Annotated in this window: 100 protein-coding genes and 2 pseudogenes (1 of these 102 only partly in view); 18 read left to right on the forward strand and 84 right to left on the reverse strand. The window is 51.8% G+C overall.

What is annotated here, in order from left to right; all coding sequences use genetic code 11:
- The first annotated feature begins 192 nt into the window (after positions 1-192).
- Positions 193-1,851 carry a transposase gene (locus tag F556_RS0100415; protein ID WP_020614894.1) on the forward strand — a complete coding sequence of 553 codons (1,659 nt, stop codon included), beginning with the start codon at positions 193-195 and terminating at the stop codon, positions 1,849-1,851.
- Positions 1,852-2,171: 320 nt separating this feature from the next.
- Here the strand turns inward: F556_RS0100415 and F556_RS0100420 are convergent, their stop codons facing one another.
- From F556_RS0100420 to F556_RS0100445, 6 genes are all read right to left on the reverse strand, one after another.
- Entirely contained in the window at positions 2,172-3,020 is an 849-nt protein-coding gene (locus F556_RS0100420; protein WP_020614895.1) for a copper amine oxidase N-terminal domain-containing protein, read from the reverse strand.
- Between the two features lie 78 nt (positions 3,021-3,098).
- Positions 3,099-3,950 (reverse strand): copper amine oxidase N-terminal domain-containing protein, encoded by an 852-nt coding sequence (locus tag F556_RS0100425; RefSeq protein ID WP_020614896.1) that lies wholly within the window; start codon positions 3,948-3,950, stop codon positions 3,099-3,101.
- Between the two features lie 304 nt (positions 3,951-4,254).
- Positions 4,255-5,976 carry a thiol reductant ABC exporter subunit CydC gene (cydC, locus tag F556_RS0100430; RefSeq protein WP_020614897.1) on the reverse strand — a complete coding sequence of 574 codons (1,722 nt, stop codon included), beginning with the start codon at positions 5,974-5,976 and terminating at the stop codon, positions 4,255-4,257.
- Positions 5,973-7,757 (reverse strand): thiol reductant ABC exporter subunit CydD, encoded by a 1,785-nt coding sequence (cydD, locus tag F556_RS0100435; RefSeq protein ID WP_020614898.1) that lies wholly within the window; start codon positions 7,755-7,757, stop codon positions 5,973-5,975. The genes cydC and cydD overlap by 4 nt, the downstream gene beginning before the upstream one ends.
- A gap of 15 nt (positions 7,758-7,772) precedes the next feature.
- Positions 7,773-8,786: a cytochrome d ubiquinol oxidase subunit II gene (locus F556_RS0100440; RefSeq protein ID WP_020614899.1), complete on the reverse strand. Its 1,014-nt coding sequence runs from the start codon at positions 8,784-8,786 to the stop codon at positions 7,773-7,775.
- Entirely contained in the window at positions 8,783-10,147 is a 1,365-nt protein-coding gene (locus F556_RS0100445) for a cytochrome ubiquinol oxidase subunit I (RefSeq protein WP_020614900.1), read from the reverse strand. The genes F556_RS0100440 and F556_RS0100445 overlap by 4 nt, the downstream gene beginning before the upstream one ends.
- Positions 10,148-10,476: 329 nt before the next feature.
- On the opposite strand from F556_RS0100445, the gene F556_RS0100450 reads away from it, so the two are divergent.
- A complete protein-coding gene (locus tag F556_RS0100450; protein WP_157272566.1) occupies positions 10,477-10,962 on the forward strand; it encodes a hypothetical protein in 486 nt (161 codons plus the stop codon).
- Between the two features lie 130 nt (positions 10,963-11,092).
- Here the strand turns inward: F556_RS0100450 and F556_RS0100455 are convergent, their stop codons facing one another.
- The 21 genes from F556_RS0100455 to F556_RS0100560 form a co-directional block, all read right to left on the reverse strand.
- Entirely contained in the window at positions 11,093-12,430 is a 1,338-nt protein-coding gene (locus tag F556_RS0100455; protein ID WP_020614902.1) for a hemolysin family protein, read from the reverse strand.
- Positions 12,431-12,736: 306 nt separating this feature from the next.
- Positions 12,737-13,441 carry a TVP38/TMEM64 family protein gene (locus F556_RS0100460; protein ID WP_169447538.1) on the reverse strand — a complete coding sequence of 235 codons (705 nt, stop codon included), beginning with the start codon at positions 13,439-13,441 and terminating at the stop codon, positions 12,737-12,739.
- Positions 13,442-13,462: 21 nt separating this feature from the next.
- Positions 13,463-14,830, reverse strand: coding sequence for an adenylyl-sulfate kinase (gene cysC, locus F556_RS39160; protein ID WP_020614904.1), 1,368 nt, complete (start codon positions 14,828-14,830; stop codon positions 13,463-13,465).
- Positions 14,823-15,788, reverse strand: coding sequence for an MBL fold metallo-hydrolase (locus F556_RS0100470; protein WP_020614905.1), 966 nt, complete (start codon positions 15,786-15,788; stop codon positions 14,823-14,825). The genes cysC and F556_RS0100470 overlap by 8 nt, the downstream gene beginning before the upstream one ends.
- A 60-nt stretch (positions 15,789-15,848) precedes the next feature.
- A complete protein-coding gene (locus F556_RS0100475; RefSeq protein WP_020614906.1) occupies positions 15,849-16,391 on the reverse strand; it encodes an RNA 2'-phosphotransferase in 543 nt (180 codons plus the stop codon).
- A 565-nt stretch (positions 16,392-16,956) separates the two neighbouring features.
- Complete coding sequence (locus F556_RS0100480) at positions 16,957-19,080, reverse strand: GMC family oxidoreductase (RefSeq protein ID WP_020614907.1); 2,124 nt, start codon at positions 19,078-19,080, stop codon at positions 16,957-16,959.
- 182 nt (positions 19,081-19,262) lie between these two features.
- Positions 19,263-21,089, reverse strand: coding sequence for a glycoside hydrolase family 43 protein (locus tag F556_RS0100485; RefSeq protein WP_020614908.1), 1,827 nt, complete (start codon positions 21,087-21,089; stop codon positions 19,263-19,265).
- 122 nt (positions 21,090-21,211) lie between these two features.
- Positions 21,212-21,712, reverse strand: coding sequence for a (2Fe-2S)-binding protein (locus F556_RS0100490; RefSeq protein ID WP_020614909.1), 501 nt, complete (start codon positions 21,710-21,712; stop codon positions 21,212-21,214).
- Positions 21,709-23,997, reverse strand: a complete 2,289-nt coding sequence (gene pucD, locus F556_RS0100495) for a xanthine dehydrogenase subunit D (protein WP_020614910.1) — start codon at positions 23,995-23,997, stop codon at positions 21,709-21,711. Before pucD ends, F556_RS0100490 begins: the two co-directional genes overlap by 4 nt.
- A gap of 31 nt (positions 23,998-24,028) precedes the next feature.
- On the reverse strand, positions 24,029-24,922 hold the full coding sequence (locus F556_RS0100500) for an FAD binding domain-containing protein (protein ID WP_020614911.1): 894 nt from the start codon (positions 24,920-24,922) through the stop codon (positions 24,029-24,031).
- A gap of 31 nt (positions 24,923-24,953) precedes the next feature.
- Positions 24,954-26,273, reverse strand: a complete 1,320-nt coding sequence (locus F556_RS0100505) for a 5'-deoxyadenosine deaminase (RefSeq protein WP_020614912.1) — start codon at positions 26,271-26,273, stop codon at positions 24,954-24,956.
- A 53-nt stretch (positions 26,274-26,326) separates the two neighbouring features.
- Positions 26,327-26,686, reverse strand: coding sequence for a hydroxyisourate hydrolase (gene uraH, locus F556_RS0100510; protein WP_020614913.1), 360 nt, complete (start codon positions 26,684-26,686; stop codon positions 26,327-26,329).
- Positions 26,683-28,206, reverse strand: coding sequence for a factor-independent urate hydroxylase (gene pucL, locus F556_RS0100515; RefSeq protein WP_020614914.1), 1,524 nt, complete (start codon positions 28,204-28,206; stop codon positions 26,683-26,685). Before pucL ends, uraH begins: the two co-directional genes overlap by 4 nt.
- A gap of 163 nt (positions 28,207-28,369) precedes the next feature.
- Entirely contained in the window at positions 28,370-28,771 is a 402-nt protein-coding gene (locus tag F556_RS0100520; protein WP_020614915.1) for a GNAT family N-acetyltransferase, read from the reverse strand.
- Between the two features lie 2 nt (positions 28,772-28,773).
- A complete protein-coding gene (locus F556_RS0100525; protein ID WP_020614916.1) occupies positions 28,774-29,784 on the reverse strand; it encodes a phosphotransferase enzyme family protein in 1,011 nt (336 codons plus the stop codon).
- A 342-nt stretch (positions 29,785-30,126) separates the two neighbouring features.
- A complete protein-coding gene (locus F556_RS0100530; RefSeq protein ID WP_020614917.1) occupies positions 30,127-30,354 on the reverse strand; it encodes a hypothetical protein in 228 nt (75 codons plus the stop codon).
- Positions 30,355-30,357: 3 nt separating this feature from the next.
- Positions 30,358-30,858 carry a hypothetical protein gene (locus F556_RS35975; RefSeq protein ID WP_020614918.1) on the reverse strand — a complete coding sequence of 167 codons (501 nt, stop codon included), beginning with the start codon at positions 30,856-30,858 and terminating at the stop codon, positions 30,358-30,360.
- 72 nt (positions 30,859-30,930) lie between these two features.
- Positions 30,931-32,058 carry a copper amine oxidase N-terminal domain-containing protein gene (locus F556_RS0100540; RefSeq protein WP_020614919.1) on the reverse strand — a complete coding sequence of 376 codons (1,128 nt, stop codon included), beginning with the start codon at positions 32,056-32,058 and terminating at the stop codon, positions 30,931-30,933.
- A gap of 158 nt (positions 32,059-32,216) precedes the next feature.
- Positions 32,217-33,068, reverse strand: coding sequence for an SPL family radical SAM protein (locus tag F556_RS0100545; RefSeq protein ID WP_020614920.1), 852 nt, complete (start codon positions 33,066-33,068; stop codon positions 32,217-32,219).
- A gap of 130 nt (positions 33,069-33,198) precedes the next feature.
- Positions 33,199-33,879, reverse strand: a complete 681-nt coding sequence (locus tag F556_RS0100550) for a stalk domain-containing protein (protein WP_020614921.1) — start codon at positions 33,877-33,879, stop codon at positions 33,199-33,201.
- 293 nt (positions 33,880-34,172) lie between these two features.
- Positions 34,173-34,982 carry a phytanoyl-CoA dioxygenase family protein gene (locus F556_RS0100560; RefSeq protein ID WP_020614923.1) on the reverse strand — a complete coding sequence of 270 codons (810 nt, stop codon included), beginning with the start codon at positions 34,980-34,982 and terminating at the stop codon, positions 34,173-34,175.
- Positions 34,983-35,143: 161 nt separating this feature from the next.
- Between F556_RS0100560 and F556_RS0100565 the strand changes: the two genes are divergently transcribed.
- Positions 35,144-35,965, forward strand: coding sequence for a helix-turn-helix domain-containing protein (locus tag F556_RS0100565; protein WP_020614924.1), 822 nt, complete (start codon positions 35,144-35,146; stop codon positions 35,963-35,965).
- 14 nt (positions 35,966-35,979) lie between these two features.
- On the opposite strand, the gene F556_RS0100570 is transcribed toward F556_RS0100565, so the two are convergent.
- The 5 genes from F556_RS0100570 to F556_RS0100590 all read right to left on the reverse strand — a co-directional run bounded on the left by F556_RS0100570 (position 35,980) and on the right by F556_RS0100590 (position 39,749).
- On the reverse strand, positions 35,980-36,417 hold the full coding sequence (locus F556_RS0100570; RefSeq protein WP_020614925.1) for a MarR family winged helix-turn-helix transcriptional regulator: 438 nt from the start codon (positions 36,415-36,417) through the stop codon (positions 35,980-35,982).
- Positions 36,414-37,361, reverse strand: a complete 948-nt coding sequence (locus F556_RS0100575) for a ring-cleaving dioxygenase (RefSeq protein ID WP_020614926.1) — start codon at positions 37,359-37,361, stop codon at positions 36,414-36,416. The genes F556_RS0100570 and F556_RS0100575 overlap by 4 nt, the downstream gene beginning before the upstream one ends.
- A gap of 31 nt (positions 37,362-37,392) precedes the next feature.
- On the reverse strand, positions 37,393-38,016 hold the full coding sequence (locus F556_RS0100580; protein ID WP_020614927.1) for a nitroreductase family protein: 624 nt from the start codon (positions 38,014-38,016) through the stop codon (positions 37,393-37,395).
- 351 nt (positions 38,017-38,367) lie between these two features.
- The gene (locus tag F556_RS0100585; protein ID WP_020614928.1) at positions 38,368-39,225 is read right to left on the reverse strand and encodes an SDR family oxidoreductase; all 858 of its coding nucleotides are present in this window, start codon (positions 39,223-39,225) and stop codon (positions 38,368-38,370) included.
- Positions 39,226-39,332: 107 nt separating this feature from the next.
- Entirely contained in the window at positions 39,333-39,749 is a 417-nt protein-coding gene (locus tag F556_RS0100590; RefSeq protein WP_026297020.1) for an Rrf2 family transcriptional regulator, read from the reverse strand.
- Positions 39,750-39,852: 103 nt separating this feature from the next.
- Between F556_RS0100590 and F556_RS0100595 the strand changes: the two genes are divergently transcribed.
- Together F556_RS0100595 and F556_RS0100600 are read left to right on the forward strand one after the other, a co-directional pair.
- On the forward strand, positions 39,853-40,830 hold the full coding sequence (locus F556_RS0100595) for a helix-turn-helix transcriptional regulator (protein ID WP_020614930.1): 978 nt from the start codon (positions 39,853-39,855) through the stop codon (positions 40,828-40,830).
- Positions 40,831-40,887: 57 nt separating this feature from the next.
- A complete protein-coding gene (locus F556_RS0100600; protein WP_020614931.1) occupies positions 40,888-41,661 on the forward strand; it encodes an effector binding domain-containing protein in 774 nt (257 codons plus the stop codon).
- A gap of 56 nt (positions 41,662-41,717) precedes the next feature.
- On the opposite strand, the gene arsC is transcribed toward F556_RS0100600, so the two are convergent.
- From arsC to F556_RS35980, 18 genes and pseudogenes are all read right to left on the reverse strand, one after another.
- Positions 41,718-42,140, reverse strand: a complete 423-nt coding sequence (gene arsC / locus F556_RS0100605) for an arsenate reductase (thioredoxin) (RefSeq protein WP_020614932.1) — start codon at positions 42,138-42,140, stop codon at positions 41,718-41,720.
- Positions 42,141-42,159: 19 nt separating this feature from the next.
- A pseudogene (locus F556_RS32950) lies at positions 42,160-43,451 on the reverse strand (arsenic transporter).
- A 115-nt stretch (positions 43,452-43,566) separates the two neighbouring features.
- Positions 43,567-43,893, reverse strand: a complete 327-nt coding sequence (locus F556_RS0100615; protein WP_020614935.1) for an ArsR/SmtB family transcription factor — start codon at positions 43,891-43,893, stop codon at positions 43,567-43,569.
- A 97-nt stretch (positions 43,894-43,990) separates the two neighbouring features.
- Positions 43,991-44,581, reverse strand: a complete 591-nt coding sequence (locus F556_RS0100620; RefSeq protein WP_020614936.1) for an AAA family ATPase — start codon at positions 44,579-44,581, stop codon at positions 43,991-43,993.
- A gap of 41 nt (positions 44,582-44,622) precedes the next feature.
- Positions 44,623-46,230 carry an AraC family transcriptional regulator gene (locus F556_RS32955; protein ID WP_020614937.1) on the reverse strand — a complete coding sequence of 536 codons (1,608 nt, stop codon included), beginning with the start codon at positions 46,228-46,230 and terminating at the stop codon, positions 44,623-44,625.
- A gap of 153 nt (positions 46,231-46,383) precedes the next feature.
- On the reverse strand, positions 46,384-47,385 hold the full coding sequence (locus F556_RS0100630; RefSeq protein WP_020614938.1) for an ABC transporter substrate-binding protein: 1,002 nt from the start codon (positions 47,383-47,385) through the stop codon (positions 46,384-46,386).
- Positions 47,386-47,599: 214 nt separating this feature from the next.
- Positions 47,600-48,349, reverse strand: a complete 750-nt coding sequence (locus F556_RS0100635; protein WP_020614939.1) for a class I SAM-dependent methyltransferase — start codon at positions 48,347-48,349, stop codon at positions 47,600-47,602.
- A gap of 6 nt (positions 48,350-48,355) precedes the next feature.
- Positions 48,356-49,135 (reverse strand): class I SAM-dependent methyltransferase, encoded by a 780-nt coding sequence (locus tag F556_RS0100640; protein ID WP_040715624.1) that lies wholly within the window; start codon positions 49,133-49,135, stop codon positions 48,356-48,358.
- Between the two features lie 2 nt (positions 49,136-49,137).
- Complete coding sequence (locus F556_RS0100645; protein WP_020614941.1) at positions 49,138-50,781, reverse strand: nickel ABC transporter substrate-binding protein; 1,644 nt, start codon at positions 50,779-50,781, stop codon at positions 49,138-49,140.
- 36 nt (positions 50,782-50,817) lie between these two features.
- Positions 50,818-51,648: an ATP-binding cassette domain-containing protein gene (locus F556_RS0100650; RefSeq protein ID WP_245583022.1), complete on the reverse strand. Its 831-nt coding sequence runs from the start codon at positions 51,646-51,648 to the stop codon at positions 50,818-50,820.
- Between the two features lie 44 nt (positions 51,649-51,692).
- Complete coding sequence (locus F556_RS32960; protein WP_020614943.1) at positions 51,693-52,490, reverse strand: ATP-binding cassette domain-containing protein; 798 nt, start codon at positions 52,488-52,490, stop codon at positions 51,693-51,695.
- Between the two features lie 33 nt (positions 52,491-52,523).
- The gene (gene nikC / locus F556_RS0100660; protein ID WP_020614944.1) at positions 52,524-53,342 is read right to left on the reverse strand and encodes a nickel transporter permease; all 819 of its coding nucleotides are present in this window, start codon (positions 53,340-53,342) and stop codon (positions 52,524-52,526) included.
- A gap of 27 nt (positions 53,343-53,369) precedes the next feature.
- Positions 53,370-54,302 carry a nickel ABC transporter permease gene (nikB, locus tag F556_RS0100665; RefSeq protein ID WP_020614945.1) on the reverse strand — a complete coding sequence of 311 codons (933 nt, stop codon included), beginning with the start codon at positions 54,300-54,302 and terminating at the stop codon, positions 53,370-53,372.
- Positions 54,303-55,093: 791 nt separating this feature from the next.
- On the reverse strand, positions 55,094-55,627 hold the full coding sequence (locus F556_RS0100670) for a YdhK family protein (RefSeq protein ID WP_020614946.1): 534 nt from the start codon (positions 55,625-55,627) through the stop codon (positions 55,094-55,096).
- Positions 55,628-55,668: 41 nt separating this feature from the next.
- Positions 55,669-58,095: a heavy metal translocating P-type ATPase gene (locus F556_RS0100675; RefSeq protein ID WP_020614947.1), complete on the reverse strand. Its 2,427-nt coding sequence runs from the start codon at positions 58,093-58,095 to the stop codon at positions 55,669-55,671.
- A 37-nt stretch (positions 58,096-58,132) separates the two neighbouring features.
- Positions 58,133-58,342, reverse strand: coding sequence for a cation transporter (locus F556_RS0100680; RefSeq protein WP_020614948.1), 210 nt, complete (start codon positions 58,340-58,342; stop codon positions 58,133-58,135).
- A 136-nt stretch (positions 58,343-58,478) separates the two neighbouring features.
- The gene (locus tag F556_RS0100685) at positions 58,479-58,844 is read right to left on the reverse strand and encodes an ArsR/SmtB family transcription factor (protein ID WP_020614949.1); all 366 of its coding nucleotides are present in this window, start codon (positions 58,842-58,844) and stop codon (positions 58,479-58,481) included.
- 99 nt (positions 58,845-58,943) lie between these two features.
- The gene (locus F556_RS35980) at positions 58,944-59,603 is read right to left on the reverse strand and encodes a copper resistance CopC family protein (protein WP_020614950.1); all 660 of its coding nucleotides are present in this window, start codon (positions 59,601-59,603) and stop codon (positions 58,944-58,946) included.
- A 156-nt stretch (positions 59,604-59,759) separates the two neighbouring features.
- Between F556_RS35980 and F556_RS0100695 the strand changes: the two genes are divergently transcribed.
- From F556_RS0100695 to F556_RS32970, 3 genes are all read left to right on the forward strand, one after another.
- Positions 59,760-60,818, forward strand: coding sequence for a flavin-containing monooxygenase (locus F556_RS0100695; protein ID WP_020614951.1), 1,059 nt, complete (start codon positions 59,760-59,762; stop codon positions 60,816-60,818).
- Positions 60,819-60,934: 116 nt separating this feature from the next.
- Positions 60,935-63,112 carry a heavy metal translocating P-type ATPase gene (locus F556_RS0100700; protein ID WP_020614952.1) on the forward strand — a complete coding sequence of 726 codons (2,178 nt, stop codon included), beginning with the start codon at positions 60,935-60,937 and terminating at the stop codon, positions 63,110-63,112.
- 244 nt (positions 63,113-63,356) lie between these two features.
- Entirely contained in the window at positions 63,357-64,334 is a 978-nt protein-coding gene (locus tag F556_RS32970; protein WP_020614953.1) for an arsenic resistance protein, read from the forward strand.
- A 25-nt stretch (positions 64,335-64,359) separates the two neighbouring features.
- Here the strand turns inward: F556_RS32970 and F556_RS0100710 are convergent, their stop codons facing one another.
- The 4 genes from F556_RS0100710 to F556_RS0100725 all read right to left on the reverse strand — a co-directional run bounded on the left by F556_RS0100710 (position 64,360) and on the right by F556_RS0100725 (position 68,407).
- Positions 64,360-65,004, reverse strand: coding sequence for an SDR family oxidoreductase (locus tag F556_RS0100710; protein WP_020614954.1), 645 nt, complete (start codon positions 65,002-65,004; stop codon positions 64,360-64,362).
- A gap of 20 nt (positions 65,005-65,024) precedes the next feature.
- The gene (locus F556_RS0100715) at positions 65,025-65,879 is read right to left on the reverse strand and encodes an alpha/beta hydrolase family protein (RefSeq protein ID WP_245582997.1); all 855 of its coding nucleotides are present in this window, start codon (positions 65,877-65,879) and stop codon (positions 65,025-65,027) included.
- 85 nt (positions 65,880-65,964) lie between these two features.
- Entirely contained in the window at positions 65,965-67,458 is a 1,494-nt protein-coding gene (locus tag F556_RS0100720; protein WP_020614956.1) for an Lsa family ABC-F type ribosomal protection protein, read from the reverse strand.
- A 328-nt stretch (positions 67,459-67,786) separates the two neighbouring features.
- Positions 67,787-68,407: a DUF4352 domain-containing protein gene (locus F556_RS0100725; protein WP_020614957.1), complete on the reverse strand. Its 621-nt coding sequence runs from the start codon at positions 68,405-68,407 to the stop codon at positions 67,787-67,789.
- Positions 68,408-68,580: 173 nt separating this feature from the next.
- Between F556_RS0100725 and F556_RS0100730 the strand changes: the two genes are divergently transcribed.
- On the forward strand, positions 68,581-68,838 hold the full coding sequence (locus F556_RS0100730) for an excalibur calcium-binding domain-containing protein (RefSeq protein WP_020614958.1): 258 nt from the start codon (positions 68,581-68,583) through the stop codon (positions 68,836-68,838).
- Between the two features lie 84 nt (positions 68,839-68,922).
- Here F556_RS0100730 and F556_RS0100735 read toward each other — a convergent pair whose 3' ends face one another.
- The 9 genes from F556_RS0100735 to F556_RS0100775 all read right to left on the reverse strand — a co-directional run bounded on the left by F556_RS0100735 (position 68,923) and on the right by F556_RS0100775 (position 76,997).
- Entirely contained in the window at positions 68,923-69,675 is a 753-nt protein-coding gene (locus F556_RS0100735; RefSeq protein ID WP_020614959.1) for an EcsC family protein, read from the reverse strand.
- Between the two features lie 52 nt (positions 69,676-69,727).
- Positions 69,728-71,005, reverse strand: a complete 1,278-nt coding sequence (locus tag F556_RS0100740; protein ID WP_020614960.1) for an ATP-binding protein — start codon at positions 71,003-71,005, stop codon at positions 69,728-69,730.
- A gap of 125 nt (positions 71,006-71,130) precedes the next feature.
- Positions 71,131-72,210, reverse strand: coding sequence for a LolA family protein (locus F556_RS0100745; RefSeq protein WP_020614961.1), 1,080 nt, complete (start codon positions 72,208-72,210; stop codon positions 71,131-71,133).
- Positions 72,204-73,676, reverse strand: a complete 1,473-nt coding sequence (locus F556_RS0100750) for an ATP-binding protein (protein WP_020614962.1) — start codon at positions 73,674-73,676, stop codon at positions 72,204-72,206. Before F556_RS0100750 ends, F556_RS0100745 begins: the two co-directional genes overlap by 7 nt.
- A complete protein-coding gene (locus tag F556_RS0100755) occupies positions 73,673-74,380 on the reverse strand; it encodes a response regulator transcription factor (RefSeq protein WP_020614963.1) in 708 nt (235 codons plus the stop codon). The genes F556_RS0100750 and F556_RS0100755 overlap by 4 nt, the downstream gene beginning before the upstream one ends.
- Before the next feature lie 167 nt (positions 74,381-74,547).
- Positions 74,548-75,099 carry an NADPH-dependent FMN reductase gene (locus tag F556_RS0100760; RefSeq protein ID WP_020614964.1) on the reverse strand — a complete coding sequence of 184 codons (552 nt, stop codon included), beginning with the start codon at positions 75,097-75,099 and terminating at the stop codon, positions 74,548-74,550.
- A 138-nt stretch (positions 75,100-75,237) separates the two neighbouring features.
- The gene (locus tag F556_RS0100765; RefSeq protein WP_020614965.1) at positions 75,238-75,600 is read right to left on the reverse strand and encodes a hypothetical protein; all 363 of its coding nucleotides are present in this window, start codon (positions 75,598-75,600) and stop codon (positions 75,238-75,240) included.
- Between the two features lie 33 nt (positions 75,601-75,633).
- Complete coding sequence (locus F556_RS0100770) at positions 75,634-76,371, reverse strand: CPBP family intramembrane glutamic endopeptidase (protein WP_020614966.1); 738 nt, start codon at positions 76,369-76,371, stop codon at positions 75,634-75,636.
- Positions 76,371-76,997, reverse strand: coding sequence for a TetR/AcrR family transcriptional regulator (locus tag F556_RS0100775; RefSeq protein ID WP_020614967.1), 627 nt, complete (start codon positions 76,995-76,997; stop codon positions 76,371-76,373). Before F556_RS0100775 ends, F556_RS0100770 begins: the two co-directional genes overlap by 1 nt.
- Before the next feature lie 270 nt (positions 76,998-77,267).
- Between F556_RS0100775 and F556_RS37540 the strand changes: the two genes are divergently transcribed.
- Positions 77,268-77,438 (forward strand): hypothetical protein, encoded by a 171-nt coding sequence (locus F556_RS37540; protein WP_020614968.1) that lies wholly within the window; start codon positions 77,268-77,270, stop codon positions 77,436-77,438.
- 124 nt (positions 77,439-77,562) lie between these two features.
- Here F556_RS37540 and F556_RS39200 read toward each other — a convergent pair whose 3' ends face one another.
- From F556_RS39200 to zwf, 3 genes are all read right to left on the reverse strand, one after another.
- Entirely contained in the window at positions 77,563-77,730 is a 168-nt protein-coding gene (locus F556_RS39200) for a hypothetical protein (RefSeq protein ID WP_020614969.1), read from the reverse strand.
- A 145-nt stretch (positions 77,731-77,875) separates the two neighbouring features.
- A complete protein-coding gene (fsa, locus tag F556_RS0100790; RefSeq protein WP_020614970.1) occupies positions 77,876-78,544 on the reverse strand; it encodes a fructose-6-phosphate aldolase in 669 nt (222 codons plus the stop codon).
- Positions 78,545-78,596: 52 nt separating this feature from the next.
- Complete coding sequence (zwf, locus tag F556_RS0100795; RefSeq protein WP_020614971.1) at positions 78,597-80,117, reverse strand: glucose-6-phosphate dehydrogenase; 1,521 nt, start codon at positions 80,115-80,117, stop codon at positions 78,597-78,599.
- Between the two features lie 180 nt (positions 80,118-80,297).
- Between zwf and F556_RS0100800 the strand changes: the two genes are divergently transcribed.
- Positions 80,298-81,176, forward strand: a complete 879-nt coding sequence (locus F556_RS0100800; RefSeq protein ID WP_020614972.1) for a LysR family transcriptional regulator — start codon at positions 80,298-80,300, stop codon at positions 81,174-81,176.
- Positions 81,177-81,596: 420 nt separating this feature from the next.
- Here the strand turns inward: F556_RS0100800 and F556_RS0100805 are convergent, their stop codons facing one another.
- From F556_RS0100805 to F556_RS0100820, 4 genes and pseudogenes are all read right to left on the reverse strand, one after another.
- The gene (locus tag F556_RS0100805) at positions 81,597-82,475 is read right to left on the reverse strand and encodes a copper amine oxidase N-terminal domain-containing protein (protein ID WP_020614973.1); all 879 of its coding nucleotides are present in this window, start codon (positions 82,473-82,475) and stop codon (positions 81,597-81,599) included.
- 655 nt (positions 82,476-83,130) lie between these two features.
- Entirely contained in the window at positions 83,131-85,500 is a 2,370-nt protein-coding gene (locus F556_RS0100810; RefSeq protein WP_020614974.1) for a GH36-type glycosyl hydrolase domain-containing protein, read from the reverse strand.
- Between the two features lie 152 nt (positions 85,501-85,652).
- A pseudogene (locus F556_RS32980) lies at positions 85,653-86,510 on the reverse strand (manganese catalase family protein).
- Between the two features lie 46 nt (positions 86,511-86,556).
- Positions 86,557-87,402, reverse strand: coding sequence for an MBL fold metallo-hydrolase (locus tag F556_RS0100820; RefSeq protein WP_020614976.1), 846 nt, complete (start codon positions 87,400-87,402; stop codon positions 86,557-86,559).
- A 165-nt stretch (positions 87,403-87,567) separates the two neighbouring features.
- Between F556_RS0100820 and F556_RS0100825 the strand changes: the two genes are divergently transcribed.
- The 6 genes from F556_RS0100825 (at position 87,568) to F556_RS0100850 (ending at position 91,450) form a co-directional block, all read left to right on the forward strand.
- Positions 87,568-88,086 carry a DUF3231 family protein gene (locus F556_RS0100825; protein WP_020614977.1) on the forward strand — a complete coding sequence of 173 codons (519 nt, stop codon included), beginning with the start codon at positions 87,568-87,570 and terminating at the stop codon, positions 88,084-88,086.
- A 150-nt stretch (positions 88,087-88,236) separates the two neighbouring features.
- On the forward strand, positions 88,237-88,446 hold the full coding sequence (locus F556_RS0100830) for a hypothetical protein (protein WP_020614978.1): 210 nt from the start codon (positions 88,237-88,239) through the stop codon (positions 88,444-88,446).
- Positions 88,443-88,745, forward strand: a complete 303-nt coding sequence (locus F556_RS0100835) for a spore coat protein (RefSeq protein WP_020614979.1) — start codon at positions 88,443-88,445, stop codon at positions 88,743-88,745. Before F556_RS0100830 ends, F556_RS0100835 begins: the two co-directional genes overlap by 4 nt.
- Positions 88,746-88,800: 55 nt before the next feature.
- The gene (locus tag F556_RS0100840; RefSeq protein ID WP_020614980.1) at positions 88,801-89,736 is read left to right on the forward strand and encodes an ATP-dependent DNA ligase; all 936 of its coding nucleotides are present in this window, start codon (positions 88,801-88,803) and stop codon (positions 89,734-89,736) included.
- Positions 89,737-89,811: 75 nt separating this feature from the next.
- Positions 89,812-90,261, forward strand: coding sequence for a MarR family winged helix-turn-helix transcriptional regulator (locus tag F556_RS0100845; RefSeq protein WP_020614981.1), 450 nt, complete (start codon positions 89,812-89,814; stop codon positions 90,259-90,261).
- A 10-nt stretch (positions 90,262-90,271) separates the two neighbouring features.
- Entirely contained in the window at positions 90,272-91,450 is a 1,179-nt protein-coding gene (locus F556_RS0100850; protein ID WP_026297024.1) for an MFS transporter, read from the forward strand.
- Here F556_RS0100850 and F556_RS0100855 read toward each other — a convergent pair.
- The 14 genes from F556_RS0100855 to F556_RS0100920 all read right to left on the reverse strand — a co-directional run bounded on the left by F556_RS0100855 (position 91,365) and on the right by F556_RS0100920 (position 113,003).
- Positions 91,365-92,513, reverse strand: a complete 1,149-nt coding sequence (locus tag F556_RS0100855; protein ID WP_020614983.1) for a GerAB/ArcD/ProY family transporter — start codon at positions 92,511-92,513, stop codon at positions 91,365-91,367. The two genes, F556_RS0100850 and F556_RS0100855, sit on opposite strands and share 86 nt — an antisense overlap.
- Positions 92,514-92,532: 19 nt before the next feature.
- On the reverse strand, positions 92,533-92,754 hold the full coding sequence (locus F556_RS0100860; protein WP_020614984.1) for a hypothetical protein: 222 nt from the start codon (positions 92,752-92,754) through the stop codon (positions 92,533-92,535).
- Positions 92,751-93,959 carry a Ger(x)C family spore germination protein gene (locus tag F556_RS0100865; protein WP_020614985.1) on the reverse strand — a complete coding sequence of 403 codons (1,209 nt, stop codon included), beginning with the start codon at positions 93,957-93,959 and terminating at the stop codon, positions 92,751-92,753. The genes F556_RS0100860 and F556_RS0100865 overlap by 4 nt, the downstream gene beginning before the upstream one ends.
- Complete coding sequence (locus F556_RS0100870) at positions 93,956-95,410, reverse strand: spore germination protein (protein WP_020614986.1); 1,455 nt, start codon at positions 95,408-95,410, stop codon at positions 93,956-93,958. The genes F556_RS0100865 and F556_RS0100870 overlap by 4 nt, the downstream gene beginning before the upstream one ends.
- 153 nt (positions 95,411-95,563) lie before the next feature.
- Positions 95,564-96,409, reverse strand: coding sequence for a carbohydrate ABC transporter permease (locus tag F556_RS0100875; RefSeq protein ID WP_020614987.1), 846 nt, complete (start codon positions 96,407-96,409; stop codon positions 95,564-95,566).
- A gap of 32 nt (positions 96,410-96,441) precedes the next feature.
- Complete coding sequence (locus F556_RS0100880) at positions 96,442-97,194, reverse strand: carbohydrate ABC transporter permease (RefSeq protein ID WP_020614988.1); 753 nt, start codon at positions 97,192-97,194, stop codon at positions 96,442-96,444.
- 235 nt (positions 97,195-97,429) lie between these two features.
- Positions 97,430-98,785 carry an extracellular solute-binding protein gene (locus F556_RS0100885; RefSeq protein WP_245582998.1) on the reverse strand — a complete coding sequence of 452 codons (1,356 nt, stop codon included), beginning with the start codon at positions 98,783-98,785 and terminating at the stop codon, positions 97,430-97,432.
- A gap of 188 nt (positions 98,786-98,973) precedes the next feature.
- The gene (locus F556_RS0100890) at positions 98,974-100,509 is read right to left on the reverse strand and encodes a response regulator transcription factor (protein WP_040715063.1); all 1,536 of its coding nucleotides are present in this window, start codon (positions 100,507-100,509) and stop codon (positions 98,974-98,976) included.
- Positions 100,496-102,241 (reverse strand): cache domain-containing sensor histidine kinase, encoded by a 1,746-nt coding sequence (locus F556_RS0100895; RefSeq protein WP_020614991.1) that lies wholly within the window; start codon positions 102,239-102,241, stop codon positions 100,496-100,498. Before F556_RS0100895 ends, F556_RS0100890 begins: the two co-directional genes overlap by 14 nt.
- A 47-nt stretch (positions 102,242-102,288) precedes the next feature.
- Positions 102,289-103,578: an ABC transporter substrate-binding protein gene (locus F556_RS0100900; protein ID WP_020614992.1), complete on the reverse strand. Its 1,290-nt coding sequence runs from the start codon at positions 103,576-103,578 to the stop codon at positions 102,289-102,291.
- A gap of 153 nt (positions 103,579-103,731) precedes the next feature.
- On the reverse strand, positions 103,732-108,192 hold the full coding sequence (locus F556_RS35985) for a discoidin domain-containing protein (RefSeq protein ID WP_020614993.1): 4,461 nt from the start codon (positions 108,190-108,192) through the stop codon (positions 103,732-103,734).
- Positions 108,193-108,424: 232 nt separating this feature from the next.
- The gene (locus tag F556_RS0100910) at positions 108,425-109,768 is read right to left on the reverse strand and encodes a hemolysin family protein (protein ID WP_020614994.1); all 1,344 of its coding nucleotides are present in this window, start codon (positions 109,766-109,768) and stop codon (positions 108,425-108,427) included.
- Positions 109,769-110,069: 301 nt separating this feature from the next.
- Entirely contained in the window at positions 110,070-112,367 is a 2,298-nt protein-coding gene (locus F556_RS32990; RefSeq protein WP_020614995.1) for a glycoside hydrolase family 3 N-terminal domain-containing protein, read from the reverse strand.
- A 246-nt stretch (positions 112,368-112,613) separates the two neighbouring features.
- Positions 112,614-113,003 carry a MarR family winged helix-turn-helix transcriptional regulator gene (locus tag F556_RS0100920; RefSeq protein WP_020614996.1) on the reverse strand — a complete coding sequence of 130 codons (390 nt, stop codon included), beginning with the start codon at positions 113,001-113,003 and terminating at the stop codon, positions 112,614-112,616.
- A 208-nt stretch (positions 113,004-113,211) separates the two neighbouring features.
- On the opposite strand from F556_RS0100920, the gene F556_RS0100925 reads away from it, so the two are divergent.
- On the forward strand, positions 113,212-115,343 hold the 5' portion of the coding sequence (locus F556_RS0100925; RefSeq protein WP_026297027.1) for a bifunctional nitrate reductase/sulfite reductase flavoprotein subunit alpha. It continues 1,966 nt past the right edge of the window; only the first 2,132 of its 4,098 coding nucleotides appear in the window; it begins with the start codon at positions 113,212-113,214; the stop codon falls past the right edge of the window.

Genomic DNA, 115,343 nt, shown 5'->3' on the forward strand with positions numbered 1-115,343 from the left:
TTCGAGGCTCCAGCGGTCTGTTTGGCCACAATAGGCGCATATATGGCCGTTAGAAATGATGAGCTACCTTTTCAGGGCAAATAAGCGTATATATGAGAGTGTCGATTAATTCCGCGAAATCTATTAAATTATCACGTGTGTCCTCACCTGCGTGATAAAATAGTGATAACTTATAAAATGGGGGCGTTTTGGTTGGCACAGACGCGTTATAAGCAGTTGAATCAGATTTCATTTGCTGATCTGGAGGTGTACTCGGTGTTGCCCGAGCATCCCATCTGGAGTCGGGCGGCCGAAGTGCTGGATTTCAGTTTTGCGGATGAAATCTGTGCGCCGCTCTATGCTTCGCGTGGACCCAAACCCTACGCCCCTTCGTTGAAACTGAAATTGCACCTGGTACAACGTTATTACAATCTCTCTGACCGCGCGATGGAAGAGCGGGTCATCGGTGATCTGTTCATCAAGCGTTTTCTGGGGCTTCCCGTCAGCTTCATAGGCTTCGATCACAGTACCATTGCGCTGGATCGGGAGCGGATGGGCTCGGATTTGTTCGACGCCTGTCATCACCACATCCTTGCGCAAGCCAAGCAGAAAGGCTTGTGGGGAGGGGAAAAGGACGTCTGGCTCATTGACTCCTTTCACACAGACGGTCGTGTTCCTAGGCGCTCATCTTTCCGCCTCATCAAGCAGGCTGTGTTACGGGTCATGAATCATCTCAAACGCGCGCATCCGCCCCTATATCGTCAATTGAACCTTGATCTAAAACTTGATGTGCTCTCCGATAAACTGCCAGCGACAGCTACCCCGGAGGACGTCGCCGCCTTGTACAGTCAGCTCGTTGTTTTTGCTTATGGGCTCCTGCATTGGTTTGAAAAACCGGCGATTCGCAAGCTATTCTGGTCGTGGGAGAAACAGGATCGTCAACTTGAATCCCTCGTGCGTCAAGGAATTTTGTTTCGTATTCTCAACGAAAACACAATGCCCGAAGACCCTGAAGATCCGGAGCGTCCGTACGAGAAACGCCCACGCTCCAAGCGTCCGACCGACCGTCTTCTTAGCAGCGTGGACCCCGATGCGCGGGTCGCGAAGAAACGGGGTAAGACGTATTTCGGTGATAAGACTCAAGTGTTGATGTCCACCGAACACGATATGGTGTTGCTTGCAGAACCGTTCCCTTGTAATGAGCATGATGGGCAAAGTTTACCCGAGATCGTCGAGGCTGTATGGTACATTCATCGGGTGACGCCGGAAGCCGTAGTGGGTGATTCCGCGTACGGGTATGGTCGCCATCGACGAAGCTTTGCTAACGGGAGTATGAAGTTGGTGGCTCCCTTGCAGGCCGTCCACGACAATCCCAAAGGGTTATTCTCTAACAAACGTTTTACGTACGACAGCGAGGCGCAAACCATGACCTGTCCCGCAGGCATCGTGACGAGCAAGCATCATGACAACCGCCACTTAAAGGGCACGCAGTTCACCTTTCCGAAGCAGGCTTGCATGACATGTACCTTGCGTGAATCTTGCACGACAAGCGCCTCTGGCCGAAGCATTTTCATCAGTGACTATTATGAAGAATTTCAAGCAGCCGAAGCTTTTAACGAGACGGATGAAGGCAAACATTTACTCAAGCAGCGAAACGCCGTGGAACGCAAAATTAATGAAATGAAGAATGCGCAAGGTCTGGGTCAAGCACGCACCTGCTCAAGAGAAAGACGCCGCCGAGACGTTAAGCTCGTATGCATGGTCGTGAACCTGAAACAGTTCATTAAACAGGCGACAAACAAGTTGACCTTGGGGTTTGTTCGAAAACGGCCCCTTAGGCTTAGTGCGCCCTTTTCGGGAAAATTAGCCTAACCGCAGGCTCGTAGCGACTACTGCAACTGCCTCTAAACTGTGGAAAAGCGCTAAAATGAAGCAACGGCGGCAGCAGAACTGCTTTACTCCATGTTTAATCGACACTCTCTATATGGCCGTTAGCAGGGAGGGCAGCGAGGAGGCGCAGGGTAGGCAATGCCTAACAGTAGGTCGGCGGCTGGACAACCACCCTCCTCTGCTCTAACGGCCACCCCATGTCCGTTAGAATTCCAACCGAAAACTTACGCTATAATACCAAAAAAGCTACCCGGATGACTCATGACTCCGGGCAGCCTTCTTCTTTGCTAACTTAGGCTAGATTATACCGCATCATTGCTGATGACTGTTACGAAACCGTTAGCCTGCGCACGCTCAATGATGCCGCGAATCGCATCGGGACGCGCGTTGTCCAGCGCAAACCACTCGTTGCTAACTGTGTCGTGAACCAAATACCCTGGCAGATCCTTAATCAGCTCCTCGGGAAAGCCCTGAACACGAGCATATAGCCCGAAGCCAGCCAGCTTCTTGCCGTCTTTGTCAACAAACTCATAATCCGCAAACTGCTGGTAAGCACCGGGATTATCGATGAGAGCATGCCAAGCGTAATGCTCAGGCGCCTCTACCTTCTCCCCAAGGTGTTCAGTCAAGTAGTGATACAAGGCTTCCCGATTGGCTGAGCCATGAATATCTTGTACCACTCCGCCCATGATCATCCGATACTCATAGAGCAGCGAGGCAACGGGTACTCCGTCAATCTTAAGTGACGGGGCTTGTACACTTACCTGGCCGTCTTTATAATTCACACCCGCTCCAAAAGCTTCGGCAATCAAACGAATCGGTACCAGCAAGCGATCATTGGACAGATATGGCTTGGCATCCACCTGCAGCGGAGCGCCGTTTTTCATCACTTTGCCATCTGCTAATGACAACGTGATCTTCAAATCGTTTTTGGTCAACGTCACCTGACCAGTTGTCCAATCGACAGTAGCCCCCAGATTCTCGCTGATGACGCGAAGCGGCACCATTAGTCGGTCATTTTTCATCTCAGGCTTTACTTCTGAAGTCAGAGTCACGCCATCGATTTGGATCGGATAGGTAGCAGCAAAAGCTGTAGCAGAAGACAGCGCCAGCGATGCGGCAAGCGTAAGGGATAGGATTGTTTTTTTCATGTGAGGGTCACTCCTTGGCTAGATTTGGTTGTTTCATTCCCTAATCTAGACGTTGGAGGACCACCTGAGGTTGCATACTTATGGCATAGTACTGCTTATAAGACTAACCAGTCCTTGGTCTGCAGCCCGATCGCTGATTGTGTAAATATCCTCAAGAGCCGTGTGACTGAAGGCATACCACCTGTCGGCCTGGACATCGTGTAACCGGAACTCTCTTTGCTCGGAAGATCCGATGCCATCTAAACTGTCGTGGTAAATATCATATTGGGCTAACGATTCCCCATGGGTATCTAGAAACCGCAGTTGCAGTGTCTTTTTAAAGGCTCCTTGAATACTTAAATTAGGACTCCAGGAATACTCCGTTGGAGCAGCAACTGCCGCGGACGTGTTCCCCTTTAACACATGATACATGGCAGAGAGGTGAACATTGCCTGAGATGTGCTCAACAGTCCCGCCGAACGTATACTGGTACTCCTTTTCAATGATCTTTACCTGTCTGCCTTCAATAAAAAGTGGCGCACTGTACAGATGAACCATGCCCTTCTCATAATGCACCTTGGCTCCAAAAGTCTCGGCAATGACCCGGAGAGGGACGTAGATCCTGCCATTCTTAAGGTAAGGCTTGACGTCCAGCACGTAAGGGGCTCCGTTTTTGGAAGCATTCAATTGGTTGACCCTCAGTTGGAGGAGCACGTTATAGTTGGTAATGGTAGCTGTGCCGTTGGACCACTTGACATCCGCCCCCAGATACTCGCTGATCACGCGGATTGGCACCATCGTCCGGCCCTTCTTCACTTCTGGCTTAACATCCGACACCACACCTACGCCATCAATGATGATGCCATATTCAGTGGCAGATAAGGCTGGCGAGGCCCCGCACAGGAACAGCACAGTCATCATCAACATTAACGCTCTCTTCATACTCAACATTCCACATCCTCCTAAAAGTTTTCCGAAGGAAAACTCACTTCGGAAGCATAGACTACATCTTCCATAATAAGACGGTAGTAACAGAAAATAGTTGCGCGAGTGTTACCAAGAAGCACAAAAAAACCACTCCATGGTCATCCATGAAGTGGTCTCCAAATAGAGGGAAATCATCAGCTTGCTTCGTTAACGCCTGTGACACGACCTTAGATGGCAAAACACATCACTCTAAAAACCATACGCCGTTAAGGCTGGCTGGCAAGCGTTAGCGAAGGATGGGCACTGTTGAAGCAGGAGCCCCCGCTCATTACCCGCCCTCCACGACCTCACGTTCAATTTGTTTCATCTCGTAGAAGTATCCGCGGCGTGCCATTAGCTCGTCGTAGGTGCCTGCTTCGACCACTTGGCCTTGTTCAAGCACAATGATTTGGTCCATGGTCTCCAGACCAGCGAGGCGGTGGCGAATCCAGATCATCGTGTCGTCTTGTCCAATCGTGTTCACCACATCGTTCACCTGCTGCTCGGTGACCGCATCCAGCGAGGATGTCGGCTCATCCAGCAGCCACAGCCGGCCGCCCTTCAGGATGGCACGTGCCAACGCAAGACGCTGTTTCTCCCCGTCAGAGAGATTCTCGCCTTTCTCGAATACCGGGTCGTTCAAGCCTTTGGCTGCCAGCTTGACTTGGGATAGCACACTCTCCATAACCTCGTCGCTCAGCGATGCATCACTCATCTGCAGATTATCGCGGATCGCACCGCGGAAAAAATGATTGTGCTGCAAGACGACGCGGCTATGTGCCCAAATGCTCTCTTCATGCAGCTCAGTAGTGGCAATCCCATTCAACCGGATCTCACCGTGCGTTGGCAGATGCAGCTTCAGAATCAGCTCCAGAATCGTCGTCTTGCCGGCCCCACTAGGTCCGACAATCGCCGTCTTGGACCCTGCCGGGATCTCCAGGTTCACACCGCGCAGGGTTGGACGCCACGCTTCGTCCGGCTGATAGGTTACATCGCGTAGGCTGATCGCTACCGGCCCCTCAGTTGCCAACGTACCGCTCGGCTGAGGCGGACCTGCGTCCACTTCATCTACAGTCTCGGCCAAGCGGCGGGCGGCATGCTCACTGTCCAGCTTGTAAGAAGGCAAATTCGCCACTCCAGCTGCTTCTTCAAACATCGTCTGCGCCACCAGCACCAGCATCGCGAGGAAGACGCCTGCTAACTCTCCTTGCGTAATCAGATACGCACCAAGTGCAAGAACGCCCCAGGATACGGCATGCGTCAAAAACGCATGAGCGGATTGGCCAACCAGCAAGTTGCCTGCTGCCTTTTGCTGTGACCGTGCCAGCTCATCCGACGCGAGCTGCAACTGCTCCTCTCGCATCTCCAACTGGCCGTATACCTTCAAATCCCGGTAGCCGTAGAGCAGCTCCGTAACCTCTGTTGAGAGTGCAGCCCGCTGCAGCCGCACCTGCCTGTAGACCTCGCGCTGACCAAGCAGCGCCAACGACGGGAGCAGGATCGCAGCTGCCAGCATAGCCAGAACCAGCAACAGGGCCACCCAGATCGAGAAAGCGGCGGCGAACACAATCGTCGCCAGAAACACCAAGACAAGAATAACGGGCGGGTAAGCTACCCGCAGAAAATAATGCTGCAGGCTCTCCACGTCCCCAACGATGCGGGCCAGCAAATCGCCGCTACGCTGTTTGTTGAAGATTCTCGGGGTTAGGGGAGCCAGCTTGGCAAAAAACGACGTCCGCAGTCGGCTCAGCATCGAGAACGTAGCCCGGTGCGAGAACAAGCGCTCACCGTACCGGCTTGCGGCTCTAATGATACCTAGAATCTTCACGAGTGAGGTGAGGACAATCAACGTATAGAGCGGCGGCAGAAATGCGGCCTGTGAGATCATATAGCCGCTGGCCGCGAACAAGCCGACCCCGCCGATCCCTGCTATAAAACCACAGAGGATGGCAATCAGGATGTCCTTGCGCTCATGCAGCATGGCCCGAGCCATAACCGACCATTCGCTCATCGAAAACCACCTCCCTGATGGAGATTGACCATCTCGGCATATTGTGGCAGCCGCTTAGCTAGTTCCTCATGCGTGCCGCTATCGATTAACTGCCCCTGTTCCATGAAGAGAATCCGGTCTGCCCCACGGATCGTATGCAGTCGATGAGCGACTGTGATCATGGTGGCCCCTTGGGACAGCTCAGTGATCGAGCGCTGCAGCACACGTTCGGTATGCAGGTCCAGTCCTACGGTGGGTTCATCGAACAACAGCAGAGCAGGCCGGTTCAGGAAAGCCCGGGCAAGTGCCAGTCTCTGCTTCTCTCCACCAGACAGTCCGCGTCCTCCCTCACCTACCGGCGTATCCAGCCCGTGTTCCATCTCCTCGATTAACGGTGCCAGTCCGGCCTCCTCTGCAGCCTGCTTAATCGCTTCGCGGCTAGATTCGCGACGGGCCCCGATCGCAATATTCTCTGCTATGGTACCCGAGAAGATATAGGGGTGCTGTGTAATGTAGCTCATCTGTCCGAACCATTCAGCCTCTGAATATTCCTGGAGCGGCACTCCATTGATGAGCAATTCACCCGAACCCGGACGCAACAATCCAGTAATCAGATGCAGCAGTGTGGTCTTGCCCGATCCACTGCTACCTACGATCGCTACATGCTCGCCACTGCCAATGGTCACGCCTCCCGCATGCAAGCTGAACCCTTCTGCACCATAGCGGAAGCTCACATCTGCAAGCGCGATGGATGGTGGTCCTGCATCCAGCGAATGGCTCTTTTCCGCCAAACCCGCTTCAGACACACCCAGCTCAGCTTGATCATCTGCACTAACGCTGTCCTGCAGCAGCTCCTCCACCTTCTTCACCGCCCCCATACTCGTGCGGCCGCTATGGAAGGCTGTGCCGAGGTTTTTAATCGCACTATAAAATTCAGGCACTAACAGCAAGATAAAAAAAGCCGTCCCGAAGGAAAGCGTCTTGTAGATGAGCATCTGAAACGCGAGATCAAGTGCAATGACCCCGATGCTCAGCATGACAATCAGCTCCAGCATAAAGGTATTCGTGAAGGCGACCCGGAGAATGCCCATCGTTGCATCACGGAATCCAAGCGAGCTCCGCTCAATATCTTGCTCCTGACGCTTCACCTTGCCGAATATCTTGAGCGTAACCAGACCTTGCAGCGCGTCGAGAAATGTGCCGGAGAATTCAGCCAGCTGGGCGAACTTCTCCTCGGATTTGGTCTTCGTACGGAGACCTACCAGTATCATGAAGATCGGAATGAAGGGCGCGGTCAGCAGCATGATCAGTCCCGAGTGCCAATGTTGAGTGAAGACAACGATCAGGAGCATGAGCGGGATAAAAGCCGTCTCTGCCATGCGCGGGATGTATTGGCTGTAGTAGCTGTCTGCTTCATCGACTGCGTCCATCACAAGACTTACCTTGCCGCCTGTTTGTCCGCTTAAGGAAGCCGGCACCGTAGCATGAGCCAGGTGCCGGATTGCTTTGCCGCGGATGGTTGATTTGGCTCTGGCCGACAGAAACTGTCCGATCCGTCCGTTGCCATAGAAACTGAGTGAACGCAAGATGATAACGGCCAGCAAGGCAGCCAGCATGGCAGTCACCGCTTGGACCGTTGCTTCCTGAACAAACACCCGGTTCACAATGGTGGAGATAAAGGCGGCCTGAGCGATGATAGCCGCACCTGCGATCAGGGAGAACACCCCGAGCAGAAGACGAGCTGTTCGGTACGGGGCAATCGCTTGGGTTAACAAGCTGGAGCCACGGGATCTTCTACTCATGCCGCTTCGCCTCCTTTATTTTTTGCCTTTTACATAATCTGCATCAAACAGGAACAGCTTAAACACCAGAATCAGCGATGGAATTAACAGACACAGACCGCCGATAAAGGCGATAACCAGCGCAATCCCCATCGACTCGTGCGTGGCTCCTTCCTGAATCGTAATATACGGATCCAGGATGAACGGGTAATGCCCGATACCATACGCGAAAAACGCGCAGAAGAATTGCAGCATGACGCTAATGAAAGCCAAACCGTATCGGCGGCCACTGTAGAGCAGCCACATCGATAGCATAAAGAACGCAACGGATAATCCCAGCAGCCACCACATCTCCATCATGTTGGCAGCATGTCGTTCATTATGCTGACTGAGAAAGATAAAGGCCGTCAGGGCCGCAATAATCGTCGGTGTACTCCAGAACAACGCGTACGATCGCAGTAGCTTCAATGCAGGCTGATCATCCGCGCGGGAAGCATAGAACGTCAGGAACGTCGCACTGATGAACAAGACGGATACGATGGCCAAGGCAACGATACTCCAGGACAGCGGACTGGTGAAGAGTGTTAGATACTCCAGTGACACCCGGCCACTCTCTTCCACGATAAATCCACCCTCCGACAGCGTCAGGGCTACGGACAAGGATGCGGGAATGAGCAAGCCGGTCGCGCCGTACAAGAACAGATAGAGCGTATTGTCCTTGGAGCCATAGTTCTCAAACGCATAGAACGAACCGCGGATCGCCAGCAGGATGATCGCGATACTGCCGGGAATCAGCAAGGATGAGCCATAATAGTACGCTGTATCCGGGAAGAAGCCCACGATGCCAACGAAGAAGAAAACAAAGAATACATTCGTAATCTCCCATACAGGAGACAAGTAACGAGAAATTAGACGGTTGATTAAATGGTCCTGCTTGGTCACCCGGGCAAAGTAAGCGAAGAAGCCGGCGCCAAAATCAATCGACGCCACAATCAGGTAACCGTAGAGAAAGATCCACAGGACAGTGATTCCGATCAGTTCATAACTCATGATGGCTCACCACCTCCTGCAGCTCGCTGCTCGATCTCCTTCACATGCTTCTCCAGCTCCGCCTCTGCGGGATTGTTGCGGAACAAGCGCCGCAGCACGATCACGCACAATGTGCCCAGGATAATATACAGCAAGAGGAAGACGAAGAAGAGCCAGATGACATTAGGTGAAGAGGTAGCGGCTTCTTCGACCCGCATATACCCCCTAATAATCCACGGCTGCCGGCCAATCTCTGCATAGAACCAGCCCAGCTCGACACCAAGGAACGCCAGTGGCACGCTCGCCACAATCCCCCGCAGCAGCCATTTGTTATACTCATTGCGTTTCTTCCAGAACAAGAAGAGGAAGTACAGCGCAGAAATCCCCAGAATGATAAACCCGACACTTACCATCAAGTCAAACAGATAGTGTACGAGCAACGGCGGCCATTCGTCTTGAGGGAATGCCTCCAGACCAATCACTTCAGCGTTGAAATCCCCAAAACCAAGGAAACTAAGCGCGTTAGGGATTCTAAGAGCTCCCGTGGGCTCCTGATTTTCGTTAAGCCAACCGAATACGAGCAGATCCGCCCCACGCTCGGTCTCAAAATGCCACTCGGCCGCTGCCAGCTTCTCCGGCTGATGCTTGGCAAGGAACTTGGCAGAGAGGTCTCCGGCAACAACAGTCAGGAGACTGAATACCAGCGTGACCGCCATCATTAATTTAAGTGACTTCTTGTAGTATTGACTGGCGCCCTTTTTGAGAATCATAAACGCAGCAACACCAGCCAGCAGCGCGGCTCCTGTCATATAAGCCGAACTGAGAACGTGAAACACCTTGGACGGGGTCGCCGTATTCAGCATCGCAGCAACCGGATTGACTGCGGAGAACGCCCCATTTTCCAATACGAAGCCTTCCGGCTGGTTCATGAATCCATTCACCGTGGTGATGAAGAAGGCAGACATCCCTGCACCGATCACAATCGGGAAAGTGAGCAGCCAGTGGGTGTACGGGTTCTTGAACCGATTCCACGTATAGAGATAGATCCCAAGAAAGATTGCTTCAAAGAAAAACGCGAACACTTCCATAAAGAGCGGCAGCGCAACCACATTGCCCGCCAACTGCATAAAGTTCGGCCATACCAGCGCAAGCTGCAAGGCGATCGCCGTACCGGTCACCACGCCTACCGCAACCGAAATAATAAAACCGCGCGTCCAGCGTTTGGCCATCAGAATATAATGAGGGTCCTTCTTCCGAATGCCGACGAATTCGGCAATGGCAATCATAAGAGGAACGCCTACCCCGACCGTGGCAAAAATAACATGAAACGTTAACGTCAACCCAGTGAGCAACCGGCTCCAAAGCACCGTATCAATATCCACTATAAGCCGTCTCCTCTCCTATGATCTACATCACATGAACATTATAAACACTAGTCACAGCTTAAGTATAATCATTCGCGTGCCTCTAGGAAAGCTAATCGCGATAGCTCCAAAAAAGGTTCATATCTTTCTTACAACATTGTGAAAATAATAACAAGCGAGTGAAGGATGTCATGAATCTGTCACGAATCTGCTCCAGTTTGTTACAAGTTAGTGACGCTGCAACGAATTCTTCGGTCCTTCGTACTACTATTCAACAAATAAATTCCATGTACAGAGGTGAGGGAGCGATCATCAGGCAGAGCTTAAATATCCTAGCTGGAATTGTAGTGACACTGAATTTTTTGGCCATCTGTGCTGCGATCGCTATGGTCTCTAAAAAACGCGGCGGCAGAGGCTGGTTAATACCAGATTATAATGAAGCCATTACTGTTGCAGGCTGGATAGCAATCTCGGCTTTTGTTATCTGGCTGTTGTTTTCGTGGTATCAGCTGGAGCGCTACTATCGAGGATCAACTTACGTCATTCAGGTCATTATAACCTTGACAGCGGGTGCAGCGATCGGCATGGTTATCGTCCGTCTTGTCAGTCAGTACTCCCATCAACCGTTCGAGAGGATGACACTACTGTCTATAGGGCTTCTCCTGCTTGCTTTTGTTGGTCATCTGCTGCTAGCGATATACCTCCGGCGGCGTGCCAAGCAGCGGTATCCAGAGGAGCAGTCGCACCGAACACGCACTGTCACCCATGGTCCTGCTCGCCAATCCCGTCCTTCCAACCGCCAACATCGCAAGAAAAAGCACGGACGTCCCTAATTGATGATGCACGAAGTAGGATTGATGGGTACTGCACAGTGAAGGCCGCCAACGATAACGTGGCGGCCTTCACTGCTAGATTGTGATGAGTACTTGTACGGATGGGAAGTCTGGTAGTTTCAGGTGTTCCTTATGGACCTCCATCCAACACGGGAACCTGTTCTTCTACAGCATTCAGCTGCAGGGTCACGCTCAAAATCTGGTGATTGTCGATCTCGTTGATGAACCAGCGGTGACGGCCATGATCCACAGGCACCGTCGGATCGTCCTGAAGATCCGTATGGATCTGCAGCCAACCGGCAATCGTGTCCACGTTCTCGCTGTTCTCGAAGACGATGCCGAACCGGTCCTGAATCACGCTGAGCAGGACACGCCCGTTGATCAGATAGCGCTCCGGCGTCTGCTCGGCGATGTCCTCCACTTCGTCTTCATCGAACTCGTCTCGGATCTCGCCGACGATCTGCTCGAGAATATCCTCCATTGTGATGAGACCGGCCGTACCGCCAAACTCGTCGATGACCAGCGCCATATGCACGCTGTTCTTCTGCATCTTCACAAGCGCGTCATGCAGCGGCGTCGACTCATGGATGACATAGATGTCATGGATATGCTCGTTCACATCCTTCAGCCTTCCCCTGGCGATCAGCATCACTAGCTCCTTCGCATTGAGGAAGCCGATGATGTTGTCTTTGTCGCCATTCTCAGTCACTGGAAAACGCGTGTAACGATGCTCGTCGATCAGTAGTAGAATTTCCTGCGGATCTGTCTCGCGGTCAACGGCCATAATCTGTGTGCGAGGCACCATAACATCCTTGGCAATCCGCTCATCAAAGGCGAAGATGTTCTGCAGATAAGCCAGCTCCGTCTGATTGATCTCGCCGCCCTGGAAGCTCTGGGTCATGATGATCTTCAGCTCTTCCTCCGAGTGCGCCTGCTCGTGCCCTGCCGGCTTGACGCCGAAGACCCGCAGCAGAATCTGGGCTGAACCATTCAGGAGCCAGATCAGTGGGAAGAGGAGTGTACCAAACCACACAAGCGGTCGCGCCAGAATCAGCGTCATCCGTTCAGCGAACTGAATGGCCATTGTCTTCGGTGCCAGCTCGCCCACCACGACGTGCAAGAAGGTCATAATACCCAGCGCCAGCGCGTAAGAAATGAACGTACTGACGGCTGCAGCCATGCCCCACTCATTAAAGATTGGCTCCAACAGTCGTTCAACTGTCGGTTTGCCGAGTGCACCCAGGCCGAGTGCGGTGACGGTAATACCCAGCTGACAAGCGGACAAGTAATAGTCAAGATTCGTGACAATCCGTTTGGCAGCCAAAGCGGTTTTGTTGCCTTCCGACACCAGCTGATCGATACGACTCAATCTGACTTTGACAACAGCAAATTCCGAGCCGACAAAAAACGCGGTCAACAAAATCAACAATGCAGCAATGCCCAGATTAATGATAATGGATAAGTCCAATAAGTTCCCTCAGGTGAGGGTTTCACCTCCATAGAATGTGGATTACGTAGGATTCCAGAGTGACAGCAACAACACTGCTCGTTCCGATACTGTTACTTTTACCTCCCCAACACATTCACCTCCTGTTCGTCTCGCTCCTATTATATTATTTATTCTTATGATAAGCAAAATAAGCCGATCTTCTAACGGGAAGTTAAAATTCAGCTTCTGGTCTATGAGAATCGTGTGATAGGAATTATAAAAGAAGCTTATATAGAACATCGGGGGTTTGAACAGCGTCAATACTGCAGCTCAAACCAAGCCCGCTCAGACACTGTCCTGATCAGCCGGCAAGGGCTCGCCCGATTTTTTGCGGCGGAACAAAATGCGGCCGGAGCGCATGAGATAGATGACAAGCAGCATCCAGACGCAGACCGAGATCAGGAACATCACGACATTGAGGCTAACCTGGACCTGACTGATGAACGTTCCCACGAGAATGAACAAGACGATCTTCGGAAACGAACCCAGCAGGGATGCGATGATGTACCGTTCATATTTGGCGTTAGCAGCCCCAAGCACAAGACTGACAGCTTCAACGGAGAGCGGGGCCAGACGGGCCCAGAAAATGCCGGAGAATTCATTGGTTTTGTAGAGAGAAAACCATTTGCGCAGCTTGTCGTTTTTGGCGACCAGGCCATCGACGGCTTTGCTGCCGGCCCATTTGCCAAAATAATAGGTCAGCGTAATCTCAATCATCAATCCGACCAGGCACAGCAAGATGGCAGCCTTCATGGAGAACATAATACCTGACGTGATATAAATCAGTTGAATCGGCAGAAAAAATAACACAGACTTGATCATCGAGAGACCGATAATCAGACTCATGGTTACCCACCAATCCCTTGGCATCAGAATCCAGGCCTTGATATCCACTTGGTTAATGGCGTCCCAGGAGAAGAGAAGGATAAGCAGGAGTATCGAAAAAAGTACGATCTTGATTAATGTCGATCCATTTATAAATCTTCGCACCGGCATCCCTCCCTCTCCACTTTACCCGATCCGCTTAGCCATTACCATCCATTCGTCGATGTGAAGACTCGTGATCTCCCCATCATTTAATTGCAGACCGATATACGCTTGCAGTTCAGGATCCGCTTGCAGGATGAACTCCGTGACGCGGTCCGCCTCCTCTTCACTCCTGGTCGTCCTGCGCACCCACACAGGGTAATCGTAGGGTTTCTTGCGCACGCGGGACCGGACAATACTCAGACCAGCTGCACTCATCCATCCCTCCCACTCGTCAACATGACAGCATCGCACGTGACTCTCGTCTCGCAATTGTTCCATTTTATTAACGAAGTGGTCGATCTCTGGCTTGTGTGGAACAATGTTATCGATTAGCAGCAGCTGTCCCCCAGGCTTCAGGACACGGGAAACCTCACGCAGAAACTGATCGGGATGGGGAAAATGATGAGCAGCAATCCGGCAGGTAACCGCATCGAACGTTCCATCCAGGAAGGGGAGCTGCTCGGCATCTGCAATGACGAAGAGAACGTTCGGATGCGCTTCTTGAATATGGGCTCGGGCCTGCTCCAGCATGCCTGGCGTCAGATCCGCAGCAACGACGTGTCCGACCTCGGGTGAGATTTTTTTGGCCACATGACCGCCACCTGTAGCTACGTCCAGTACCATCCATTCGGGCTGTGGCTCCAACCATTCGACTAACAGATCCAGATCAGTCCCCCGGGCATGCAAATCACTCGTGACATAGGCAGCTGCTGCGCGAGTGAATTGGTTGCGGACCAGCGCTTTGCGATCCTCATCTTCCTGCTTCATCTGCTCATCCTCCCATCCTGACTTTGCTTTGTATCTGCGCTCGATTTGATCGGCCAATGTCTGTGCGCTGGATTCAATAGACAGATGCTCTGTATCAATAATCAGCTCCGAAGCCTCCGGCACTTCATATGCGGCATCAATGCCCGTAAACTGCCGGATTTCCCCACGTCTGGCCTTGGCGTATAAACCCTTGGGATCTCTGTGCTCGCACACGGTGAGCGGGCACTTCACATACACCTCGCTATAATCTGCAGCGTTGTAGAGGGAGCGTATCCGCAGTCTTGCCTCTCGTGCTGGCGAAATCATCGGGAGCAGAACAATGTAGCCTTCCTCCAGGAAAAGCGATGCCACCTCGGCAGCGCGGCGCATGTTCTCTTCCCTGTCAGCCTCCGAGAAGCCGAGGTCTCGATTCAATCCCGCACGCAGCTGATCGCCATCCAGAATAACACTGCGAATGCCACGAGCATCCAACAAGCTACGCGTGTGTCGGGCAAGTGTGGATTTGCCGGCGCCGGATAAGCCGGTGAACCACAGGATACCGCCCTGATGTCCTTGTCGCCGCTCGATTTCATGCCTATCCATTGCCCATTTCCTCATCAGTGGGCGATGCGGCCTGCTGCTGATTCGACCAATCCAGCGTCCGCCCAAGCTCCATCGTCCATAGCTGATCGACAGGCAGCTTACGTCGTGTCCATTCCGCATGTAGACGGTCCAGCGCTTCCTTGGGCGTATCATCAGCCAAATGGTAGGCATCGTAATGCATCGGCACCATGAAGCCGGCACCCAAGTCCGCGAACGCCTGGACGGCCTCTTCTGGAGACATATGCGCATCCCGCATAAACCATTCCGGTTCATAGGCACCGATCGGCAAGAGGGCGACTCGAATCGATGGATACCGCTCGCCAATCTGCGCAAACAACGGATCATACCCGCTGTCACCAGCAAAGTACAGGCAATCCTCGCGATGCTGCAAGACCCAACCGCCCCAATGGGAGGAGTTAGTGTCCCATAGGGTACGCCGCGTCCAATGCTTGGCTGGGACAAAGGCAAAGGTCACGTCTCCGACGGCCGCTTCCTCCCACCAGGTAAATTCTCGTACCCGCGAGAACCCTTTGCGTGTTAGCCATGGACCTAGTCCCTCGGGCACCAGCAGTTCAAAGTTGCCCGGCAACCGGCGCAGACTTGCCAGGTGGAGATGGTCATAATGCGCATGCGAGAGCAGTACGACATCGATCGGCGGCAGCTCATCGATGGATAGACCCGGGGCGGATAACCGCGGACTGAAGCCCATCCGGTTCGCCCAGACGGGGTCAGTCACAATGTGCAGTCCGCCAAGCTGAATCAGAAAGGTAGAGTGACCGATGAACGTGACCGTCGGCAGGCTGCGGTTCGCGGCCAGCTTCACCGGATCTGGCGACGTCCGGGGGACGGGATACGAGAGATCCTTCTTTTTCGTCCGGCGTTCCTTCTGCCACTTGCGCATATCCGCGAAGGATTTAATATTGCTAGAACCATCTAAATTTACATATCGCTTAGCCATGTGGACGCTACGCTCCTTCACGTTGACCTATGTAATATTATGAAAATTGAGCGGCATGGGCTATGGATTTACCTTCAGATACGCGGGACTGACGGCATCCGCCAGCCAGATCATATGATTGCCACGGTAAAAAGCAACACCCTCCGCCCATGCTCGTGCGGCATCCACCTGTAGGATGATAGGTGAATCATCCTTGCGTTTCCCGACAGTGACAGCAGTTTGTATATCAGACGAGAGATGCACATATTGTCTGTTCATCGGCTTCAGACCATCCGCCCTGATCCGTTCTATTAATCGTCTGGCTGTGCCATGATACAGGACAGGCGGTGGTGCTTCCGGGGTCTTGCTGATTTTCTCCGGTACGGAGTGGCCGTAGAGTGCGCGAATCTTACCGTTTAAGAGCTCGTGCCTTTTCTTATCGGATCGTTCAATCATCAGGACTAGATCCTCCTGCTGCACGCCGTCCCATTGCTTCTCCTCATTCAAGGCTGACAACAGCTGCTCCACGGGAACCCACCCTTCCGTATCCAGCTCCAGTTCATACGCCCAGGGAGCATGCCGCAGCGCATAGGATACTTCTTTGCTCAGCTTGCTGTAATCCATACCTGCCTCCTCCCCAGCGGTTCGTAGCTTGCTACTTTGTTTTCTAAGTGTACCATTTGTGGAATGAACCAAGCAAAAGTACCGCATCCATCTCAGGGAGCGGTAAAAGATTTGACAACCTGCTAAATGGCCACGGGATAATCTCAACCAGAGAGGGTAGTTGCTATGAATTTAAGTAATATGTCTCTTTTTTTCCACTAAGCTGTCCGAATCGCACAAGAAATAAAAATTAGGGCTTCTATTTTCCGCTATATGTTGCAAATACTAAGGTAACCAATGGTTAGTTTTCCAATAACGGAACATATGTTCCATAAATCCAGCAGTACCCTCGTTTTGTAACAAATAACGGAACATATGCACCATAACCATCTGCCATATCCCCTATCGTTCTTCCTCATTTACACTTTGATAATAACCTACGATTAGAGCGCCACAACATCATATAAGTGTTAACCGCGAATTTGACCTATCGACTAACCTCACTCCGTATTGCCGCCCTAAACCAACGCAAAAACCTTGAAAGCGAATGGCCTCCAAGGTTTTGTGCTTCATATTTTATTCTAGACTACCCCTGCTTCACCAGATTCTCTGAGGTTCGGAAGGCCAGCGCGAGAATGGTCAGCACTGGATTCACGCCGCCATTGGTGACGTGAACAGAGCCGTCACATACCCACAAATTGCGGTACCCGTGGACACGACCGAGGGGATCGGTAACGGAGCTCGCCGGATCATGGCCCATGCGAAGTGTACCCGCCTGATGCTGTCCTCCGCTCAGCGCGCCACCCGGCTTGGTCCGCCAGACCCGGTAAGCACCGGATGCGAGCAGCCACTGCTCGGCTTGTTCTGCCAGATAGGCAGCAGCCCGCAGGGATTCGGGATGGACGCCGCCGGAGAGCTGCACGACCGGCAGTCCGTAACGGTCCTTGACCGTCTGCGACAGACGGACGCGAGCATCAGCCACTGGAATCTCCTGAATTGGCCCTTGAATTTGGCTGGTGTGCAGATAACTTTTGCGCATGGCAGTTTTGCCAGCCAGACCCCAGCGCGGCGCATCCGGTGCGAGCGCGCGGTACCAGTGAAGGATCGGGAGGCGCGTAAATTCGTTGGCAAGCAAGCCTCCCCCGATAATGCCGCTGTCTGCAGCATGCTCATGACGGAACGTAGCCACACTCACCCCAGGGCCCTGCCCATCTTGTACCGGCTCCTCGAATAGACCGTAGGCTCCCGCATACACATGGCCTTGCAGATGCCTTCCCACTTGCCCGCTCCGATTGCCAATGCCATCTGGCTCGCTGGCGGTCGCAGAGTTCAACAGTAGCCGGGCGCTCTCAATGGCGCCTGCGGCCAAGACGACATGGCCGGCCCGAATCTGTCGTCGCCGAGTCTGACCACCTGCCTCTTGAACGATACGAACGCCGGTGGCCGTTGTTCCACCCTCTGTCTCAATGCGCTCCACCAGCGTGTCACATAGCAAATCGCAGTTCCCCGTCGCCAAGGCGCGTACCAGCATGGTGTTATGTCCACCATTCTTGCTGTCGCTCGGACAGGCGAAGCCGACGCACTGCCCGCAGCGGATGCAGGCGCCGCGTCCGTCACGCGCAACCGAATTGATCAACAGAGGTACCGGCCCGGCGTGCCATCCCAGCTTGGCCGCCCCGGCTGCAAGTCGACTGCCTTCACGAGTCTGCGACAGCGCAGGCATTGGATAGGAACGTTCGCGCTCGCCGCGTCCGGAATGTGCGTTACCTTCTCCGGAGACCCCGACTTTCCACTCTGCCCGGTCATAGTATGGCTCCAGGTCCTCATAACGGATGGGCCAATCTATCAGCGAGCTGCCTTCGGGAACTCCGTAGCGGCTTGCCATCCGAAAATCCTCCGGATGAAAACGCCAGGCCTGCGCCCCGTAAATTCGGGTTCCGCCGCCGACTGTCATTGCATTGTTATGATAATCGCCCTCATGAGGCGCACTCACCCTCTCATTGCCCTGCGCATCCAGCATGGTCCGCGGATGACCGTTAAGGTCCGGACCGGTATTATGTCCATATCGGGTAAACCGGTGATTGCGCAGATGGTCGGCACCGATCTGATCATAGCGCAGCCAACTGCCCCGTTCCACGACCAACACGCGCAGACCCGCCTCGGCAAGCTCGGCCGCAGCTACCGACCCGCCGGCCCCAGCTCCGACAACCACCGCGTCATACGTGTCCTGCAGCTGCTCCCACTCTGCCTGTTGCAGGTCGGTTTCACGAACCGGCGGGTAATCACCGTTGGGACCGCCAGGGAGAAAGCCAATCATCTTCCAGGCCTCGCCCCCCTTATTTCCGCCTGCTTCCGGAGTTCCGTAGTAACCTTCAATGATGATAGCAGTTAGTGATTCGACGAATTGCTTCGGAGATACTGTCCAAGCCGAACGTGTGTCATGAGGAGCAATCGTTGCGAGAAGCTCGTGACACGCCTCGGCTGAGAGCTCTGATACAGGTTGGCCGTATGTGGACATGGCTTCCTGATCCAGGGCTCGAAGTCCCGGTCCAATCAAGGTCTGCCACACAGCAGGAAATTCCGCCGCATATCTTGCTAGCACGGTCAGCGCACCCGACTCCGTTGCAGATGGCCATGCATCTGCAGGAACAATAGTATCTGCAATCGCTTCCAGTGACAGACGCACAGACTCCGAGAAATAAGTTTCCACATGTCTCAACTCCGATTCGTGTAGGAAATGATAGCTCCAATGACGGTTTGACAACTGCTTTATATTTATTATAACGAAGATTGCTGGAGCATGCGGGGGATATTTTATATAGATTCGGATAGCCGCAGCCGGATTCTTGTCCAGACTGCGGCTATATAAATCAGGCGCTGAACCACAAGAGATTACAGCTGGACTTTTTTCAGTTTGCCGTCCTCGCCGAATGCAAGCGGGTCGATGCAGGTTTCACGGTGGAAGCCCTTGCCTTCTGAAAAGCGAGTGAGCGGCGTCACGAACCTGTGATACGCGATGTAATAGCGGTCTTCCCCAGGCTCCTTCAGAATGGAATGATGTGCCGTGCCCAGCATCCCTTTGGCCGGATTCTTCTCCAGGACCGGATAATGATACGTTACCGGACCGAAAAGGCTGTCCGAGGTTCCATAGTTTACGTGATAATCCTCGCTTCCCGTGTCGTCGCAAGACCAGGTAAAGTGGTAGCGGCCATCCCGCTTGAGCACAGTTACCGCTTCCCTGAAATCATGCAGCCCCTCCAGATTCACCATGGTCTCCTCCAAGATGCCCGTCATGTCGTCCGTCAGCTGCACAATTGCGCCAAAACCGTTGCCGAATAACAAATACGGAGTTCCGTCCTCCTCGATGTAAATCGACGGGTCAATCGCTTGCCACATGCTGAGACCGAGACGGTGCGTCTGCTCTAGGGTAATCAGCGGTTCAGGCAGCGCTTGGAATGGCCCCTCGGGCTGGTCAGCTACCGCGACGCCAATCGCACTCTCACCGTGAGCCTGCTTGCCGCAGAAGTAGTAATAATATTTATTATTGCGTGTTGCAATGGCAGGTGCCCAAGCACTGCCAATCGCCCAAGGCACGTCATCCGTTGCCAGATCGAGAATAACCCCGTCATCACGCCATACCTTCCTATCCTCCGAAGAGAAGACATGGAATGGTGTGCCGGACCATCCTTCGAAGCCATCTGTCGTTGGATAGAGGTAATATCTGTCCCCGAACTTGGCCAGATCCGGGTCCGCGAATTGTCCTGGCAGAACCTGGTGCCCATCGCCAAACGCAGCTATGAGCTGGCTGCACTCTTCACCATAGATGGGCAATACGCCACCATGCCGTTTTTTATTGGCTCCGAGGTCGAAGGCTTCATCCGCAAGGATCTGGAATTCACCGCTTGCCAGATCGGTGGTGATGAGCGGAAGATAGCCCTTGCCTTCAGCGAAGCGGTCAACAATCAGACACCATGCCTCACGATCGTGCAGCTTGTAGATCTGTGGTCCTTCCACCCCTGTTAACGCTTCCAATACTGGCGCATGAACCGGAGAAAATGCGTCTTTATCCAGGGACTCACCTTTTTCGACGCGAATATTCTTGGTCGTCTCATCCTTGGAATAGCGGAAAAACGCTCCGCCATGCTCGATGATAGTCGTATCAATTATATGGTTGTCCCGTTCAATATACTTCTCGGCTGGGGAGAATTGGCGGAAATCGCGGGTGCGCGAGCTGTAGATTTTGTGCTTGCGTTCCGACTCGTGCGTCTCTTGTGTAGCGGATGCCCAAAAGACCAGAAATTCGTCGGTTGCTTCATCATAAATCGCTTCTGGTGCCCACACGCAGCCGGCCCCTGGAATCCCAACGGTCACAGCCCAGGGCTCGGACCAGTTCACCAGATCATCCGACTCCCAGATGATGATGTCCCGGCTTCCTTCATGAACAGCAACATCCCAGCCCTTGCCGTTTGCAATACGCAAATCGGTCGCAATCAGATAACTTTTATTGTCCTTGGGCGAGCGGATCAGGAAGGGATCTCTTACGCCTCCTTCACCCTGCTCCCATCGCAGAACTGGAGCACCGCCATTCAGATCCTTCCAATGCAAGCCATCCTCGCTATACGAGAAGTACACTTGTTCCCCATGCTCTTGCTCTCCAATAAAATGAGCAAGCAAATAACCGGATATCTTGGTATGATGCAGCGAGTTCATGTCGTCCATCCTCTCACCTATAAGTTGGTTCCTCGCGTCTCCTTGCGAAGGTTCACTAGGTGAGAATACCACATCTGACGAAGTTCAGCCAAGCGCTCAATCTCAAGGTATGGAGAGCTTGGCTGACCTTATTAAACGGAGGAAGTCTCGTCTGCTTGTCCTGGCGACTCCATCTTGTTGCAGCAACGTCCGACAGCACGAAGGATGCCTCCATAGCCTGTGCAGCGGCACAGGTTGCCAGAGAGCCCCTGCAAGATTTGCTCCTCCGTAGGCTCAGGATGCTGCCCGAGCAGCGCTTGGACAGACATAATCATGCCAGGGGTGCAGTATCCACACTGAAATCCGCCCTCCTCCATAAACGCCTGCTGAACCGGATGGAGCTCTTGTGAGGCAAGCCCTTCAATCGTTGTAATCTCCCGATTCTGGCACTGGTACGCCATCACCAGACATGCATTGACGGCCATGCCATCCACCAGCACCATGCAGGCCCCGCAGCGGCCGAGTCCGCAGGACAGCTTGGTCCCCGTCAGCTCCAGCTCCTCACGGAGCAGGGAGAGCAATAGCCGAGTTGGAGGCACTGACAACTGAACCGCTTGACCGTTCACAACAGCCCGCCACATAAGTGCCTTCATAGCGTCTCCTCACCTCCAGTCTGCCCGGCCAAGCGCATGATGAGATCCTCCCTGCGAACCGGAAGTCTGTCGATCCGCCTTCCTGTCGCACGATAGATCGCGGCCGTAATCGCCGGTGCCAGCGCAACAGAGCCTACTTCCCCGATCCCCCGCGGTCCGTAAGGATCGCCTGGCGGCAGCTCTTCAATGGCATGAATACGGAATGTCGCTTGGCTATCTGCAATGGTCGGCAGCATATACGTATCCAAATTTTCTGTCCGGTAACAAGCCTCCTCCATCACTGCATCCTCCATCAGCGTGTACCCCAACGCCATTGATGCGCCACCTTCAATCTGGCCAATGTAGCCCATCGGATTAACGACGGGTCCGGCTGCTACGGCATGCGCCTGTTCCAGCACGCGGACTGTTCCAGACCGTGTATCGACTTCAACGCGGACAGCTGCCGCCGTGCAGGTATAGAGAAAATGGGCGCCAGTGACGGGGTCGGGAGTAACCGGGAAATGGACGGCTGCTTCATAACAGAGACTGCCGCTTGTGCGTGCCGCAAGCTCACGGTAGCTGATGATCGGGCCTTCACCGTCCTCCAGCCAGATGCCCCCGCGACCTGTCACCAAGCATGCTGCATCATGGCCTGATGCTTCTGCCGCTGCCACCAGCATTGCTGCTGTCAACTTCGGATGCAGCTCGCTCAGCGTCAGATGAGCAATGGTGGTTGAACGTGAGGCCGTACTGGAGCCGCTGTGCGGCGCTTTGTCCGTGTCGCCGATCATTAGATGCAAGTCCTCGGCGTCACACCCGAACAGCTCCATCAGCATAATCTCCAGCGTCGCCATGATGCCTTGTCCGAACTCCTCGAAGCTGAACGCAGCCTCCAGCTTACCTTCAGCATTCAAGCCCAGTCGGCCGCCCCCGGGATCGGGAATGCCGTAACCCAGGCCCGAGCCGTGCATCGCCATCGCCGCACCGAAGCCCAGACGCAACCACGGACGACCCGGGACATGCTTCTCCCCTCCCTCTGATTCTGCGGCTTGCCACAGCTTAGAGGTCTGAATCTCTTGCCATACCTGAGCAGCTCCATCCGTCGGCATCACGGTATTGCCCAGCGGTCCGGGATCTGTCGGTTGTCTCAAGTTTCGTCTGCGAAGCTCCCAGGGTGGGATGCCGGATTGGGCTGCCAAGCGATCGAGCTGGCTCTCCAGCGCGAAGATGACCTGGTTTCCGCCGAAGCCGCGAAACTCTCCCGACACGCCGTTGTTGGTGAATACAGATCGTCCTTCGACGAGGACGTGGTCCATGCGGTAAGGTCCCATGGCGTGCTCCGTAGCGAAGTTCAGCACCGGCGCCCCAAGCGTCGCGTAAGCGCCTGTGTCTGCGATAATCCGGACACTGTGAGCCACCAGCTTGCCATCGGCATCAATTCCCGTTTTCATCGTCACTTCCATCGGGTGTCGCTTCAACCCGGCGCGGACCGACTCGCGCCGCGTATGATGAATTTTGACGGGCTTTCCGGTGCGCAGGGCAAGCAACGCCCCGTAGGGCTGGACATTCAGTTCATCCTTGCCGCCGAACGAGCCGCCGATCGGACTGGAGATAACCCGAATTCTCTCTTCCGGGACCGCCAGGATGCGTGAGAGCTGCATACGGTCTTTGTAACCATGCTGCGTGGCTGCCTGAACGGTCAGCCTGCCATCTGCGTCCCACGAGAACAGTCCGCCTTCCGTCTCCATATAACCATGCATCTGGCGTGGCGTCCGATAGGTAGCCTCTACGACATAGGCGCACGCGTGGAAGGCCTTCTCGACGTCTCCTCTGGCATAATGTGTCCGATGCAGCACATTGCCCTGCGGATGAAGCATAGGTGCTTCCGCCCGAAGCGCGGCGTCAGGCGAGTCGACTACTGGCAGAGGCACGTAGTCCACCTCTATCAGGGACAACGCATACGCCGCAATCTCCGGACTCTCGGCTGCAACCGCAGCAATCGCGTCTCCGACATAACGAACCCGGTCCTCGCACAGGACGGGCTGATCCGGGATCACAATCCCAAACCGGTTAAGCCCCGGCACATCCTTATGAGTCAGAACGGCATGGACGCCTGCCAATGCTTCTGCTCGTGCAGTGCGAATACTCACCAGTTGCGCATGAGGCATCGCACTGCGCAATACTTTGCCATAGAGCATGCCAGGCGCCTTCAGATCGGTTAAGTATCTCAACCGTCCGGTTACCTTTTCCATTCCGTCTGGCCGCAGATGCCAACGTGCACCAGCTGTTGATTTGTCGAGCAGCATGCGTTCTCCCTCCTCTCATCCTTTAGATACTTCAAGGCGCCTTGAAGTCTTTTATCTGCCAAAGATGGGCCGCTACGAGGTTCGCAGCAGCCTCAGCCCGATATTCCGCCCCGGCGAACGCATCCGATGCAGCCTGATACTGATTGCGAATGGCATCGGAGACCGCAAATAACCGCTCCTTACTGAGCTGCCCTCCCTCCAATAGGTTCTCCGCCGCCGTCAAACGTTGTGCTGCTGCTCCGCCGCCTCCAGCTACGATTCGGATTCCCCTCACCGTCCCGTTCTTCGTAAACCTTCCAGCGACTGCAACGGTCACAAGCGAGGCGGTGAAGGCTTGTCGCCGTCCAACCTTGGCATACATGGCGAGAGATAAACCGTCTTCTGCACCATCTGCAGCTGGCGGCACATAGATCCGGCAGAGCAAGGCATGCGGGTCCCGTGTTGAAGTGTTCAGCCACGCGTCCAGCGGAAGCCGAAGCTGTTTTCCCTCAGCATACACGCTAACCTCCGCGTCAAGCGCCAGCAATGCAGGCAGGACATCGCCGGACCAACTGCATACATTACCGCCCAGTGTAGCCAGGTTGCGCACGGCAGGAGCAGCGATTTGCCGCAGCGCCTGAATGAGCTGGGGGGCAGACCTGGTCAGCAATGGATCAGCAATACATTCGTTTAAGGTTGACATGGCGCCGACCTCCACCATTCCGCCATCGCTCACATGGATGCCTCGCAGCATCTTCAGGCGGTCGAGAGCGATCAACTGAAAGGGGACGGGTTGCACCTGGTTCTCCCATTGCGTGCGCAGCAGTGTTCCGCCTCCGCTGTAGACCGCCCGCTCTCCCAGCGAACGCTTCAATTGCCACGCCTCCTGCACCCCTCGGGGCAGTGCGACATGCGGCAGTTTTTCAGGCAAACCGGGTAACACCATCCCCTTCACCTCCTCACATAGCAAGATTCCCTTACTTATGCAGCAGCCGCTGGATGCTCCGATCCGCTTCGGTCAGCACCTTGCTCTTGTCTACCGTGAGCATCAGGCGGTCCCGCATGACGAAACGGCCATCAATCATGACGCTGTGGACATCGCTATATCCAGCGGAGTAGACGATCCGGGAATACGGGTCGACTTCGTGTGACGGGTAGGTGTGAAACTCGTCTAGGTCAAGCATGATCAGGTCAGCCTGCTTACCTGCCTCAATGCTCCCGATCCGCTCATCTAGCCCCAGCACCCGCGCTCCGCCCATGGTCGCCATCCGCAAGACAGACCGCGCATTCATCGCCGTTGGACCATGAAGTGTCTTCTGGATTAGAGCCGTCAACCTCATTTCCTGGAACATATCCAGCGTATTGTTGCATGGCGCACCATCAGCTCCAATGCCGACATCAATCTGACGATCTAACAGATCGGGTACCTCGGCAATACCGGAGGCCAGCTTCAGGTTGGAGCCTGGACAGTGAGTCACTTTTACACCACGTGTGCGGATAATCTCCTTTTCGACTTCGTTGAGCCAGACGCAATGCGCCAGGATGAGATCGGGCGAGGCCAGACCCAGATGGTCGAGGTAAACAACATTGCGCATGCCGCGTTCCTGTTCGACTAGAGCAATCTCTCCCCGATTTTCTGCTGCGTGGGTATGCACTTTGACCCCATACTGGCGTGACAGATCGCGAACCCCGACCAGGAGCTCCTCTGTACACGAGACAACAAATCGCGGCGAAAAAGCATATTGAATCCGGCCATTGTCCCGTCCATGCCAGCGCTCCAGCAGCTCCACGCTTTCCTGTAGCGACTGCTCCGTCTGCTCCTGCAATCGCACGGGCACCTCCGTGCCGTAATCCATCATCACCTTCCCGGCAATTGCCCTGATGCCACTCTCCTCAATGGCGCGAAAAGCAGCGTCCGTATGGTGGACCGTCTCCATATCCAGAATGGTTGTCGTCCCGCTGCGGATCAGCTCCCCAATGCCGAGCATCGCCGAATAATACAAGGATTCCTCATCATGGGCTGCTTCCATCGGCCAGATGCGGGCCTTGAGCCAGTCTAGCAGCTCCAGGTCATCTGCCCGCCCCCGGAACAGGGTCTGACACAGATGAATATGTGTCTGGATGAAACCCGGCAGCAGGGTTTTGCCCCGAGCATCGATGACTTCATGGCCCGTCTCATCGATATGCTCAGCCACAGCTGCAATACGGTCCCCTTCGACCAGCACATCTCCGATCAACACGGTATCTTGTTCGTCCATCGTTACGATTTGTGCTTGCTTGAAAACTATGGATGTCATTCTAGATCCTCCTTCGTCGTAAGCCGCATGTAGTAGTGGATGTCCTGCTTCCTCTAGCTCCCTCTATACGTACTATACCCGCCAGGCGCAATTAGAAGAGGGATATGATAATGTTCGTGCGTTCGCTCGATCGTGAACCGGATGGGAACAGCTTCCCAGAGCAAAGACTCGGTCCATTCCGGTTGCACGAGACGATAATAAGCACCAACCTGAAACATCAATTCGAACGTTCCTGCGAACAGCTCGCCCGCCGCGAGCAGCGGTTCATCCAGCCGCCCGTCTTCGTTAGTTACAGCTGCGCACACATAGTTCAAGCCTCCTGCAGCCGGAAGATGATATAGCTCAACTGCCATGCCCCCTGCCGGTCTGCCCCGCGCGGTATCCAGCACATGGGTTGTCAATCGGCCGCTCACTTGCCTTCCCCTTGCACGGGCAGATCGTCTCTCGTCAGCGAGAAGCCCTGAAAGCCGTATGGGGGTCGTGGCTCCGTGAAGACGCCGCCGTGACCGTTTGCCGTCTCCTCGGTTACCGTCTCCCAGGTGCGGTTGTTGGATTCGAACCACACCTTGTCAAGCTGCGGAAACCGCTCCAGCACCCGCAGGCCAATGTGATAAATCAGATGCTGGATCGACGGGGAATGCAGGGCGTGGAATACGGTTGCCGCGATATCTCTTACCTGCTCTGCCGGGACATACCGCAGCCGACCTGCCTCCAACGCATCCTCCGGGTCTGTGTACCTCCACCCCATCTGCAGATAGATGAACAGCGGCCGATCCGATGCCTCAGGCAATGTTGTATACTCATCCCAGACATAGCCTTTGAAGGAGCTGCCCTTCACCTTCAACAGCCGCAGGCCCGTAAGACCACCCGTATGCTCCGCTATCCCGATCGCATCCCCTGTCCGGATACACTCCACCATGCAGGTTGGTGCTTCATTGCGGGAATAGTTAAAGACAAGATCACTCGGTCGTTGAAGTCCATCCTCCAGCACTGGCATGGCCTCGAACGGCACGTGCTCCGCTTCCATGCGGATGCCCGTCATCTGCGGATACTTCTCTAAGAGCCGGCGGGAAATCATCGCAAGCAGTCCATCGACGGTAGCGCCAGTGTACAACGCGGTCTGACGCAGGATGAAATTTTTCATCGAATCCGTTGCTACAATCAGGCTATTGTCCCCTTCCGTAAAGGAAGGTAAAAACCGTTCGCCGCTAACGGCAATCCGGATATTCACTCCAATGACGGTATGGGGGCTTCCCGTGTAGCTGGATTCCGGGATGGCTTGCACCCGGAGCGGTGTCCCATAGGTACGAAACACCCAGACATCACCTTTGCCATAGTACATCATTCGCTCTGCAGTGGCGCGTTCCTGCCGGGTTTCTGATGGTGTAGCCTCGTTTGCGCTCATGCTGCTGCCCCCCTTTCTCTCAGAAATGACCGCTTTTGTCGCAGCCTCCAATCGAAGCCTGGCGATTCGGCATACCTCCTGCAGTGCCGTCTGTCGTTCATCTTCCAGCGAGTTGGCTGACCGCTGCTGCAACAGCGCCAGAATTTGATCTTTGGTCTTGCCACGAACCGCTACAATAAAAGGAAAACCGAACTTGGTCCGGTACGTATGATTCAACCGTTCAAACTGTAGTCGCTCGTCAGCTTCCAGGGATTCCAGCCCAGCTCCCCGTTGCTCCAGACGGGAATCCGTCGTCATCGGTGCGGGCAACCCCAGCTCTGGATGGGCGCGTAACAAATCCAGTTGCTGCTCTGGTCCAGCCGTATGCACGATGGCGGCCATGGTCTCGAACAGGTGTGACAGGCTGTGAAAAGGACGCTCTTGCCAGGCCTGGCGGGCGACCCAGGGCGAGCGCTCGAACAAGCTGCCGAACCGGATGACAAACGCAACCTCACTAAGCCCGTTCCAGTCGTCGCCATTTCTTATCATGTCGCGTCCCCCTCATGCCTACTGCAACCTTGTAGTATGTTATATTTACTCACATGATGCTTTTCCTATGACAGTGAATCTTTAAGAAATAGAAAACAAGGAGACATTTGCCGAGGGCAAACAGCTCCTTGTTCGATTTGTTTCTCGTGTCCGTCCCTCATACTCAATGGTCGGATCTGGTCCATAATCCTCCGCCAGATGTTAAAAACCCGCATCGTTCATAGAAATCGCCGTTTCGGGGATCGAAACTGACCGTAATGATACCGATTTTGCGAGTATTCGCTTCTTCCAACAAGCGTTGAACAAGTGATTTTCCAATTCCCTTGTTCTGAAATTCTGGGTGAACAATGATGTCTTCCATGTATCCATGAGGCATACCTGGTCCAGTTATGTAGCCAAATCCGATCAGCCGCCCCACCTCGTTTCGTACACCTGCCCAGAAGATCGTACGATGAAGTAATTCCGGGAAGTATTGATCGTGACGATCCCAACCGATGGATTCTCGCAAATCTGGCACCTCGTAGTCCTTGAGCGGCAAATGAATGACGACAGGATACAGACTCAAATTCACTGCCCCCTTTTACTAACATTAGATAATACACGTTTCAGTTCATTGCCATGCTCCGCCAACCACCGGTCCCGCTCGATGAATTGATCAATGATGTAGGAGAATGCCTCAGCAATGTCTTTACCAGCTCGATGCTGACCAATGTAAATATGCAACAAGGCGATATGGTAGAGACGGGTTAAGGTACGCAGATGATCCAGCTCTTCACGCGTGAAGGTTCGGAAATTAGCATGTCCTTTGATGAAGGCTTCCGCCATCTGCAACGAGCCACCCGATAACTGCAGTACATGGTTGAGACTGATGACAAAATCCAGAGATCCAATATCGAGACCAATAAAATCAAAGTCCAGCACTCCGGTAATTCGATGATCCACAGCTAACAAATTGTAGACAAGGACATCATGATGCACCAATTGACGGGGTAATGTGAGCAATGCATCAAGCTGCGACGTAACGGAAGCCACTATTTGATCATACGTTTGCTTTTGCACGTCTGTCACGGGAAAAGGCGGCTGCGCCCAGAACGAAGCAATCTCTTCCACACCAGCTAATGGATGCAGACGATACAGATCCGTAAAAGGAATGCCTTGAAACGCTAACGATTCCGGTCCCTTGTATTTTTCCAACTTCGCACTGAGTTCGCCCACCACACTACCAAGTGTGTAGGCATCTGCTTGAGTATCTAGTTTAGGTGCCTTACCTGCAATAAATGATATGACAGCACCTAATGACCCGTCTGACAAAGTGACATACTGATCTCCCTGCTTGGTTGCCAGAAAAGATGGAATTTCAAAGGACAAATCGGATTGCTCCAGAAACGCTGTCACTTTGATTTCCAAGTCTAAACTGTTAAGCGACTTCGTATAGCGATTGTAATGACGAGCCACATAGGTACGACCGTTTCCCTTGACGAACCAGGTGGTATTTGTAAGTCCGTAGGGTACCTTTTCAATATCAGGTTCCTCGTGTGGGAAATAGGCATTAATAATGGACGCTAAGGCATCTACCATAGGCAAGAGCCCCCTTTCTTTGTCTTCCCTATTCAGTTAGACGTTTGAGTAACGTAGAAAGCCACAGCAGACAACAAATTTTTTGACCCAGTTAACTGGTAGCGTTCAACACGCGTTAGTCAAAGACAATCTGCACCTACATCCCAAGGTTCACTATCGTTAGGCTCGCAGCGTCAAATGTGACAGATCTACAGATCAGTAGAGCAAGAAAAGTGCGTTACAGCCGGCGGTTAACCGGGAGACCTAAACACAGCATACAAAATCAACATTTCCCAATCAACAATAAAAGCGGCGCAGCTCGTCATTAGCGAGTGCTACCGCTTTCTGTTGAGATTTATCCGGCTATCGAACCCGGCCTTCAACAATGTCCTTGATTCGTTGCCGCTCAGAGGTCACCAACTCTTTCAGTTCCTCGGTCCCATGAGCACCGGGAGATAATACATTTGCCTCGGGATAGTAGCCTACATGAACGGAAGTCCCGTCAACCAGCTCAATACGCAAGGAAAATCCCGGTTCGTCTTGTCTTTTTGCACTAATCGCCTCATAGCCTACAAAGTTCAGCTCCAACAATCCTTATATAAAAGCCGCTGCGCTCTCCTCTGTAAAGTCTCCAACTGGATCATCTCTCCCATTGCTTAAACTGACACGCTTCACTTTGTCTTCGATGTCCCAGAGTTCGCCAATCGTCTCTGCCTGCGGATTACGATCCACCTGATACATGGTGTTGTGTGCAATCACTCGAAATGCGGGGTCATATCCTCTCATCTCATAAATTTCCGTTCCTGGATGCAATAACGTTGCATCTCCATTTCGCATCGTGTGATTGGAGCAGGCATTCCCTGCCATTCTGTAAGTAATCTCACCGACTTGCTTCCCTTTTTGTTCTTCAAGCTGCGGGTCTGGAGGATCGTAAGATGAGGAATACGTAACATCATTGACCTTTAAGACATTAGCCCAATCAATTTGCGAATCTTTGCACAAGAACGGCGCAGAAGTTGTTATTTTGCACCCCGCCAACACCATACAGACCAATCCCAACATGATTCCTAATCGCAATTTTTGTATCCACATCATAAGCGTTCCCTCGCTTTACCCCCGGGCGCTATTCCACCTGAGCAAGGTTCTCTTGTTTATACTCGCTTCTTCTTACTTATGTCTATCGTACAAGACACGATTGTAATCAATGTATTCAGGTGCGAACGGGCTCTTGTAGAAGAAAATCAATGGATTGGTGTCCATCCACGAATCATAGCCGATGTAGCGCAGATCATCACCCGCGTAAGGGTCCTGCCGGTTACTGAAATAGTCAAGGTCGCGTCCGGTCAGCAGATGTTTGTATAACTCCACAACCGAATCATCATTCAGATCTACATAGGTCAAAAATCCACTCTGGTTTGGTCGAACGATAAGAAAGTCCTCCATGACACCTTGTACGGAGTAGACCTCATCTTTGCCTACAAGCGCCGGAAGATCATAGGACTTAATCTCTGTACCTTCTGTGTCGTAGACAGTTACGATTTTACCGTCAGTCAATACAGCCCGCTGGATCCAACCGTCAGGATCATAATACTGGTAGGAGCTGAGGTTTGGCTCATAACGTTTATAATACGACGCATTGTTTTGCTTAATAATCTTCTTGTTATGAACCAAGACGCTGTACGTATCATAATACTCGCCTGCTGAACCGTGATTATCGACGAAAGTAATGACGCTAGGTGTAGGACGAATTCCACCTGATTCGAAAGAAAGCTCGCCTTTAAAATCCATATCGATCTTGCCTGCATGAACTGGAGATTGTTCATAAGATCTCGCGATATAGAGCTCCCCTAGCTGGCTATGAAGCCAAATCGTTTCATTGTTGCCCGTGAATTGAATGAAATCATTGGTTTTTTGGATATGTACGGTCTTACTTACCGAATTCCATACCACCTCAGCCCCAACAACCTCCGAAAAAAACCGCAAGGGCGCATACATTTTGCCATCGACTGTTTTCAACGGTGCAGTTAAGGACACTGGCTGTCCGTTCACCGTTGCTTCTACAGCACCATTTGTTAATCTTACGGTTAGCTTGGGATAAGTCATGGTTACGAAGTTAGAGGAAGCATGCCAGAATACCACAGTTCCCAGCAGTTCCCCCATCTCCCGTACAGGAAAGTAAGTCGTACCTTGATACACAAAGGGTGCCGTCTCCGTCTGATAGGCTTCACCATTCAAAGTAAGGCTTATCTGAGTCCCCGCTGACATATTACTAAGTGCAGAGACTTGAGATGCCATGGGTTGAAATGTGCCCCCTAAAAGAACAGCCGCCAACAATGTATATCTTACTTTTCCCAACATCCAACACACCTGCCTGTCATTAGTTTCATAACATTCCATTATCTATTAAACGAACGATCCCGGACCAAAGTTTCACTATCCGAACCACAAATTTCCTATCTACTCCCAGAGGTTTCATCGGGGTACGCCTCTGTCTTGGACAAGCGGATCATCTGATCTGGGAAGAACTTGCGGAAATAACGGTCGATGCGCAGGTGGATATCCTCGGCGTACCAGGCTTCCAAGCCCTCTTGGGCGAACAGCTCAGGCATGCCAAGACGTTTGGAGCGCCGCCCCATGGTACCGTCACCGATTCGGAGTGTGTCGATCCAGATCCGGTCAACAATCCCTTGAAGCAGCTCTGGAAATGCTGGCGTGAAGGGTAAAACGGGCGACAATGCCGCCTGAGTCGTGATCCCCGCATCGTGCAACGCAGTGAGCGTCTTCAGGCGCTGCTGGATGGCGGGGGCATGCGGCGCAAATAACCGCTTCATGTCTTCCCGATCCGTCTCTACCGTGAGCGATACGAGCAATTGACATTGCCCGTTCAATAGGATCAGTAAATCCAGATCACGTCCAACTAGTGGGCTGCGGGTCTGAATCTGCAAGAAATCCGGTGGCGCATCCAGCATGGCTTCCAAGAGTTGTCTCGTCAATTTAGCCTCTCGCTCAATCGGCTGGTAAGGGTCTGTTGCAGAGGACATAAACAAACGCACAGGTTCGTTCTTGCGGCGCAATCGACGGACTTCTTGTACATAGAGCTCAGCGGCATTGGTTTTACGTTCCACCCAATCCCCCCAGGGTTCATCCTTGAACGTTTGGACCGGCATTTCACGAACATAGCAGTAACGACAAGCGAAGGCACAACCGCTGTACGGGTTCAAGGAGTGCGTAAAACCGGTGTCCAGGTAGCCACTGGCTCGGCTAAGAATGGTTTTGGCTTGCTTATCTGAATAGATCGTTGGCATATGGACTCACCTTTTTGTGAACAGAATTCAATTCGTTCCTCTTATTATATACGAACATTTGTTCCATATCAATCAGGCAACGACAAAAAGGCTTCCGAGAATAATTCCCAGAAGCCTTTTGGTAAGAGTCTTATTTATAGTATGAAGTTGTCAACGGGATAAAATAGCCGCCGCTCCGATCTTTGTTCACTCTGACGACCAGCGTTTGTGTCCCTGTAATATCGGCCTCTATGGTAACCAGCCCGTCCTGCGGTGTGATTAGTCCATGACGCTTAAGCACGAGCTTTTCTTCATGATCACTAATCTCAACGGATTCGATATCCTTATCCAATGCAGCGACCTGAATGTAGATCTTCTGATATTTGCCTCGAGGTTCGTAGAAAGTAGTGAAGACATTGGTCCCTGCGGGACTGTAAATCACTTCGCCATAATTGCGTCCACCATATGTCGTATGTGCAGGGTCCGTCGTGCGAAGTTGTGTCTGATGGATACGCTCCTCGACTAAAGCGACGCCTTCCAGCCGTTCGCCAAGGACGACTTCTTTGGCTGCTTGGTCATAGTGAACGTTAATGTTCAGAACATCCGATACGGCACGTACGGGAAGATAGGTCGTTCCATTGTAGGTAATCGGCAGGACATTATGTCCTGAGCTGTCATTAAGCTGCTGAATCTGTCCATTCACTCGGATCTTCAACTCACTGTTCAGATAAGCCCGAATTTCCTGTAGATGCGGACTTGCATAGACACCAGCTCCGAACACTCCCACTAGTACCGTCACGCCAGCTACAACAGAGACGATTTTTTTCTTCAATTGTCCGACTTCCCCTCTCGCTAATAAGGATTTTGTATAAGTATACTTATTTTTCCTCATTTATGCATCCAACGAAAGGGCCAAACCTTTCCAGATTTTTCTCGCGAGCTTCTGCAGCATTAGCGATTGTTGCCATCGGTCCCCGATTTCCAAGGCTACACCTGAGTGGTCGATGGTTGTTATCGCATAAGGGGGTGGTCCCAGCTCACATACAAAGGGCAGACGTGTCTCCATCATCCAGCCCCGTCATCCCCCACCACGACATCAGGACTTCCAATCTGGGCGGCATCGTCTCAATGTGGATAGAGGGCTTCAAATTCGACACCGCATGGACCTCCATCGGGATTTTCGATCAGACGTACTTCCGAGCCATCCGGGCGGTACAGGGGTTGATAATGTTGTCCGATTTGCGTCGCCGAAGCATTGGCATAATGACAGATAAATGCGCGACGGAACCGGTCCTGTGTACGATTACGATACGAGCCGTGAATCAGATTACCGTTGAAGAACAACACATCTCCCGCATCCATGACGACAGGCACTGCCTTCTGATCCTTGGGTGGTTTGACGTAATGGGTCGTAAACGACTCCTTGGCGTCAGCGGCATCCGGACATACAATATCGTAATCGTGTGTTTTAGGTACGACCAGCAGGCCGCCATTATTTTCATCTGCCGCATCAACCGCTGTCCAGGCGGCAATACAGTTGCCCGGCTCGACCTTTAGATAAAAATTATCCTGGTGCAGCGCCTGGCCGCGTGCCCCTGGAGGTTTGTAATAGAACATGCTTTGCGCAGCCAGCGCTTCCTCTTCGTAGAGATCATGCAGAACTTGCAGGACCGGCTCATGCAGCATATAGTTTTTGGCCTTCTCGTTAAAACGGTGCGGGTGCATCACGCGCGGGTACCTTTTCAAGGGGTCGCTGTTCTCCGGACTAATATCCGGTTCAAAATACCCGGGCACGCTATTTTCGCTCAGTGTCTTGAATTCAGACTTGATATCCTCCAGCTGATCACTGGTGAACAATCCCTTTACGATGAGGAATCCCTCGTTTTCAAATTGTCTTTTTTGCTCTTCCGTAAGGGTTGCCAATTGATAGGTCATGGTGTTGCTCCTCTCCTGCGATATGGCTTCAGTATAGATGCCAATTGCAGGAGATAACAGTATGAATCATGCTAAACAATCACACAATCCTGCTGCTGCTCTGGTTTCTTTGATCGGGATAAGGTATGCTCAATTCATTAAGTACAGTGAGGAGGAAAACCATGAATCTACGCGAAGGCCACATCTCCACAGACGGCTCTATGGATGGCGTTGTTATTGCGGGTCATTTTCAAGAGGATGACAGCTATGTGACCAAGCGGCCTGCTGGCAGAGAAGATTGGCTCATTCTGTACACGTTGGGTGGTCAGGGCTATGTGCGGACATCAGATGGAGAGCGTTTCTGCAGTTCCGGCGAGGTGGCGCTCATCAAGCCGGGTACGGCGCATCAATACGGCACAGTTGCAGGTGGGAGCTGGCAATTCGTATGGGCGCATTTCTCAGCACGGGATCTGGAGGCTTCGCTGCTGCCGGTAGACGCGCTGACGATTCAGCAGTTGGAAAGTGGACAAGTGCGCAAACGCGTGTATCGCGCATTTCGCCATATGATTTCTGACTTGCGAGAGCGTCCCGATTATTGGCGTGAGCTGGCCATGGGCTCGCTCCGGGATATCTTGATGCTGCTGGCACAGCGCCGCAATCGCAAGCTCGATCCCCGGATTGAGGAGACATTGCATTATTTGACGCTGCATATGCGTGAATCTGTTCGCATCGAGTTACTGGCCCGCACCGTCGGCCTCTCTGCCTCGCGGTTGTCCCACATGTTCAAAGCGTCGACCGGAGCCTCGATCATCGACACACTGAACCGGATGCGCATCAGACAGGCTGCCTTATACCTGGAGCATACGGACCGTACCGCTTCTGAGGTTGCCTATGAAGTAGGCTTTCATAATTACAACCACTTCATTCTGCAATTCAAAAAGTGGTACGGGGAGAGTCCGTCAGCGTACAAGAAACGACTGGAAGGCATCACTGGTAATCAATAGACATTGAAAGTCTTCTAATCTTCGGTTGCGTGTTGACCCAGCTTCTTCAACAAATCGATCGTCTGCAGCTTCTCCTCGGGAGAAAGTCCTCCCATGGCATCATCTAGCGCCTGCGCATGCAGCGGAAAAGCATCATCCATCCATAGCTTGCCCGCGTCGGTCATCTCGGCATAGATGACCCGCCGGTCTGCTGCGCTTGGCGCACGGCGCAGCAATCCTTTTTTCTCGAGTTTGTCAATGTTATACGTGATGCTTCCGCTGGTGATCAGCACTTTATCGCCGATCTGCTGCAGCGGTGAGGGGCCTTTGTGATACAGCAATTCCAGAATCATGAATTCTGTTGAAGATAAGCCGTGACGCTTCATATCCTGGACTGCCTGATCCATCATCGCTTTATGGACCTTGGAGAGGACAACGAACAGCTTCAGGGACAGCTCTTGGGAGGAACTCATGATGAGCTTCCTTTATCCAACTCCCGCACCTCGATCGGCAGCAGATTCGCTTCAATCTCCGCTCTCGCCTTCTCATACCAAGCTGGCAGCATGAGCTTCTCTCCCAGCGAATCCGCCGGCTCATCATGAGCGAAGCCTGGTGGATCTGTGGCAATCTCGAACAGGATGCCTCCCGCCTCGCGGAAATAAATGGCGTTGAAATATTGCCGGTCAATGATTGGCGTCGGCTGGTAGCCGGCTAGCTGCACCTCGTAGCGCCATGATTCATGCTGCTCATAGTCGTCCGCCCGCCAGGCGATGTGATGGACGGTCCCTGCACCACCCGCGCCCCACTCCATGTCCGATTCCGGTACATCAATGAGATTGCCAAGGTCTCCAGTCGCTTGGAATCGGGTGTAGCCTTGGTCACTGCCAACCTTCCTTAATCCCATGACATCCTCTAGTACGGACATGGTTTGTGCCGACTTCGTACTGAATAGAACAGCTCCGCCAAAGCCTTTGATTGCTTTATCTGCGGGTATGCCTCCGAACGACCACTCACTCTCTGCCCCTTCGCTGCGTGCGACAATCTCCAGCCGCAGCCCCTCATTATCCGAGAATTGGAGATAGGCTTCCCCGAAGCGTTCTGCCTTCATGACCGAGATGCCCAGACGCTGTAGTCGTTCCTCCCAGAATGGTAGGGCTCCGGCTGGAACCACATAGGTCGTGATGCCGACTTGTCCTCCGCCCACCCGACCTTTGCGGGAATCAGGCCAAGGGAAGAACGTGATGATGGTACCGGGGTTGCCCGCCTGGTCACCGAAGTACAAATGATAAACCTCTGGAGCATCAAAATTAATCGTGCGCTTAACCAGTCTCAAACCCAGCACCCCGGCATAGAAATCGACATTAGCCTGTGGATCTCTTGCAAAAGCCGTAATATGGTGAATACCTGTTGTTTGCATGATTCATTCTCCTTTGTTAACCAGTGTTAGATTAGAAGCTGTTCGTTGTGACGAATTCGCCGACAGGCTTCCGATAGCCCCGGGGACGTCCGCTGGTGGTATCTTCTTTGCCAATGGCGATGAGCAAGGCGGGGACCAGATGATCAGGTACGTTTAGCGCTTGTCTCATCTGCTCGGGATTGAAGCCTATAATCGGACAAGTGTCCCAGCCTTTGTCCTTGGCAATCAGCATGAACGACATGGCTGACAGACTGGCATTGCGAATCGCTTCTTCTCGCATGAAGGTCTCTCCACGCTGGAGGTAGAAATCGGTGACGGACTGGATAGTCAAATCATATTCTTGCTTACTGAGGATACCAAGATGCATCAATCCTTCGTTAATCTGTCCTGCTTCCTGATAAGCCAGGGTGTCACCCAGTACCAAGATCGCTGCGGATGCAGTCTTTACTTTATGCTGTTTTCCGGTTGCTTCATACACTTTGTCCTTCACCGATGGGTCCGTGACCACCACGTACCGGGCATGCTGAAGATTGAACGCAGACGGCGTATATTTCACGAGCTGGAATATGTCGTCTAGCACTTCTTGCGGTATCGACAAATCGGGAATAAATTTAGCAGCAGAACGTCTTGTTTTTACAAGTTCAGTGAATTCCATTGGATGCGCCCCCTGGCGGTGAATTATTTATCTTGAATTTAAGATATATGATTTCAAGATACTTGTCAATAGATTCTTTTCTCCCCTACTTCATAAAAAAACAGCCTCCACGCTATTAGATGCGCAGAGGCTGATCGTAGACTGTTGATTTAAGGCCGGAGAGGCACGGAATCGAATCTGGTCAACGCTTTCTGAAAGAAAGCGACTTCGGAAGCATACGCTGCGAAGCGTTCGCCTTTGTCCCCGGATTTCACCCCTAAAAGGGGTAAAACCAAAGAAATCTGGGGACAACAGCGATCGGAAGATCGATCCGTGACTGTAGGCTTTTCTTATCAACAGCCTGATAAAATTCTAGGCTTCAATTAGCTGACGCAATGCGGTTTGAATCGGTGTGACGGGACGCCCCAGCACGTGTTCAAAATCACTGCTGTCTACAGCTAGCGAGCCCTCGCGGATACTTTGCTGGATGCCTACGACGATGGGCAGAACAAAGTCAGGGAGACCGGCCTGCTTCATAATATCGGCATACGCTTCATCATTGACTTGCTGAACCGAAACATCCTTGCCAAGCACCTTGCCCACCTCTGCGGCCAGCTCTTCTTGCGTCAACAGCGGACCCGATAGCTCATACGTTTTATTGTCATGCCCTTCACCAGTCAATACAGCTGCAGCCGCATCAGCATAATCCTGACGCAATGCCCAGCCGACCTTGCCAGATCCCGCGGACGTAACCCACGGCGCCCCGGCTTGGACCGCTTGAATGGAGCCCAGCTCATTCTCCAGATACCAGTTATTGCGCAGGAAGGCATACGGAATGCCACTCTCGCGGATCGCACGCTCTGTCGCCTGATGTGGCGGCGCCATGAGATTCGTGCTGACATCTGCCTGAGCCAGACTCGTATACGCAATGAAGCCCACCTTGGCCCGTACAGCAGCATCAACCGCATTGCCATGCTGACGAATCCGGGTCTCGTTGTCTCCATCCGCGGAGATGATCAAGAGCCGGTCAATTCCAGCAAAAGCAGCGTCAAGTGTAGCGGGTTGGTCAAAATCGCCTTGACGTACCTCTACCCCCTTCGTCCGAAGCGCTTCCGCTTTCTCCGGATTACGGACACTAACTGCAATATCACTAGCAGAGACCTTGGCAAGCAGCGAATCGACGACTTTTGCACCTAAATGTCCTGTTGCACCAGTAACTAAAATTTTCATTGTATACTTCCTCCTCTTTGGTTGTTACTACATATGTTATAACCGACATAGTTACAACAAATCTATAGATAAAAGCTCTTCTCTTCGCCAAGATTCAAAAAGAGCTTCTATTCAAATTGATGTATCACTTTCGCCAGGGTTGTTCGCTCCAGCCGCCGCTCCATTTCGGATTGCGCGGCCTGAAGTTCCTCCTGCAGCACACGCTCAATGTTGCGTCCTACCGGACAATGAATATTGGTATCGGTGTGCACGCGGAACAATTGGTCCTCATCTGCTGCATGAACTGCGCGGTACACATCCAGCAGCGTGATTGATTCCGGATCTCTTCGCAGCGAAGCACCGCCAATACCTGGCCGAACCTCAACCAGACCCGCTTTCTTTAGCATACCCATGATCCGGCGAATGACGACAGGATTCGTATTCACGCTCGCCGCGATATAATCGCCCGTGCTATCATTAGGGTTCATCGAGATCAGCGACAGCGTATGGATGGCCATAGAGAATCGAGTACTAATTTGTTTCACAAGTCATCACCACCGTTGTAACCATTATAGTTACTACGCAAATAAAAGTCAACATTTGAATTTCTCCCTCTTCTATGCTGTGCTATGCTAAGAGGAACCATGTATGAGCGAGGAGTTAACTTGGATGAAGCTGGACCGTTTATTGGCCATTGTCGTGCTCTTAATGAACAAACGGATGGTGCAGGCCAAGGAACTGGCCGACCTCTTCGAGGTCTCTGTTCGTACAATCTATCGTGATGTAGAAGCCATTGATCAAGCTGGCATTCCCATCGTCACCTATCAAGGTGCAGGAGGCGGCATCGGTATCGAAGAAGGCTACCGGCTGGATCGCAATCTCATGACCAATGATGAATATGCTGCCATTGCAACGGCCCTTCGGAGTGTCGCCACCACCTACGACGGGCACCGCAATCATATGCTCCTGGAGAAAATCAGCAGTATCATAGCTCCCGCCCGGATGGAGGAATTCCGGAACAAGAGCCATCATGTGTTAGTGGATTATTCACCTTGGGGGATGTCCGAACCGTTGGAGGCACGGCTGGAGGAGTTTCGTATAGCGATTGAAAAGCAGCGCGTGGTTTCATTTGCATACAGCAGCTCCCAAGGCGAAGTGACTTCCCGGTGCGTGGAACCCCATACCCTGCTCATGAAGGGAAGACAATGGTATGTGTACGCGTACTGCAAGACAAGAGAGGAGTTTCGCTTGTTCAAGCTGATGCGTATGAAGGAACTAACCATACAGAAAGCCACCTTCACCCGCCGTCCGCTCACCATCGGCGCACAGCCCTGGGATCAGGAGTGGAGCCGGGCGGATCATGTCATTTCACTGACCTTACGATTCCATACGAGGATCAGGCATTTGGTCGAGGAGCAGTTCGGAGCCGAAGTGTTGGTAGAAAATGTCCCGGGCAAGCTGGATGTGGCCGTCGCCTATCCCGAGGATCGCTGGCTCTATGGCTTCCTTCTCAGCTTCGGAGATAACGTCGAAGTGCTGCATCCTCCCCATCTGCGCGAGTTGATCCGCAGCCAGGCCGCTGCGATCACGCGAATATATGAATCATCGAATGGAAACATGACATGAGGTTGTCTAGTTCCCTGTTCTATACTGGGTCTATCCCAGATCAAGGAGTGATTCATAATGGAACAAACGCTATGGTGTCAGAGCTGCTCGATGCCACTCAACGACGAAGCCGTATGGGGAACAGAAGCTGATGGCACTAAGACAAGCGAGTATTGCGTGTATTGCTATCGGGATGGCGCCTTTATCCAGCCGGACATCACGATGGAGCAAATGCTGGAGAGCTGTGTCCCGCATCTGGTGAAGGATGGTCTGGAAGAGCAGCGTGCCCGGGAGATATTGCAAGGGGCGCTGCCCCATTTGCGGAGATGGTCATCCGGTTCGTCGGCCCCATTCTCGCCGGTGGTGCCTGAGCTCGTACAGTTGGGTCCAATGACGCTTGCAGGGCTGGCGGTGCGAACGAGCAATCAGGCCGAGCAGACCGCACAAGCCGCAATCCCGCAGCTATGGGCAAGCTATGAACAATCGGTACAGAAGCATATTACATCGCTGGAATCGGGGGTTGTCTATGGATGCTACACCGACTATGAGGACGGCATTGCTGGTGCATACACGGTGCTTGCTGGCCAACAAGTAGATGCCAATGCTCCAGTTCCTGCGGAGTGGTCCATTGTACAGCTTCCTGAATCCACTTACGCTGTGTTCACCTCAGCCCGAGGGCCGATAACGCGTGTGGTCATTGAGACCTGGCAGGCCATCTGGCGCTGGCAAACCGAAACGTCCTTCGTCCGCACGTATACCGGAGATTTTGAGCGTTATGATGACCGCTGCGTGAATGCCGAGGATGCGCAGGTCGATATCTATATTGCCATTGCCCCTGTTCCTTCGACTTAAATAATGAAACGAAAAAGGAGACCGATTTGGCCTCCTTCTTCGTTCGTTGTAACACATTATGAGCCCTGCTCTAAAAAAACAGCTATGCGTGAACGGATGGCGTCCCGAACCAACCGAAATTGGGCCATAATCTCTTCCTCGCTTCCTATTGCCTTAGCCGGATCATCGAACCCCCAATGCCATCGAACGGCTGCCTTATTAGGTACGTGCGGACAGTGCTCGTCGGCATGGCCGCAGAGCGTGATAATGTAATCAGCCCGGCTCAGCAGCGCTTCATCGATGACATCGGAGGTGTGCGCATCAATATTTACACCTGCCTCCTCCATCACCAGCGCTGCCCTCGGATTGAGACCATGAGCCTCCAACCCCGCACTTCGCACTTCATACTTGTCGCCGCCCATGGCGCGCATGAAACCGTCTGCCATCTGACTACGGCAAGAATTGCCTGTACACAAAAAATAGATCAATGGTTTTCCCATACCATTCCCGCCTTCCTTATTAATGAATAATCCACAGCCATAAGGCCAATCCGCCCAATGTGATGAGCAAGGTTGGTACCGTCAGAATGACCCCGACCCGGAAGTAATAACCCCACGTAATCTTGACCCCTTTGCGGGATAAGACATGCAGCCATAATAACGTCGCCAGAGAGCCGATCGGCGTAATCTTGGGCCCCAGATCAGACCCGACGACATTGGCGTAGATGAGTGCTTCCCGAATGATGCCATCCGTACCCGTACTCTGGATCGCCAGCGCGTTGATCATGACAGTTGGGAGGTTGTTCATAAAAGACACAACAGGGTCGCGATCAGACCCATCCCCATCGTGGCCACCAGCAGTCCATGGTCCGCGACTCGATCAATGAGCAGAGCCAGTTGGTCCGTCAGTCCGACATTTCTTAGCCCGTAGACAACCACATACATGCCAATGGAAAACACAACGATCGACCATGGTGCTTCCTTGATGACGCGTTTCGTCTCCACCGCCCGACTGCGGCGTGAGGCCAATACGAATAGAACTGCTACAATCATAGCCACAATTGAAACTGGCATATGTATGAATTCACTAACGAGGTATGCGACCATAAGCAGGGCCAATATGACCCAAGATAAACGGAACAGCCGAGGATCCTTGATGGCCTCACGAGGGGCTTGCAGTTGGCTGACATCGTAGTTTCTCGGGATCTGCTTGCGGAAGAACACAACCAACACAATAATACTGGCTGCCACGGAGAACAGGTTCGGTACAATCATGCGGCCAGCATACTCGAGAAAACCGATGCCGAAGTAATCGGCCGAGACAATGTTGACCAGGTTGCTGACGATAAGCGGCAGTGATCCGGTATCTGCAATGAACCCGCTGGCCATAATGTAGGGCAGAATCATCCGATCGTCCAGCTTCAACGCCCGGACCATAGACAGCACAATCGGCGTCAGGATAAGCGCAGCACCGTCATTGGCGAAGAAAGCCGAGACCAGCGCCCCTAGCAGGATGACATAGATAAACATACGCAAGCCATGACCACCAGCCAGACGTGCCATATGTAAAGCTGCCCACTCAAAAAAGCCGATCTCATCGAGGATCAGCGAGATCAGAATAATGGCGATAAAGGCCACCGTAGCATTCCAGACGATCAGCGTCACATCCTGAACATCCTGCAGATTAACGACGCCGAGTAAGAGTGCAAGCAAGGCACCTCCCGCTGCAGGCCAGCCAATGTTTAGCCCCTTGGGCTGCCAGATAACGACGACTAGCGTCGCAATGAATATAATGGATGCAATGATGACCATAAGTCCCTCCAGCTATAAATCTAGCAATCTACTTCATTCATTATACTCATATAATCATATAAGTAAATGATTATTTATTGGTCGCGGAATAGCCTTATTTTTCTGTAACGCCTGCTCACTCACATACCGAAATTTCTTCCTGTTGGTCCAACCATTCAATGCTTGATGCCTGTGAAGGAATACTCGTAAGAATTGCCTGAACATATGGTTTATCTTCCAGGTTGAGTGAATAGTAGGTCCATTTGCCTCTCCGGTCCTCATGAACCAAACCAAGCGCCTTCATCTTGCGCAGGTGCTGACTGATGCTGGGCTGCGACATGTTCAGAATATCGACGATGTTGCATACGCAGAGCTCCCGTTCTTTCAGCAGACCAACAATTCGCAGCCTTGTCTTGTCGCCGAGCAGCTTGAAGATGTCCGCCATTGTATCCAATGTATGCATGCACAGCGCCTCCTTTCCTTTCATCCTATTCAAAATTATAATCCGGACCTCCGAAAAAGTCGAACAGATTACGTTCGACCTTGCTCAGACCCATCATTTAACCGCGGATATGCTTGAGCATCACAAGGAGCCGATCCATACCGCGACGCAGACGATTACGATTGTCAGGCTGGAGCGTCAAGCCGCTCCGGCTTGCGATCTCCTCCACAACCTCACGGATATTCATTGTGTCCGTCATAATTTTTTCCTCTGTCAGCGTTTCGTTAAAGGCACGGATACAGCGGTCGATCTGGGCTCTGGGCCAGCTGTTGGCGCGCTCCAGCCGTTTGCTCAGCCGCCGGTTTAGCGTTTCTTTGCTCGCGTAGAGGATATAATGCCGGATGGGCGTCCCTTGTGCTGCAGCAGCGGCAGTTATTTCTTCATAATATTGGGCATTGGTTACGGTCATCGGGACAATCAGGATGCCCTCATATTCGCGAGCCATCCACCTCAACAATTCAGCATTGAAGCTCCGCCATTGATTATAGTGCTGAAAATCTGATTTGTGCGTCGAACGCGGCGTGTTCTTCCATATGAAATAGCCAATATTCTCAGGATCATACACATAGGAGTCTGGCAACCGTCGTTGCAGCTCATACGCAGTCGTCGTCTTCCCTGATCCGAAGGCTCCATTTAACCATATAATCATGACAAACCGCCCCCTCCCCCAATAGTCACCCTGTTATCGTCCTAGCCCAAGGCATGCAAGACATCCGAGATTTTGCGGCTGTGTGACAGAACCCCGTAGTTCATCCAGCTGAGAAAATCCACCTCATACACCTGCCCGCGCTGAACAGCAGGCAGACTGCGCCAGAGCTCCGTCTCCAGCAGCTCCCTGCCCTCCCCTTCCTCTTTGTCGAAGGTAATGAACAGATGGTCGGCATCCAGCTCCGCAAGCTGTTCGTTGGTAAGATCAACCCGGCGCTGCGTAGACGCCAATCGTTCCACAAGCATGGCTGGCTTCAGAGCCAAATCATCATATAGGACAGGGCCCGCATACCCTTGCGAGGGCCCGCCATACAGACATACACGCTGAGCGGAAATGCGCAGCAAAGCTACCGTCTGACCGGCTGTTCGCACACGAAGGTGATCGCGGGCACTATCAGCCTTCGCCTGATACTGCTGGATGACCCGCTCTGCCACATCACTCTTGCCGAACTGGTCTGCCATCATGTGCAAGGCTGCACGCCAATCCTCGCCATAGAACGGCATCCGCAAGGTCGGCGCCAACAGGGTACAGGCGTCCAGCCCCCAACGTTCTGCCCCTTCATCCAATACGATGAAATGCGGCGTCAGGTCCCTCAACTGCTCGGAGACAGCAGCATCGACCTTGTATTCCGAGACGCCCAGTAAGCCAAGATAGTCTTGCTTGCCCCATTTGGAATGCGACATCTGAGCAACCGGCTTAAGACCAAGCGCAACCAGATAGTCCTCCAGAAAGGGAGAGAATATGCGCGGGATCTCCCGGTGATTCCGACGGTATTGTCCAGGCGATACGCCAACGGTCTGTTTGAAGCGGCGGCCAAAATAATACTCATTGCTGAAGCCGACGTGCGCAGCAATTGCGTGCATGCTGTCCTTGCTAGAGCTCAGCAATTCCTTGGCTTGTCCAATGCGCAGGTTGTTCAGATAAACCAAAGGTAGCTGTCCTGTGGCTTCCTTGAACAAACGGGTGTAATGTGTGCGGCTGATTCCAGCCATTGACGCCAGTTCATCTACGGTCACCGGCTGGTCATAATGACGGTTAACGTAATCCAGACTGTCCTGGAACGCTTGGCGGCTACCCGACGCATTCAACTGCCCTTGATCTTCAAGCAAAAGCATGATCAACTCGCTGAACACCATCTGCCCCTTCAGCTGTTCATGCCAATCGGAGGACTCTCGCAAACGAACTAGCTCGGTCAACAGTTCGGAGCAGCGGGCAAATCGATGACATACAAGGGCTCCAGCAACAGGAAATGGGGGCAGTTCTTCAAGGTCTGTACTGATTGTATCAGCTGGAATGAGGGGAATAAAGAACAGCCTGTGAAAGGAAAGGCCTTCTGTTCCCACAGATAACCGGTAACTCTGCTTGGTGTTCATAATAAAACAGCTTCCTTTAGTCAAGGGCAGGTCCTGCTCACCATACTGTAGACGACCGCAACCAGCTGCCACGCTGATCAGCACATATGCTGCCCTGTTGCTCTGTCCAGTTTCAGAGTGAACCCTCTTACCGGACCATTCCGTATAATCAACGCCTGTCCATCCCCACCAGCGCATGGCTGCCTTGTTCTTTTGTCCCTGGTTGACCTGATTCATAGCTGTTCTCCTCTAGCTTCCCGGCGATAATTATTCTCACTTCGTAGTGTACAGCAAGCCTGAATACCCGACAATAGCCTAACTCGTGGAAAACGTTCAAAAAGCTCCAAAACGTGTATGTACACGTTCGGAGCTTTGAATTTATCGTTACTACTATTCCGTCATGACACGAAGCAGATCCTCTGCCTTAAGCAGATTCGCGGTCATGCCCCCGGATTGCCAATGGGTGCGACCCATAATATAGACGTGCTCGTTCTGGACAGCAGGAAGGGACTGCCAGAGCGGCTGATCCAGCCATTGTACCGCATCTTTGTTCGTCTCGTCTTCCCAGGAACCATCGGAAGGGAACAGGATAATGTGGTCTGCGTCCAAGTCGGCAATCGCCTCATCTGACAATACCTCCTGGAAGCCCTCCATATCTCTCGCCCAAGGATGCGGTGTTAATCCCATTTCATGATAGATGTTGCCCGTATAGCGATTGTTCATACCGAATAGCGCCAAGGTTTTATCGCCGACATTAAGCCGGACGACCGCCACCGTTTCCTCTCCTACCGCTTGCTGCAGCTGCTCCGAAGTTTCTTCCATCGTCCGTTTATAATCCGAGATCGCTGCACTGGCCTTCTCTGGTATGCCCAGCACGTCAGCGATTTGTGTCAGGATGGCCTCAGGCTCCAACAGAATGGCTTCAGGAAGCCGATAGGTTGGTGCGATTTTGGACAGTGTGGCATACGTGTCAGCGTCTATCGCGCCGTCCGCGATAATCAGGTCAGGTGCCAGCTCCAGCCACGCTTCCGGGGTACTGGTGGCATCGAATAAGGGCACATCCAAGTCGAGGTAATCCTGCTGCCCCCAGTTGGGATGATACCATTGCACCACAGGTTCAACACCAAGCATCGACAGGTAATCCTCCAGATATAGAGCAACGATTCGTTCCGGATGTGCAGGCACCTGTACCTCACCGAACTCATCCTGAAGAATTCGTACATCCTCCTTGCTTTCCGCCGCTGGTTCGGGCTGCTCCGCCTGTTCATTGGAGCTTGCAGCTGCTTGATTGTCCGCTGACTCTTCCGCAGGTTTACCCTCGTTTGTGCCGCAAGCTGCAGTCGTCAGGAGGATAAGGCTCATTGCCAAGATCAGACCTGCTTTTTTCTTCATCATGTTCTCCACCTCTACCTTATAGCTATAAAATACCGGTATGCCAAAAGATATTGATAATCATTCTCATACCATGTGATAGCATTATAGCAGACAGGATTCAGGTCTCACAATACACAAACGAAGCGCATTTCTTATACAAACGCAAAGCGCAATGAGACGAAGCAGTCCAAATCTTCAGTAAGACACCGAAGTCTGGACTGCCCCGTCGCATTTATTTTTCTGCGCAAATCATGAACATCGGCGTGGATCGGCTAAGTACCTGTTGGCGCTCACCCAGGACACGGGCATTCAGATCTTCCAGGACATGCACATGCCGGCAACCTAAGCTCTCCAGCACCTGGACATCCCATGCCGGCCGCCATTCATGCGTGAGTGGCAACAGCAGGCTCAACCGGTCCGTCTCTTGCGTATCCACATGATGCGGCGGTTCACCCCAGCCCCGGTTACGGTAGGCTTGCTGGTCCTCTTCATGGCGGCTCTTCATGTCCTCATCCCACAGATGGCGATTCCAATTGGCATCGAAAATCAGGAGACGTCCTTGCGGCTTGAGCACCCGCAGCCATTCCCGATAGACGCGTTCGGGCTCCGCCAGGCTCCATGTCACATTACGACAGACGATCAGATCGAAGCTGTCATCCGCGAAGTCCAGCTGATGATTGTCCATCTGTCGGAACGACGCTTCTACTCCTTCTCGTGCTGCATGCTCTCTGGCTTCACCCAGCATATGTGCTGCACAGTCGATCCCGGTCACGCGATGACCTGCGGAGGCTAAGATGACGGAGAAAAAACCTGGTCCACAGCCCGCATCCAGCACGTCTAGCTGTTTTCTTTGCGGGGCATGCTCCTGAATCAACGCCAGCCACGCCTTCCGCTCAAATCCGTCCAATTCTGCCCGGATGCCCTCGCTATATAACTCCGCTTCCCCTTCCCAATACGTCGCGACTTCTTCTTTCATACCCATGGACATTCACTCCTTCTCGTCTTTATCTTCGACTGGCGGTTTCACAGCCATAATCTTGAAACGGTTGGCATTCTGGTGACCATATTTAAGATAATGCATAGGCATTGCGCCAGCAGGCATAAACCCTCGTTGAATCTGGACCCCTCCAAAACCCGCGGCTGCCAGCGCTTGTTCATCGGCATCGGGACGCAGCACCTGGGTATAGGGCAGCTCTCGCAACAGCCCCTCGTCTTGCTTGCTGCGCCGCCGGATTCGCTTCTCTGTCACCAGAATCAATACCCATGAGAGTCCCTTCCATAACGTGCGAATCGGTGTCCGCCGATCCTGATACAGATAATTTCCATCAAAAATAATGAGCTTGCCGCCTGGCTTCAGGATTCGATGCCATTCGGCATAAGCTCGCTCTGGATCCGGCAGCGTCCAGACGACATCGCGACTGACGATGACATCGTAGCTGTTATCCGCTTCGCGGCTGAGATCCGCAGCATCACCGACATAAGCATGAACTGGACAACCATATTCGTGAAAATTAGACTGCGCGCGCTGAATCATCCCTTCGGAGGCATCCACTGCAGTCACCCGGTGCCCCATTCGGGAGAGGAGGATCGAGAAGAAGCCCGGACCCGTACCGACATCCATTACCTGCTGGCCTGTCCGATCACCGAGCTCTACAGCAAGAAGGCTCTGCCAGAAAGCGACGGTGCGTGGGCTGCCGAATTGATTGCGGATCACTTGATCATAACCTGCAGCACTCGATGTCCAATACGAAGAGATGGATTTCAGCATCATCAACGATCACCAACCTTCAGCTCTTGCCAGAGAATCGGACGGAAGGTGGAATGCCCGAAGGCAAAGTCTGATACCCGTTGGTTCACAGCGACGATCTCTTCCGGATAATACACTGCAGCGAACATCGCCTGCTCGTACATTCTCGCAAAGATCGCATCATACGTCGCCTGACGCTCCTCCAGATCCGTTGAGCCTACAGCGGTATCAATAAGCGCCTCCAGCTCCCTGTCAGACCAAGCGACGGCCGGCGTATCTGCCGTCTTGCGGAACAGGGATAGCAGAAACGAGTGCGGGTTATAGGCATCATCGTACGTGCGGTACAGGATCAAATCATATGCCTTGGTCGTCCATAACGCATCATAATAGCTATTAGGCTCCAGCATTTGCAGCTTCAAATCAATGCCAATCTCCTGCAGCTCATATTGCATGAGCTCGCCGATCGCTTTCCATTCCGGGAATTCGGCTTGCTGCAGAACCAGATTGAGTGTCAGCGGCTGACCGTCTTTCTCAACGACTCCATCCCCATCGGCGTCCGTATATCCGGCCTTAGCCAGCAACTGTCTCGCCTCCTCGGGATCGTACCCGTACCATTGCTGGTTGGTCTCCGTTACATAGGGGACGGTTAGCGGGAACAAGCCCTTTGCCTCATGTCCGACACCATCCATCAGATCCTCGACGATGCTTGCTTTATTAATCGCCAGATTAACAGCTTGTCTCACGTGGAGATCCTGCAAGGCAGTCACAGCGGGATTGAAGATCATAAAATGCGAATTGGTTCCTTCCGCGGACAGTAGCTCCAGAGCATCGTCTCCCTCTATCACCGGCAGACTCTCAACAGGCAGGCGGCCCAGCTGTGTACCGGCAATGTCCACCTCGCCGCTCTGCAATGCCATGACGCGGGACTGTGGATCTGGAATGACCTTCAAGACGATCCGGTCTACCTCAGGTGCCTCGCCCCAATAATGAGGATTGGGCACCAGGATGGTTTCGCGGTCACGCACATAGCTCTCGACCATCCAGGCTCCTGAACCCACGGCCTGAATAAACTCGCCATTCACATCCCCGGCAGGTTCAACAGCAGACGGACTGAGTATTCGGACGGGCCGTGCAAACGACAGCTCCGTCAAAAAAGGATAATAGGCTTTGTTAAACGTCATTGTGAAAGTATGCTCGTCCACTGCTTCGATGGCTTCCAATGCAGTTGCGATTTGAAGAGAGTTGGCCGGATCGTGAATCCAGCGTTCGAAGGAAAAGACAACCGCTTCGGCATTCAAGGCCAGGCCATCCGAGAATGTAACCCCTTGGCGCAAATGAAACGTATAGACTGTGCCATCTTCTGAGATTTCCCATGATTCAGCCAGGCCAGGCACAATTTCGCCTTTTTCTCCGTACTCCACCAGACTGTCGTAAATCATGGCCTGCACATGCATGGAACCGTTGTACGCCCCGGCATCCAATTGGTCGATACCTGCATCCGATGTCATGGCGACGGTGAGGGTTGTCTGTTCCGAAGATGCAGTCTCACTTGTTTCCTCAGGCCGAGTTGTGGCATTGCTGCATGCGCCAAGCACCAGCGCAATTGCTAATGTGAGTAGTACCCAAGCTAAAAATAAACGACGGGATCGGTTCAACATGTTGTTCATTGTACAGTAGGCTCCTCTATATGTGTTGTTCTTGGGCTAGTAATGGTTTGATTGCACCTGCAGTGGCGTCTTGCGCTGGGCAGGATGTTGGATTGGCACCGCTGCGAGTAATTGCCGAGTATACGGATGACTGGAATGCTTGAGCAGGTGCACACTGCTATATCGTTCTGCAATACGCCCGCGTTGCAGGACGGTCACACTGTCACAGAACCGCTGGACAAGCGAGAGATCATGACTGATGAACAGATAGGACAAGCCGAGCTGGTCCTTCAATTCCTGCAGCAGTGTCACCATTTGCTTGCGAATCGTTACATCCAGACTGGAAAATGGCTCATCGCAGACGATCAGCTCCGGGCGCAGTGCCAAAGCCCTGCCAATCCCTACGCGCTGCAGCTGACCGCCACTCAGCTCATGCGGATACTTGTGAGCTGTTGAAGCTGCCAGGCCAACTTGTTCGAGTACCTCTCTTATTCGCTGTGTTCGCATTTCAACAGAATCACAATCATAATTTCGCAAGGGCTCATCAATAATCTGTGCTACGGTGAACATCGGATTGAAGGCAGCATAGCTGTTTTGAAAAACCATCTGCAGCTTGCTCCGGATGCCGCGCATGTCCTTCATCCGCAGATCCGTATAGTCGATTCCCCGATATCGCACACGGCCGAACGTCGGTTTTTCCAGGCCAAGCAGCAGCCGTGCCAAGGTGCTCTTGCCACTCCCGCTTTCGCCGATCAATGCGGCGTTTTCACCCGGTGCAATCGATAGGGACACCCCGTCGATGGCGGTCAAGCCGGGCTCCCTGCCTGAGCGGCCAAGCCAGGAATGACGCGGATTGTAAACTTTGGACAGGCCGATCGCTTCCAACACCTTCAATTCCCCCTCCTTTGTCACCTGTCTTCTATGTAGCTGGGTCAGTCTACCGCTGTTGCTGCTGAGAGCAGCTCTTGCGTATACGCCTGAGCGGGGCGCTCGAATACGTTGTACACCGACCCGGACTCTACGATTCGGCCGTCCCGCATGACATAGACCTCATCAGCCAGCTCGGCGACAACGCCAAAATCGTGGGTAATCAACAGAATGCCAAGTCCCTCCTCATCCCTTAGCCGCCGCAGCTCGTCCAGAATTTGAGCCTGAACCGATACGTCGAGTGCGGTCGTAGGCTCATCGGCGATCAGTAATCTGGATTCCGAGGCCAGCGCTATAGCAATCATGACACGCTGGCACATCCCTCCACTAAGCTGGAATGGATACTGGTGATACAGCTTCTCGGAATTCTCCAAGCCCGCACGCTGCATGAGCTGAAGGGCCGATCGTCGTGCTGCCTGGCCTCGCAGCCCGCTATGCCGCTTAACCGACTCCAGAATCTGCTTGCCCACGGTCATTAAGGGGTTTAATGCATTCATCGGATCCTGAAAAATGACCGCCATCATTTTGCCCCGCAGCCGGGCATACTCTCGTTTCGAGCACCTACGCAAATTATGCTCACCCAGCCAGATCTCCCCTTGTTCTATGCGGCCACCATGACCGAGCAATCCAAGAATGGATAAGGCGGTGGCACTCTTGCCGCTGCCGCTTTCACCGATAAGAGCCACAATTTGACCTGCACGGACCTGAAGACTGACGTCATGTACGACAGTGACTGGTTGACCCTGCTGATGATAACTGATCTGCAAGCCATTGACGGTTAGTAAGGCTCTTCCCGGAGTCACTTGATTCTGACCTCCTCTCACCCGTTATTGGTTCTATGCCGCACGAGCATCCTTGCGCTGCTCACGCAGTCCTTCGCCCACCAGATTGAATCCCAGTACCGCAATCATGATCGCTATGCCGGGATAGAGCAGCAGTCTTGGCTCGGTCTGCATGTAGGGCCGGCTGTCGCTCAGCATGACTCCCCACTCCGGGACGGGCGGCTGCGCGCCAAGTCCCAGGAAGGACAAGCCTGCAATCGCCAGCAAGATCGTCCCGACCTCGACCGAAGCCAGCACGAGAATCGGCCGGGCGGCATTGCGCAGAATATGACGCACCATAATCGTTCCATGAGAACTGCCGGAGGCAATGGCCGCCTGGATATAGTCACGGCTTCTGATCTGCAGTACGACACTGCGAATGACCCGGGCGTAACCGGCCCACCATACCGCAGCGAATGACAGCAAGAGGTTGGGCATGCTAGGCCCAAGCATAGCGGTAATCGCTAGTGACAGGATCAGACTGGGAAAGGCCAACAAGACATCAATGAGCCGCATGATGGCTTGATCGATACGTCCACCTGCGTAGCCAGCAATCAGTCCGACGGGGATGCTAATGGCAAAGACAGACGCCAGGACTGCCAGTGTATAAAGAAGTGAAGTACGCGTGCCGTAAATGAGCCGCGACAACACGCACCTGCCCAGATGATCCGTACCCAGCGGATAACTCCAGGAGGGAAGCTCCAGCTTATGAGACATCTGAACGTGCAGCGGATCGGCCGGAGCGAGCCAGGGAGCGAACAAGGCAATCAGTCCATAGGCCAGGACGATGACTAAACCGAGCCGGATCCCGTAATTGTTTTTGATTCCAGACATGATGTACGTTCCCTTCAGTAGCTTCCATTAACGCAGTCTTAGACGCGGGTCCAGCAGCAGTTGGATGAGGTCCACGATCAGATTAACCATCACAACGATAACGGCCATCATAAATACATAGCCCTGGATCACGATATAATCCTTGGCAAAAATCGCATCCACGGCGTACTTTCCAATACCCGGCCAAGAGAAGATGCTCTCGATGATTACGGATCCCCCTAACAGGCTGGCCGTTTGGATACCCAGGAGGGTAAGGCTTGGCAGCACAGCATTCCGGAGGGCATGACTGCTAATGATCTGCCATTCTGGAAGCCCCTTGGCTCTGGCAGCTGTGACGTACAGCTTGCCCAGTTCCTCCAGCAGATTCGCACGAATGAGTCGGATATAGATACCCGCCATGCCGCAGCCCAACGTTAAGGCGGGCAACACGATGCTTCGAGCGCCCTCCATACCCATTACGGGAAACAGCTTCAGCTTGACGGCACCGTAATACAGCAGCAGCAAACCCAGCCAATACCCCGGCATCGACGCACTGGCCATAGCGATTAACCTGCCCAGCCGATCCAGCCAACTGCCGGGATACAGGGCAGATCCAATCCCAAGGGGCAAGGCGATCAACATCGCTGCAGCCAACGCGCCTCCTGCGAGCAGTGCTGTGGCCGGAAACCGCATCATCAGCTCCGACATGACCGGTCTCCCACTGCTATACGAGATGCCAAGATCCAGCTGTAGCAGCTGAACCAACCAGCTCAGATATTGTTCAGGAATGGAGCGGTCGAGTCCCAGTGTAATCCGGGTCATTGCAATAGCTTCCTGAGTAGGCTGGATGCCATCGGCTCGTAACATAATTTCGGCTGGATCACCGGGTGTCAGATGCATCAGGAGGAAGGATATCGCCGAAATGCCCAGAAGGACGGGGATGACTTGTCCAATCCGCTGGATCAGATAACGAGCAAACATTCAGCCACTCCTTACATTGTAATCGTAACGATTATCATTATAACACGGGTTTTAAAAATGAAAAGACCCTGCATCCAATTTTCTAGATGAACGCTAGTCCTAGATGGCCGTCATTCCTCAGTTCTCCCTAAGCCCCCTCCAGCTCTAACGGCCACCGAGACGCTTATTTCACCGATTTGATAGTGGTTTCAGGGCTAACGGACACAGTTGCCGCTATTTGACCCAAATCCGTTGGCATGCTCTCAAAAAAGTAGAAATAGGTGCGCTCATGTCCGTTAGAATCTCAAACAGCCAATTCCGAGCTGAATAGGTGCTGTGGTGGCCGTTAAAGTTAACGACGCGTTAGCAAAACACTGAGAGGGAAATTGTGCCAACACCACTGTGCAACCCGCATTTCATAATGTTCATCAGTGTTTAAAGCTCCGGACGAGCGTTCTATGAAGCGGCTTGTTTGGTCCAGGAATAGATTTACGCCCATTAAAGACAAAAGTACAGTTACTAGCTCACGATACTAGCGACGAAACGCAGTTAGAGTCAAAAGTACAACTATTTCGCTCGTTTATGGAATTATATGGTTATATCAGCGATATTAACTGCATTATTGTCCTTACGAGCTGGATCATCGTCACTGTGGCTAGATTTAAGTGTATTTTTGTCCTTATTAGCTCAACAACCTACTATCTACTCTTCCCCCACCCCGCCGCTTAACCATCCATACCCACTCAAACCCTACAGAACCCTAAGATGATTTAGAATACAAAAAAACCGCGATCTCTCGCGGCTTCCTCTCTTTACTCCAAATCGGCAAGCTCCGATTCGGTAACCCATTTGTGATTGCGGACCTGCTCTCCGTCTGTTGTTTGTTCGTAGTCAACCATATAGACCGTGGTAGCTTCCGCAGCATCAATTGTTGCTACGGCTCCCTCCATTCCTGCCATATGATCTGCCTCGAGAGTGACTTGATCGCCTGGACGATAAGACTCGGGGGCCGCATCTGCAATCTCTTCATGGATGACCCATTGATGACCGGTAACCGGCTCCCCGCCTGACTGAGGCGAATACGAAACAATATAGACTATTGTTTCATAGGCCCCAACGATAGTGGCCTCTGCCCCGTCCATCCCCGGCATGTGATCCGCCCGGATGATGGCTCGACTACCTGCTGGATAACGGGGGGCCGCTGCCGTCTGCAAGCCTTCTGGGAGATCGCCAGATGATGAATGGTTCATCGCATCGTGTCCGTCATGATCTGCTGGCCCTGCTTTGCCGCAAGCACCTAGCAACAGCATCACTACGAGAACGATGCTTATCCAACGCCAATTCATTATATTTTCGCCTCCAGATTCGTATGGTTCGCCTAGTTGGCCTACAGCTTGACCCGCTGCAACCGCAGCGCATTCAGCACAACCGAGACGGAGCTGAAGGCCATCGCTGCGCCTGCGACCCATGGAGCCAGCAGGCCAATGGCGGCAATCGGAATGCCACCTGAGTTATAAGCAAGTGCCCAGAACAGATTCTGCCGGATATTGCGCATCGTCTTGCGGCTCATCCCGATCGCATCGGCAATGCTGTTCAGATCCCCTCGCATCAATGTGACATCTGCCGCTTCCATGGCTATATCGGTTCCGGTCCCCATCGCCATCCCGATGTCTGCAGCTGCCAGCGCAGGCGCATCATTGATGCCGTCACCTACCATAGCCACCTTTCGCCCCTGGGCCTGCAGTTTGTTCACCTCGTCGGCTTTTCCTTCCGGCAGCACTTCTGCCAGTACATGATCAATCCCTGCCTGTGAGGCAATGGCCTGGGCGGTGCGGGCATTGTCGCCGGTGATCATGATTACTTCCAGTCCCATACGTTTCAACCGGCTAACGGCTTCTCTGGAGGTCGCTTTGATCGTATCCGCAACGGCAACCATCCCTGCATACTGCCCATCTATGGCCACCAGCATCGCCGTTTTCCCCTGCTCTTCCAGACGGGTCATTGTATCCAGCGCGTCGGCCGGGTAGACTTCGTATTTGGCCATCAGGCGGCGGGTGCCAGCCAGAATGGTTCTTCCTTCTACAAGGGCTCGAATCCCATGTCCGGGTATAGCCTCGAATTCGGTAGCTTCCGGCAGATGGATGCCCCGCTCCTGCACGCCTCTGACAATCGCTTCTGCCAGCGGATGCTCAGACCCCTTCTCAGCGGCACCGGCAAGACGCAGCAGCTCATTCTCGTCCAAGCCTGCAGTCACGACATCCGTTAGCTCCGGTTCGCCCTTGGTCACCGTCCCCGTCTTATCCAGGATGATTGTGTCAATCCGATGCGTGGATTCCAGATGTTCACCACCCTTGAACAGGACGCCCATTTCGGCGGCTCGTCCAGAGCCAGCCATAATGGAGGTCGGGGTCGCCAGACCAAGCGCGCAAGGGCAGGCAATGACCAGGATAGCAATGGCAATTTCCAGAGCATTTCCGAACTCGCCTGGTGTAACTAGCAGGTACCAGATGGCGAAGGAAATGAGCGCAATGGCTACCACCACAGGAACGAAGATACCCGAGATCCGGTCTGCTACGCGCTGGATAGGTGCCTTCGAGCCCTGCGCTTCCTCGACAACCTTAATAATTTGGGCCAATGACGAATCCTTTCCGACTTTGGTCGCGCTTAGCTTGAGACGTCCATTCTTGTTAACCGTTGCACCGATTACAGCATCGCCTGGACGCTTCTCCACTGGAATACTCTCACCTGTCAGCATGGACTCGTCTACAGCAGAGTTCCCCTCCAGCACCTCACCGTCCACAGGGATCTTCTCCCCGGGCTTGACCAGGATGAGATCGCCGGCCACAACTTCCTCCAGAGCCACCGATTGCTCACGACCGTCCCGTATGACTAGTGCGGTCGTTGCGCGGAGATCCATCAGTTTCTTGATCGCCTCCGACGTCCTTCCCTTGGCTCTTGTCTCGAACAATTTGCCAAGCACGACCAGTGTGATCAGCACAGCACTCGTCTCAAAATACAGATCCGGCCCGTGATGTCCAGGACTCCCCTCTGCTGCCCAGAGGATGGACAAATACACACTATAGAAAAAAGCAGCAGATGTGCCTAACGCGATGAGAACATCCATATTGGCGCTCTTATTGCGCAGCGCCTTGTAGGCCCCTGTATAGAACGGGAGTCCGATATAGAACTGGACCGGTGCCGCAAGGACCAGTTGAAACCATGGATTCATGAATAAATCGGGCATCCAAATCCAGGAGGTGAACGAGAAATGAGTGACCATCGCCCATAACAAAGGGACCGACAGGATAGCCGAAATGAGAAACCGCCGCCAACCTCGTGCAATGTCCTGCGACCGTCTAGTCTCTTGATCGGGTTGATCCTGCTTTGGAGCTGCTTGGTAACCAAGCTTTGCCACACGCTGTTGGATTTCTCCCACCGTTACATCCCCTGGATGATACGAGACATGAGCAGTCTCCAAGGCAAAATTGACTGTCGCGTCTGAGACTCCAGGCAGCTTGTTCAGCCCCTTCTCGATTCGGGTGGCACAGGCAGCGCAGGTCATGCCGGACAGTACCAATTCAACACTTTCCTTAACCGTTCCATAACCGAGCTTTTCTATCCTTTGCTCTATGGCTTCCGGACTGGTCTGAACTGGATCATAGGAAATTGTGGCCCGTTCCAACGCAAAATTGACATTGGCTTGTTCCACACCTTCGAGTCTGCCGAGCCCCTTCTCAATCCGGTTGGCGCATGCAGCACAGGTCATCCCCGAGATCTGCACAGCGCTTTGTTTAAGCTGTGATGGTTGTTGCATCTGTTGATCACCCCTGTCCGCATCTGGTTGCTGCTCATTACCCGGCGCTGACTACTTCATAACCCTGCTCTTCAATCGCTTCTTTGATAGCAGAGACGCTAATCTTGCTCTCTTCATATGTCGCACTGACAACTGCCTGTTCCAGGTTGACCTGACCCTTCGCACCAATCTCGGTCAGTGCTTGTTGAATGGCATTGGCGCAGTGCCCGCAAGACATGCCCTTAACATGTAAAGTAATAGTTTGCATGGTATATCCAGCTCCTTCTACTGATTAGTATGGCAAAAAGGGGAATTCCCTTTCACTCTCATGCCACTTACTATACCCCCCTACACTATATTTGTCAATAAAAAAAGAGTCTCCACAAATGTAGAAACTCTTCATCTCAGCCATGCTGCAAATGACTCATTGTCTGCAGGAAAATCTGTTTGACATGTTCATCATCAAGTGAGTAATAGACTGTCTTGCCTTCTTTGCGACGCTTGACGATCCGGACATTGCGCAGGTAGCGCAGTTGATGGGATACGGCTGACTGAGCCATCCCCAGCACCTCGCAAATATCGTGGACGCATAACTCATGGTCGAGCAGAGCGTGGATCATCTTTACGCGTGTAGGATCGCCGAGCGCTTTGAACAAATCCGCTAACTCGACCGCTGTATCTTCCTCCAGGCGCTGGGTTCTCAATACCTGTACATTGACCTCAGTTCCCCCACAGGTATCTTCACATTGCTCATCCAAGGTTTTGTTCATCGTCCAACACCGCCTTTCGTTCGTCTCTCTATTATATCAGAAAGATTACACTTAAGGCAGTGCTTCGTCAAATTCGCAGAGGTCGAACCTTGCATTGAACTAGCGCTTTCGCCTGCTTGCCCGGCTCAAAACCAATCCCAGTGCTACAACTACGACTGCGCCAACTACGACCCAGATCCAGGTTGAGTTAGCCGAAGCCGTGGCTTCCTCTGATGACTCATGGGCTGGCGCTTCGTTTTCTGTAGTTCCAGCGTTGTCTGGTGCCGCTGGATCGGTGACTCCCTCATTGGTTGGCTCCAGATTTGCATCATTTTGTACGGGTTCCTCGGCAGGCTCTTCTGCTGGCTGCTCTGCTGGTTCGTCTACCGGTTCTTCTGCCAGCTCTGGCTCGGGAGCAGACAGGGTGAAGCCATATTCACTTTGAATAGGATGTCCATCCTCGCCGACGATTCGCCAGGCCACGTTATAATCACCATTGGGCAGCGGCTGATCGATTACCCCGCGTACATATTGTCCTTCGACCTCAATTGAACCCAATGCCTGCTCGGCTCCGTCCAACAAAAGCGTAAATGTGCTTGTTGCATCAACATCCGTGTTAAACGTCAGCACAATCTCCTGCAGTTCTTCCGTTACTGTCGAGTCCGGCTCCGGGTTAGCCGAAGTCAGTGTAGTATGCGCGTAGAGACTTCCGGTTCCGAGCAGCCCCCACGTGATAATCGCAATGATTCCCAAAGTCAGCCAACGAAAACGCGTGTTCATTTCCTCAACCTCACATTCTATGTAGATAGGTTCATTATAACAAATCGAGAGACACGGGTCTGAGTCGATATTATGAAAATTACATATGAACACTTATTCACATATTGGCATATGTTGTGCTATGATGTTCCTCAATATGGTTCAGGGGGATTCATCATGAATGATGTGTATGATGTGATTGTTGTTGGTGGCGGTCAAGCCGGCTTGGCCGCAGGTTATTACTTGGCACAAACGGATCGACGTTTTCTTATTCTGGATCTTCATCACAAGGTAGGTGATGCGTGGCGCAATAGATATGCGTCCTTGGTGTTATTTACCCCCCGGGGGTACAGCAGCTTGCCTGGCATGCCATTTCCCGGGTCGCGGGACGGGCTGCCAACCAAGGACGAGACCGCGGATTATTTGGCTGCTTACGCCGATCATTTTAATTTGCCTATTCAACTGGATAGTCAGGTCCTCTCGATTGAAACGAAGGGTTCTGTTTATCTCATTCAGACGAAACATGCCGCTTATCGCGCGCGCCAAGTTATTATTGCCACAGGTCCGTTTCAAGAGCCCCGTGTGCCTGATTATGCTAGCATGCTGCCTGAATCGGTTTTCCAGGTCCATTCTTCGGAATATCAGAACCCCGAGCAGTTGAGAAAAGGGAACGCCCTCGTTGTCGGAGCCGGCAATTCTGGCGCACAAATAGCATTGGAATTATCTAGACTTCACCAAGTATCCATTGCAACGGCCCATAATCCCGTATCGCTGCCGCTTCGGTTGCTGGGCAAGAGCATTTTTTTCTGGTTCGATAAACTTGGTCTATTGTCCGCTTCTCCCGAGTCAGCGATCGGGCAACGGATACGAAAACGGCCGGATCCCATATTCGGCATGGCGTTCGGGCGTGCGATCCGCCGCGGCGTCATTCGCCAAGTTCCCAAAGCAGTGGGCGTAAATGGAGACTCGATCGTGTTTGAGGACGGTAGCAAGGGGCGCTACGACAACATAATCTGGAGTACTGGATTTAGACCGAATTATCCCTGGATTCACGTACCTGGTGCATTAGATCATAATAGCTCATTGATTCAGCATGGTGGACGCTCGCCTGTTAATGGATTATTCGTTATCGGTCAGCCCTGGCAGACCCGCAGAAGCTCTGCCCTCCTCGGCGGCGTAGGGAAGGATGCCCAAGCAGTTGTTCATATGATTATCGCTGATCAGCGGCCTGTCTAAACGTTTCATACAAACATAGGAATGTACGGGACGGGGAACGCTACAATTGACATTTTTCGCGTGCTCGTATATTATATGAGCAAATGTTCATGTATTAACTGAAAGGCGGTGGCCTCATGAATGAATATCGGATTAAAGGCCTCTCCTGTGCAGGCTGCGCCCAGCGCATTGAAGACGAACTCAAGCAGCTGGAGCATGGCGGCGAGACCCGACTCAGCTACAATTCCGGCAAATTAACGGTCCATCCGGGAGTGTCAATGACTGAGGTAAAGCGAATTCTAAAATCGGATGGCGCCTATATATCCTCTAGCTTGTCGCAGGCACACGAAGAAACGGCTGCAGCAGACGAGGGACACGCAACCCACGGGCACAGCCACAGTCATTCTCACGCCCATAGTGGGCATGACCATGATCACGAACATGATCACAGTCATGCCGGAGGCAACAAGATGCTGAAGCTGCTCATTGCCTCATCTGTCATCTATGCGGCAGCTCTTGTTTTGGACGGCACGTTGGAGAGGCAGGCGGTAATCCTTCTGTATCTTGCCGCAACCGCCATTAGCGGATACACGACGTTCCTGCGCGGACTCAAAAACCTGTTCCGATTCAAATTCACCATTGATACGCTCATGACCATTGCACTGATCGGAGCCGTTGCAATTGGTGAATGGAAGGAAGCTACGCTGGTTGCCATTCTCTTTGGCCTCAATGAATTGCTCGAAGGGTACGGTATGGAGAAGGCGCGTCGTTCTATGGAAACTCTTCTGCAAGTCGCACCCAAGGAAGCGATTCGCATTCAGGGCGGGCAGGAGCAGGTCGTTCCCATTGCTTCACTTCAGGTAGGCGATCTCGTCAAAATCAAGCCGGGCGACAAAATTCCATCCGATGGTATCGTCTCTGAAGGTAAGAGCTCGGTGAACGAAGCGGCGATTACCGGTGAATCGCTCCCTATTGAGAAAGAAGCCGGCGAATCGGTCTATGGCGGTGCCATCAACAACGAAGGTCTGCTTCTCGTAGAGATAACCAAAGCCTATGAAGACTCCTCCCTGGCCAAGATTCTGCATCTTGTCCAAGAGGCCCAGGAAACCAAGACGCCGACTGAGCTGTTCATTAACCGGTTTGCCAAGTACTACACGCCGCTTATTATGGTCGTCGCACTGCTGGTTATGGTCCTGCCGCCCCTCCTAGCCGGAGGAGACTGGCAAACCTGGCTCTATCAAGGTCTATCGGTCCTGATTGTCGGTTGTCCCTGTGCCCTAATCCTCTCTTCACCTATTGCCATTGTGTCGGGAATTACGCGCAATGCAAGGAACGGTGTCCTCGTCAAAGGCGGCGTCTTCCTGGAGCAGTTGGGCAAAATCGATACATTGGCCTTTGACAAAACGGGTACGCTGACCAAAGGTGAACCGCATGTCGCCCGCATGGAAAGCTACGACGATACGAACTTCCTGCGCTTTGCAGGCGCCATCGAGCAGTCCTCCTCCCACCCGCTGGCCAAAGCCATCATGCGGGAGGTTGAGCAACACAAGACTGTATTCACTCCGGCCGATGAAATCCGTACCCTCAGCGGACGCGGCATTCAAGCTCGGATCGACGGCGAAGAGTACTGGCTCGGTAACGAAGGCAGCATACGACATATCGAGATTCCACACCACGTGCAGCAACGAATTGATGAGCTGAAGCAGGAGGGGTTGACGCTTGTATTGGTAGCGGACAGCTCCCGCGTCCTCGGACTATTCGGCATTGCCGACGAAATCCGCTCCGAGAGTCGTGGGGTCATTGCTGCTCTGCATAAGCTGGGGATCAAGCAAACCGTCATGCTGACGGGAGATCACCAGAAGACAGCAGAGAAGGTCGCGGCTGCCGTCGGCGTCTCCAACTACTATGGCAGTTTGCTGCCAGAGGATAAAGTAAGCCGGATCAAGGAGCTTGCAGCCAAGGGGCAAGTGGCCATGATCGGCGACGGCATCAATGACGCACCTGCTCTCGCCTCGGCCCAGCTTGGCATTGCAATGGGCAAGGGCACCGACAGTGCGATTGAGACGGCGGATATTGTGCTTATGCAGGACCACTTAGGCAAGCTGCCGGAGGCCGTATCTGTCTCCCGGCGGGTCAATCGCATTATTCGTTTCAATATCATTGTCTCCCTGGGACTCAAGATCATTGCGCTGCTCCTCACCATTCCGGGGTGGCTCACCCTCTGGATCGCGATTCTCTCTGACATGGGCGCGACGATCTTCGTCACACTGGTCAGCCTGACCATTCTCATCCAGGGCAAGAAGCAATCAGACTGACCCCTCCCCGATCCTCCCCGCCATCCGTATGGCGGGGAGTTTGTTTATAATGACGATACTCTCCGCTAATCGTTTCCTTAGCATTCAAAACTGCCCAATTAGAACCCAATAACGTTACCACGTTTCGTTAGCCAAGCCTCCAGAGTACAACCACCATACAGAGGAGCAAACCTGTGGTATGATAGCCTTTGTGTGATTACTAATGCAGCTATCTGAACGTGAGGATTAAATGATGAGAGAGAAAATGGAACGATACCAAATCCCCGTATATCTTCTTGCTCTGCTACTCGCCGGAATCATCGGGTGGCTGTGGCCCGACACGGGGGCCTGGTTCGGTACGGCCACCCCGGTCATTCTGGGGCTTTTACTATATGGGATGTTCTCGCAGATCCCATTCTTAAGCATGGGCGAGACCTGGACCCAGCGGCGATTCATGGTCGCGCTGATGGTTGCCAATTACATCGCTGTTCCCCTGCTCGTCTGGGGACTTGCGCAGCTGCTGCCGGACCACCCACCACTGCTGCTCGGGGTATATCTGGTGTTGCTCACACCCTGTATTGACTATGTTATTGTGTTCACCCATCTCGGCCGCGGCGATGCCAAGCTCATGCTGATGGCGACACCGATGCTATTCGTCACTCAGATGGCATTGCTGCCGGTGTACCTATGGTTATTCCTTGGGAGGGATGCTGCATCCCTGATGCAGTTAAAGCCGTTTATGGAGGCTTTCCTTACATTAATCGTGCTTCCTCTCCTGCTTGCCATTGGTTCGCAAGCTTGGGCTCGCCGACACCCACAGCGAGGGCCGCAGCTCATGGAAGCAACGGCCTGGCTGCCGGTACCCTTCATGGCACTGACCCTACTTGCAGTTGTTGCTTCTCAGATTGGTAAAGTGTACGCTTCCCTGAGTGAATTGTTGCCCGTCCTCCCCATCTACATTGCGTTCATGATGATCAGTCCGCTGCTCTCCCGCTGGATCGCAGCTTTGTTCAGGCTAAGCCCTGCTTATGGACGAACCTTGGCTTTCAGTGCAGGGACCCGCAATTCCCTGGTCGTGCTGCCGATTGCCCTGGCTCTTCCTGATCCCGTCGGAGGATTAGTCGCCGCAGTCATCGTCACCCAAACGCTGGTGGAGCTAGCCGGAGAACTGGTCTATATCCGACTTATCCCGCGTTTATTTCCGTCCAATACAGAAGAGGCCAAGCAGAGCCCTGTAGGCTAAGCTTGACCTCTCTTATATAGTCGCTTTAAATCGCTGCGATGGCATCTCCGATCGATTGCTTGCCCGAGAGCAAATCATACGATTGGCGGATCGTTGCCGGCGATTCCAACACTGCTGCGATCACGCCAGCCACGTCCTCGCGTGGGATGGAGCCGCGTTCCATGCCTTCCTCGATGCTGATCATACCCGTTCCTGGCTCATCCAATAGCCGCCCCGGCCGCAGAATGGTATAGTCCAGCGTACTGGCAGCCAGCAGGCGGTCGGCATAGTGTTTGGCTGCATGATACGGCCGTATGGCATCAGACCAGGCCTCTCGCCGGTCTGCGCCGAATCCGCTTACCATCACAAACCTCTTGACTCCTGCCTGCTCTGCCGCCTCCATCACCTTAACCGCTCCATCCAGATCGATCAGGATCGTCTTATCATAGCCAGTATGGGCACCGGATCCAGCCGTAAAGACAATCGCATCATGTCCATGAACGACAGATACCAGTTGCTCCACAGTGGATTCCAGATCGGCGATCACCGTTGCTACACCAGAGGCTTCCAGAGCGTCTGCCTGTTCCTGCGAACGCACCATGGCAATTGGCGTATGCTTGCCTCCCGCCTTCAGCAGCTCAACCAGCAAGCGCCCGACTTTTCCGTTTGCCCCAACGATAAGTACCTTCATTCGGATTCCCATCCCCCTTCTTATTTACGTTCTAACAGCGGAGCAAAAAAAGCACCTGTTATCGCTAAGGCTCGCTCCAAGTCATCGGTTTTTCTTACAAAAGGATGCTTGGCTCCAAACGTGTGATCCGCTCCAGCCAATTCTGCAAATCGATGTTGCGGCGCTGCCTGCTGCAGAGTACGAAACCCGTTCACCAACCGCTCGCTATCCTGCAGCCCTTGAATACAAAGGACCGGCGTAGACATGCCAGCTAACCGCTCTGGAATATTGAAACGCTCTTGATGCTGATCCAAATCCTCGAAAAAGACTGATTCGATAGGCATATCCTGCTTCGTTCTTGCATTGGCAACATACCCGACCCCATCACGCAGTACCTGCTCTCGAAATTCCGCTGTAAAAAGATCCGCACGTCCGACGCCATTCCAGGTGACAACACCTCGCACCAAGTCCGGATGATCTGCCGCGAACAGCACCGCATTCCCGCCGCCCCGGCTGTGGCCCACAACGAATAATTGATCCGCATCGAGGTATTCGGACATTGGCAGTTTACCATCTGAGAGGGCAGCTGTAATGGCCGCTATATCCTCCTGCTCCCGCGAATACGTGTTGCGCCCAAACTTGTCCAGTTCATCAAAATCCGTCACGTTCACGCCATTATGAGACAAATTGAACGTGACGACGGCCCAGTTCTGCAAAGCAAAATGCTCAGCAGCAAAGGGGAAAAATCCCCAATCCTTAAAGCCTTTAAAGCCGTGGATGAGGAGTAGGACCGGTTTGGTCCCACTCTCGCGCTTCACCCGCACCTCTCCTCGTATCGTGACATCGGGCCCAAGACTTAACTCGAATGGCTCCATTCGCAAATCAGAATCGCTCAATCCATCCACCTTCCTTTATTCAGAATTTAGAGGATGATAATTACTTACACTGATTTTTAGTATATCACGCTTTGGGTCAAGCATCTTATTCCATGCCTCTTGTGAGAGTGACGGTTTTTGTAGCCATCTGCTCGACAAACGCTCGGTCATGCTCGACGAAGAGCAAGGTAGGTTGATGCTCCAGCAACAATGCCTCGATTTGCATTCGGGAGATAACGTCGACGAAGTTGAGCGGCTCATCCCAGATGTGCAAGTGCGCTTCTTCACAGAGACTTCTGGCGAGTAGCACTTTTTTCTTTTGACCGCCGCTCAGGTCGCTCATATCTTTTTCGAACTGGACCCGGGCAAAATCAAGCTTCCGCAGAATCGCTTTAAACAGACTTTCGTCGACTCCATAGCGCATTGCATAGTCGGTTAAATCCCCCGCCAAGTGAGACGTGTCTTGCGATACATAAGAGATGCGTAACTGACTGCCCTTATGCAATGTGCCGTTATACTGAATCGGCTCGCCAAGCAGCAGCTTCAGCAGACTCGACTTGCCCGAGCCATTGGGACCTGTCAGCGCAATCCGGTCTCCTTGCTCGATGGAGAAGCTCACGTCCTGGCACACAAGGTGATCATCATACCGAATACTAACATCTAACAGCTCCGCGAGCCTGGATTTGTGGTAAGTGAGCTGCGTCAGCTTGAGGCTGTCTGACGTCTCTAGGTTTTTGAGCAGCTTGGATTTCTCGTCCAAAGCCGCCTGTTGCCTTCGCTCCATTGATTTGGAGCGTTTCATCATCTTCGCTGCTTTATGGCCCACATACCCTTTATCCAGCTTGGAGCCGGAGTTGCGTGTCCCGTTTTTCGATTTTTCCACTTCATGCGACCATTCGTTTGTCCGCTTGGCTGCTTCATTGAGCCGTTTAACATCCTTGCGCAGCTTGTCATTCTCCGCTAATTCGTATTGATCCTGACGCTGCTTGTTTTCCCACCAGTCCGAGAAGTTGCCCTTTTGCACCTCAATACTTGCTCGGTTAATCGAGAGAATATGATCCACGCAGTTATCTAGAAAAGTCCGGTCATGAGAGACCAGAATATACCCCTGTTTGGTGCGCAAATAGTCACTGACGAGCTGCCGGGCATGCAAATCCAGATGGTTGGTTGGCTCGTCAATGAGCAGAAAGCGATGCTCCTGCAGGAATAGCGCGGCCAGCATTACTTTTGTCTGCTCCCCGTTAGAAAGCGTATTGAACGGCCGATACAGTACATCATCCGACACCTTCAGCAGGGATAGCTCGCGCTGCAGCTGCCACTGCTCCAGATCGGGGATTCGATCTGTGACCACATCCAGGGTCAGGTACTCGGGATGCTCCACTGGATATGGGAAATAATCAAACTGGACATCGGCACTAATCGTCCCCCGATACTCCAGCTCGCCGAGCAGCAGTTTCATGAATGTGGTTTTACCACGGCCATTGCGTCCGGTAAAGCCAAGCTTCCAATCCGTATCAATCTGAAAGCTGGCATCCTCAAAAATATAATCGTAACTGCCGTCATAGGCAAAGGTCAGATGACTCACTTGAATCAAAGACATAGGCAATCCCTCCGCTCATTCGTAATAAAAAGAGCTGCAAGAAGGTTACCCTTCCCACAGCTCTCACGAATGACCGTTCAGCGTTCCCCAAATTCGGCTGCACGCATGCCCAACAATAGGCAACGTACACGTCAAGATGGATAAGCCAAACCCTATAAATGAGTGGGGAAGAATGTATAACTTTCTTGCGGCAACACAATAAAACAGCAGGCTGTTTTATTCATCGTTGTCTTCGGCAAGAAAGTTTTTTACATTCTCCATTCACTCCCGTTCGTTTCAAAGTTAACGGTATAATACCATAGCTGCACACATAATTCAACCAGTGGCTCTATTCATGGGGGGTTCTCTCGAAGTCCCAGGAGATATCATCGATTCCACCAACTGATGCGATACCAGGGCTCACGGCAATCTGATGCTCCGTTTCTTCATAAGTGTAATAAATGGCTTCTCCTGTCGCTGTTTCCCCTGTCTGCAGTTGGCCGCTAATCGGCTCGAAGCTGTCAAGGCCCGCAGAGATATCCGTCAGTCCATCCAGTTCGAATTTGTAGATGGCCTCATACGCATCTAGCGGTTCGTCGGATAAATTCTCTACCGTATACTGTACGATTGCGAAGTCATCAAATTCGGACATCGTGCCCTCATAGTCACCAATAAAGCGCACATCGTCCAACGTAATTTTGAAATGATCAACATTGGACTCAACCTCCGCGGTATCCCCGATGGCCATGCCGCTCTGGTCCTGTGATGTGGAGGAGGTGTTGTTCTCCTCATCCTCTGATGGATCAGGTTCTGCATTAGCCGGAGTTTCCGCATTATTCGGGGTTGTTCCATTCACTGGGTCATTAATCGTTTCCGGTTCGTTGAGTTGATTGATTTCTTCGTTTCCACATCCGGCAAGCAATACGGCACTGAGACAAATGGATGTGGCTAGTGGTACCCATTTCTTCAAAATATAATCCCTCCAGACTAACATTTAGTACGCGTGATATTACCCTTATGACACTAACCCAAAACATGGGATATAACATTTTTTCCGCGCCATCTATCCATATCATGGATTTTGAGTTACAATATGAAAATCGGAATCGGGGAATTCCGACACCAAGAGAGGATGATTATAGAGTGAAGAAATGGTTGACAGTGATACTAGCCGTCTCACTTGTATGCGGAGGAGCAAGCTCTGCTGTAGCCTCAGGAAAAGTAAAAACCTATAAAAACTGTACAGAGCTGAACAAAGATTACCCCGGGGGCGTCGCCAGATCAGCAGATACGAAAAATGTAGGCGGCAAAACAAAATATAAGCCATTTGTCTCAAAGGCTTTGTATGATGCCAACAAAAAAAGCGACCGCGACAAAGACGGGATCGCTTGCGAAAAGTAATTATCATGCTATTAATCAATTAAACAGCCTTCAATGCCGCAGAGCATTGAAGGCTGTTTTTTTGTATGCTGCGACTGGCCGCTCTTAATTAACTTGTTTATCCTGCAGCCAACGCATTCGGTATACCTGCATCCCTGTCTGCCCCAGCTCCTCCAACAGGCCATAATTGGCCCACGCGCCCACAACGGCGCCTACCCCTGGAATCATTTGCAGCATCTTGCGAAAATCGATAGTATCGCGATACTCCTGCTGTAGCTGCCGCCAGTCAATCACGTCCGCTTTGGCTTCGCCGGGAGGCATCGCGGCCCGTCTGGCTGGCCAATCCTTGATTACATTGAGCAGTTCACGCTGCTTGTCAGGACTGGAGAAGGCCAGTTGAAAGATATATAAGACAAACAGCCGCTCCCGATAATCTCTCGTGGAATACCCATACACATGAGCAAGCTCAAATAAAAACTTGATCTTAATTCCAATGAGGACAGGAAAGTCCACAAAGCCCAACATGATGCCGCCAGCTCCGGTACCTGCGCCCTCTGCAGCCGCAATTTTCTTGTAACGGGAGATTAACGCTTCAGCTTGCGTGTCGCGATCCGCCAGACTCAGACGTTTCAGAGGCTCTTGCTTTGGAATATATTCCGCCGTGAACAAACTCGTCTTGACGATACCTTTGACGGACGCCGTCAAGGCTCCGTGGACCTTCTCGGGGATCCAACTGTTGATTTTCGTCGATAGCGATTTGGAGGCCCGCTCGAGCATTCCCTTTGGTTTTGTTAAATCCCGCTCCCACAGGCGCAGTCGCTTGGCGGTCTGCTCCTCATAGACTGTATATGTGCTCACCTGGCACCTCCAACGCAATGGATGTCAATTCCAGTCCATCGTACATCACAAGTTATTCGATCCCCGCTGCTTCGCGGACTAGCAGCGCTTCAAGCTCCTTCCGCTCGGGACCACTGACCTCCATCATCCCTGTGAGTACGGCGAGCAGACGTTCCCGGCTGGCTGACTCCAGCAACAGATCGAGCATGTGGGTAAAGGCACGTTTTTGTTCAGGGTTCAAGCGCGTGAACATCCGGGGCTCGATACGGTACAGCTCCTTGATGACTTGTTCCAGTTCCTCCTTGCGCTGACTGCTTCCAGAAGCCTCATCCAACGCCGGAAAAGCTTCGGAGGCTGCCAAATCTGCAATGACCGCTTCAGATGAGCTTTTCAAAAACGGCTTGCGCTTGCTATGAATCAATTGGTTGATCCCCTCCAGCAAAAATTGAAAGGGCTCGCTCTTGCGACTAAGACCGAAGGAAAGCTCCTGCTGGCCATACTGATCATGACTCATGAAATCAAAATGATCAAACAACCGGCTCCGAATATACACGCTGTGGTGGAAAGCATCGCCCTTGTTATTGAAGGTGGTCGGCTGCTTATGTCGCTCGTTACGGGCCGAATCCAGAAAGTACAAGCGTGAATATTCATTGTTGATGCGCTCTCGCCATCGGATGAACGTCACGGCAAACTTCGTTCGGGTTGGCTCATGCTCCAATTCAACGCGCGCCCGCTCAGCAATCAATTGCTCATAGTTTAACGGCTGTCCGTCCAGGAGAAGTTCGAAGCCACTGGCAGCGTGCAGCTCCAGAAACCAGCCAAACTCGCGAGCGAGATATGCTTCTAATTGATTCACGTTCAGTTCCCGGTGCAGGTGTTCAAAGACAACCTCCGTACCCAAGGTCTCAACGCTGACAACCGGTTCGGTCAAGGCATAGGTATCAATAGTCTCGGAAGCAATGCGAATGGTATAGCTTTTGTGAGTGAGTCCGTCTGTGTACGTCGTTTTCCATGTCGCTAGGGAAGCGAAGCTGTGGAAGGTCAAACGTCCAATCCCATTCTTGCCATGCATTGTCGAACTCATTCTTACTCGACTGCCCGGGTCAATCTGCTTCTCGGATTCATAGAAAATTTTGAACTTGTGCTCCAGCCCCTGCCTGCGAATCCCATGTCCATTGTCCTGAATAGAAATCCGTTCCAGCCCGCCAAGCTCGTTGCGTTCCATCGTTAATTCCACCCGGCTGGCATTGGCGTCGAATCCATTCCAGATGTACTCGGCAATCGCTTGCTGGCTATCGAACTTTTGCAGTGTCCGTTTAATCCCTCTTGGGGTGATTTGTACTTTTTCCACCGCTCCCACTCCCTCCCTGTTCCATCATTCATCTCGAAAAACTATATTTTAATTTTACCATACTCTCAAACCATAAAAGAAGCCGCAGCCTCCCGGATTCTGGAGTTGCGGCCAAGAAAAATACGTTATTCTGTTGCAGCCAGCGCGTCTGTCATGATCATATGCTCTGCCTTTTCGATTGCATCCTCTGGTGTCAGATCTGGGTGGTCGATTAGAATGCCATAACGCAAGCCATTTTCATCCCAGCTGATATGCCGAATCATCTCCATATACTGAGCATCAACTCCGCGAACCGTCATATTACCGTTCAGCTCAGCACCCTCAGGCGTCTCGAACACGGTGAGCGTCATCATCGGAACCCCATCCTCCAAGTAAGGGATGTTAATTTCCGTCCGGGACAACTCCCCTTCAAAGACATACCATTCCGCTTCTTGCTCCGCCTGCGCGGCATCGAAGATCAGGAATGGCTGTCCCAATGCTTCAGCAGCTTCTTGTACGGTTCCGCTATAGGTCGGGAATTGATCTTCCAGGGCAACAATTTCGACGCCCTCCGGCAAATCAAGGGAAAACACATCATCACTAAAGTCGGGATTAAAGGTCAGTTCCGAGTAGGTTGTCTCGGAGCGAAAATCTCCGGTTGAAGAGATCGCTTTGACGATGAACCACGTTTCTTGGTCAACCCAGAATTCCATATCTCCGAATAAAGAATCGTTTTTGTCTGCTGTTACCTTCAAATGATAGGCCTTGCCACCAAGTATGTCTTCTTCTCCAGCCACCTCATACGAATGAGTATCCTTGATTCGCTCCAATATGCCCGTCAGCATTTCTTTTTGGGTCTGGTTGCCAACCTCCTCCATACCGGCCAAATCAATCGACTGCGCCGTGTCGGCTCCCTCTTCATAGAGCAGGACCCGATCACTTTCACGAACTGAGTAGTGGACCTGATCGTCATTCATATGATCGGTCATTACGATCTTGCGTTGTCCTCCAAACTCTACATACTCTTCGAAGGTCGAATGCTCGGTTAATTCATCATTCAGATAGACTTTCATCTCTCCCTTGCCCTGATAGCTTGTCGTTTGATCCTCCGACTGCATGACATGGCTGATGATTTCTTCGGAGGAGGCTGTCAGGCTATTGCTGCACCCCGTAAGTAAAGTCGCAACTGCCAACGGGACGATGAACAAATGATTGATTTTTAACATGAGAATCTCTTCCTTTCCGGGATCCGGCACACAATAAGCGTACCGTAGTTTTCTATTGACCATAATCGGATGGCTCCGCCATGAAGCTCGACAAGTAATTTGGCTATACTCAGTCCAAGACCCGAGCTTCCGCCAGCTGTACGGGACGCTTCACCTTGAATGAAAGGCTCGAATATGGCATCGTGTAGGTCTTCAGGAATGCTCTCTCCATCGTTCTGGACGAGCAGTAGGGTATCGTTCTCGCGCCATGCCTCCAGTTCCTCAAGCAGGACTGTCCACACGTCAGGTGGGAGCGGTTGTCCGCTGCTGATAGCAGCCATCAGGATCTGGCCACCAGCAGGCGTATGCCGGATGGCATTGCTGACAAGATTGTCCGCGATGCGGATCATTTGCTTGACATCCACATCGTAGCTGCCGGTGATCTGCTGAAGGGTGACCAGTCGAACGCCTTTTTGGGCAGATGGTTCATCGTACCCTGAGAGCAGCATCTCGAACAGCTCCTCTCCTTCGACCTCAACCTGGTGAAGTCGGTTACTCGAAGCTTGCAGTGAGGCATACATCGATAGATCGTCAATCAGCTGCTGCATATAGTGAAGCTTGTCATTCAGGATGGCCTGATACTCTTTCTTCTCTTGCTCCGCGATCACCTTATCTCCCAGTAGCTCCTCGGTATACGCCCGAATGACGGTGAGCGGCGTCTTCAGATCATGAGAAAGGGCAGCCAACATCGTTTCTTTTTCTTTCTGCTGCGTTGCAATAGCCAACTGGGAACGTTCAATTTTATCCTTCATGTCTACGAAATGGAGCTGCAGCGCACCAATCTCATCCTTGGCAGGAGTTATCGGCTCTACCCTCCGCCCGTCCGCAAACGCGCTCATCTGCTTCTGCAAACGCAAGAGCGGCCGGTTTAGCTTGCGATGCAGCAGGTAGACGGCACCTGCGTAGAGCAGAAGAAGGAAGGCCCCCAGGGCACTGCCGATGACAACCGTATGATTCTGTACACCGCGCAGCCATGCATCCCTGCGGATTGTTATTTCATAGAAGCCCGCCAGCTGCCCATTCTCTGACACCACGGGCTGCTTCATTGTGTACGTCGTCAGATTTTTTTGCAGCTCGCTTACTTGACGATACAGTTGATTCACATTGACTCTGGTCCATCGGACCGTCGTAGAATCCTCTAGCGAGGAGAACAGAAGAATGCCGTCGTAACGATACAACCGAATCCAGGTAGAGTCGTCACTCAGCTCCCGGACAGCGTCATAGTTACCCTGAGACTGAAGGGTGTACAAGGAAGCATCATTTAACACCGATTCCAATGGATTAATCGTCTGCATGGCCTCCATATACTCCATGAGATCTTGTTCTCTGTCGTAGGCAGTCAACAAGCTATAGAGCAGGTAGAGCGCAAGCAGAGGAAGCACCATCACCACGATGTAACTGATCATCAGCCAGTGCCGGATTTTCATAGGATTTCTCCTATGAATCGGTAGCCCTCTCCCCACACCGTTTGAATGTAGGTTGCTGAACGAGTGCTATCCTTGAGCTTGGCCCTCAGACTCTTGATATGAACCGTTACCGTGGCGCTGCCATACTCATCCGTTTGCTGCCACACCTGCTCATAGAGTGCAGCTTTGGAGAATACCTCGAATGGATGCTTGGCCATTAGACTGAGCAGATCCCATTCCTTGGGGGTCAGCTGCAGCAGATCCCCAGCTAGCGAGACGCTCTTGGTTGCATAATCGATGCTTAAGCCGTGAGCATAGTGAGTTGGCTCAAGCGTGTGCGGATCCAGCCGGTACCGCCGGTATCTCCGCAGCTGAGAAGCGATGCGGGCGCTAAGCTCATCCAGGCTGAAGGGCTTGGTCACATAATCGTCAGCCCCGAGCTCAAGACCTTTGATTTTGCTGGCATCCTCCGACCTGGCACTCAGAATGACAAGCGGGACGTCCGACGCCTTGCGGATCGTCTTGCACAAGGTGAAGCCATCCATCTCGGGCAGCATGAGATCTATAAGAACGAGATCATACTCAGCCAGCTTGAAGTCTTCCCAGCCTTCGCGACCTGTCGAAGCCCATGCCACCCCGTATCCCTCTTTGCGCAGATGATCACATACGATCCGGGCGATCTCTCGGTCATCCTCCACCAGTAACAATTGTGCTCGCTCGCTCATATCCCTTATCGCTCCTCCCACGTTCTATTCTAGTTGGTATGGCCTGCCTTGGCCGAAACTTAATAAACACTTTATAAGTACTAAATACTCATAGTAACAAAAAAAGGCACCCTCCTGCATAGAGGGTGCCCAGCTTATAGACAATCCTATAAAAACACGCGTTTCATTTACTTGCGAAGTGGCTTTAGCGCGCCGCTCCATGCCACGACCTGGTCCAGCATCAGATTGATATTCGTCAGATGCAGCTCAGCAGGCTTGAATACGGTGAAATTCTCAAAATCGGTAAACAGCGATAAGGTCGGATGCGTCTTCACATCGGCAATAAGAAGCTCGCCCATGATTCCGCGCAGATGCTCAGCCGCCCGCGCACCACCGGTACTTCCATAGCTGACAATGCCGGCTGCTTTGTTGTTCCAAGGCTCACGGACATAATCCAGTGCATTCTTGAGCGCACCAGTGATACTGTGATTGTACTCTGCAACGATAAATACGAAGCCATCCAAACCGTTAATTTTGTCATTCCAGGCCGCAATGCCAGGCTCTTGGCCTGTACCTTCGCCTAACAGTGGCAGCTTATATTCTGCGATATCTACAATCTCATAGGCAGCATCTCCGCGTTGGTCAGCAATGCCTTTCACCCATTCTCCTACTTGTGGGCTGACGCGGCCTTGGCGTGTACTGCCCAGGACGATACCGATGTTCAATTTTTGATCCGTCATTTCATGCTCCTCCCTTTCATTCCACTCTGATGATAGGTGTGCATAGCCATAGGTTTTTCCAATCTATGGTTAGTATAACGTTCCCGTCTTCACATGAAAAGTAGGCACATTTATAGACCTTAGTATACTCTGTGATACTTAGACTGGAATGCGGTAACAGGCAACAGAGCTGACTTGCGTTCCTTTTGCTGAAGCAAACTCGTAATGATCGCTGAAGGCAACCGTGCCGCCATCGCTGGTCGTCCACGTTCCACTCGCAGCTCCAATTTTACCATGGGAAATGGCATGCTCAATTGCAATCTGCTCAACGCCTGCGACCGCTGCTGCTCCAGCTTGTCCGTTATTGGACGAGTGATCGCCAACTAACTGGATGGTGGCTTGCTCCGTGAGCCATTGCTCTAACTTTTCCTTATCACCGAGAATGAGAGCGATGGCTAGCTCCTCCACCAGCTGATTTTTGGGTGAATTACCGCACATGCCGCTGCGTTTAATTGTTGTCATGTCTGTGCCTCCTATGTACTTAACGTGTGTTCATTATAACAATCCTGAAGCAAGGAAGAAAATCGCCAATCCGTGCGTAAGCGTAGACGCGAGCACCCCATGCTTGATCCGAACCCAGGCGCATACCAGCCCTTCGTATAAAGTAAACAGAAGCACAGCAAATCCCAAATCCGTTACTGTCGAAGCTAAGAAGATGTGACCTGCGGCAAACAGGAGTCCCGATAGCAAGGCAGCACGCCAGGGGGTTGTCAGCGTTTCATAGTACCCTTGCAAATAACCTCGAAATAAGACCTCCTCCATTAGATTGCCTGCTAATGCCATGAACAGTAGCGATGCCAAAAGAGCTGTCGGCACGGATCCCCCGCGTAATGCCAGATCTGTCATGCCGTACAACACGGTAAACGGCGCTAGCACGAGGACTGCCCCAGCCAGCCCCATAAATAGAGAACGCCATTTGTTCGGACCGATCCACAGTATGTACTGTCTCATGGCTATATTCTTGTACACAAGGAATGCAGTTAACAGCAATGATACTAATCCTAGTGTTAGTAAAAGCCAACCATCCTCAGCAAAACGGACCCATAGCATATGTTCTGTTGTGCCGAAACGCCAATATCCCATGGGGGTCATCGCATCACGGACAAGAATAAATCCGAAAATCAGCAAGAAGATCCGGGAAGTCATTGATTTGCGCGGGAGCAATAAATAAGTAACGGTGAGCAACAGTATACCAGGGGTTATGCGCCAACAATACTCGATAAAGGTATCCACTATTCCGCCCCCTGCCCGCTTGATACAAGTGATCTTAATATTTGATTGGTGACTTGTTGCTTTAGATGATCTACATCGTCTGAGCCAAACGAAAGAGGCTGTTTCAATCGCACCAGGTCGGGATGACTCAGCATGGGGAATAGGCAGATAATCTGAATAATAGCCAGTGATACGAATAAACGGGGCTCCGTCTCCTGATGAAATTGGCCTCGCGCCATCCCCTCCTCGATCCAACCGACCATCACGGACTGAATACTGTTGTCGATTCGATCATAAATCTGATGAAGCGTCTTCCATCCGCTCACCATCTCCCACTGCATAAGAGCAATATAGTCCGGATGAGCCAGGCAATAGTCAAAATAAGCCCCCACAGCCGCCCTCACTTGCATCTCAGGATCACCTCCGTTGATGTTGCTCATCTGATGGAACATATGATTCATCTGATCCTCAAGTACGTGCTCATATAACCGATGCTTGTCACCATAGTAGTGATAGATCATACGTTTGTTCAAACCACTCTCATTGGCAATATCATCTACCCTTGCCCCCGCCAGACCGTGTGCAGCAAAATGCTTAGCCGCAGCTAGTGTGATTTGCTTTTGTGCATGAACAGGGTCTCGTTTCATCAAAAACACCTCCTCACAAGTAACTAACTAGATAGTTATTTTAGTGTAGCAGATAAGGAAAAGGTTGGCAACTCATAAAATCATCATCCGCCAATATATTGTAAAAAAAGATAAAGGTGGCTTTTGCATGTACAGTTATGGTTATCCGGCTTATCCTCCCGTCTATTGGAGGTCAGATCTGGCCTCTGCTTGGCCGTTGTCGGTCGTTGCGCTTAATCAGCATTCCTCACCTCCATCAACCCTTATTGGTCCGTAGAGTTTTGGAAAGCTATGTTATATGAGCACCTGGAGCTCTTAGCAACCGCAGTAGCTGCAAGGCTGGCTGGAAATTATGAAGAAAACATTGCGCTTGCTGATCCGATCGAACAACAGGCACTCGGCATGGCCGACGAAATGACAAAAGGCATCGTGCAGCAATTTCCAAACTTATTCATTGCCTGATAGGATGAACTGTGAGCCGCCGACATGCAGCAGTAGCTGGTACCGGCGGCTGATCGATTTTTTCAAGAAACCTCTATGGGGCGGTTGTGGGTATGACTATGTTCACACTGCGGCTCTCCTCCCATCACTTAACCTCCAGACCAAATGCAGCGGTGACGGTTCGGATCGGCATAAAGGTCAAGCCATTGTGTAAAATGGGTTGGTACACGGCATCCGCACGTTTTCCGTCAATCCACAGCTGGACATAGTTATTCTTGTTGGCTGTGACATTCTCCGGTTTGGTGCGGTTCAATACACTCTTCGTTGCGGAATGCCAGCTAACGGGCTCCTTCTCAAGAAAAAAAGAGCGTCGGCACCTTATGTGCCAACGCCAAAGTGGTCTTGCAGCCATTGCAAAGCAAACTTAGTAACAGACGACGTAACAGACGACGAAAATCTTACGCGTGAACGGCTTTCTTCCAATCTGCAGCAAACTTCTCGAGCCCTTGATCCGTCAGCGGATGCTTGGAGATCTGCTCGATGACTGCAAACGGTACAGTTGCGATGTGCGCGCCAGCCATGGCGACACGAGTAACATGGTCCGGATGACGAACAGAAGCGGCAATGATCTGCGTGTCCAGATTGTGCACACGGAACAGCTCAGCGACTTTATTGACAAGCAATACACCATCTTCGGAGATGTCATCCAAACGGCCCAGGAACGGCGATACATACGTAGCACCCGCACGAGCAGCAAGCAGGGCCTGATTAACAGTAAAGATGAGAGTAACGTTCGTTTTGACACCTTTTTTGGTTAGGTAGCGGCAAGCTTCCAAACCAGCCAGCGTCATCGGGAGCTTGATCGTGATGTTGTTGTCGTGGTTGTTGATCTTGATCAGTTCATCCGCTTGCGCGATCATCTCTTCAGCTGTTGTTACGTCCGGCGTCACTTCAGCCGACACGGACTCAACCTCAGGCACTTCCTTCAAGATCTCTTCGATCCGATCCTCGAACTTGATGCCTTCCTTGGCCACCAGGGACGGGTTGGTCGTCACACCGGAGAGCACGCCGATTTTGTAAGCTTTCTTAATGTCTTCCAAGTTAGCCGAATCGATAAAAAATTTCACAAGTAACAACCTCCATAAGTAGATGATTTGTCAATCTTGAAGCGAAATTCCTTTAGGCCATCTGGGCAGCTACAGCAGTCACAGTTGCAGGCTGCGATTGCTCTTCACTCTCGTCGAGCCACCACCGGAAACCGTCTCTGGCAAGCAACTCATGCGCTGCCGCAGGACCTGTGGAACCAGCCGGGTAAGAGTGAAGCGGTACTTCATCTGCTTTGAAAGCGTCCAGAATCGGTTGCACCCACTGCCAGGACAACTCAACCTCATCCCAGTGCGCAAAGAAGGTTGGATCACCGGCGACCGCGTCGCGAATCAGGCTCTCGTACGCTTCCGGCATATCCTCCGACTGCTCATGGAAATGAATTTGAATCGGCTTCATCTCTTCCTTGTCTTTCGGATCACGAGCATTCAATTGCAGGGTAATCCCTTCCTCAGGGCCGATGTCGAAGATGAGCAAATTCGGAATCTTGGAAGCTTGTGAAGACTTCGAGGATTGCTGCAGCGGCTCCTTGAATTCGATGACGATGCGTGTTGCCTTCTCCTGCATGCGCTTGCCGGTGCGAATGTAGAATGGCACGCCACGCCAGAAGTAATCATCGATCTGCAGCTTGGCAGCGACAAAGGTATCGTTCTTCGAAGAAGCCTCAATGCCCGGCTCCTCCGTATATCCGACAACCGCCTGTCCTTTCAGCTCGCCAGCTGCATATTGACCCCGTATAACCTGAGTGCCGACATCTTGCCGCTGTAGAGGCTCCAGTGCCTCCATGACTTTGCGCTTCTTGAAGCGAACTTGCTCAGCAGTGCTGCCTTTGGACAGTTGGCTGGTCAGCATCATCAAGAGCTGCAGCATGTGGTTCTGGAACATATCGCGGATGGCACCGGATTGGTCATAATAAGCAGCCCGGGTTTCTACGCCAACCGTCTCGCTGGCTGTGATCTGAACGTTGGCAATATAGCGGTTCGTCCACAGCGCGTGCAGAACTGGATTGTTCTGCTGCAGCACTTCGAGTTTCTGCACCATTGGCTTGCCAAGATAGTGATCAATCCGGTAAATCTCGTTCTCAGCAAAGGTCTGACTCAGCTTGGCGTTCAATGCTCGTGCAGACGGCAGATCGTAACCGAAAGGCTTCTCAATCACCAGTCGTTTCCAGCCTGACGTAGTCCCCAGTCCGCTTGCTTTAATATTCTCGGCAATCGGGCCAAAGAATTCTGGTCCGACGGACAAATAGAACAAACGGTTAGGCACAGCTCCCAGTGCTGCTTCCCGGGCTTCTACAAACTGCAGCAGATTGCTGTAATCTTCCGAACGCCCTACTTCCAGCACCCGGTAGTGAAACGACGCCAAAAATTGTTGCAATGCTGCTTCATCGGTTCCTTGTCTTCTTGAAAACTCGCGAAGCGACTTCTCGATATTGGCCCGAAACACATCATCCGGCACTTCCCGCCGGCCAAGACCAACCAAGGTGAATGCGCTCGGCAGCTTGCGGTCGAGAAATAAATTATATAAAGCAGGATAAATCTTGCGCTTGGCCAAATCTCCTGTCGCTCCGAACAAAACAAAGGTTGTCGGCTCCATGGTTCTCTCCCTCTCCTGCAGAACTCACGCTTCACGGGTCCAGTTCGAACTATTACGTGTCCTGGCCATAAATTCAATTCTTTGACGTAAGCTCTGGTTTGTTTATCGTAAGTACACTATAATATGAATATCTTCTATACATGTAATTAATATATTTTACAGGAGCTATAGACCCCATCTATGACCAATAATTATGAGCTATATAAAGTGTTTTATTTGGCTGCCAAGACAGGAAGTTTGACCCAAGCTGCAAAAGCGCTCTATCTGACCCAGCCGAGTGTCAGCCATGCCATTAAGCAGTTGGAGTCCAGCTTCGGGTTGCCCTTATTTACTCGTACTGCCAAAGGAGTGTCGCTTACGCAAGAAGGCGCGATGCTGTATTCCTATATTGAACAGTCCCAGATCCTGATCACCTTAGCCGAGGAGAAAATGGCTGCTCTCAAAAATCTCGACAGCGGCGAGCTGCGCATTGGCGGCAGTGACTCGCTGTTCAAGCATTATTTGTTGCCGCATCTGGAAGAATTCCATGCCCGGTACCCCGGCATCAAGCTCCATCTGAATCACGGGACAACCCCAGAGACAATCGCCTTTCTCAAAGAAGGGCGCATTGATCTCGGCGTCGTTCGGATGCCGATTGTTGATCCCCAGCTGGATGTCAGAGGCAGCTTTCAGCTACAGGACTGCTTCGTTGCAGGAGCTCGTTACTCGGAACTGCAGGACAAGGTTTTGTCGTTGGAGATGCTGATGCATTATCCGATCATCCTGTTCTCGCGCAACAGTCGGGTGCGTGTCGCCATCTCCGAGCTGGTGCAGAGCTATGGCTACAATCTCAAGCCGGATATCGAGGTCGGCAGCGTCGACCTGCTCATCGAATGCGCCCGCAGGGGGCTTGGGATTTCTTTCGTTACTCGCGAGTTTGTCTCCCGCGAGCTTGAAGAGGGCTCCCTCTTCGAAGTCCGGCTGGACGTGCCCATTCCAATCTCCCAGGTTGGCATCATGACGATGCGCAACATGCCATTATCTATTACGGCTCGGAAGTTTATTGAGTTGGTTCAGTAAGCACAACAAAGAGCTGTCCAGAGATCATCGTATCCGACTTCTGGACAGCCCCGGCTCAGGCTCTATATGTAACGCTCTATCCCATCTGTATTGGAAGCACCCCGGTTTGGCTCCTCCAACGAAACTTTCTTGCCTTACAGCAACCAATTACTCCTCACCAGGCGCTCCAACGAAACTTTCTTGCCTTACAGCAACCAATTACTCCACATCAGGCGTTCCAATGAAACTTTCTTGCCTTACAGCAGCCAGTTACTCCACATCAGGCGCTCCAACGAAAGTTTCTTGCCTTACAGCAACCAACTCACTCCTCACCAGCGTTCCAACGAAACTTTCTTGCCTTACAGTTCACACACAGCCCCCGCCCATCCCTGCTAGCTGACCTTGCGCTGCTTGGTCGATGCGCTAGCGGTGGATGGCTGGTCAGCGTACCTCTCTCGCGTCTATACGCACTTCCCCTTCGATGGTGACAGCGGCGGGATGACTGCCTAGGTTATAGTAGTATGAGCCTATTTCGGTACTCTTGCCGTCGGTATCGGTTCTTCCGTAGCTGTACAGGCTGGCCATGAATTGGTCCATGAAGTAAATGGACGGCTGCAAATTCGGCTTCACGCCCCAGGACTGCTCTCCGATCAAGTCCTCTTGCCACTTCAATCCGGCAAGCCCGTCCCCATTAATTTCGTAATAATTGTTCGTGCCTTTATTATGAGTAGTAAAACGTAGTGCTTCGCCTTCCGGGAAAACGTAGCTCGACCACCAGTAACCCTCACCGTGGACAAGTCTCATATTCGAACGGTTCACCTTGCCGGCCGTAGCCGCCAGATTTCGGGCCTCGGTGAGCTCTCCGCTCATGATCTTCTTGTATCTCTCTTCGCCCAGAGCTGAACGAATAACCACGTATTTATGCTCCGGATTATAGACGACCTTGACGCCGATCGATTCGCTCAGAAAGCGAAGCGGCACAAGAATGCGGCCTTCCTTCATGACAGCCGGCACATCCAGTTGAACCCGGTCGCCATTCACCAGCGCGGTCCGCTCCCCAGCTTTGATCTGCACTTCAGCTTGCGTGTCATTATTCTTGGCGTGTACCGTCCGCGTCTCCTGATTATAGTCCAGCGTCAGCCAGCCCTGCCCTTCCAGCAACCGAAGCTGAACCAAGGTACGCCCCTTCTCCAGAACAGCCTCGCCCCGATATTGGCTATTCACATAGACAGGTGTTCCCGCAAAGACCGGGCTTGCCCAGGTTAGCAGGACACTGCCCAACACCACAGCTGCTGCTGCTTGCTTGAACTTCTTTTTCATTGTCGCCACCTCAACTAGTATAATTTTACACTAATGTTGACGTGTTCCAATCAAAAAAGTTGCGTCCTCCGTCCATTCTCCCACCAGATAAGTTTGGCGCTCTCAACTCCCGTGCTGTGACTAGTGCCGTACCTTCGCCATCTCGCCCTTAAAGACAAAAGTACAATTAATAGTCCACGATTCTAGCTGTGTAGCGATGATAAAGTCAAAAGTACAACTAATTCGCTTGTTTATTGAAATATCTGGAGATTTATGCGAGATTAATCGCATTTTTGTCCTTACGAAGCGGATTATCAGCACTATGGCTAGTTTTAACTGTACTTTTGACCTTAGTAGCAGGTGGCTACTCACATCTCTCCATAAGTATCACCTATCCACTCAATCCAGGCACAGTATACCTCAACCACACAGACTGCGAGGATGCGGCGCTCTGCCATCATGCGGCGTCTTGCCATCTTGTAGCGCTACGTTGATGGGGTACTCTGCCATCACGCGGCGTACTACCATGATGAAGGCGCTCTGCCATCTTGCGACGTCCTACCATGATGAGCCACCCTGCCATCACGCGGCGGCTAGAACATAAAAAGCCGCCACGGCATCGGAGATACCGATGCGTGGCGGCCCGCTATTAAGGCAACTACTCCACTGCTTAAGCTTATGCCAATGGCAGCTTCACTGTTACTTGATACGTAGCGCCCTCACGGAGATTGCGCAGGATGCCGTCGGCCAGCAACTGTCCATCCACATGGACTTCCGTTGCTGTTACGCCAGCTTCGCGCTTGTACTCCACCTGCAGCGTTACGCCGCGGAACGAACGTGTGACGCGAGCGGTGCTCCAGTCTCCCGGCAGCTGTGGTTGGATCCGGATGCCCTCTGGTGTACCCTGCAAGCCAAACAATCCGTCGATCAGGCAGCGATATACCCATGGCACAGTACCTGTATTGAACAGATGGCTGGAACGCCCTGCTGTGTGCGGATATTGACGGTAAGCGCCACGGTAGTAGTTCGGAATGAAGACCGGCAGTTGACCGCGCTGCAGCAAGTCCTGTTCGTCCGGGCCAGGCAGCATCTTGCGCAGCACCCGGTAGGCACTGTCCTGCTCGCCAGCCACATAGAGCGCATAGATATAGAAAGCGGAAGCGTGATTGTAGACAGCCCCGTTCTCTGCGCTGCCCGGATGCTTCTGGGTTACCCGTCCGACATCCTCACGCATAGCCGTGAAGGAAGGGGCCAGCTTCTCCACGCCGTAAGGTGATTCCAGCTGTTCCTCGACGGCTTGAATCAGTTTACGGCTCTTCTCTTCATCTGCCGCGCCACTCATCAAGGACCAGCTCTGCGGATTAATGTAGATACGTCCCTCAACATCCGTGCTCACGCCGAAGGTGACATTATCATCCGTAATCCCTCTCGCATACCAGTTGCCGTCCCACAGATAACGGTTAGCGACTTCGTTCGTCTCTTCGGCCATCTCGCGGAAGACTGCCGCTTCCTCTAAGCGTCCATGACGCTCGCTGATGGCTGCCCACACCTTGAAGCCATAAGCGGAGGCGATTGTCAGCCAGCCGGACACGCCGCGGCCTTTGTAGCCCACCATGTTCATCGGGTCGCACCAGTCGCCCTGGTTGATATAATTCAGGCCCCGCTCGTCTCTTGCCTTGGCCAACCAGCGCATCGCACGTGTGACGTGCTCATATACCGAAGCCTTCTCATCGGAGTCCGCGAACGGAATCTCTTCATCTAGAATGCTGTAATCATTGGTTTCATCAAGATAGGTGTCCAGACAGATCGGCAGCCACACATTATGATCCATGTGAGGAACCTGGTTAATGTACTTCAGTTCCGCATCCTTGTGCAGAATAATGCCATCGGGCATGGAGCCGCTGACTTCCTGCTGCTTGAGCGCTGTCAGGAAAGCCTCTCTGGCAATGGAGGGTTGAATATAACTCATACCCATATTATCCTGCAGGTAGTTGCGGGTCTGCGGATCTGTCGTTAAGCGGTTCGTCTTGCCATGGTAGAACAGCTGGCGCGGAAGCCACTCATTGACAAAATTGTCGAGAGCGCTGTCCGGCGTCTCGATTTCCAGACATCCCTGTCCCTCATTCACATAGGCTGCATACTCTTGCTTACTCGCGGCAAAGCCATCCTGGGTACCAAAATAGGTGCTGCGGATGCCTGCGATTTCATCCTCGGTCTTGGCCGGTCCGAACAGGAAACGATACTGCTCCTCGCCATCCGCATCCAGCGCGAGCCGGTATTGCAGGACAGCTACTGGTGTCTCGTAACGAGCTTCACCGTTGCCGAGCAGTTCCTGAGTGACGGCAGAAGGCATGACGATGCCACCTTCACCCTCAAATTGCTCATGATTGACTTCCCAGGCATCAGGCTGACGATCATGCAGCAAGAATGTTTTATCCTTCAACTCTTTAATTTTGCTGTAATCCTGATATTTCTGATACGGCGTCACAGAAGAGCATACAATCGCTTGCAGCTGTTCATTATATTCAGCCGATTGATTCATCCAGGACATGTAGCCGACCGTAAAATAAGGATAAATGCTCAGCTTGCGTGTACGGCCGCTGGTATTCCGAACCTTGATCTCCCACTGCTCGATCGGATCATGCTTGGGTAGGCTCAGACGCATCTCGATCTCGACATCGAGACAGCGTACTGTCCAGTACAGATCATGCTTGCCAACTGCAAAGGTATAATGATCCGCTTGCTTCCGGACAGGCTCATAAGGTGCGGAGAACACTTCGCCGCTTTCCTCGTCCTTGATATAAACAAACCGCCCCGGATGATGGGCGTAATATGGCTGCTCCGGTTGCATAAACGTCTTGGCTTCCAGGTTGGGAGCATGTGAATATTTAGCCGGCTCCGGTTGCATGAATTGGGCTACCGCATAACCTCTGCAATTCATATGGATCATCATCGTCTCATTCCACAAGAAGCCGGAGGCCTTGGGCATCGCAGTGGGGCTGTACAATTCGTAATACTGCTTGTCTTCCGTTGCTTTCACTATCATTTCAGCGTCTTCCCCTCTTTCATTGGTTTATTCCTTCCCTCTTGAACACTTGTCATTATAACATGTTTGATTTTCAGAAAACTACACTTGTATGCCAGACAACACCAAAAAGCCCGCTGCTCTCGCAGGGGCCATTTGGATTCGTTCTTTTGTCAATGCTGCATGTCCACAAGCCCAGGACTATGCTCATTCGGCATCTCCGGCATCATGGGTACCGGGAAGCCTTCCGGCGGCTGGGTCACTTGTAATTCGCCGCCGTTGCGGCTCGGAGTCATGCCGCTGAATATCTCGGCAATCCGCGTTTCATCGAGACGAAAGTTAAACTGGGCGTTGTGATAGCCCATCTCCACATATTTGCGGCATTCCGGATACTTGTTAATATCATAATTGGGCACCGGAAATGCTTTGCCCCAATCCACTCCGAGCGTTTCCAGTGCTTTGGCAAAAGCGTTCTGGTGAGCATTGTCCCGCACAATCAGGAAGCCCAGCGTTTCACGGAAGGTTTTGTTGTTACTCATCTCATAAATTCTCGTTTTTTGCAGGACGCCGGTCGATTCCAGCACGACGTTGTTCAGCATATCCGCGATCAGATTACCATGGCTGTATACCCAGGATGCGTTCCATGGATTACCACCAGCATCGACTGGTAATGAGCTCTGAGCGCCCATGATATAATGATGGGGATTGGCATGCTTGATTGCTTCATTCAACGGGGCTTGATCGGCACCGGAATTGCCCGCCGAGTTCGTCTCGCCAGAACCGTTTAACAATTGATTTATGGTAGACTGCACCAACTCCACATGAGCGATCTCTTCAAGGAATACGCCTCGCAGTAAATCTCGATAGGCTTTCTCTTTTCCTCTGAAGTTGGAGCTTTGGAAGAAATACTGCATCATCGTACGCATCTCGCCGAATTGTCCGCCTAATGCTTCTTGCAGAACTTTTGCGGCAGAGGGGTCCGGCTGATCCGGTTACATGATGTTGATTAATTCTTCTTTGTAATAATACATCGTTTCATTTCCTCCTTTGGATTTCCTGCGTATGTCTAACCTTTCACTAATGAGTGTTCTTGATATAAGGCGGTAGCGCAATCTTGTCAAAATGAGCAGACAGCTCGCTTAGGCCTGCCGTCAGCTCTTGCCCGGACGATGCTCGTCCGTGACCACAGATGGCGATAGCCGGCTGTAACTCCGCCAACGCCTCGACAGAACGTCTGGCAGCCGCCCAATCGGCTGTAAAATAACGCGGCGGACCACTAAACTCCAGCTCCTGCGTAATTACATGGTAGATCGACTCTTGCTTGACGGTAACAAAGGCATCTCCGGCGATCAACACGCCATCCCGTTCACGGAACAGCGAGATATGGCCTGCGGTATGCCCCGGTGTATGAATCCAGCGCCAGTCCTTAAGTCCAGGCACTGAACCGTCGGTGGGCAGCACTTGTACCGCATGCTTGAGATCAATCGGCTCATTGGGAAACAGGACAGCCATCGCTGGAACCAGTCCTCCCCCAGCGGCTGTGTCGGCAGGCGCATAGCCCTGCTTGCCCGTTAGAAATGGGAGCTCCTGCGCATGGGCATACACAGGTACTTGCCAGTGCTCGACAAGTTCAATTACAGCCCCCACATGGTCAAAGTGGCCATGTGTAAGCAAGATAGAGCTAGGACGGGCATCGGTACCGAACACTTCCTCGGTGGCACGAATGATTGCATCAGCCGACCCTGGCATTCCGGCATCTACGAGCACCCAGTCTGCGGAATCCGTCGCTTGAATATAAGCAACATTGACGATGTGGACGGCTTGACACCATACCCCCTCGGCTTCTTGTGTTACTTCTCCGCTGCGCAGGGAAGTCAGGGGGAGTTCACGGTAATCCTCGCCATAAGACATCTCATGATTCATCGTAAAACCCCTTCCAATTGAAACAGACCTGCCCTAGTTTGCCCGTTGCCCATGCTTACCTATACGCATCCTTCTTCACAAGGAGCAGACCAACAATAGGCAGCATAAGTAAAGCTGAAAATGCCACGCTATTATGGATTCAACTAACTAAGGAGGTTGTGACAAATGGGGATTTTGAGCGGCAATCCGAAGGAAGAACCTCTGCATTATGGCGAAATATTCGAAATATGGACGATGTCAACAGCAGCCAAAGGCGTTCTCTCCAGTTATGAGACTTTTCTAAATCATGCGGGTGATGAAGATTTAAAGGACATTCTGCATGACCTGATTCAACAGGCTAATGAAGATATCAAAAACTGCGACAAGTTATTAATGGATGCTGAATTAATCCCCCCTCCCGGCATGCCAAGTAAGCCCAAGGCAAGGTTGGAGGACATTCCGCTAGGCGCTCGTTTCAGTGATGCAGAAATTGCGGCCACAATCAGTGCAGGTAATGCGGCCGGTCTGGTATTCTGCAGCCACGGCATGGGCATCAGTATCCGGGAGGATGTTGGCGCAATGTTTACTAAGTGTCATGCCTTGAAAACCGGACTTGGCGTACGCCTGTTAAAAATGATGAAAGAGAAAAGCTGGTTGGTTCCTCCTCCACTTCATATGCACAAAGCGGAATTAGTCGAAGCTTAATTGGAAGCCCCGGATCTGGCTGTCCGGGGCTTTTCCCTGTAGATTCTACATAGGATGTTCGCTGGAGGGAATAATAGGATAGGTTTTAAAGTTCATATTCGAGACCGTGACGGTTCACAGAGCCGTCCTCGGCGATAGGAGGAATACGATGTGGCTTTTGCAAAGCATGAAATATTAGAGCTGTTAGAAATCACTACCTTTCGAACGACTGCCCTCACCAAGACCAAAACGATGCATGCCCTTGCCTCTGACAGTGAGTTGAAACAACTGATGGTGGCGGATGCTGAGATGAGCAGCAAACATTTGGAGGAACTATGCGGTTTGCTAGAGCAGGACGCACATGAGGAGCTGACAACATGAATCAGTGGTTGGAACGGATCACCGGAATGTACAGTCTATCAGATCAAGTGCTGGCGTCGGATTTGCTCATTGCAGCCAAAAACGGCGTGCGCAATTACGCGATTGCGATGACTGAAACGATCTCGCCAGAGATTCGCGAAGCCTTGACACGACAATTGGAAGAAGCCATTGATCATTATGAGAACGTAGCCGACTATATGATGCGAGCAGGCCTGTATCATCCTTGGCATGTGAATGAACAGATTCAGTTGGACATGAGACAAGCCAGAGCCGCGCTGGAGCTTCCCCAATCGCACTAAGGAAGATTTTTCAACGTGATGGATAAACCACTGGAGCTTTGCCGATGCTAGGGCTATGAAACCGATTATACCCTTTGAACCTGTTCGTTACGATGAGATTCCCACAGGGAGCGAATGGACCTATCAATTGAAGTGGGATGGCGTCCGAATTCTGGCTTACCATCAGCCAGGTGACTCTAGACTTTTCAACCGGCATCTGCGCGAACGAACCGACCAGTTTCCCGAGCTGCTCCCTTCCTTTCTCCACGCTCAGGATTACATTGTGGATGGCGAAGTCATCGCACTGGCGGCAGATGGCAAACCCTCGTTTCACGAGGTCATGCGCCGGGATGGCATTCGACGTTTGGCGCGAGTTCCGTCGCTTATCTACGAAGTTCCCGTTACCTATATGATTTTTGATTTGCTCTGGCTAAATGGTCAATCGCTCATGGACCGGCCGTTGTCCGAACGACAGGCATTGCTAGCTGAACATCTCATCCCTACTTCCACAATTCAGCCTGTTCAATCCCATCCGAATGGCGAAGCTCTGTTCCAAGTGGTGCGCCAGCACAACCTGGAGGGAATTGTATGCAAACGCCTCGACAGTCTGTATCGGCCGGATGGCAAGGATGACCGCTGGGTAAAAGTGAAAAATTATGGTGACATCATTGCCGTCATCGGAGGCTATACGACGCGGGATGGTGTAGTCAATTCCCTGCTAAGCGGGATTTACCAGGATGGAAAGCTTTATTTTATTGGCAAAGTCGGAACTGGCAAGCTGACCGCAGAGGACTGGCGACACTTGACCAAGATTGTATCGAGCATTGCAACAGAGACTAGCCCATTCGCCAATCAACACCCCGATATGCGAGGAGCGAATTGGATTATCCCCAAGCTGACGGCCAAAATCCAATTCACGGAGTGGCGCTGGCACGAAGGCCGAACGCTAAGACATCCCAGTCTGCAAGCCTTTGTAGAAGTCCCACCCGAGAGCTGTACGTTCAAGCCCTGACGTTGACAGCTCTTTTTTTACGCCATATAATTGTCAAGACAACTATTTTATCTGATATGTGCAGGTGAATATCTATTGAATGAACAAGATAACTTAAAAGATTCCCTGGGCTTTCATCTCGGAATCACATACCGCAAGCTGGTGAACCTGTTCCAGCAGCGGATCAAAGCGTATGACATTACAACAGAGCAGTGGTCCGTCTTATACCAGGTCTACCAAGAAGATGGCGTCATTCAGAAGACGATTGCCGAACGGTTGTACAAGGACAAACCGACGATTACAAGATTACTGGCTCAACTCGAGAGCAAGCAACTGATCCACAGAACTGCCGGCATCCGGGACAAGCGTTCCGTCACAGTCCGCGTTACGCCCGCAGGGGCCGAGATTATCCATCAGACCTATCCGCTTGAGCGGCAGCTGATGAGCGATGTAAAAACTGAAATTGGCGAATCATCGTACGAGGAGCTGCTGATGCTGCTGCGGAGGGTTCATCAGCTGGTACAAGATCAATCTGACAGAGAGTAGGCGAACAGCAGTGAACAGACATCAGGAGACGCCTGATCGATTGTGGACCGCACCCTTCATCGGATTGACGGTCGGCTTTTTTTTGCTTTTTTTGAATTTGCAGATGCTTTTGGCTGCCTTCCCGGCCTATGTGAAAAACAATTTTCAAGCAAATGATGTCACCGTTAGTCTCATGACAAGTACATTTGCAGCTGCTGCCATTCTGGCGCGCATTGCTACGGCATGGCTGTTGAGACGATTTGACCGTCGTATGCTTCTTTATATCTCCATAGCAATAGCTGTACTTATGACGGTACTGTATATGTACGCATGGTCGGTTAACTCGCTCCTATTGCTTCGGGTAGGGTATGGTATCGGCTTTGGGATGGCCAGCACCATTATTCCCACCCTCGTATCCCGCGTCATTCCGGGCAATCGAATCGGTGAGGGCATTGCTTATTTTGGCCTGTCGACTAGTCTGGCCATGTCGATGGGGCCGCTGATCGGACTCAATGTTCTTGACGGCCTGGGTTTCCCGCCGCTTGTGTGGCTCGGCACGGCAGTTGGACTGCTGATTGTGCCGGTCTTGTTGATTACACGTGCCGTACCGCCGCAGGAGCCGCAAGTTCTCACCTCCTCAGCCAACCACAAAGAGCCCTTCCCGCTTGGCATCTGGACGCCGGCCCTCATGAACCTCATGCTGGGCGTTACCTACAGTGGCCTGCTCAGCTTCATCGCTTTGTTCGGCGAGGCTGCAGGGCTTGAACAGGCGGGGCTATTCTTTCTTTTTAACGTCATGGCGATACTCGTCGTGCGGCCCATTGCCGGCAAATTATTTGATGCGCATGGTCCGGTCATTGTGCTCGTGCCCGCAGGTATCTCCCTCGGAATTGGCTTGATCTTGCTATCTTACACCGGCTCGCTTCCAATGCTGATCCTATCTGCCATTTGTTACGGCATTGGATTTGGATCCATACAGCCTACTCTTCAAGCCTGGATGTTACGGGTATCCAAGCCACAGCAGCAAGGCTTAGCTAACAGTATGTTTTACAGCTCAGCCGATTTTGGCATTGCTTTAGGAGCATTTGTATTGGGTGCGGTCGCATCCGCCACGGATTATGCCATCATGTATCGGTACTCGGCAAGCTTGATGATTGTTTTTTTGCTGTTGTCCCTGTGGGCTGGCCGTCGGCAGCGCTCTTCCGTTTGAACCACCCGATCATCCAGACCAGGAGAGGAATAAACAGCAAGTGAACCATGGAATATCCGGCCCAGATTTCACTGATGACTTCGGCAATATAGGCACTGTTAATATAGGTATTCCAGGAGACAACAAGGACCAGCACCGAGATAGGATAGATCAGCGGTCGATAGCTTTTCAGACCGAAGATGCTCTGCATGCCGGTTAAAATACCAAAGAACATTAGAGAGGTTTTAATAAAAAAAGTGAGTATCCATAAGGTGATGAGCATCACCTCTACACGCTGCAAGAATCCGCCAATATTAATTGTTTTCGCCAGCATAAAGGCCGGAAACGTACTGTTGGCGGATTGTTCTATCCCAAGAATAAGGACGCTTAACAAGACAACCGTGACAAGTAAAGCACCACCGGCAACCGTTCCGATTAAAAACCCTTTTTCAGCGTGCTTCACATCCTTGACCATCGGAAGAAACACGAGCATTACCACCAGCTCTTGAAACATGGAAGACCTCCAGCCCGACTTCAGAATCGGGGCTACCCCATCTTCCCACATGGGAAAAATATATTGCCACTCCACCTGCGGCAGCAGCGTAAGGATAAGCACCAGCGCAAAAAACAAAATCCAGGGCAGCATCAGTTCAACGACCCTTGCCAGAATAACTATCCCTAATCTCGCACACATGACGGACGCCATCAGAAGCAGCAGTTCAACAGCTTGAAAGGGCGTTTCCGGCATTAACTCGCTGGTGAAGAAAAACCCCAGATTTCCGAGCAAGGTCCCGCACAGCATGAGAAAATAAAACAGGTACAGAAACGATATCGTATTGCCGACCCATTTCCCAAAGGCGCTCCGATGGATTTCAAACAACGATTGTCCAGGAAACAGCCGGGCAATGCGGATATATAACAACACCATGGCCACGTTAGCAATCAAGGTAATAACCGCAGCCATCCAGGCATCTTCACGGGCGGCCTGAACTAGTCCGGACGGGATCACCAGAATCGATGTCCCTACGGTGAGTCCCATGCTTAAAATCGAAAACTGAAAGCCGCTAATTTTATTGGTATCCATTGTATGCACCCTTTCCTGGCTAGGGGATTAGGCGGGCAATCGGACTGATCACCGCCCGAATCCAGTCCAGCGGCCGTGGCATCGGCCAGCCCATCCATTCCCCAACCATCGACAAGACGGCAAGTCCCCACAACGTTCCGAATACGGCCCATTCTTTAAACGAGCGAAGATGCTTGAGTGTAGGCCATTCTGCCAGAGGAATTAGCAACACAAGGAACGTAATAAACATGCTCCAGTTCATGGGTCCTTCATCTCCCTTCGAAGTGGCTGAATGATAGAGCCCACCCGCCGCAGCGATACTTTGGCATCTATGGTAACCTTGACATGCGGGAAGACGTCTCCCCACTGGTGACGATATTTCCGCCACACCTTGGGATGCTGCCTATGAAGCGCTTCGCCAAATCCAAAAACATCCGATCCGAATTTTTGTTGAATCTGTTGAACGCTGGTTTCGGTAGTCGATTGCATGGTTTTGCGAATAACCTGTTCAATCTTGCGAAACGACTCCTCTTTGCTCAAGTCGATCGTGCACTGAACAGCCTCCAGGTCGGCATCAATAAAATAGACGACATCGAACTCCGGCTTGCCATTCTTATCAAGTCGAGCCTTGATATCGGAAGAGGCCCGGACAATCCGGATACCGATAATCCCATCATCCGGGTCCGGACAACGGACGTGCCCGACTGTTGTATTGACTTCGTTGAGAATATAATTGACCGACTTGCTCATGAGCTCGTCGACCCACCCCACTAGCTTATCTTTTTTGAAGACAGCCATGCCCGCGTGCCTTAGCAGTGCATCAGGCTCCGTCTTATGCAAGTTTTCAATCGACCTGCCTACCTTTTTGTCACCAATGATTTTAACGCCAGACAGTACGGGATTCGCCCCCTCTCGTCCAAGCTCGGTAACAAATTGCTGCAGAGTAATTCTGCCTGTGGCCGCCCATTGCTTGTTGGAGACCAGAATCGAAGAGTATAGAGAGTTGGCCGGGATGTGCTCAAAGGGGGTCAATACCTTCAGGACGTCTGAGGCTTGGCTACCGTTGGCAACCAGTAAGTAAAAGTCGGTGCGAAGCTCCTGATTCCGCGAGATATAATCCAACACATCGCTCAGCCCTTCCCGTGCCAGCTCTTCTCCGAATACGAGGACCCGCAGATGAGACAAATACAACTGGCGGGGTGCCTGGCTCAAAATCCGCTGCAAAGCGTCGGGAATGGTCTCGCCAGGCGCGCTGTACACAATGACTGGCGTTGCGCCGATGGATCCCCGCTGCAGCCCGATTTCTGTTGGATTAATGACCTGTGCCGTAACCATATAGCCGTCATCATACTTGTCAACTCCCAGCGCAACGATGACAGCCAGTTCATTGAGCTCCTTGCGGCTCCAGCAGCCCGGCAGGATCAGCAGACTTAAGATCAGCAGGATAGAGGTAATCTTCTGAATCATGCGCCATCACGCTTCTTTTTCAATCGCTGCACCATGGGCTGGGTGAGACGAACCAGTGTGTCTTTTTGATACCAGCCGTTGAACGGGGCAAATGAAGTCATATACGGCACACCCAGAGACTGAAGCTGACACAGATGCAGCGCCAGCATGATCATGGCAATAATCATCCCATACAAGCCAAATGAAGCAGCAAGCGCCATGATGACAAAACGCAGCATCCGAATCGAGATGGCCATATTAAATGCCGGCAAAGCAAAATTGGAGATCGCAGTTAATGATACGACGATAACCATCGCTGCTGACACAAAACCCGCCTCGACAGCTGCCTGGCCGATGACAATGGTGCCGACAATCGAGACGGACTGTCCGATAGATTTTGGCAAACGGATTCCGGCTTCCCTCAGAATCTCGAACGTCACCTCCATAATGAGCGCCTCGATAAAAGCAGGAAACGGAATGCCTTCGCGTTGTCCAATCAGCGACAATAATAGATTGGTCGGTATCATTTCTTGATGAAACGTAGTCACGGCTATATAGAAGGACGGTGTAAGGAGGGAGATCGCAAAACAAAAATAACGGAGCAGACGAACAAGACTGCCAAAGTCACCTCGCTGGTTGTAGTCTTCACTAGATTGGAAAAACTGCATGAACAGAGCAGGAACGAGTAAAACAAACGGCGTCCCGTCAACGAAAATCGCAATTCTCCCCTCCAGTACGCCTGCCGCAATGACGTCAGGACGTTCAGAGTTGTAGACGGTTGGGAAAGGACTGTACTGTTGATCCTGAATCATTTCCTCGATGGAGTTGCTCTCCAATACACTCTCAAGATTCATCTTTTTTATCCGACGCTGTAATTCGGCAACGACCTCGGGATCAGCTTTATTCTCCAGATACATGACCGCGGTCTCTGTTCGTGTTTCTTGTCCCAATTTGTAGCTGGTAATGCGCAGAGCAGCATTTTTGACTCTTCTTCGGACCAGGGCGATATTGTCACGCAGCGACTCGGTGAAGCCTTCGCGAGGTCCACGAACGACGGATTGCGAAGCCGGCTCCTGCACTTGACGCTGCTTGAGACTCCCCGTATCAATACATAACGCACGCTCCATTCCATCCAGGAAGATAACCGTGTAGCCGGACAGCAGCAATTCTGCAATAGCAGATAAAGTCTCTTCCTCTTGGAGCTTGCCCTCGGTTATCGTTCGATGCTTCAGATGATCATATAGACTCGATGCATCCGACTTAAGACCGTCGCGCAGCCCCGGCTCCTCATGAATAGCAGTTAGAACTTGACGAGGATCGGCCAAACCCTCGACATAGATCAGCCAGCCGCTTACGTCATTCAGCTCAATATACCGGTAAATAATATCTGTGCTGTCTCCCGTTAGTTGTCTCATATCAGATATAAAAGTCAGCGGCTTCACCGCATCAGATTTGACCTCCGTCTGTGCCATCCCAATCACCCCGTTTCAGATAGACCTATCCATTCTTATTTGATAGCTATAGCATGCCCCGGTGGAAAGGGAAAGAATGCAAAAAAATGTCGCGTATACAACTAAAACACCGTGAGGCACCAGCCCCACGGTGTTTGTTATGGACATTGTCTATTACTTAATTGCTCCAGCAACAATGCCTTCATTGATCCTTCTTTGAAAAATAATATAAATCAATAGAATCGGAATCGTCGAAATCATTAAACCTGCAAACAGGGGGCCAAACTCAATGCGGTACTGCATCTCACCTTGCATGAAGGCCAGACCAATAGGAAGCGTATATTTATAGGCATCGCTTAGTAGTACCAAGGCGTATTGATACTCATTCCAGAAACTTAATACGTTGATGATGCTTATCGTAATCAAGCCTGGCATGGCTAGTGGAAGCATGATTTTGAAGAAAACACCATACAACGAAGCACCGTCCATAATCGCAGCCTCCTCCAGCTCACGTGGCAACGACTTGAAGAAGCCCAGGAGGATGAACATGCCGATTGGCATCGTCGTAATCGAGTAGAGCAGAATAATCCCGCCATAACTATTATTTACTCGCAGATCGCTAAACAGAAAAAACATCGGCACAATGAGCATTAGCGTGGGAATGGTTAAGGAGGCCAGATATAGATAATACAGCAACCCGCTCCCTCTGAAGGTGAACCTGGCCAGAACATAAGCTGTTGTAGCGGTCAGTAGCAGGGCCAGCAGCATGCTGCCGACTGTGACAATGATTGTATTCAAAAAATAATAACCAAAGTTGTAGTTCGTCCATGTATAAGAGAAGTTGGACCATAGCAATGGTAGCTTGGGCAGATCCCAAGCATTCCCGCTATAAAATTGCTGGTTATCCTTCAACGAATCGAATAAGGAGAAGATTAGCGGATACACACAGCATACGGTCCAGATGAATAGAAGCAAGGTGGAGAACAAGCGGGCGGGCAAGTTGATCCTGTTTACCTTCAAGCCAATTCTCCTTTCTCATAAAATAACGTTAACTAGGATATTTCAATGACTTCTTTTTTCATCAAACGCTGCAACACAAAGGTTGTTACTAATGACAGCACGAGAATCAACACGCCAATGGCCGATGCATAACCCATATGGTACTGCTTGAAGCCCATCTGATACAGATAATAACCCAACACCTGTGTAGCATTATCCGGGCCGCCCTCGGTCATTACACTGACAATCGCAAACGAGCCATTCAACGAGGTGATGACGATCAGGACAACCGATACTTTTACCTGCTCCCAGATCAGCGGCAGCGTAATATGCGTGAACTGTTTCCATTGGCGGGCTCCGTCAATCTCTGCAGATTCGTAGAGCGATGCTGGAATACTCTTAATCGCTGCGATGAGCAAAAGCATATAGAAGCCAATACCAGCCCATATCGCAGGTGGCAGCAGTGCCCAGATTGAATAAGTAGAGTCCCCGAGCCAAGGAATGTCCACCGGCCGGCCCAAAATAAAGGACAAAATCCCGTTCAAAAATCCATAGGATGGATTATAAATAAACCGCCATAAAACCGCGATCACAACGATCGAAAGAACATTGGGAAAAAAGAAAACAGCTCTGTAAAAGCCTGTCCCTCTCATCCCGAACCGTGTCAGTGCAACCGCAAAAAAGAGAGCAGCAATAAGGATACCAAATACCTTCCAGAAGATAAGAAAATAATCATTCACCATGGCCTTGTATATAATCGGATCCGCGAACATATCCCTGAAATTGTTGAACCCGATATAGTTCATATTGTCGGAAGCGCCTGACCACTCAAATAAGCTAATATACAATGCTCTAATGATTGGATATAACGTGAAAATACAATAAATAACGAAAGTAGGTAAAATAAATGAAGCAATAAATAATCCGCGTTTCCGTTGAGAAGTCACATTTTACCCCTTCTTTGCGATAGCGTTGGTGAGCAGAGCGGAGAGAATAAGAGTGCTATCTTGCTCTCTTACTCTCCCCCTGTCAGCTTAGAATTTAATTTTTGGCTCGTAATTTTTCGGCTGCTGCCTCTACACGTTCGACCCATTTCTCTGGCGTGATTTTGTTGTCCGTCAGAGCCAGTGTCGCATTCAGCATTTCTTTCTCCAGGTCTGCATTAAAGGCAATCGCAGGCAGAACAACCAGATCAGGGCTGCTGTAATACTTGCTCGCGCTGATGGAAAGCCCACTAGCGTTGGTGCCATTCAGATCCACCTTGACGTTCATCAGTGCTCCTGTCAGCTCTGCCCACTCAACAGCAGCTTGCTTGGTGAACATAAACTGGATGAATGCTTTAGCCGCTTCCGGGTTTTTCGCTTTTTGTGCGACAGCGACTGGGCTGGAATACGGATTGGCAATATACTTGCCCCCTGGCGCTTGCGTAATCGATGGAATCATGCCAAATTCGAAGCCATCTGGCGTATCATTCTTCATCTCGTTTTCAACCCATAGACCATTAGGGATGAAGGCTGCTTTTTGCTGCACGAACTGAATCTGCGAATCGGTGTGATTCAGTGCTACAGATGCTTTGTCGATAAAACCGCGGTCACGCATCGTCACGACCTGCTGCAATGCTTTCATAACCGGCTCGCTTTCGTACACGCCAGGCTTCATAGCAGCCATGTCTTCTAGAATCGTTGGATCATCACCGTTATTGGACACGATAGCTGGGAAGAGGAATCCACCTTGGAAATAGCCAATATGGACACCGGTGTGGACATACGGGGAAATGCCCGATGCTTGAATCTTCTCACTTACAGCCAGGAAGCTGTCAAAGTCGGTGGGCACTTCCCAGTTGTTCTCTTTGAACAGTGCTTGGTTGTAGAATGTGCCCCAGGAACCAAAAACGAAAGGTATAGCATACGTTTTCTCATCAATTGATTGCGGCTGAGCGATCAGAATATCGGAGATCAGTTCGCCATCGGTGTTCTCCGCCGTCTTGAACCACTCCGTCAAATCCATCAGCTGATTGTCTTTCACGGCTTGCAGCACGTCAATGCCTCCTGCACAGTCAATGAATACAAGGTCCGGCGGATCGCCTTGGATCCAGCGCGGCTTCATTTGATCATTAATTTTGGGGCCAGCCGACTCTTTAATATTGACATCCGGATATTTGGCTTTGAACTGCTCCAGCAGTGATTTCTGCCAAGCATCGCCATAACCACCTACACAATACTGGACTTCAAAATCACCAGCAACGACAGGCTCCGTATCGGCTCCTGTAGTGGAGCTGTTATCTGGCGTGCCGGTTGTCGGTGCAGTGTCAGATTCCGTTGGCGGCGTCTCCACATTATTCACATTGTTGCCCCCGCAACCAGCCAATCCGACCATTAGTACAAGAAGTATGGCCATCCCTAACCATGTTATTCTCTTTGCCTTCATTTACGCTGATCCCTCCTGTTTTTGTATACACCCTAAATATAGAGGATCTGCAAATGCTTTCATATGACCCAAATCCCATTTTTGTCCTACATTCTCCAGACGATTATTCCTCTTGAATGAACAAAAAAAGACGCCTGATGGCGTCTCGCAGTTCGTTCTTAATGCTCCGCGCGGTTACGATATTCGGAAGGTGTCATATCGAATAGCTGACGAAACAACTTACTGAAGTATTTTGCAGAAGAATAGCCCGTTCGATCTCCTATCTCATACGTTTTCAGATGGGTTTCTCGAAGCAGCTTCTTGGCATGATTCATTCGCACGGAAGTCAAATAGGCCAAGTAATTTTCCCCCGTCACTTCCTTGAACAGATCACTCAAGTAATTCGAGTTCATATGCACCACCTTGGACAGGGTTGTTAGATTGAGCGATTTATCGCCATGGTTTTTGTGGATGTAATCCTTGACGCTATCGATGACCTTGTTCTTCTCCAGACCGTGTGCTGGTTGGGAAGATTGCACTCGGATGCAGCTTTCCAACTCGGCCACAAGAGTCGGGAGGTGCATCGTCGATCCTGGCAGTGATAGCCTGGATAGCACCTCCGCCACGGACTCTCTTAAGTGTATACTTAGCTTGGATTCAGTCTGGTTCAACATAGGCAACAGCATGAGCAGTAAGAAATGGATCAGCCTTAATCGAGTGACGGGGTGATGCTCTCTACTCTGGAGCTTCAGCTCCCCGAGCAACCCTTCAAGATAGTGCCAAAAGGATGTTGAATCATTGGTCTCCAAGGCGATTCGAATCCTGTTCCGTTGTTCCTGCCAATCCTTATCCCGGTTCAAGGTTGCCTGCTTCAGCCAGCCATTCTCCGAACGATAAATGTCATGCATGGCCTTCCCGTAAACCTCCGGCAGATGTGACAATGCTGTAAAGGAGTCTCCGCCTCCCACGGAGAGGGGATAATCATGACCGTCGTTTGTCCACGTCTCCAGCCACCACTGCCTTATCTGTTCTTCTGGAAGGTGGCTGCCTGCGCTGAGAATAAAACAATGCCTGGCATCCGGAGTTATCGTAAAGCTAGATTCAATTTCCTGAAAGTGAGACAGAAAGGCCCCCATATATGAAGCTAGCTGGTCTTCATGCAGGGCAAGGCCACCTTCTGCTTGAATGAGCAACAGCAAGGAGTATGACTCAACATCCGGCCGCCAGCCTGTCTCCTGCAACAGCTGTGTCAGTTGCCCCTGTGCATTCGGGTCACCGTATAGCGCATCTAGCAAACATTGCTTAAGCTTGCCTGCTTTGTTCAGCTCCGCCAGCTGCCGTGCCTGTGCCCTCTCCTCAATCAGGCGTTCTGCCTTCGCGAGGGCCTCCATCATTTCCTCACGGATGATGGGCTTGAGCAGATAATCCACTACCTCGGCCCGCATTGCATTTTGAATATAGGAGAATTTGTCATGTCCGGTCAGTACGATCTTCAGAATGTCAGGGTGCTCCTCCTTTAGATAGTGGGCCAGGTCCAGCCCATTCATCCCAGGCATGGAGATATCTATCATCATCAGATCCGGTTGCAGCGCAGCGATGTCGGCTATTGCACTATGCGCATCTTTACATTCGCTGACCTGCCAATGGGGAGCAAGGCGATTCATAATGGACACGATGCCGGCACGAATCATCTTCTCGTCGTCAACGACTATCATATTCGGCACGAGGCTCGCCTTCTTCCTTCAGATATTTCATTCTGATCTCTACCGTGGTCCCCTTGCCTGGCTCTCCAGTCAAGGTCAACCCGTATCCCTCACCGAAATAGTAGCGAATCCGGTCGAAGATATTTTTTAGTCCAATGTGAATCTCGTCCTCGGCCTTGTCGGTATCCGTCAGCAATTGTGCTTGGATATCGCGTCGTTGCTCTTCATGCAAGCCAATGCCGTTATCCGTTATCCGAATGATGATATCGCCATTCAAGACGACAGTCCCAATGTGTATGCAGCCTTCATGATTCAGTGGTGCCAGGCCATGAATGATCGCGTTCTCCACCAGAGGCTGTATCGTCCAAGGCAGGATATACGCGGTCATCGCCTCTGGCGCAGGTTCGACAATGAAGCTTAGATCAGGAAACCTTATTTTTTGAAGCTTGACGTAGTGCTCCACATACTCCATTTCCTTGGCAAGGATAATCAGTTCCCTGTCATGATTAATGGTCATGCGGAATAAACGGCCTAATCTCGCGATCATATCTGCGACCTCATAGTTGTTATCTACCTCTGCCTTCATACTGATAGATTCCAGTGTATTATAGAGGAAGTGAGGGTTGATCTTGCTCTGCAACAGCTTGAAATCCGCCTCTCGCTTCAAGATCCGAATGACGAAGATGTGGTGAACGAGCTCGTTAATTTGCTTGACCATGTGGTTGAAGCTGCCTGCCAGCTTGCCAATTTCGTCATTGGAATGAGCTTTGAATTGCACTGTATAATCCCCGCTCTCCACCTTGTGCATGAGCGTCTTCATCTTCTTGAGCGGCAGCAGCAGCCTGCGCGTCAGGAAGACGGAGAGGCCGATTGAGAGCAGCAGGGCAACACCCGTCAGTGTCCACAGCAAATTACGAATGATGTCTACATTCCGGGTTAACTCACTAACCGCAATAACATTGGCAATCTTCCAGTTGGATTGTGCAGCCGTTACATAACTGACCAAGACTTCTTCGCCGTCAATATGCTTAATCATGCTGCCTGAGTCCTCATGCATGGCAATGGGGAATTTCTCTGTAATCTTGCTGCGATCACGGTCATAGATGATATAGCCTTGGGCATCGACAATCAGCAACTCCTGGTCCGTGCTCCCGCTCACGCTAGCGAAGATATCGCTTAATCCATTCAAGTTCATATCCATACGAAAGATGCCCGCAGACTGGTTTTTATTCAAATCGATTAAACTGCGCAGATACGAGAAGCTGAGCTCCTCTCTCCCTTCAATACTCCTGACGCGATGGGTAGGCAGCAGAATGCCTCTTCCCTCCGCTTGCAATGTCTCATCATACCAGGATTCATTACGAAAATAGCTGTAATCTACCTGCTGGCCAGATCCATAACGGGAAAAAATGCTGCCATCGGGCTTGATTAAATAACTCCCCTGCACATCTCGGAAGGGAATGAGTACGATGTCCATCAATGCTTTGTCGATCATCATTTTATCCTTGTATTGCTCGGAGGGCGATTTGGTATCCGTATGCAAGGCTTCCTCGACGCCTGAATCCATAGAAAACATTAATGAAATCCGGTCCAGTTCATGTAGGTAATGATCCACATTTTTTCCCAGCTGATTCAAGAGCTCCAGGCTGAAATCGCTCGCTTTTTCCTTCATATTCGTACTATAAGTCTGAAAACCGAAAAAGGTCACCACGATCATCGGCAATAGAATCATTAACGTATACATAAGGATAAGCTTCTTGTCCAAGCTCCACCCGCTGATAGGGGTACGTTCTATGGCGATCCTCCTCCCCGGCTGACCGACCTGTCCCAGGCCCGATCCATGTTCGTCAGCATGTCATCAATCGTTAAGGCTTGCAGATACACGCCCTGAGCGGAATCCATGATTTCAATAACGATATCTCCGCTCTGCTCCCACCAGTTGGAGAGAAATTCATGCGTTTGGCCATTCGCTACCGCTCTAGCAATATCACTGAGTTCTTCCGGCGTATGGCTCCCCACTCCCTGTAGGGTCAGAAAAGAGGCCTGGCTCTCGGCCCATTGCCTCAGTGTTTCTTCCTTGGACCAGAATGCCAAATATTTGCGTGCTGCATCCAACTGCTTGGTTTTATTATTAATTGTCCAGGTTGTCCCCACATTAATGGATACGACGGTTTCCTCACCTGGCGGATTGGCTGGCATCGGGAACATGCCAAGCTCAAAATCCGGCTCTCCCTGAAGGATACCGGCCAATGCCCAGCTACCGTTAATGTACATCGCCGCGTTGCCCTCGACAAAATCCCGCTGCGCCTGATCCATACTCACGTTTGTGCTGCCGGGAGTCAAATATCCTTTCTCTTCCAGGCTGAACCATTGCTCCAGCATAGCATTCCAGGTTCCATTAAACCTGATCTCGCGCGCATTCAATTTACGATCAAAATCCGGGTCTTTGATGAGCGAAGGACCCAACGTATAAATAGCGGCCAATGTCATCCAGCCATCGTTATTGCCTATAGATATTGGAGTGATACCTTTAGATTTTATTAATGCGCTTACATGTAGAAATTCTTCCCAATTGGAAGGCGGCCGTAAGGAGAGTCGTTCAAACAGATTTTTATTATAATAGACACCGAGTACGACCATTTCATTCGGTGTGCCATAGACTTTACCCTGAAAGGAGACGGATTCAATTGCGGATGGCGTGAAGGCGGTGGTCCAAGGCTCATCGCTGAGATCGCGGATGAAGCCTACTTTGGCATAGCTGCCCACTTCTTCCCCTCCGGGATGGAGCATAATGACATCGGGTGCGTCATTAATGGCGAACTTCCCCTTGATATACTTGGTGTATTGCGCACCTGGCATGCCTTCGTAAATCACCTTAATAGATGGGTTTTCCAGCATAAATTGTTCATTCAGCTCTGGAATCGCACCGATTTCGGATCCCGCCTTGAATCCCCCCACTCTTAATTTGATAATCTCCTGTGTCTCTGAATCTGCGGGTGGATGCAAGGAACTGCTGCATCCGGTGATCAATAGCATGAATCCCCCAATACTTGCCAATAAGACTATGAATGGTTTGATCATCTCTCTCAACTCTCCTATTCCATTCAATCCCTATAGCAAGTTTACATCATATCCCATCAACCGTATATGTTCATTGTGTCTAAATGATAGGCAAAAGAGAAGCTGGAATCCCCCGGTCTGCAAGGGATTCCTTCTCCTCTGTGGGCAAAACTGTTAACGCTCGGCCATATAATCCAGCAAGGCTATAATCAGGGTCACGGCTTCAGCTCTTGTAGTGACGGCATGTGGAGCAAACTGATTGTCGCCCCTGCCTCTCATCAGGCCTGCCTCCACACCAGCAGCCACATAGGGCCTTGCCCAGCCTGGCACGTCTGCAGCGTCCGTGAACGTCAGCTGTGCCATGGGATCGGTTGGAAGCCCCAGCGCCCGTACGATGACTGCAGCGATCTGGGCCCGTGGCATTTGCTCCCTTACCCGGAATGTGTGATCTTCATAGCCATTGAATAGTCCAGCTTGGACGGCCGCCATCACATGATTGCTCGCCCATGCCGGGATTGCATCATTGAAAACAGATACAGAGGATTCCGCCGCAGGCAATTGAAGCGCCCGGCTCAGAATCGTTGCCAACTCTCCGCGCGTCACTCCTGCGTTCGGTCGGAAGGTGCCATCCTCATAGCCATTTACGAAGCCCAGCTCTACTGCGCGTTCAATGGCATTCGCTGCCCAATGTCCCGCCACATCACTGAACTGGAGATTCGAATTCCCTTGCCCCGGCGGATTTTCTTCGGTTTCCCCGCCAGGCTCCTCACCTGTTGGTTCCTCCGTCTCCCCGTTGGTGTCTTCACCCTCATCATCATTCCCATCGGGATTGCCAGTGCCGCCTCCTGGAATGCCTGGATTCCCACCTGGAATGCCAGGATCGCCTCCTGGATTCCCGTTATTGCCGTCATTCGATGATTCCCACTGCGGCAGGCTGGTTGTAACCAGGGAATGCGCCGCGGTTCCCGAGAACTGAGTCACGCCGCCTGTTAACCCAGTGGCAAAAGTCACCTGCACACTGGATGCTGCTTCCGTACCATTGATAGGCGTCCACCCGCTATCTTTCTTATAATATCCGGTGAAGCCGTGATTTGTTTTGACGAGCTTGATCTCTGCAGGAAATGGAATGTAAGGACCTGTCGCAGCAACGGTCGATGTCCCATTGCCCGGACTGCTCTCGAGCTTCACCCTCCCCTGTGGAGAGATGGACAGATACACCCAAGCCGCATTCTCATCGAGAGAGTCGCGCATCATTAGACCCGTGGTGCCTTTCAAGCCTGCCGCTCCTCCTGGAATCTGATATCGGTTCAACGACATGGTCATAGTATTGGTCTTGTTACCATTCAATTCCCGATGCAGATATACATAGTCTTTGTCGGCTAATCCTCTGCCGGTAGCCTTAATCTGCAGGGCTCCATCCTCTTCATGGACGCTGCCCCACGCATCTCCATATGGCATCAGCTTCCATGGCGACGGTAACGCATAAACCTCCAAGTCAAGTGTGATGGTCTCCGTATCGTCAGCTGTGGCAATCTGTAGGGTAGCCACTCCTGGCGCTAAGCCTGTAACTACGCCGGATTCGCTGACAGATGCAATTTCTTCATTGAGGCTGGTGAACACGGCATCCGTGACAGGCATGCTGCCGCTTAGTTGCCACATACCAGCCTTGAGTTGCGCCGTGCCTCCAACTGCAATTCGATCTGGTACAGACTGAACATGCAAGTAGGAGTCTGGCTGTTCGATGTAGATTTCCAACTCGGCCAACTGGAACGCATATTCCCTTAACTCATCAATCCTTAGCTTACTCGCTTCCACCTTTACATACCGCGCCTGCACACTCTCGAAGCTATAGTCATGAACGGCATTGGTGCTCGGCTTAGGTGCATCGACCACTTTGGCTACTTCAGTCCAATTCTGATTGTCCGGGGATACGAGAATGCGGTAATCTACCGGGAACCCTCCGCCTCCGCTCCGCGGCCAGAGACTGACCTTGTTGACAGGAGCACTCTGACCCAGGTCCACCATGATCCACTCTGGCTTAGTAGGCTGACTGCTCAGGGTCATACTGGACCACCCGGGAGAATTAGCCGTGCTGGTGCGCACGCCGTCCACTGCATTTTTCTTGTTCCATCCCCATGCATTTACATCGGAAGATACCTCAACGTTTCTTCCTTTGGCTGCATTCAGGTGCGGATTAATTGGTGGTGCTTCTGCCGGAAGAAGCTCCGGGTCTTGTGGGGCATGATACCCGCCATCGATGCCCTGCAGCGCATACAGTCTGCCCTCGCCAGGACCGAATTCTGCTTGAAGCTTGCCTGTCGCCGGGTCAAAATTAACATTCGTCTCCAGACCAGTAACATGCGATACTTCTTTCACGCCGCGCACAGAAGAATCCAGAGTGAAACTTAACTGTTTACCATCTGTAAATGATTTATTGACGATCATCACGTAGGATTCGCCCGTTGTCTTATGCTTCATATGCGAGATAACCAAGCTATTAACATTACTATCCGGCTGGATAAAGAAAGATGATGGCAAAGCCGGAACGCCAGCCGGGATGGTAGGACCGGCGTGATAAGCCTGGATCGCATCCAGATTGACCAGTGTTGGACCAAGCTTAGCTACCTTGGCATTTATTTCTTGAACAGGAGCATAGAGATCGGTCTTCTCTCCTGCGGCGGTCATAATAGCATCCGTGAACGGCTCCCCACGTTCTGTAGGTGTCCAGTACGTGAACCAGACGAGGCTTTTCATGCCATAGGCAAGATTGACATAGGCGGAATATTCCATCTCCGCAGCCACAGGCCTTCTGTACATGCCTGGAATGCCAACGGATTGGAGATAAGATGAGGTCTTGATGTCGTATTCCAGTCCTACCTTACGGATGATTTCCAGATTGTCAAAGTAGTTGGTGCTGAAGGAACCGTCCCATTTGAAGGGATAGTTATCGAACGATAAATACTTCATATTCTCCGCTCCAACCGCTTCTACCCATGCGCGAACGTAAATATGCTCGTAATTCCCCATGCTCCAGTTCGGATTCAGGTTCACATAAGGAACGCGGTCCGGGTCGGTTGCCAGGATCTTCTTATATTGCTGTGCCGTTGCAGTTAGTGCATCATGCCATGGCTCATCCTTAATGTAATAGCCGCTGGTAGCAGGATGGTCCATATACGTCTGCACCATTTCCTGAATCTCCCGGTCAGTACCATCGACCCGCGGATCTGCTACTGACACCTTCATTCCGTTTGCGTGCGCCAGATCCAGCATTTCGAAATTGCGCTCCTCGGTATTCAGTCCATTCGACAGCACGTTCTCGATCGTATTAATACCTGCTTCTTTCATGTACTTGTATTGCTCGGCATTCGTATACTCCCATAACGGTGGCCAGTAAATTCCAATTCGGAGCTGCTCCGGCTCCGCTTCACGCACCACATTCGGTTTTATCGTAACCTCAAATACCCGCTTTTCAGTTACATCTCCTTTGGTGATTGTTGCCGTGAGTGTGACCGCTGCTTGGGGTTGTCCCGGCGCCGGCCGCTGCACAAGAATTCCGTCAGCACGCAGATAGTCAGGATTGGAACTTTCCCACACAATCGTTGACCCTTCTTTGCCAGCCGTAAACAGATATAAATTCTTGTAGATATCTGTTACATTCGGAAGATCAATAGCCGCCGCATCTGCTGCTACAGCCTCCTCATCGCTAAGCTCACTTACATAAGGAATATAGTTGTATACTTCGAATTCATAGAAGGAGTAACCCCACTGTGTAGAACGTTCGATGCCTTGGAATTTCACAAAGCGGGCATTTATTTTGTCAAAATCGATGACTTCTATTCCCCTGTTGCCCGCCAGGGCTTCATCTTGGCCAGTCACATCGATCCAATCGGTATTATTGGTGGATGCAAGCAGCTTGTATTTCTTAGCATGGGTATGCCAGTTCAATACAATACGGTTGATCTCCATAACCTCACCCAAATCGACAGAAAACCATTGCTCATTGTTAAGTGCCGATGACCATCTTGTATCTCCTTGCCCGTCTACTGCGTTTCCAGGCCCGAGAGACGGCACTTCATTCCCGGAAGACAAGGCCTGTTTGCCTAAGGCGTGATTCACTCCATAATTAGGAATGTCTGCTTCATACACTTTAAATTCATAGAAGGAATAGCCCCACTGTGTCGCTCGTTGAATGCCTTGGAATTTAACATATCTTGCAGCGGTTTTGCCAAAATCAATCACTTGTTCACCGCCACTGCCCGCCAGAATTTTGTCATTGGCGTACACATTGACCCAGTTCTCATTATCATTGGAAACCAGCAATTTGTACTGCAAAGCGAATGAATCTTGCCAGTGTATGATAATCCGGTTGATATTCCGCTCTTCACCGAGATCGACAGAGAACCATTGATCATCCTGCGTAGCCGATGACCACCTGGTATTATCCATCCCATCCACAGCCTTCTCGGGTCCAAGAACAGGATCCTCGTTTCCGGAGGAAGTAGCCGTTTTACCTAATGCCAGATTCGCGCCGTTCCCGTCTTCAGCAGCATAGATGGCTGCCGGGGTAATGGATGAGAATAGTGTGGTGAATAGCAGCGCCAGCGACAGCAAAATCGATACATGTTTAACTTTCATATGTCCCTCCCGAAATCTTTCTTTTTGAAAACCAGACAACATATTGGAGCATCTTTCTGTAAGCGATTACACCTCGAATATATCAACCCCCAATTCGGATTGTTGTTCCTACCTTTTATGCTAAGAAAAAAGAGAGGACATCACAACCATTCAAAATCCATATTTCTACTCTTATTTACGGAAACATTAAAAAAACCGCGCGGCATCAGCCGCACGGTAAAATCTCTTGCATTTAGTTTTCGTTCTCGGATTCTTCGTCCGCGTCCTTCTGGACATTAACGTTTAACTTGAGGGTAACGCTCAAGATTTGATGATTGTCAGACTCATTTATGTACCAACGATGATCGCCATGATCAACGGGCTCCGACATGCCATCAATTAGATTGGCGCGTATTTGCAGCCATCCTCCAATAGTATCTACATTCTCACTGTTCTCAAAAGAGATGCCAAAGCGCTCTTCGAGCAAGCTGAGCAAGACACGGCCATTGATAAGGTATTCATCCGACGCTTGCTCGGAGATGTCCTCTACTTCGTCCTCGTCAAACTCATCGCGAATCTCCCCGACAATCTCCTCCAGAATGTCCTCCATCGTAATAATGCCTGCCGTTCCGCCATACTCATCGATAACTAATGCCATATGGACCCCGTTCTTCTGCATTTTTACCAGTGCATCATGCAGAGGAGTGGTCTCATGGATCACGTAAATGTCATGAATATGTTCTTTCAAGGTATTCAAACGATTCAAGGCAATATGCGTGACCAGCTCCTTGGCATTCAGGAAGCCGATAATATTGTCTTTGTTTGAATCTTCGGTAACGGGATAACGCGTATAACGGTGTTCATCGGTCAATTGCAAAAACTCTTCCGGCGACATCTCGGAATCTACGACAATAATTTGCGTTCGCGGTACCATAACGTCTTTAGCTACCCGTTCGTCGAATGCAAAAATGTTTTGCATATAAGCAAGCTCGGTTTGGTTGATCTCTCCGCTCTGGAAGCTCTGTGTCATAATGATCTTTAGCTCTTCTTCTGAGTGGGCCTGTTCATGTCCGGCTGGCTTGACTCCGAACATACGGAGCAATACTTGTGCCGAGCCATTGAGTAACCAGATCAGCGGAAACAGTACGGTGCCGAACGCGACAAGCGGCCGCGAGAGCATCAGCGTCATCCGTTCTGCAAACTGAATAGCCAGTGTCTTGGGAGCAAGCTCACCAATGACCACATGAAGGAAGGTCATGATGGAGAGTGCCAGCGCAAAAGAAATAAATGTGCTGACGGCAGCGGATAAGCCCCATTCATCAAAAATGGGATGCAGGATCTTCTCGATCGTCGGCTCACCCAGCGCACCCAGTCCCAGTGCAGTAACCGTAATACCAAGCTGACAGGCAGATAAATAATAGTCCAGGTTAGTAACAATCCGTTTGGCAGCGATTGCCTTCTTGTTCCCTTCAGTAACAAGTTGCTCAATGCGGCTCATTCTTACTTTAACTACAGCAAATTCGGAGCCGACAAAAAACGCAGTCAGGCCTATTAAGATTGCGACCAAGCCCAGATTAATTATTATGGATATGTCCAATTAGTTCCCTCAATATAGAGGGTTTCACCTCCGCAAATGTATAATGTCAAGCTTAAGTTGGATTCCATCTCATCCGATACGACGTAGCAGCAATTAGTCCTACCTTGCCATGCAACTTCCCAATGGTGTCACCTCCGCTTCTACATAAATCTGATTCTAATTATATATGCTTTTGACCTATAGTGACAACTTTTCGCAATTACGGTCCAAATTATACGTGTCAAATGTATGTAAGAGCTTGAATCCAAAGAAAATCACCCCAAGGGGAACCGTTAGATTCCTTGCTTGAGATGATTGTCGTTTAATGTGGCTGGAAGCTTCGGGTTACAGGCAGTGTGCCATCGACCGGAATCTGACCAAATGCTGCACGCAAGCCTGCTGCGACATTTGGCGACTCTGCCCCATAGATGGCAAGTGCGGATCGGACATTCCTCAGGTGCTGCCATTCATAAGGATTTCCCATTGATAGCAGCACATAGGGCAGATCCTGGCGGTTCATCTCGTCGATCCAGCGTTGGTATCCGGGCCAGTTGTACTGCTGCGGAAGACTCCGGAACTGATAGGAAGCAGCGATAACCGCATCCGCTCCATCCAGGAGACGGCGGATTGTCTGGCTATCCTGCTGGCCGATCACCATCGTTTTCACCTCAACTCCTCGTAAATCCAGCCCTGCCACGGACTGTCTGATCTGCTCCGCCCGTGCTTCGTCAGGCGCAGCGACTGCAATCACAGTCCCGTCATTAGACGGCAGAGTCACTAGATCCGCCTGAGGTGTGATGGCCGTTACAGCTGCCTCCGCGATCCGTCGTTCAACCTGACGATGCTGGGGTGACCCAACGATTTGCCGGGCCTGGTCCAGTCGTTCAGCAAGCGATGCCGGCCGTTCAAATAACCCATAGCGGTGCTTGAGCTGCAAGATCCGGTTAACAGCAGCATCCAACTGACTCTCCTGGATGCGACCTGCCCGCACCGCTTCAATAATGGCTTCATACGCTCCAGTAAGGTCCTCAGGCATCAGAATGATGTCCACTCCGGCAGCTACGGCGCGAATAACCGCATCCCGTTCACCAAAGTGCTCGGCCAGCGCCTTCATCGTAAAGGCATCCGAAACTACGACGCCCTCATACCCCATCTCTTCGCGCAGCAGCCCCCCTACGATACGTGGCGACAGTGTGGCAGGCAAATAGATCAGACTGCCATCCTTCTGGGAGCGAACCTGGGTATTATCCAACGCAGGACACGCCACATGAGCCGTCAGAATCATCTCCGCACCGCCGCGTACTGCCGCCCGGAACGGTACCAGCTCCACTTGCTCCAGCCGCTCCTTGGCATGTGAAACCACGGGCAGACCCAGATGTGAATCTACCGCTGTAGCCCCATGACCTGGGAAATGCTTGACCGCTCCGATCACGCGCGCATCCTTCAAACCATCCATGAAAGCCAGGCCCATACGAGTCACGAGCTGCGGCTCAGAGCCGAAAGCGCGAATCCCGATAATCGGATTGGCCGGATTGCTGTTCACATCGAGCACCGGTGCAAAATTAAGCTGCACGCCTAAGGCTCTCAGTTCTTCCCCTGTCAGCTTGCCTGCTTCTCGGGACAGATGATCGTCTCCGGTTGCCCCAAGAGCCATTGCCCCGGGTAAGTTGGTGCCGCCAGGTATCCGTTTGATGACCCCGCCTTCCTGATCAATGCCGAGGAGCAGCGGAATGTCATCCGCCTGGCGCTGGAGACCATCATTCAGTTCTACCAGCTGTCGCAGGTTGGCAATGTTCTTATCAAATAAAATCATGCCTCCGAGACGATGATTGCGGATTGTAGCTGCCGTCCCTTCATGGGCGGTCCATGTCGGTTGTCCTCGGTGCATGCGGATATCCGGCATCAGCATCTGACCTGCCTTCTCCTGCAGTGTCATCAGCTTCAGCAGTTCATTCCAATTGGCCGCCTCAATCGCTTCCGCCCGCTGGTGCCGAATAACTCTGGAGAGAAACACGGCGTACTCCGCCCTGCTCACCTGTTGACCTGGTTTGTATGTCCCGTCGGGGTAACCGCCGGCAAGCCCGCTTGAAGCCAGGTGGCGGACGTTCCCTTCCGCCCAATGTCCCGTAATATCCGAAAGCCGGACAGTCGCGTTTCCTTCTGCAATGGTGTAGGCACGCGTCAGCAGAGCGGCCGTCTCGCCACGGGTAACGGGTGCATCCGGCCGAAATGTACCGTCCGGCAGCCCGCCCGCCAGGCCAACGCGGCTCGCGATGCTGATCTCGCGATAGAACGGGTGGCTCTCCGTCACATCGCTGAAGCCTTGTCCGGTTGCCTGCAGTTGTTCATCAGCATAGAGCTCACGAATTAGATAGGTAACCGCCTGTGCGCGTGTGATGGACTGCTGTGGCCGGAAGATACCGTTACCATAGCCTGCGACAGTCCCTCGTTCTGTGAGATAGTAGATGCCGTCCTCCGCCCAGCGTGCCGATTGCAGGTCACGGAATGCCTCTGCAGCTGCTGTGCCCTGGACTCCCGGAGCCAGTAACAATGCACCTGCCAATCCGATTGTGGCGAGGATGAGCCTCCCGCCGCGGCGGATTTTGCGAATGGAAATCAATTTTGAAGCTCCTCCTTGCTTATGTTAATGCGTGTTCAAAAAGGTCACGATTCAGCACCGAAGCATAGGCTTACGAAGCAACGTTTTCTGCGAAAACTTCTGGGGTTGCGAGAACCTGCAGAAGGAGGAGCGGAGTGTAGGCAAACCTACATGAGCACCGGACTTCAAGGGTGAACGCAAGATTCGATGTCGAGTTAGCTTCCTGTTTCCTTCGTGATCAATTGGGGACTTTTTGAACAACCTCTATTAATGAAACTCGAGCAGATCTGCACGTTTGAGCTCATCCATATGAATCTCTGATAGCTCTTCGAGGATCGACCTGCCCTCGGATGTCAAAAAGATATAAATGCTTCGTTTATCATTCGGATTGGGCTTGCGCAGTACCATCCCGATTTCCTCGCAGCGCTGGATCAGCTCTACACAAGCATGAGGGGTAATCTGTAAGCGCTCTGCAAGTTCAGTCGGCGTAGCATATTCACGATCCGGGAATCCCATAATCGATAGCATCAACTGGTGGTTTTGCGGGGTAAGCCCCTTGCTGCGTGCTGCTTCTTCGCTGAAACGGATAAATTTGCGGATGCGATAACGAAACATCGCCAATTGTTCATAGATTTCCTTAGGCAATCGATCAGCCATGAGCCATGCTCCTTCAATGATGGAATGGGGCCGGTTGAATGCCCGGTCTTATCTCTTAAGTGTAAAGGATATTCCGGCTAAGAACAAACCCGGGAGGGAAATTTTTGAGATACAAGCCTTTTATGTAAGGTAACATGACATAATCTATTGACTTTAATCGTAATACGATATATATTGAGCTTAATTATGTGAGGTAAGCTGGTGATTAATGATGACAAAAGCTCGTGTTCGAACGGTATGTCCCTATTGTGGCGTCGGTTGCGGCATGATTCTGGAAACAGAAGGCGATCGTATCACCAAGGTATCGGGGGACAAAGACCATCCTGCCAATAAGGGCAGACTGTGCACCAAAGGCTCAACAAGCGCTGAAGCCATTATGATTGATGGACGTTTGCATCATGCACAGATCAGACCTGACAAACAGGCGGTGCGAGTCAATAAGCCGATGCAAGAAGCTATCCGACAAACCGCAGAAGGTCTGAGAAGCATCCTCGACCAGTATGGGCCGGATGCTGTGTCCTTTTATGTATCGGGACAGATGTCCCTGGAATCGCAATACTTGATCAATAAATTAGCCAAAGGCTTCATCCGCACTCAGCATCTGGAGTCCAACTCAAGGCTGTGCATGGCTAGTGCCGGCAGCGGATATAAACAATCTCTCGGGTCTGACGGCCCTCCCGGTTCCTACGAAGACATGGATCAAGCCGACTTGTTCTTTGTGATTGGCTCCAATATGGCCGACTGCCACCCCATCCTCTTTCTTCGTATGATGGACCGCATACGCGCAGGAGCAAGATTAATTGTCGTCGACCCCAGGCGGACGGCGACCGCAGACAAGGCCTCCCTATTCCTGCAGATCGCTCCCGGCACTGATCTGGCTTTGCTGAACGGGCTGCTGCATCTCCTCGTGGAACAAGGAAGCATCGATGAGGCCTTTATCTCCTCTTATACCTCTGGATGGGAGACGATGCCGGCCATGCTGGCCGATTATCCGCCGGAGCAGGTAGCCCGCATCACGGGGATACCGGAGGCGGACATCCGCAGGGCCGCCCAGTGGATCGGCGAGTCTGGCAACTGGATGAGCTTATGGACCATGGGATTGAACCAGAGTACCCATGGGACCTGGCATACCAACGCGATCTGTAATCTGCACTTGGCTACCGGAGCAATCTGCCGCCCCGGCAGCGGCCCTTTCTCCTTGACCGGACAGCCCAATGCCATGGGCGGACGCGAGATGGGGTATATGGGACCCGGCCTGCCTGGCCAACGCTCTGCCCTATCGGCAGCTGACCGCAGCTTCGTGGAGCAGCTCTGGGGTACACCCGAGGGGACTATTCGATCCGCAGGCGGCAGCGGTACAGTATCCATGTTTGAGGATATGCGAGAGGGCAAGATCAAGGCGTGCTGGATCATCTGTACCAACCCGGTAGCCACTGTGCCCCGCCGCAGCAAGGTGATTGAAGCACTGGAACATGCAGAGCTGGTAGTGGTCCAGGATGCCTATCGCGAGACCGAAACGACCGCTTACGCCGACATCCTCTTGCCTGGCGCGCTCTGGGCAGAGGCTGAGGGCATTATGATTAACTCAGAGCGCAACCTGACGCTCATGCAGCGGGCCGTAGCTCCGCCTGGCGATGCCATGCCAGACTGGCAGATCATTGCCGAGGTGGCCTGCGAAATGGGCTATGCCGAAGCTTTCACCTATGCCAGCAGTGAAGAGGTATTCCTGGAGCTCCGCCAGGCCTGGAACCCTCAGACCGGATATGATATCCGCGGCGTCACCTATGATCGCCTGAGAGAACAGCCGGTTCAATGGCCTTCGCCTGAAGGCGATACCGAGGATCGACATCCGATCCGGTATTTGAATGATGGAGTCAGCCAATCGCTATATCAACCTTCAAAGGACCATCCGCCTCGGCTTGCATTTGCTACCGAAGACCGGCGTGCCCGATTCTTTGCCCGGCCCTACATGCCTCCTGCTGATCTACCGGATGAGGAGTTCCCGCTTGTTCTCAATACTGGCAGACTCCAGCATCAATGGCATACGATGACCAAGACCGGAACCGTTGCCAAGCTAAACAAGCTGAACCCTTCGCCGTTCGTGGAGATTCATCCAGAGGATGGCAAGCGTCTGGGCATCCAGGAAGGCGATGCGGTTGCCATTACATCACGCCGCGGCAAGGCGGTATTGCCTGCCGTAATGTCGGACCGTTCGCAGATGGGCTCTTGCTTTGTCCCCTTTCACTGGAATGACCGATTTGGGCAAGAGCTGGCGATTAACGCAGTCACCAGTGAGGCGATTGATGAGACCTCATTTCAACCGGAATTAAAATATTGTGC

The sequence above is a fragment of the Paenibacillus daejeonensis DSM 15491 genome (assembly GCF_000378385.1).
Taxonomy (GTDB): Bacteria; Bacillota; Bacilli; order Paenibacillales; family Paenibacillaceae; genus Paenibacillus_D; species Paenibacillus_D daejeonensis.

Bases quoted from the DNA above. Each gene is read 5' to 3' on its own strand.
- F556_RS0100420 (WP_020614895.1), bottom strand. From the start codon at position 3,020: ATGAAAAAAACAATCCTATCCCTTACGCTTGCCGCATCGCTGGCGCTG.
- F556_RS0100425 (WP_020614896.1), bottom strand. From the start codon at position 3,950: ATGTTGAGTATGAAGAGAGCGTTAATGTTGATGATGACTGTGCTGTTC.
- cydC (WP_020614897.1), bottom strand. From the start codon at position 5,976: ATGAGCGAATGGTCGGTTATGGCTCGGGCCATGCTGCATGAGCGCAAG.
- cydD (WP_020614898.1), bottom strand. From the start codon at position 7,757: ATGAGTAGAAGATCCCGTGGCTCCAGCTTGTTAACCCAAGCGATTGCC.
- F556_RS0100440 (WP_020614899.1), bottom strand. From the start codon at position 8,786: ATGAGTTATGAACTGATCGGAATCACTGTCCTGTGGATCTTTCTCTAC.
- cysC (WP_020614904.1), bottom strand. From the start codon at position 14,830: ATGGATAGGCATGAAATCGAGCGGCGACAAGGACATCAGGGCGGTATC.
- F556_RS0100470 (WP_020614905.1), bottom strand. From the start codon at position 15,788: ATGGCTAAGCGATATGTAAATTTAGATGGTTCTAGCAATATTAAATCC.
- F556_RS0100475 (WP_020614906.1), bottom strand. From the start codon at position 16,391: ATGGATTACAGCAAGCTGAGCAAAGAAGTATCCTATGCGCTGCGGCAT.
- F556_RS0100485 (WP_020614908.1), bottom strand. From the start codon at position 21,089: ATGGACGACATGAACTCGCTGCATCATACCAAGATATCCGGTTATTTG.
- F556_RS0100490 (WP_020614909.1), bottom strand. From the start codon at position 21,712: ATGAAGGCACTTATGTGGCGGGCTGTTGTGAACGGTCAAGCGGTTCAG.
- pucD (WP_020614910.1), bottom strand. From the start codon at position 23,997: ATGCTGCTCGACAAATCAACAGCTGGTGCACGTTGGCATCTGCGGCCA.
- F556_RS0100500 (WP_020614911.1), bottom strand. From the start codon at position 24,922: ATGGTGTTACCCGGTTTGCCTGAAAAACTGCCGCATGTCGCACTGCCC.
- F556_RS0100505 (WP_020614912.1), bottom strand. From the start codon at position 26,273: ATGACATCCATAGTTTTCAAGCAAGCACAAATCGTAACGATGGACGAA.
- pucL (WP_020614914.1), bottom strand. From the start codon at position 28,206: ATGATAAGAAATGGCGACGACTGGAACGGGCTTAGTGAGGTTGCGTTT.
- F556_RS0100525 (WP_020614916.1), bottom strand. From the start codon at position 29,784: ATGGTAGATGCCTTAGCGTCCATTATTAATGCCTATTTCCCACACGAG.
- F556_RS35975 (WP_020614918.1), bottom strand. From the start codon at position 30,858: ATGATGTGGATACAAAAATTGCGATTAGGAATCATGTTGGGATTGGTC.
- F556_RS0100540 (WP_020614919.1), bottom strand. From the start codon at position 32,058: ATGGCATCTCAAGTCTCTGCACTTAGTAATATGTCAGCGGGGACTCAG.
- F556_RS0100545 (WP_020614920.1), bottom strand. From the start codon at position 33,068: ATGCCAACGATCTATTCAGATAAGCAAGCCAAAACCATTCTTAGCCGA.
- F556_RS0100560 (WP_020614923.1), bottom strand. From the start codon at position 34,982: ATGACCTATCAATTGGCAACCCTTACGGAAGAGCAAAAAAGACAATTT.
- F556_RS0100565 (WP_020614924.1), top strand. From the start codon at position 35,144: ATGAATCTACGCGAAGGCCACATCTCCACAGACGGCTCTATGGATGGC.
- F556_RS0100570 (WP_020614925.1), bottom strand. From the start codon at position 36,417: ATGAGTTCCTCCCAAGAGCTGTCCCTGAAGCTGTTCGTTGTCCTCTCC.
- F556_RS0100575 (WP_020614926.1), bottom strand. From the start codon at position 37,361: ATGCAAACAACAGGTATTCACCATATTACGGCTTTTGCAAGAGATCCA.
- F556_RS0100580 (WP_020614927.1), bottom strand. From the start codon at position 38,016: ATGGAATTCACTGAACTTGTAAAAACAAGACGTTCTGCTGCTAAATTT.
- F556_RS0100585 (WP_020614928.1), bottom strand. From the start codon at position 39,225: ATGAAAATTTTAGTTACTGGTGCAACAGGACATTTAGGTGCAAAAGTC.
- F556_RS0100595 (WP_020614930.1), top strand. From the start codon at position 39,853: ATGAGCGAGGAGTTAACTTGGATGAAGCTGGACCGTTTATTGGCCATT.
- F556_RS0100600 (WP_020614931.1), top strand. From the start codon at position 40,888: ATGGAACAAACGCTATGGTGTCAGAGCTGCTCGATGCCACTCAACGAC.
- arsC (WP_020614932.1), bottom strand. From the start codon at position 42,140: ATGGGAAAACCATTGATCTATTTTTTGTGTACAGGCAATTCTTGCCGT.
- F556_RS0100615 (WP_020614935.1), bottom strand. From the start codon at position 43,893: ATGCATACATTGGATACAATGGCGGACATCTTCAAGCTGCTCGGCGAC.
- F556_RS0100620 (WP_020614936.1), bottom strand. From the start codon at position 44,581: ATGATTATATGGTTAAATGGAGCCTTCGGATCAGGGAAGACGACGACT.
- F556_RS32955 (WP_020614937.1), bottom strand. From the start codon at position 46,230: ATGAATCAGGTCAACCAGGGACAAAAGAACAAGGCAGCCATGCGCTGG.
- F556_RS0100630 (WP_020614938.1), bottom strand. From the start codon at position 47,385: ATGAAGAAAAAAGCAGGTCTGATCTTGGCAATGAGCCTTATCCTCCTG.
- F556_RS0100635 (WP_020614939.1), bottom strand. From the start codon at position 48,349: ATGGGTATGAAAGAAGAAGTCGCGACGTATTGGGAAGGGGAAGCGGAG.
- F556_RS0100640 (WP_040715624.1), bottom strand. From the start codon at position 49,135: ATGCTGAAATCCATCTCTTCGTATTGGACATCGAGTGCTGCAGGTTAT.
- F556_RS0100645 (WP_020614941.1), bottom strand. From the start codon at position 50,781: ATGAACAACATGTTGAACCGATCCCGTCGTTTATTTTTAGCTTGGGTA.
- nikC (WP_020614944.1), bottom strand. From the start codon at position 53,342: ATGTCTGGAATCAAAAACAATTACGGGATCCGGCTCGGTTTAGTCATC.
- nikB (WP_020614945.1), bottom strand. From the start codon at position 54,302: ATGTTTGCTCGTTATCTGATCCAGCGGATTGGACAAGTCATCCCCGTC.
- F556_RS0100670 (WP_020614946.1), bottom strand. From the start codon at position 55,627: ATGAATTGGCGTTGGATAAGCATCGTTCTCGTAGTGATGCTGTTGCTA.
- F556_RS0100675 (WP_020614947.1), bottom strand. From the start codon at position 58,095: ATGCAACAACCATCACAGCTTAAACAAAGCGCTGTGCAGATCTCGGGG.
- F556_RS0100680 (WP_020614948.1), bottom strand. From the start codon at position 58,342: ATGCAAACTATTACTTTACATGTTAAGGGCATGTCTTGCGGGCACTGC.
- F556_RS0100685 (WP_020614949.1), bottom strand. From the start codon at position 58,844: ATGAACAAAACCTTGGATGAGCAATGTGAAGATACCTGTGGGGGAACT.
- F556_RS35980 (WP_020614950.1), bottom strand. From the start codon at position 59,603: ATGAACACGCGTTTTCGTTGGCTGACTTTGGGAATCATTGCGATTATC.
- F556_RS0100695 (WP_020614951.1), top strand. From the start codon at position 59,760: ATGAATGATGTGTATGATGTGATTGTTGTTGGTGGCGGTCAAGCCGGC.
- F556_RS0100700 (WP_020614952.1), top strand. From the start codon at position 60,935: ATGAATGAATATCGGATTAAAGGCCTCTCCTGTGCAGGCTGCGCCCAG.
- F556_RS32970 (WP_020614953.1), top strand. From the start codon at position 63,357: ATGGAACGATACCAAATCCCCGTATATCTTCTTGCTCTGCTACTCGCC.
- F556_RS0100710 (WP_020614954.1), bottom strand. From the start codon at position 65,004: ATGAAGGTACTTATCGTTGGGGCAAACGGAAAAGTCGGGCGCTTGCTG.
- F556_RS0100720 (WP_020614956.1), bottom strand. From the start codon at position 67,458: ATGTCTTTGATTCAAGTGAGTCATCTGACCTTTGCCTATGACGGCAGT.
- F556_RS0100745 (WP_020614961.1), bottom strand. From the start codon at position 72,210: ATGTTAAAAATCAATCATTTGTTCATCGTCCCGTTGGCAGTTGCGACT.
- F556_RS0100750 (WP_020614962.1), bottom strand. From the start codon at position 73,676: ATGAAAATCCGGCACTGGCTGATGATCAGTTACATCGTGGTGATGGTG.
- F556_RS0100755 (WP_020614963.1), bottom strand. From the start codon at position 74,380: ATGAGCGAGCGAGCACAATTGTTACTGGTGGAGGATGACCGAGAGATC.
- F556_RS0100760 (WP_020614964.1), bottom strand. From the start codon at position 75,099: ATGACGGATCAAAAATTGAACATCGGTATCGTCCTGGGCAGTACACGC.
- F556_RS0100765 (WP_020614965.1), bottom strand. From the start codon at position 75,600: ATGACAACAATTAAACGCAGCGGCATGTGCGGTAATTCACCCAAAAAT.
- F556_RS0100775 (WP_020614967.1), bottom strand. From the start codon at position 76,997: ATGAAACGAGACCCTGTTCATGCACAAAAGCAAATCACACTAGCTGCG.
- F556_RS37540 (WP_020614968.1), top strand. From the start codon at position 77,268: ATGTTATATGAGCACCTGGAGCTCTTAGCAACCGCAGTAGCTGCAAGG.
- zwf (WP_020614971.1), bottom strand. From the start codon at position 80,117: ATGGAGCCGACAACCTTTGTTTTGTTCGGAGCGACAGGAGATTTGGCC.
- F556_RS0100800 (WP_020614972.1), top strand. From the start codon at position 80,298: ATGACCAATAATTATGAGCTATATAAAGTGTTTTATTTGGCTGCCAAG.
- F556_RS0100805 (WP_020614973.1), bottom strand. From the start codon at position 82,475: ATGAAAAAGAAGTTCAAGCAAGCAGCAGCAGCTGTGGTGTTGGGCAGT.
- F556_RS0100810 (WP_020614974.1), bottom strand. From the start codon at position 85,500: ATGATAGTGAAAGCAACGGAAGACAAGCAGTATTACGAATTGTACAGC.
- F556_RS0100820 (WP_020614976.1), bottom strand. From the start codon at position 87,402: ATGAATCATGAGATGTCTTATGGCGAGGATTACCGTGAACTCCCCCTG.
- F556_RS0100825 (WP_020614977.1), top strand. From the start codon at position 87,568: ATGGGGATTTTGAGCGGCAATCCGAAGGAAGAACCTCTGCATTATGGC.
- F556_RS0100835 (WP_020614979.1), top strand. From the start codon at position 88,443: ATGAATCAGTGGTTGGAACGGATCACCGGAATGTACAGTCTATCAGAT.
- F556_RS0100840 (WP_020614980.1), top strand. From the start codon at position 88,801: ATGAAACCGATTATACCCTTTGAACCTGTTCGTTACGATGAGATTCCC.
- F556_RS0100855 (WP_020614983.1), bottom strand. From the start codon at position 92,513: ATGGATACCAATAAAATTAGCGGCTTTCAGTTTTCGATTTTAAGCATG.
- F556_RS0100860 (WP_020614984.1), bottom strand. From the start codon at position 92,754: ATGAACTGGAGCATGTTTATTACGTTCCTTGTGTTGCTAATTCCTCTG.
- F556_RS0100865 (WP_020614985.1), bottom strand. From the start codon at position 93,959: ATGATTCAGAAGATTACCTCTATCCTGCTGATCTTAAGTCTGCTGATC.
- F556_RS0100870 (WP_020614986.1), bottom strand. From the start codon at position 95,410: ATGGCACAGACGGAGGTCAAATCTGATGCGGTGAAGCCGCTGACTTTT.
- F556_RS0100880 (WP_020614988.1), bottom strand. From the start codon at position 97,194: ATGAACTATATCGGGTTCAACAATTTCAGGGATATGTTCGCGGATCCG.
- F556_RS0100885 (WP_245582998.1), bottom strand. From the start codon at position 98,785: ATGGCCATACTTCTTGTACTAATGGTCGGATTGGCTGGTTGCGGGGGC.
- F556_RS0100890 (WP_040715063.1), bottom strand. From the start codon at position 100,509: ATGATAGTCGTTGACGACGAGAAGATGATTCGTGCCGGCATCGTGTCC.
- F556_RS0100895 (WP_020614991.1), bottom strand. From the start codon at position 102,241: ATGTATACGTTAATGATTCTATTGCCGATGATCGTGGTGACCTTTTTC.
- F556_RS0100900 (WP_020614992.1), bottom strand. From the start codon at position 103,578: ATGATCAAACCATTCATAGTCTTATTGGCAAGTATTGGGGGATTCATG.
- F556_RS35985 (WP_020614993.1), bottom strand. From the start codon at position 108,192: ATGAAAGTTAAACATGTATCGATTTTGCTGTCGCTGGCGCTGCTATTC.
- F556_RS0100920 (WP_020614996.1), bottom strand. From the start codon at position 113,003: ATGGCTGATCGATTGCCTAAGGAAATCTATGAACAATTGGCGATGTTT.